Annotated in this window: 102 protein-coding genes and 1 pseudogene (2 of these 103 cut by a window edge); 88 read left to right on the top strand and 15 right to left on the bottom strand. The window is 50.4% G+C overall.

Annotation, left to right across the window (positions count from 1 at the left end):
- From KB559_RS00830 to KB559_RS00810, 5 genes are all read left to right on the top strand, one after another.
- On the top strand, window positions 1-986 hold the 3' portion of the coding sequence (locus KB559_RS00830; protein WP_211019701.1) for a GGDEF domain-containing protein. 1018 nt of this gene lie to the left of the window's left edge; 986 of the gene's 2004 nt are visible here — the last part of the coding sequence; its start codon lies beyond the left edge, outside the window; it ends in the stop codon at window positions 984-986.
- 154 nt (window positions 987-1140) lie between these two features.
- Window positions 1141-1983, top strand: coding sequence for a hypothetical protein (locus KB559_RS00825; protein WP_211019700.1), 843 nt, complete (start codon window positions 1141-1143; stop codon window positions 1981-1983).
- Between the two features lie 140 nt (window positions 1984-2123).
- On the top strand, window positions 2124-3239 hold the full coding sequence (locus KB559_RS00820) for an aminopeptidase (protein ID WP_211019699.1): 1116 nt from the start codon (window positions 2124-2126) through the stop codon (window positions 3237-3239).
- 80 nt (window positions 3240-3319) lie between these two features.
- On the top strand, window positions 3320-3565 hold the full coding sequence (locus KB559_RS00815) for an HPr family phosphocarrier protein (protein ID WP_211019698.1): 246 nt from the start codon (window positions 3320-3322) through the stop codon (window positions 3563-3565).
- Between the two features lie 153 nt (window positions 3566-3718).
- The gene (locus tag KB559_RS00810) at window positions 3719-4006 is read left to right on the top strand and encodes an Fpa/YlaN family protein (RefSeq protein WP_211019697.1); all 288 of its coding nucleotides are present in this window, start codon (window positions 3719-3721) and stop codon (window positions 4004-4006) included.
- A 76-nt stretch (window positions 4007-4082) separates the two neighbouring features.
- On the opposite strand, the gene cax is transcribed toward KB559_RS00810, so the two are convergent.
- Window positions 4083-5153, bottom strand: a complete 1071-nt coding sequence (cax, locus tag KB559_RS00805; RefSeq protein WP_211019696.1) for a calcium/proton exchanger — start codon at window positions 5151-5153, stop codon at window positions 4083-4085.
- A 131-nt stretch (window positions 5154-5284) separates the two neighbouring features.
- Here cax and KB559_RS00800 point away from each other — a divergent pair, with 131 nt between their 5' ends.
- Complete coding sequence (locus KB559_RS00800) at window positions 5285-5647, top strand: Asp23/Gls24 family envelope stress response protein (protein WP_211019695.1); 363 nt, start codon at window positions 5285-5287, stop codon at window positions 5645-5647.
- Window positions 5648-5777: 130 nt separating this feature from the next.
- Here KB559_RS00800 and ftsW read toward each other — a convergent pair whose 3' ends face one another.
- Window positions 5778-7025: a putative lipid II flippase FtsW gene (ftsW, locus tag KB559_RS00795; RefSeq protein ID WP_211019694.1), complete on the bottom strand. Its 1248-nt coding sequence runs from the start codon at window positions 7023-7025 to the stop codon at window positions 5778-5780.
- Between the two features lie 12 nt (window positions 7026-7037).
- Window positions 7038-7379: a YugN family protein gene (locus KB559_RS00790; protein WP_211019693.1), complete on the bottom strand. Its 342-nt coding sequence runs from the start codon at window positions 7377-7379 to the stop codon at window positions 7038-7040.
- A 208-nt stretch (window positions 7380-7587) separates the two neighbouring features.
- Here KB559_RS00790 and KB559_RS00785 point away from each other — a divergent pair, with 208 nt between their 5' ends.
- The 9 genes from KB559_RS00785 (at window position 7588) to KB559_RS00745 (ending at window position 16338) form a co-directional block, all read left to right on the top strand.
- Window positions 7588-8772, top strand: coding sequence for an amidohydrolase (locus KB559_RS00785; protein WP_211019692.1), 1185 nt, complete (start codon window positions 7588-7590; stop codon window positions 8770-8772).
- 44 nt (window positions 8773-8816) lie between these two features.
- Complete coding sequence (locus tag KB559_RS00780; protein WP_211019691.1) at window positions 8817-9242, top strand: CBS domain-containing protein; 426 nt, start codon at window positions 8817-8819, stop codon at window positions 9240-9242.
- A gap of 117 nt (window positions 9243-9359) precedes the next feature.
- Window positions 9360-11048 (top strand): DNA repair helicase XPB, encoded by a 1689-nt coding sequence (locus KB559_RS00775; RefSeq protein ID WP_211019690.1) that lies wholly within the window; start codon window positions 9360-9362, stop codon window positions 11046-11048.
- On the top strand, window positions 11045-12919 hold the full coding sequence (locus tag KB559_RS00770) for a helicase-associated domain-containing protein (RefSeq protein WP_211019689.1): 1875 nt from the start codon (window positions 11045-11047) through the stop codon (window positions 12917-12919). The genes KB559_RS00775 and KB559_RS00770 overlap by 4 nt, the downstream gene beginning before the upstream one ends.
- Window positions 12920-13029: 110 nt before the next feature.
- Window positions 13030-13470 carry a YlbF/YmcA family competence regulator gene (locus KB559_RS00765; protein ID WP_211019688.1) on the top strand — a complete coding sequence of 147 codons (441 nt, stop codon included), beginning with the start codon at window positions 13030-13032 and terminating at the stop codon, window positions 13468-13470.
- 43 nt (window positions 13471-13513) lie between these two features.
- The gene (locus KB559_RS00760) at window positions 13514-13777 is read left to right on the top strand and encodes a YlbG family protein (RefSeq protein WP_211019687.1); all 264 of its coding nucleotides are present in this window, start codon (window positions 13514-13516) and stop codon (window positions 13775-13777) included.
- Window positions 13778-14018: 241 nt separating this feature from the next.
- Window positions 14019-14456, top strand: coding sequence for a hypothetical protein (locus KB559_RS00755; protein WP_211019686.1), 438 nt, complete (start codon window positions 14019-14021; stop codon window positions 14454-14456).
- Window positions 14457-14544: 88 nt separating this feature from the next.
- Window positions 14545-15450 carry a selenium metabolism-associated LysR family transcriptional regulator gene (locus KB559_RS00750; protein ID WP_211020196.1) on the top strand — a complete coding sequence of 302 codons (906 nt, stop codon included), beginning with the start codon at window positions 14545-14547 and terminating at the stop codon, window positions 15448-15450.
- 18 nt (window positions 15451-15468) lie between these two features.
- Window positions 15469-16338 carry a PHP domain-containing protein gene (locus KB559_RS00745; RefSeq protein ID WP_211019685.1) on the top strand — a complete coding sequence of 290 codons (870 nt, stop codon included), beginning with the start codon at window positions 15469-15471 and terminating at the stop codon, window positions 16336-16338.
- A gap of 56 nt (window positions 16339-16394) precedes the next feature.
- Here the strand turns inward: KB559_RS00745 and KB559_RS00740 are convergent, their stop codons facing one another.
- Complete coding sequence (locus tag KB559_RS00740; protein WP_211019684.1) at window positions 16395-18173, bottom strand: Rqc2 family fibronectin-binding protein; 1779 nt, start codon at window positions 18171-18173, stop codon at window positions 16395-16397.
- Between the two features lie 183 nt (window positions 18174-18356).
- Between KB559_RS00740 and KB559_RS00735 the strand changes: the two genes are divergently transcribed.
- The 20 genes from KB559_RS00735 to spoVM all read left to right on the top strand — a co-directional run bounded on the left by KB559_RS00735 (window position 18357) and on the right by spoVM (window position 45075).
- Window positions 18357-21155: a calcium-translocating P-type ATPase, SERCA-type gene (locus KB559_RS00735; protein WP_211019683.1), complete on the top strand. Its 2799-nt coding sequence runs from the start codon at window positions 18357-18359 to the stop codon at window positions 21153-21155.
- A 113-nt stretch (window positions 21156-21268) separates the two neighbouring features.
- Window positions 21269-22105 (top strand): diaminopimelate epimerase, encoded by an 837-nt coding sequence (gene dapF, locus KB559_RS00730; RefSeq protein ID WP_211019682.1) that lies wholly within the window; start codon window positions 21269-21271, stop codon window positions 22103-22105.
- Between the two features lie 1010 nt (window positions 22106-23115).
- Window positions 23116-25032 (top strand): bifunctional homocysteine S-methyltransferase/methylenetetrahydrofolate reductase, encoded by a 1917-nt coding sequence (locus KB559_RS00725; RefSeq protein WP_211019681.1) that lies wholly within the window; start codon window positions 23116-23118, stop codon window positions 25030-25032.
- Between the two features lie 35 nt (window positions 25033-25067).
- Window positions 25068-25955 carry a YicC/YloC family endoribonuclease gene (locus KB559_RS00720; RefSeq protein ID WP_211019680.1) on the top strand — a complete coding sequence of 296 codons (888 nt, stop codon included), beginning with the start codon at window positions 25068-25070 and terminating at the stop codon, window positions 25953-25955.
- 51 nt (window positions 25956-26006) lie between these two features.
- Window positions 26007-26267 carry an extracellular matrix/biofilm regulator RemA gene (remA, locus tag KB559_RS00715; RefSeq protein ID WP_005548256.1) on the top strand — a complete coding sequence of 87 codons (261 nt, stop codon included), beginning with the start codon at window positions 26007-26009 and terminating at the stop codon, window positions 26265-26267.
- 13 nt (window positions 26268-26280) lie between these two features.
- Entirely contained in the window at window positions 26281-26880 is a 600-nt protein-coding gene (gene gmk / locus KB559_RS00710; RefSeq protein WP_211019679.1) for a guanylate kinase, read from the top strand.
- 24 nt (window positions 26881-26904) lie between these two features.
- Window positions 26905-27126 carry a DNA-directed RNA polymerase subunit omega gene (gene rpoZ / locus KB559_RS00705; protein WP_211019678.1) on the top strand — a complete coding sequence of 74 codons (222 nt, stop codon included), beginning with the start codon at window positions 26905-26907 and terminating at the stop codon, window positions 27124-27126.
- Window positions 27127-27239: 113 nt separating this feature from the next.
- The gene (coaBC, locus tag KB559_RS00700) at window positions 27240-28460 is read left to right on the top strand and encodes a bifunctional phosphopantothenoylcysteine decarboxylase/phosphopantothenate--cysteine ligase CoaBC (protein WP_211019677.1); all 1221 of its coding nucleotides are present in this window, start codon (window positions 27240-27242) and stop codon (window positions 28458-28460) included.
- Entirely contained in the window at window positions 28457-31021 is a 2565-nt protein-coding gene (priA, locus tag KB559_RS00695; RefSeq protein ID WP_211019676.1) for a primosomal protein N', read from the top strand. Before coaBC ends, priA begins: the two co-directional genes overlap by 4 nt.
- A 304-nt stretch (window positions 31022-31325) precedes the next feature.
- Window positions 31326-31808: a peptide deformylase gene (def, locus tag KB559_RS00690; protein WP_211019675.1), complete on the top strand. Its 483-nt coding sequence runs from the start codon at window positions 31326-31328 to the stop codon at window positions 31806-31808.
- Between the two features lie 7 nt (window positions 31809-31815).
- Window positions 31816-32760: a methionyl-tRNA formyltransferase gene (fmt, locus tag KB559_RS00685; protein ID WP_211019674.1), complete on the top strand. Its 945-nt coding sequence runs from the start codon at window positions 31816-31818 to the stop codon at window positions 32758-32760.
- Window positions 32757-34205 (top strand): 16S rRNA (cytosine(967)-C(5))-methyltransferase RsmB, encoded by a 1449-nt coding sequence (gene rsmB / locus KB559_RS00680; protein ID WP_211019673.1) that lies wholly within the window; start codon window positions 32757-32759, stop codon window positions 34203-34205. The genes fmt and rsmB overlap by 4 nt, the downstream gene beginning before the upstream one ends.
- A gap of 234 nt (window positions 34206-34439) precedes the next feature.
- Entirely contained in the window at window positions 34440-35684 is a 1245-nt protein-coding gene (locus KB559_RS00675; protein ID WP_211019672.1) for an S-layer homology domain-containing protein, read from the top strand.
- Window positions 35685-35759: 75 nt separating this feature from the next.
- Window positions 35760-39005 carry a DUF5704 domain-containing protein gene (locus KB559_RS00670; RefSeq protein ID WP_211019671.1) on the top strand — a complete coding sequence of 1082 codons (3246 nt, stop codon included), beginning with the start codon at window positions 35760-35762 and terminating at the stop codon, window positions 39003-39005.
- Window positions 39006-39214: 209 nt separating this feature from the next.
- Window positions 39215-40261 carry a dual-specificity RNA methyltransferase RlmN gene (gene rlmN, locus KB559_RS00665; protein WP_211019670.1) on the top strand — a complete coding sequence of 349 codons (1047 nt, stop codon included), beginning with the start codon at window positions 39215-39217 and terminating at the stop codon, window positions 40259-40261.
- Between the two features lie 6 nt (window positions 40262-40267).
- Window positions 40268-41041: a Stp1/IreP family PP2C-type Ser/Thr phosphatase gene (locus KB559_RS00660; RefSeq protein WP_211019669.1), complete on the top strand. Its 774-nt coding sequence runs from the start codon at window positions 40268-40270 to the stop codon at window positions 41039-41041.
- On the top strand, window positions 41038-43182 hold the full coding sequence (gene pknB, locus KB559_RS00655; RefSeq protein WP_211019668.1) for a Stk1 family PASTA domain-containing Ser/Thr kinase: 2145 nt from the start codon (window positions 41038-41040) through the stop codon (window positions 43180-43182). The genes KB559_RS00660 and pknB overlap by 4 nt, the downstream gene beginning before the upstream one ends.
- A 53-nt stretch (window positions 43183-43235) precedes the next feature.
- A complete protein-coding gene (rsgA, locus tag KB559_RS00650; RefSeq protein ID WP_211019667.1) occupies window positions 43236-44144 on the top strand; it encodes a ribosome small subunit-dependent GTPase A in 909 nt (302 codons plus the stop codon).
- 4 nt (window positions 44145-44148) lie between these two features.
- Window positions 44149-44811 (top strand): ribulose-phosphate 3-epimerase, encoded by a 663-nt coding sequence (gene rpe / locus KB559_RS00645; RefSeq protein WP_211019666.1) that lies wholly within the window; start codon window positions 44149-44151, stop codon window positions 44809-44811.
- Between the two features lie 183 nt (window positions 44812-44994).
- Window positions 44995-45075, top strand: coding sequence for a stage V sporulation protein SpoVM (gene spoVM / locus KB559_RS00640; RefSeq protein WP_036621610.1), 81 nt, complete (start codon window positions 44995-44997; stop codon window positions 45073-45075).
- A 108-nt stretch (window positions 45076-45183) separates the two neighbouring features.
- Here the strand turns inward: spoVM and rpmB are convergent, their stop codons facing one another.
- Window positions 45184-45372 carry a 50S ribosomal protein L28 gene (gene rpmB / locus KB559_RS00635; RefSeq protein WP_068781907.1) on the bottom strand — a complete coding sequence of 63 codons (189 nt, stop codon included), beginning with the start codon at window positions 45370-45372 and terminating at the stop codon, window positions 45184-45186.
- A gap of 237 nt (window positions 45373-45609) precedes the next feature.
- Here rpmB and KB559_RS00630 point away from each other — a divergent pair, with 237 nt between their 5' ends.
- The 4 genes from KB559_RS00630 to recG all read left to right on the top strand — a co-directional run bounded on the left by KB559_RS00630 (window position 45610) and on the right by recG (window position 50781).
- Complete coding sequence (locus KB559_RS00630) at window positions 45610-45969, top strand: Asp23/Gls24 family envelope stress response protein (RefSeq protein WP_211019665.1); 360 nt, start codon at window positions 45610-45612, stop codon at window positions 45967-45969.
- A gap of 14 nt (window positions 45970-45983) precedes the next feature.
- Window positions 45984-47744 (top strand): DAK2 domain-containing protein, encoded by a 1761-nt coding sequence (locus KB559_RS00625; RefSeq protein ID WP_211019664.1) that lies wholly within the window; start codon window positions 45984-45986, stop codon window positions 47742-47744.
- Between the two features lie 51 nt (window positions 47745-47795).
- Complete coding sequence (locus tag KB559_RS00620; RefSeq protein ID WP_211020194.1) at window positions 47796-48665, top strand: DegV family protein; 870 nt, start codon at window positions 47796-47798, stop codon at window positions 48663-48665.
- 70 nt (window positions 48666-48735) lie between these two features.
- A complete protein-coding gene (gene recG / locus KB559_RS00615) occupies window positions 48736-50781 on the top strand; it encodes an ATP-dependent DNA helicase RecG (RefSeq protein ID WP_211019663.1) in 2046 nt (681 codons plus the stop codon).
- A gap of 91 nt (window positions 50782-50872) precedes the next feature.
- Here recG and KB559_RS00610 read toward each other — a convergent pair whose 3' ends face one another.
- Window positions 50873-51352: a hypothetical protein gene (locus tag KB559_RS00610; RefSeq protein WP_211019662.1), complete on the bottom strand. Its 480-nt coding sequence runs from the start codon at window positions 51350-51352 to the stop codon at window positions 50873-50875.
- Between the two features lie 167 nt (window positions 51353-51519).
- Here KB559_RS00610 and KB559_RS00605 point away from each other — a divergent pair, with 167 nt between their 5' ends.
- The 12 genes and pseudogenes from KB559_RS00605 to KB559_RS00550 all read left to right on the top strand — a co-directional run bounded on the left by KB559_RS00605 (window position 51520) and on the right by KB559_RS00550 (window position 65018).
- Entirely contained in the window at window positions 51520-51807 is a 288-nt protein-coding gene (locus KB559_RS00605; RefSeq protein WP_211019661.1) for a stage VI sporulation protein F, read from the top strand.
- 195 nt (window positions 51808-52002) lie between these two features.
- Window positions 52003-52674: a helix-turn-helix domain-containing protein gene (locus tag KB559_RS00600; RefSeq protein WP_211019660.1), complete on the top strand. Its 672-nt coding sequence runs from the start codon at window positions 52003-52005 to the stop codon at window positions 52672-52674.
- 46 nt (window positions 52675-52720) lie between these two features.
- On the top strand, window positions 52721-53467 hold the full coding sequence (map, locus tag KB559_RS00595) for a type I methionyl aminopeptidase (protein WP_211019659.1): 747 nt from the start codon (window positions 52721-52723) through the stop codon (window positions 53465-53467).
- Window positions 53468-53752: 285 nt separating this feature from the next.
- Window positions 53753-55006, top strand: a complete 1254-nt coding sequence (locus KB559_RS00590; protein WP_211019658.1) for a DNA polymerase IV — start codon at window positions 53753-53755, stop codon at window positions 55004-55006.
- Window positions 55003-55494, top strand: a complete 492-nt coding sequence (locus KB559_RS00585) for a YhjD family protein (protein WP_211019657.1) — start codon at window positions 55003-55005, stop codon at window positions 55492-55494. Before KB559_RS00590 ends, KB559_RS00585 begins: the two co-directional genes overlap by 4 nt.
- Before the next feature lie 690 nt (window positions 55495-56184).
- Window positions 56185-58404, top strand: a complete 2220-nt coding sequence (locus tag KB559_RS00580; RefSeq protein ID WP_211019656.1) for a glycoside hydrolase family 5 protein — start codon at window positions 56185-56187, stop codon at window positions 58402-58404.
- A gap of 66 nt (window positions 58405-58470) precedes the next feature.
- On the top strand, window positions 58471-59664 hold the full coding sequence (locus KB559_RS00575; RefSeq protein WP_211019655.1) for a HEAT repeat domain-containing protein: 1194 nt from the start codon (window positions 58471-58473) through the stop codon (window positions 59662-59664).
- Window positions 59665-59707: 43 nt separating this feature from the next.
- Window positions 59708-61084 (top strand): annotated as a pseudogene (locus KB559_RS00570) (glycosyltransferase family 2 protein).
- Window positions 61085-61182: 98 nt separating this feature from the next.
- A complete protein-coding gene (locus KB559_RS00565; RefSeq protein ID WP_211019654.1) occupies window positions 61183-61989 on the top strand; it encodes a response regulator transcription factor in 807 nt (268 codons plus the stop codon).
- 81 nt (window positions 61990-62070) lie between these two features.
- A complete protein-coding gene (locus KB559_RS00560) occupies window positions 62071-63435 on the top strand; it encodes a nucleotide sugar dehydrogenase (protein WP_211019653.1) in 1365 nt (454 codons plus the stop codon).
- 31 nt (window positions 63436-63466) lie between these two features.
- Window positions 63467-64384 carry an SGNH/GDSL hydrolase family protein gene (locus KB559_RS00555; protein ID WP_211019652.1) on the top strand — a complete coding sequence of 306 codons (918 nt, stop codon included), beginning with the start codon at window positions 63467-63469 and terminating at the stop codon, window positions 64382-64384.
- 133 nt (window positions 64385-64517) lie between these two features.
- Complete coding sequence (locus KB559_RS00550) at window positions 64518-65018, top strand: Crp/Fnr family transcriptional regulator (protein WP_211019651.1); 501 nt, start codon at window positions 64518-64520, stop codon at window positions 65016-65018.
- Between the two features lie 70 nt (window positions 65019-65088).
- Here KB559_RS00550 and hmpA read toward each other — a convergent pair whose 3' ends face one another.
- Window positions 65089-66291: an NO-inducible flavohemoprotein gene (gene hmpA, locus KB559_RS00545; protein WP_211019650.1), complete on the bottom strand. Its 1203-nt coding sequence runs from the start codon at window positions 66289-66291 to the stop codon at window positions 65089-65091.
- 446 nt (window positions 66292-66737) lie between these two features.
- Between hmpA and KB559_RS00540 the strand changes: the two genes are divergently transcribed.
- Window positions 66738-67394, top strand: coding sequence for a YitT family protein (locus tag KB559_RS00540; protein WP_211019649.1), 657 nt, complete (start codon window positions 66738-66740; stop codon window positions 67392-67394).
- Window positions 67395-67424: 30 nt separating this feature from the next.
- Here KB559_RS00540 and KB559_RS00535 read toward each other — a convergent pair whose 3' ends face one another.
- Both KB559_RS00535 and KB559_RS00530 read right to left on the bottom strand, forming a co-directional pair.
- The gene (locus KB559_RS00535; protein ID WP_211019648.1) at window positions 67425-67607 is read right to left on the bottom strand and encodes a DUF2188 domain-containing protein; all 183 of its coding nucleotides are present in this window, start codon (window positions 67605-67607) and stop codon (window positions 67425-67427) included.
- Between the two features lie 73 nt (window positions 67608-67680).
- Entirely contained in the window at window positions 67681-68175 is a 495-nt protein-coding gene (locus KB559_RS00530) for a DinB family protein (protein WP_211019647.1), read from the bottom strand.
- 138 nt (window positions 68176-68313) lie between these two features.
- Here KB559_RS00530 and KB559_RS00525 point away from each other — a divergent pair, with 138 nt between their 5' ends.
- A complete protein-coding gene (locus tag KB559_RS00525; protein ID WP_211019646.1) occupies window positions 68314-68895 on the top strand; it encodes a CGNR zinc finger domain-containing protein in 582 nt (193 codons plus the stop codon).
- Between the two features lie 102 nt (window positions 68896-68997).
- On the opposite strand, the gene msrA is transcribed toward KB559_RS00525, so the two are convergent.
- Together msrA and KB559_RS00515 are read right to left on the bottom strand one after the other, a co-directional pair.
- On the bottom strand, window positions 68998-69966 hold the full coding sequence (gene msrA, locus KB559_RS00520; protein WP_211019645.1) for a peptide-methionine (S)-S-oxide reductase MsrA: 969 nt from the start codon (window positions 69964-69966) through the stop codon (window positions 68998-69000).
- Window positions 69963-70667: a TVP38/TMEM64 family protein gene (locus KB559_RS00515; protein ID WP_211019644.1), complete on the bottom strand. Its 705-nt coding sequence runs from the start codon at window positions 70665-70667 to the stop codon at window positions 69963-69965. The genes msrA and KB559_RS00515 overlap by 4 nt, the downstream gene beginning before the upstream one ends.
- A 376-nt stretch (window positions 70668-71043) precedes the next feature.
- Here KB559_RS00515 and KB559_RS00510 point away from each other — a divergent pair, with 376 nt between their 5' ends.
- The gene (locus KB559_RS00510) at window positions 71044-71751 is read left to right on the top strand and encodes a TerC family protein (RefSeq protein WP_211019643.1); all 708 of its coding nucleotides are present in this window, start codon (window positions 71044-71046) and stop codon (window positions 71749-71751) included.
- A gap of 97 nt (window positions 71752-71848) precedes the next feature.
- Here the strand turns inward: KB559_RS00510 and KB559_RS00505 are convergent, their stop codons facing one another.
- A complete protein-coding gene (locus KB559_RS00505; protein ID WP_373316772.1) occupies window positions 71849-72673 on the bottom strand; it encodes an AraC family transcriptional regulator in 825 nt (274 codons plus the stop codon).
- A 145-nt stretch (window positions 72674-72818) separates the two neighbouring features.
- Here KB559_RS00505 and KB559_RS00500 point away from each other — a divergent pair, with 145 nt between their 5' ends.
- The 11 genes from KB559_RS00500 to KB559_RS00450 all read left to right on the top strand — a co-directional run bounded on the left by KB559_RS00500 (window position 72819) and on the right by KB559_RS00450 (window position 83857).
- Window positions 72819-73931 carry a Gfo/Idh/MocA family protein gene (locus KB559_RS00500; RefSeq protein WP_211019641.1) on the top strand — a complete coding sequence of 371 codons (1113 nt, stop codon included), beginning with the start codon at window positions 72819-72821 and terminating at the stop codon, window positions 73929-73931.
- A gap of 28 nt (window positions 73932-73959) precedes the next feature.
- Entirely contained in the window at window positions 73960-74730 is a 771-nt protein-coding gene (locus tag KB559_RS00495) for a sugar phosphate isomerase/epimerase family protein (RefSeq protein WP_211019640.1), read from the top strand.
- Window positions 74723-75805, top strand: coding sequence for a Gfo/Idh/MocA family protein (locus tag KB559_RS00490; RefSeq protein ID WP_211019639.1), 1083 nt, complete (start codon window positions 74723-74725; stop codon window positions 75803-75805). The genes KB559_RS00495 and KB559_RS00490 overlap by 8 nt, the downstream gene beginning before the upstream one ends.
- Before the next feature lie 62 nt (window positions 75806-75867).
- Entirely contained in the window at window positions 75868-76836 is a 969-nt protein-coding gene (locus tag KB559_RS00485) for a sugar phosphate isomerase/epimerase family protein (protein WP_211019638.1), read from the top strand.
- Between the two features lie 210 nt (window positions 76837-77046).
- Window positions 77047-77364 carry a winged helix-turn-helix transcriptional regulator gene (locus KB559_RS00480; RefSeq protein WP_211019637.1) on the top strand — a complete coding sequence of 106 codons (318 nt, stop codon included), beginning with the start codon at window positions 77047-77049 and terminating at the stop codon, window positions 77362-77364.
- A 59-nt stretch (window positions 77365-77423) separates the two neighbouring features.
- Window positions 77424-77993, top strand: coding sequence for an FAD-dependent oxidoreductase (locus tag KB559_RS00475; RefSeq protein WP_211019636.1), 570 nt, complete (start codon window positions 77424-77426; stop codon window positions 77991-77993).
- A 193-nt stretch (window positions 77994-78186) separates the two neighbouring features.
- Entirely contained in the window at window positions 78187-78894 is a 708-nt protein-coding gene (ric, locus tag KB559_RS00470; protein WP_211020192.1) for an iron-sulfur cluster repair di-iron protein, read from the top strand.
- Window positions 78895-79122: 228 nt separating this feature from the next.
- Entirely contained in the window at window positions 79123-81558 is a 2436-nt protein-coding gene (nirB, locus tag KB559_RS00465) for a nitrite reductase large subunit NirB (protein WP_211019635.1), read from the top strand.
- Between the two features lie 33 nt (window positions 81559-81591).
- Window positions 81592-81933 (top strand): nitrite reductase small subunit NirD, encoded by a 342-nt coding sequence (nirD, locus tag KB559_RS00460; protein ID WP_211019634.1) that lies wholly within the window; start codon window positions 81592-81594, stop codon window positions 81931-81933.
- A 53-nt stretch (window positions 81934-81986) separates the two neighbouring features.
- Window positions 81987-82766: a formate/nitrite transporter family protein gene (locus KB559_RS00455; protein WP_211019633.1), complete on the top strand. Its 780-nt coding sequence runs from the start codon at window positions 81987-81989 to the stop codon at window positions 82764-82766.
- A 200-nt stretch (window positions 82767-82966) separates the two neighbouring features.
- Complete coding sequence (locus KB559_RS00450; RefSeq protein ID WP_211019632.1) at window positions 82967-83857, top strand: GNAT family N-acetyltransferase; 891 nt, start codon at window positions 82967-82969, stop codon at window positions 83855-83857.
- A gap of 127 nt (window positions 83858-83984) precedes the next feature.
- Here KB559_RS00450 and KB559_RS00445 read toward each other — a convergent pair whose 3' ends face one another.
- On the bottom strand, window positions 83985-84701 hold the full coding sequence (locus KB559_RS00445; protein WP_211019631.1) for a Crp/Fnr family transcriptional regulator: 717 nt from the start codon (window positions 84699-84701) through the stop codon (window positions 83985-83987).
- Between the two features lie 403 nt (window positions 84702-85104).
- Here KB559_RS00445 and adhE point away from each other — a divergent pair, with 403 nt between their 5' ends.
- The 20 genes from adhE to KB559_RS00345 all read left to right on the top strand — a co-directional run bounded on the left by adhE (window position 85105) and on the right by KB559_RS00345 (window position 112668).
- Window positions 85105-87720 (top strand): bifunctional acetaldehyde-CoA/alcohol dehydrogenase, encoded by a 2616-nt coding sequence (adhE, locus tag KB559_RS00440; RefSeq protein WP_211019630.1) that lies wholly within the window; start codon window positions 85105-85107, stop codon window positions 87718-87720.
- Between the two features lie 250 nt (window positions 87721-87970).
- The gene (pflB, locus tag KB559_RS00435; RefSeq protein WP_211019629.1) at window positions 87971-90241 is read left to right on the top strand and encodes a formate C-acetyltransferase; all 2271 of its coding nucleotides are present in this window, start codon (window positions 87971-87973) and stop codon (window positions 90239-90241) included.
- A gap of 64 nt (window positions 90242-90305) precedes the next feature.
- Window positions 90306-91049 carry a pyruvate formate-lyase-activating protein gene (gene pflA / locus KB559_RS00430; RefSeq protein WP_211019628.1) on the top strand — a complete coding sequence of 248 codons (744 nt, stop codon included), beginning with the start codon at window positions 90306-90308 and terminating at the stop codon, window positions 91047-91049.
- A gap of 206 nt (window positions 91050-91255) precedes the next feature.
- Window positions 91256-92635 carry an ABC transporter substrate-binding protein gene (locus tag KB559_RS00425; protein ID WP_211019627.1) on the top strand — a complete coding sequence of 460 codons (1380 nt, stop codon included), beginning with the start codon at window positions 91256-91258 and terminating at the stop codon, window positions 92633-92635.
- A gap of 132 nt (window positions 92636-92767) precedes the next feature.
- On the top strand, window positions 92768-93652 hold the full coding sequence (locus tag KB559_RS00420) for a carbohydrate ABC transporter permease (RefSeq protein ID WP_211019626.1): 885 nt from the start codon (window positions 92768-92770) through the stop codon (window positions 93650-93652).
- Window positions 93652-94479, top strand: a complete 828-nt coding sequence (locus tag KB559_RS00415) for a carbohydrate ABC transporter permease (protein ID WP_211019625.1) — start codon at window positions 93652-93654, stop codon at window positions 94477-94479. The genes KB559_RS00420 and KB559_RS00415 overlap by 1 nt, the downstream gene beginning before the upstream one ends.
- 95 nt (window positions 94480-94574) lie before the next feature.
- Window positions 94575-96401 carry a cache domain-containing sensor histidine kinase gene (locus KB559_RS00410; protein WP_211019624.1) on the top strand — a complete coding sequence of 609 codons (1827 nt, stop codon included), beginning with the start codon at window positions 94575-94577 and terminating at the stop codon, window positions 96399-96401.
- On the top strand, window positions 96398-97996 hold the full coding sequence (locus KB559_RS00405) for a response regulator transcription factor (RefSeq protein WP_211019623.1): 1599 nt from the start codon (window positions 96398-96400) through the stop codon (window positions 97994-97996). Before KB559_RS00410 ends, KB559_RS00405 begins: the two co-directional genes overlap by 4 nt.
- Before the next feature lie 24 nt (window positions 97997-98020).
- On the top strand, window positions 98021-99649 hold the full coding sequence (gene nagZ / locus KB559_RS00400; protein WP_211019622.1) for a beta-N-acetylhexosaminidase: 1629 nt from the start codon (window positions 98021-98023) through the stop codon (window positions 99647-99649).
- Between the two features lie 229 nt (window positions 99650-99878).
- Complete coding sequence (locus KB559_RS00395) at window positions 99879-102125, top strand: copper amine oxidase N-terminal domain-containing protein (RefSeq protein ID WP_211019621.1); 2247 nt, start codon at window positions 99879-99881, stop codon at window positions 102123-102125.
- 243 nt (window positions 102126-102368) lie between these two features.
- The gene (locus KB559_RS00390) at window positions 102369-102833 is read left to right on the top strand and encodes a Fur family transcriptional regulator (protein ID WP_211019620.1); all 465 of its coding nucleotides are present in this window, start codon (window positions 102369-102371) and stop codon (window positions 102831-102833) included.
- A 1-nt stretch (window position 102834) separates the two neighbouring features.
- The gene (yidD, locus tag KB559_RS00385) at window positions 102835-103101 is read left to right on the top strand and encodes a membrane protein insertion efficiency factor YidD (protein ID WP_211019619.1); all 267 of its coding nucleotides are present in this window, start codon (window positions 102835-102837) and stop codon (window positions 103099-103101) included.
- A gap of 503 nt (window positions 103102-103604) precedes the next feature.
- The gene (metG, locus tag KB559_RS00380; RefSeq protein WP_211019618.1) at window positions 103605-105611 is read left to right on the top strand and encodes a methionine--tRNA ligase; all 2007 of its coding nucleotides are present in this window, start codon (window positions 103605-103607) and stop codon (window positions 105609-105611) included.
- Window positions 105612-105763: 152 nt separating this feature from the next.
- Entirely contained in the window at window positions 105764-106822 is a 1059-nt protein-coding gene (locus KB559_RS00375; protein ID WP_211019617.1) for a metal ABC transporter solute-binding protein, Zn/Mn family, read from the top strand.
- A 36-nt stretch (window positions 106823-106858) separates the two neighbouring features.
- Window positions 106859-107647, top strand: coding sequence for a metal ABC transporter ATP-binding protein (locus tag KB559_RS00370; protein ID WP_211019616.1), 789 nt, complete (start codon window positions 106859-106861; stop codon window positions 107645-107647).
- 42 nt (window positions 107648-107689) lie between these two features.
- Window positions 107690-108493, top strand: a complete 804-nt coding sequence (locus tag KB559_RS00365) for a metal ABC transporter permease (RefSeq protein ID WP_211019615.1) — start codon at window positions 107690-107692, stop codon at window positions 108491-108493.
- Window positions 108494-108528: 35 nt separating this feature from the next.
- Entirely contained in the window at window positions 108529-109242 is a 714-nt protein-coding gene (locus KB559_RS00360; protein WP_211019614.1) for a cytochrome c biogenesis CcdA family protein, read from the top strand.
- 132 nt (window positions 109243-109374) lie between these two features.
- Window positions 109375-109800 (top strand): transcriptional regulator MntR, encoded by a 426-nt coding sequence (gene mntR / locus KB559_RS00355; RefSeq protein WP_211019613.1) that lies wholly within the window; start codon window positions 109375-109377, stop codon window positions 109798-109800.
- Between the two features lie 170 nt (window positions 109801-109970).
- On the top strand, window positions 109971-111614 hold the full coding sequence (locus tag KB559_RS00350) for a family 10 glycosylhydrolase (protein ID WP_211019612.1): 1644 nt from the start codon (window positions 109971-109973) through the stop codon (window positions 111612-111614).
- A gap of 85 nt (window positions 111615-111699) precedes the next feature.
- Window positions 111700-112668: a patatin-like phospholipase family protein gene (locus KB559_RS00345; RefSeq protein WP_211019611.1), complete on the top strand. Its 969-nt coding sequence runs from the start codon at window positions 111700-111702 to the stop codon at window positions 112666-112668.
- On the opposite strand, the gene KB559_RS00340 is transcribed toward KB559_RS00345, so the two are convergent.
- Both KB559_RS00340 and KB559_RS00335 read right to left on the bottom strand, forming a co-directional pair.
- Window positions 112665-112988, bottom strand: coding sequence for a hypothetical protein (locus KB559_RS00340; protein ID WP_211019610.1), 324 nt, complete (start codon window positions 112986-112988; stop codon window positions 112665-112667). The two genes, KB559_RS00345 and KB559_RS00340, sit on opposite strands and share 4 nt — an antisense overlap.
- 7 nt (window positions 112989-112995) lie before the next feature.
- On the bottom strand, window positions 112996-113997 hold the full coding sequence (locus KB559_RS00335) for a DUF1385 domain-containing protein (RefSeq protein WP_247681486.1): 1002 nt from the start codon (window positions 113995-113997) through the stop codon (window positions 112996-112998).
- Window positions 113998-114144: 147 nt separating this feature from the next.
- Between KB559_RS00335 and KB559_RS00330 the strand changes: the two genes are divergently transcribed.
- The 3 genes from KB559_RS00330 to KB559_RS00320 all read left to right on the top strand — a co-directional run.
- Window positions 114145-114657, top strand: a complete 513-nt coding sequence (locus tag KB559_RS00330) for a YqhR family membrane protein (RefSeq protein ID WP_211019609.1) — start codon at window positions 114145-114147, stop codon at window positions 114655-114657.
- 129 nt (window positions 114658-114786) lie between these two features.
- Entirely contained in the window at window positions 114787-115233 is a 447-nt protein-coding gene (gene aroQ, locus KB559_RS00325) for a type II 3-dehydroquinate dehydratase (protein ID WP_211019608.1), read from the top strand.
- A 47-nt stretch (window positions 115234-115280) separates the two neighbouring features.
- A protein-coding gene (locus KB559_RS00320; RefSeq protein ID WP_211019607.1) for a M24 family metallopeptidase crosses the window boundary here: on the top strand, window positions 115281-115343 show its 5' end (the start). Its footprint extends 1011 nt past the window's final position; the window shows 63 of its 1074 coding nt (coding positions 1-63); the start codon lies at window positions 115281-115283; its stop codon lies off the right edge, out of view.

Here is a 115343-nt window from a genome sequence, read left to right as displayed (position 1 = left end):
AGTCCAATCTGCTGGTCAGTGAACTCCGGCTCATTAACGAGCTGACCAAACGGCTTAATCAGAGCCTCCGGCTCAAAGAAGTGTTCAAGTTCGCTACAGAGGAATTGTTGTCCATCTTTCGGGCGGAGTATTGCTGTATTTCTCAAATCGACAAAGACAGCGATTTCTTTGAAATTATGGCCTGCAACATTCCGTCGCTCTCCAAAGAGAATTTTCCGAAAGATTACGGTTTTAGCGGACTTGTATTCTCTACCAGGGAACCTATCATTCTGTCCGATTACAAGGCTTACGGTAACATAACGTCCAGATTGATGGACGAAACGGGTGCCCGCTCGCTGATCGCAGCTCCCTTGGTCGTTCGGGGCGAAGTCATCGGCGCGATTATGCTGGCGCACCGTGCGGATCGATTTTTTTCCTACGAGAATTATAGATTGCTGCAGGTGTTATCCTCGCATATCGGGCTGGCGATCGCCAACGCTTCGCTGCATGCCGAAGTACAGCGGATGGCCAATCACGATATGTTGACCGAGCTGTATGCGCGGCGTTATTTGGATGACCGGATTCAAGAGCTGATGAAGCGGGATGAAGGCGGCTCCCTGATCATCGTAGACATCGATTTGTTCAAACAAGTCAATGATACTTACGGCCATCAGACCGGAGACAAAATATTGAAGCAGGTGTGCTCCATCATTAAAAGCACGGTTCGCAAAACGGATATTGCGGCCCGCTGGGGCGGGGAGGAGCTGGCGATTTACCTGCCTGGAGCGGACGTGCACAGCGGCTACCAGATCGCCGAAACGATCCGTCTCCGGGTGGCGATGGAAACGGAGCCTCAGGTTACGGTATCTTGCGGAATTGCGGAATGGAACCATGACAGCGAGAAAATCAGCGTCGAATCCCTTTTTTATCTGGCGGATATGGCTTTATACGAAGCGAAGAAGAATGGCAGGAACCGGACTGTAATCGGATTTCCTCCTAATGAATGACTTATCCGAAATGTTTGATGATTCAGAACGTCCCTCGGGACGTTCTTTTTATTTTGATATGCGAATAGATTCCTTTTGTCGGGTTAGGCTACAGCTAACATACCTTTTCCGGTTGCAGAGTCTGCTTCCCGGAGATAGAGAGGCGCTAATCACGATGCAAAGGACATATTTCAAGACGGGCTTGGTGTGGTGCGTGATTCTGACGTTGTCGGCTTGTGGCCTCAAAGACGTGAAAACGCCCGAAGAATGGTTCAAATTTTCCTGGGCGGGATTGGCGGGATGCGATTCGTTGACATTTCGCGGCAGTGCGGCGATTTTTCGCGGAGAGAATTCCAAGATGGAGGATGCCGTGAACTTTACGGGGAAGCTGAAAGATCATCACCAACTGGCGATTCAAACCACCTTGCCGTCTTCCTCGGGCAATATCGGTGAAACCGACGGGGTACAAGCGGCCGGAACCCATCTTAATACGGTATATAAGGCAGAACTGCAATGGAACGAAGGAAGCTGGAATCTGAAATCCAATAAAACGGATGTCAATAACCTCGGCATTGCGCGGTTGAACCCGCTGGATCAATTAGAGGAAATCCGATCCCAAAAGAAAACGATCAATGTGGAAAGCGGGGCTGCAAGGGGAACGAAGGTCCTGCGAATCGAGCTTGATTCAAAGGAATCCGCACAGAGGTTGCAGGCCAAATTGGCGGACGAAATGGAGGCGGTCAAAGCGGGTTGGGAAGAACAGCTTCTTAAAGTTAAGGCTGAACGTCGTCCGAAAGTGAAACTGGAGTTGGAGCGCACATGGTCGGAGGGAAGGGGCCAGTTAATGTCTATGCTGGATCAGGCGGATGCCAGGGTCGTTTATCATTTAACCATTAATCGAAATTCCGGCCTGCCGATCCGGCTTTCTTCCGAAACGGAGTTGACCTATATAAACGCATCGGGAAATCCCGAAACGGAGGTGTTGCGGACGGACAGTCGGTTTGAACAATTCCGCTGAACCGGGGATGGGCTGACTTCAAAGAAACACCGTGTTACAATAGAAGGGTATAATTAACCAATGTTCAACTTTCTGCGGATTCTTTTTTGAAGCCGCTCCGGGCTCAGAGCCCGTTATTTTTTGAGGAGGCGAGTGCTGTTATGCGAGATCCAAGAATACAGAAACTGGCGGAAAACCTGGTAGGGTATTCGGTTGATGTCCAGCCTGGAGAAAATGTACTGGTAGAAATGATCGGCGATGAACGGGATCTGCTTAAAGCCGTGATCGAGGAAATCGGCAAGAAGGGCGGCAATGCATTTGTTGAGTTGACGGACAAAACCGTTCAGCGTACCCAATTGATGAATGCCACGGAGGAAGGAATCAAGGCGTGGGCTGAATACGATCTTGTCCGGATGAAAATGATGGATTGCTACATCGGCATCCGTGCGGGGGCCAACGTTAATGACATGTCCGACGTGCCTGAAGATAAAATGAAGCTGTACAATTCGCTGTATTCCCATCCTGTACATAGCGAGCAGCGGGTTAAACGTACGAAATGGGTCGTGCTCCGCTATCCGAATGCAAGCATGGCTCAACTGGCTAACGTCAGCACAGAAGCCTTCGAAGACTTCTACTTCGACGTATGCAACCTGGACTATGCAAAGATGGATCGCGCCCAGGACGCGCTGGCGGATTTGATGAAACGTACCGATAAAGTTCGGATTACCGGACCGGGAACAGAGCTTTCTTTTTCGATCAAAGGCATCGGGGCGGAGAAATGCTCGGGACAAAAAAATATTCCGGACGGCGAAGTGTATAGCGCACCTGTGAGAGATTCCGTAAACGGGACGATCAGCTACAACGCCGCCACGCTGTATAATGGCGTTACTTTTGAAAACATCAAATTCCGGTTTGAGAACGGAAAGATTGTGGAAGCGACCAGCAACGATACGAAACGCCTGAATGATATTCTGGATTCCGATGAAGGCGCCAGACATATCGGGGAATTCGCGATCGGCTTCAATCCTTACATTCTGCATCCGATGAAGGACATTCTGTTTGATGAAAAGATCGCCGGCAGCCTTCACTTCACACCGGGTCAGGCTTATGAGGATACCGACAACGGCAACCGTTCGTCGATCCACTGGGATCTCGTGCTGATTCAGCGGCCGGAATACGGCGGCGGGGAAATTTACTTCGATGATGTTCTTATTCGTAAGGATGGGATCTTCGTGCTTCCGGAGCTTGAAGGGCTTAACCCCGAGAATCTGAAATAAGAGAAAATCCCTTGCCTGGAAAGCGGATTCAATGTATCATAAGATTATGTTATTTCAAAGTTAGACACGGAGGGATCGCTATGGCCACTAACAATGAAGCAGTTGTGGAAATTGCTCAAACAGCAGGAAAGTATACTTCATCCATTGTACTGCAAGCGGACAACAAGTACATTGATGTTAAAAGTATCCTCGGTCTTTTTACTACCCTGGTGAACACGAAGAGTTATGAATTGCATGTTCACGGACCGGATGCGGAAGAAGCTAAAGCTGCTGTAGCTGAAGTATTCGCAAAACACGGCTTGGACGTGAAAATAGTGGCTGAATAAGCTAGTTCTGGAAATACTCCTGCCCTATCGGGGCGGGAGTATTTTTATATGTTAGCCGTTTATTTGGCGAGGTTCTTGTATTGGTCCCCGATTTCGTCTAATATTATGAATAGAGTAGATGTGTGGATTTTGGAGGACATAGGGGGGATGAACATGACTTCATCTGATTTACAGGAGCAACTGAATCTCAAAGCGCTCAATCTTCTGAAAGAAGATGCGGATAAAATAGAAAAGCTGATCGAAGTTCAGATGGAGAATCTGGCTACGCGTTACTGCCCACTCTATGAGGAAGTATTGGATACCCAGATGTACGGGTTCTCCAGGCAGGTCGATTATGCAGTGCGCATCGGATTGGTTCAGGAGACGGTAGGCAAACAGATCTTGAGCAGACTGGAACGTAATTTGGCTACGCTTTATGAGGCCATGAACAATAAAAATTAAAAGCCGGCATATAGCAAAAAGCGCATGACCTTGAAATCAAGGGCATGCGCTTTTTTTTGCAGCGAGGTGGATGGAACTATACCAGATAAAAAGAGAAACCGAGAATGCAATAAACCGCAATCAGAAGTAAGCCTTCATACCAGTTGGTCTGGCCGTCCTGGGTGATCGATTTCGCGATAAAAACAGCGACGCCGATCGCGGCAAGCTCGATGACCGTGAAGACAATGTCCATCGGTTTGCCGAACAGATGGCTGATGAAGATCAGTACCGGTGCAACGAACAGGGCGATTTGCAAGCTGCTGCCCACTGCGATTTCGACGGCGGCACCGATTTTGTTCTTCATGGCAAGCATGATGGCTGCGCTGTGTTCGGCGGCATTACCGACAATCGCTACGACGAAGGCGCCAACGAATATTTCGCTCAAGCCGAACTTGGTTGAGAAGGTATCGAGACTATGTACGAGCCATTCGCTGACAAACGCCACCATGACTGTAGCGACGACCAGGTACAAAATCGAACGCTTCTTGGACCAAGCCGGTTCGTGCTCATGCGGAAGCTCCTGATCTTGGCTTTCGGTAACCTCGGCAAGATAATTCTTATGGGTGATCATGGAGAAGACCAGCCAAAGGATATAGGCCACAATCAACACACCCGCAACGACGAGACTGAGGACATTCCGGTCTTCTTCGTGCAAGACGTGTGTATTCAGGAAGATGGCGGGAACAAACAGGGCGATGATGGCCACAATCATCAGGGAGCCGTTCATTCCGGCAAGGGAAACATTGTACTTCTGAACTTTGTACTTCAATCCGCCTGCGAACAGGCTGAGCCCAAGTACAAGCAGAAGGTTACCGATGATGGATCCGGTGATACTTGCCTTAACCATATCGAATTTGGCTTCCCTAATGAGCATGATGGCAATGATCAACTCGGCTGCGTTTCCGAAGGTGGCGTTCAAGAAGCCGCCCAGGCGCTGTCCCGCGTAATGAGCTACGCTCTCCGTTGCTTTGCCCAGGAAACCGGCGACAAAGATGACCGCAACCGCGGAGATGATGAATTCCAAAGTTGCCGACCAATGAGCGTAATGTCCAATGGCGCTTAGTACGAAGAAAAGGACGAGCAGTCCGGGAGATAAGTATTTTTTCATTTCAACACCTCCAAATTCAATATAACCAATAACGTAGTGATTATAAACGAAAGTTAGAAAATGGTCTATATTTGCTTAAAAGGAAATTAGCATTTACAATGAAGAATAATGAGGTTGAAGGAGGAATGACCATGACCGAGCAGTTGCAACTCGATATGGGGCTTATTCGGATTTCAGATGACGTTGTTTCCAAAATTGCCGGAATGGCTGCCTTGGAAACTCCTGGTATAGCTGCTATGTCCGGGGGATTATCTGAAGGATGGGCCAAACGATTAAGCGGCAAAAACGTGCAAAAGGGCGTTACCGTGGAAGTCGGTCAATTGGAAGCGGCGATCGATCTCCGGATCATCGTGCTGTACGAGACTCCGATTCATGAAGTATGCCGGATGCTGCAGCAAAATGTACGGGAAGCTGTGGAAAACATGTCCGGACTGAAGGTTGTTGAAGTGAATGTCAAGGTGGAAGGCGTCGCTTTTAAGGACGACGAGCTTTGATAGAACGGGTAAACGATCAATTCAGACAGGGTTGCCTCTATAACATGGGGCAACCTATTATTTTTGACAAATGCAAAAGCGCGAGTAACGGGGGTCCCCGATTGCTCGCGCTTTTTACTTGAGTATGTGGTTAGCCCTGATGGCGTCTCCGGTGGCTCCAGTCGTACGAAGCGGATTCCTTAACAACGACGGATTTCGTTCTCTCCTGCTTGGTGGGAAGTGTGGATTCCCGCGAAATGCTCAGGACGATCCCCATAGCTACCATCATAACGAGCAGGGATGAACCCCCGTAGCTGATAAAAGGAAGCGTGACCCCGGTCACCGGAATCGTTCTCGTGACTCCGCCGATATTAATGAACGCCTGGATGGCGATCAGACCCATGATGCCGACGCCCATCAAAGTACCGAAGGTGCTGTGGGAGCGAAGGGATACAAGCAGGCCTCGCCAAATAAAGTAAATATAAAAAATCAGGAAGATAATAGTTCCGATAAATCCGAATTCTTCCCCGATCACGGAGAAAATAAAGTCGTTATAGGCATTCGGCAGATAATGCAGCTTCTGAATGCCTTGTCCGAATCCTGTCCCGGCAAATCCGCCGTGCCCGATCGCGGTCATGGATTGGATCAGGTTATAACCCGTATGTTGGGGATCTTCCCATGGGTCGAGGTATGCTTGAATTCTTCCCATCTTGTAGTTATTCTCCGCAGCGGCTGATTCGCTCGGATTGATCTTGTCCCATAGCGCTCCGACGCCCATGACGATACTGGCGCCCAGGATCAGCAGGGCGATCGATCCCATAATATGCTTCAGATTAGCGCCGCCCGCAAAAATGATCAGTCCCGCCGTTGCGACGAGAATGAGACAGGAGCCAAGATCCGGCTGGAGCATAATCAACCCGGCGACAAAGCCGACGATGACCATGACCGGAATGTAACCGGTCCGCAGATCTCGGAAGCGTTCGCCCTTTTTTGAAATAAGAGCCGACAAATACATGATGGTAGTAATCTTGGCCAATTCCGTCGGCTGGATGCCCAGCGTCCCGACTTTAAACCAACTGCTAGCACCGTTGATGCTCCCGGAAAAAGGAACGATCATCAGCAGGATGATCGCCAGAATAAATATCGGTACAAACAATTTCTTATATTTCTCATAAGGAATGTTCATCGAGATAAACATACCGATGAGGCCGACCGCCCCGAAGGCGATCTGACGTTTGGTGAAGTACATCGGGTCGTAATTAAATTTTTCGCTGACCTGAGCAACGCTGGAGCTGGAGCTGAACACCATGACAATCCCGAAGCCCACCATCAGCAAAGTGAGAATGAGAAGCTGGAAATCGGGAGTTCCGCGCCGGGGCTCTTCTTTGTTGTCTCTCATGGATGTTATGCCTTAGGCCTCCAAAAGTTGCTTCAGCTCGGCAAGCTTATGGCTGGCGGTCTTCATAACCAGCGCAGGAATTTCGGATTCGTATTCCAGACCGTGAGGGAAAGTGGCCCGCCCCATGTAGACCGCTTCAATGGCCAGAACCGTGTCCGGATGCTCCAATTTGCCTTCAACGGCGCGCGTATTAATGCGAAGGAAGTATTCTTCATTGTTAAACTCAATTTTATAATCGTATGTAGCTCTGTAATATTCCCATTGCCAGCGAATGAAGCCTACCTTCTCGGCAGATTCATCCAAATAGGCCAAATCGCTCTTAAGTCCATCCAAACCTGTATTTTCAACAATCATCTTTCCGAAGGCCTCCTCCAAAAGTTCGTAAAAAAGTCATGAAAGTTCTCTTCCCATGATATTATGTTTCCATCACTTGTGCAAGCATGGGAAAGCCTTGAAGAAAGTGACGTTTTCTCCAATTTGCCGCATGGAACGCCTCATATTAAGGAAGTCCGTTTTCTGATACAATGGGGGAAGGGATTTGCTGAAAAGGAAGTGAGGCAGAATGCAAAAGGAAGCGCTTCAAGCTTTGTTTCCATCCATGGTGGAGCACAGACGTTATTTGCACCGGCATCCGGAGCTGTCTTTTATGGAGAAGGAAACCTCCTCATTTGTCGCGGACCGGCTTCGCGGACTCGGGATTGAGGTTACATCCGGCATCGGAGGATTCGGATTGATCGGCATCATACGCGGCTCGAAGCCGGGCAAAACGGTGGCATTGCGGGCGGATATGGACGCCCTGCCGATTCAGGACGAGAAGCAGTGCGACTACGCCTCCCTGATGCCCGGTGTTATGCATGCATGCGGTCATGACGGGCACACGGCGGTCCTTCTTGCAGTGGCGGAATACTATAGTCGTCAAAAGGAAGAGCTAGAGGGAGAGATCCGGCTGATTTTCCAACCCGCGGAAGAGGTCTGCCCCGGAGGGGCGGTGTCGATGATTGAAGCGGGAGCGCTCAAGGGAGCGGACGTCATCTATGGTGTCCATTTATGGACGCCGATTCCTGTCGGTGTTGCCGGCAGCGCACCGGGACCGCTAATGGCCTCGACCGATGAATTTTTCATCGATATTCAAGGCCGGGGCGGACACGGAGGGATGCCGCATAGAACGATTGACAGCGTGGTGGCCGCTTCGGCTTTAGTGCTTCAACTGCAAAGTGTGGTTAGCCGATCGGTTGATCCTTTGAATCCGGCGGTGGTCACTATCGGCTCGATTCAGGGAGGGACCGCGCAGAATATTATCGCGGATCGCTGCCGTTTAGCCGGAACGGTCCGTTGCTTCGACGAAGAGACAAGAGCGTTGATCCGTACCCGGATTCATGAGATGGCCGAAGGCACGGCTGCGGCTTATGGAGCTGAAGCGGCTGTGGATTATATGCTGGGCTATCCGAGCCTGGTCAACGATCATCAAGAGTTCGAACGATTCTATGGAACTGCGGCTACTGCGGCTGGCCTACTGCCTGAGGTTTCGCCAAAAATTATGCCGGCCGAGGATTTCGCCTATTATTTAAGGGAGATACCGGGCTGCTTTATGCTTGTTGGAGCCGGAAATCCGGAGAAGGGCATTATTTATCCGCATCATCATCCCAAATTCGATATAGATGAAGCAGCAATGTTGCATGCGGCTGCGCTATTGATCGCTATGCGAGATTCATACTGCGCTGAACATGACTCATCCTCTGGCGCATAAAAATGTTCCCTCTTTGGAATTCTATGTCCGAAGGAGGGATGAACATGAAAAAAGTAAGCGAAATTATGACCCACGATGTAGTTACGGTAACTCCTGAAGACAATGTCTACGAGGTTGCCGTTAAAATGAAGCAGCATGGGACCGGATTTATCCCGGTGGTGGAAAAAGGCGGCGACAAGCTGATCGGAGTGATCACGGACCGCGATTTGGTAGTGCGGGGGATTGCGGAGAAGCACCCGGGATCCACGGCGGTTGAAGCCGTGATGACCAAGGGAATTAAAACAGCTTCGCCGGATACCTCGGTGGATGCAGCGGCCGAATTGATGGCAGAACAGCAAATCCGCCGCCTTCCTGTAACTGAGGGGGACCGGCTGATCGGCATCGTTTCGATCGGCGATCTGGCGGTACGAAACATATTTGCCGACAACGCCGGCGAGGCGTTGGCTGAAATTTCGGAACATGTGCACTAATCCAGCTTAACCCGATTGATAGGCGCGGGATAAGAAGTTCGCGGCCGATGGCTGTCGGGCTTCTTTTTAATATATAGAGATTCATGGATTCGATTTTGGATTGGAGGGTGACAGACGGTGAATACGAACGGAGCATGCATTGTGCAGCGGGATCTGACGATTTTGCTGGAAAAGAATCACCCCGGATTTGAGGACGCCCGGGCACAGTTGGCGCTTTTTGCCGAGCTGGTAAAAAGCCCTGCTCATTACCATACATACAGGATCACCCCATTATCACTATGGAATGCCGCCGCGGCCGGCAGATCAGCCGAAGAGGTCATCCAGGGACTGCGTCGATTGTCCCGATGGGAAATCCCCGGCGGAATTACGGAGGATATTGTCAAATGGATGTCCAGATACGGAAGTTTAAAGCTATACGGCTACGATAAGGAACCGGATCGCTTATGTCTGGAATGCGTTACGGGTGACCCCGGAGTGCTGGAGTCGTTGACCCGAGAGAAAGGGTTGGCCGGATTCCACATGAATCTGATCGACCCTTTACGGGCGCTGGTTCCATCCTTGTGGCGCGGAGCATTAAAGCAGGAGCTGGCTCGTCTCGGCTATCCTGTTCTGGATGAGGCAGGGTATCACCAGGGACAAACTTTATCTATCCAGCTAAGGCCTGTAACCGCCGGAGGAAAGCGATTTGACCTTAGACCTTATCAAGCGGAGGGCGTGGAGGCTTTCGCCGGAGATCAGGACAGCGGGGGAAGCGGCGTACTTGTACTCCCTTGCGGAGCCGGAAAGACGGTGATCGGTCTTGCGGCGATGGCGCATTTTCAAAGCGAAACCTTAATATTGACCTCTAACGTTACCTCGGTACGCCAGTGGATTACCGAAATTGCGGACAAGACGACTTTATCACCAGATGCCGTAGGCGAATATACGGGAGAGAGAAAGCATGTCCGTCCGGTAACGGTGTCGACGTATCAAATATTGACCCATCGCGGAAAGAAAGAGGATGGATTCAAGCATATGAGCCTGTTTAACGAGCGGGACTGGGGACTCATCATTTATGACGAGGTTCACCTTCTCCCCGCCCCTGTGTTTCGCGCTACCGCGGATATCCAGGCAACCCGCCGTCTTGGGCTTACCGCAACCCTGGTTCGGGAAGACGGCTGCGAGCGGGACGTATTCTCGCTGATCGGTCCGAAGCGTTATGAAGTGCCTTGGAGGGCGCTTGAGGAGCGCGGATTTATTGCCCAGGTGGAATGCGAGGAGGTTCGGGTAAGCATGCCTGCGGGTTTGAAAGAGCGATACATCCAGGCTGAAGGCAGAGAAAAATACCGGATTGCTGCGGAAAATCCCCGGAAAACCGAAATTGTAAAGCGGCTATTGGACCGCCATGCCGGAAGGCAGATTTTGATCATCGGGCAGTATTTGGACCAGCTGCGGGAAATTGCCCGATCATTGGACGTTCCGTTAATTACCGGCAGTATGCCGCAGGAAGAGCGGGGGAAATGGTTTTCGCAATTTCGCAAAGGGGAAATTCCCGTGCTTGCCGTGTCCAAAGTGGCTAATTTCGCGGTTGATTTGCCCGATGCGTCGGTAGCGATCCAGATTTCCGGGAGCTTCGGCTCACGCCAGGAAGAAGCGCAGCGGCTAGGGCGGATTTTGCGGCCGAAACAGGATGGCAGCGGCGCATTTTTTTATTCGCTTGTATCGGAAGAGACGCGTGAACAGGAGTTTGCCATGCGCAGACAGTTGTTTCTGATTGAGCAGGGCTATGAATATGTGGTGAGTTTCGAACGGGAGGAAGGAGCATGATCGGACATATTCTCCGGCGCTTCGCCGGACTTCCGTTCAAGCTGGAACGGTTGGATGAGGCGGCGTCAGGCCGGGTTACCGGGGCTGATTTGCGAGCGGCCCTACCCGGGCTTCTTCGAACCGGGGAACTGGCTGCGGTCAGGAAGGCCTGGGGCGAAAAGCTTTACTACATCCCTCCCGAGCGTTTGCCGCTGTTATGGGAGCAGGTTGAGCTCGCCGTCATGCCCCCCCATGACGGCGGTTCTGTGCACCTTCACAAGGAGGCGGGTCCGGGGCTGGTGCTTGATTTGTTCCGGGCGTTGACTTGGATCGCCCGGAACGGCCTGCCCATGACCTCCAAGGGTACAATTCACCAAAAATCGGTCGGTAAGCTGTCGGCCTACTTGTATTTGCAGGACCGGGATGTTGCCGGCCTTGGACTCAGATACCCACATCAGGAAGTATATCCTCCAGGGCTCGCCGTCGTGCTGGATTTACTCCAGTCACTCGGGCTCCTCACAAAGGAGCGGGCCTTATGGGGGCTGGATTCAAGCCGGCTGACAGCTTGGCTGGATCTGGAGCCGGAGATCATGGAGGCCGTCTTGTTCCGCGAGTTGCTGCACAGGTATGTTCCTGACGAAGTGGTCATCCAGCATGCCGTTTACAGGCTGACGCAGCGAGATTTCCGGGAAGGGGTCTGGTACGCGCTAAAGGATATGTATGCTTCCCTTCAAACGATGGGGATGACTTCGGAAGATTTGCCGGATCGGGTCACGGAATGGATCGAGAGCTGGGTGGATGCATTAAGCGGGTTCGGCTGGCTGGATATCGGTAAAAATTCCAAAGGATCAACGTTAGTCCGCTGGCGGCGTAAGCCGCAGCATGAGTTGCCGGAGAAAACGGCCGAAGTAGACCACATAGAGGATACGGCAGCAAACTATGAAGAGCCAGCACGGCCCTCCGGTGTGTTTTTCGTTCAACCGGATTATGAAATATTGGTTCCGCCCGATGTCTCTTACCGGATTCGTTGGGAGCTCGAAGCTTGCTGCGATAATCAGACGATGGATGCGATGTCCGTTTACCGGATCAGCAAATCCAGCGTGGCGCGGGCTGCTGAACTCGGCCGGACCCCAGATGTGGTGCTGGAGCTTCTTAAAGCCCATTCGGCGACGGGAGTTCCGGAAAATGTGTCGCTGGCCCTGGAGCAGTGGGCCGGTGAAATGGGCCGGATTGTGCTCGAGGAAAAGCTCCTGCTGCGTTGTCGAGATGAGGAAGCAGCCGAAACTGTCGCCGCTTTGCCGGCGCTTGCAGGGGTGCTGGAGCGGATCGGGCCGCGTGATTTTATCGTGGATGCCGGGCAAGATGCCAAGGTTCGCAGAGCATTGGAGGAAGCAAACCTGTCTCTGCCCAAGCCGCGCACTGCAGGTGCATCGGTTCACGAGTATCCAAAACTTGAGAAACCCGGATTAACGACCGTGTCGGACTTGTTAAGCGGCAAGTCCGAAGAGCGGGCATGGATTTTTAGCGGTCAGAATCTTCATTTTTACGACCGGTCTGATGAGGTGCCCGGGGCGGAACAATTATTTGCCGGCTTGAATGATATTCCTGTCATGTGGCGAAGCGAGATGAGGGATTATCATGCATCGACCGCAAGGAAAATGATGTCCCAGGCCATAGCATGGAAGACCAAAGTATCGCTGCGAATAGACGGGACGATTATGGAATTTATCCCGATCACTTTGACGGGAGAAGAGAAGTGGACCGTGCAGGGACATCTTTTTTCACAAGTTGACGGGCGGGACGGTGTGCAGGGAAATCTGACCGAACTAGGCCCGGGCCAATGGGAATCAATGCGCCTAATGCTGCCGGAAATGGTCGCCGGTAATGAATGAATTGGATAAAAACCGGAAATCCCCCCTCTTCTTCTTGAAAGCAGTTTGTGATATGATGAATTCGTCTACTTTCGGGTGGAATACTTTGAATAGAATCGAGTTGAAGATTCATGAGCGTAACGGAGATCAACACGGTCGACATGGCCGAGCTGCTTACAAACGCCTATGAATTAGGCGATATGATAAATCAGTCCGCCGCCGTTTCCGAGTATTTATATTGGAAGCGCCAGGTGGAGGAGGATGCCGATGTTCAGGTCCTCGTCAAGAAGTTGGCGTCGAAGAAGGAGCTTTTCGAGGAAACTCAGCGTTTCGGCCATTTTCATCCCAACTATCATGAGGCCAAGGATAAGGTGACCGAGGTCGAGATCGAGTTGGAGCAATTCGAGGCCGTGCGCCGGTTCAAGGCTGCGGAGAAAGAATTGGACGATCTCCTGCATCAAATGTCGGAAACGATCGCTTATGCCGTTTCGGAGAGCATTAAAGTGCCGAGCAACGATCCGAATCCAAAAGGCGGGGGATGCGGCAGCGGCGGAAGCTGTGGCTGCGGTTAAAAGCAAGAAGGATATTGAATCATCAGCAGTGGAGGGGAAAAACATGTTTCCGGAGCGTACAGGCTATATCATTTGGGTCAGCGATTTGAAGGCCGCAAGAAATTTGGACAAATACGGGAGCGTGCATTATTTATCCCGCCGAATGCATTATGTTGTGATGTATGTGAACGCCGAGCGGGCGGAAGAGACGATGAAGAATGTGAGAAAGCTTCCTTATGTTCGTAAAATCGAACGTTCCTACCGCAATGAAATCAAAACGGAATACAGCAAGGATACGGAAGACAAGACCCAATATTACGGTCTCTAGGTCTCTAACCTAATTGCATCACCTTACATGATTCAGCGGCCAACCGGCCGCTTTTTTTAATATTATCCGTCCTTCCCCGCGCACTATAAATAGAAGTTTGGCCCCCTAAGACGCCGTTAGGCGTCTTTCTTAATTTAGTCTTAGCAAGCGGGAAATTTTATTGTCGAATTGAAGGTAATGTTGTAGTATAGTAGGTAAATATACTTAGTTATAAAGACCTATTTGAATGCGAGGTGTTGGCATGAGAGACAAGGTTACGGAGCGATGGAAAACCTATGAAGCGTTTCATGTTCTACTAGGGGATAAGAGAGTCGCTGATATCGTCATAACTCATCATGCCAGGCTGCGGTATCAGGACCGGATTGACCGGAGCAGCGCCGGTGTGGATTACATAGCCCGATGGGCATGGGACTGTTTGAAGCAAGGGAGAATCGAGCCTTATTACCGAAAAGAAGAAGACGTCTACCTTGTGGACGACGATCTTGTTATGGTGGCGGAGTTTTCAGAAATTCCGGGTGAATTTGACGTCAATGGAAATCCGGTGCACCGTATGATTATCGTTACGTTTTTGGGCCGAATGTCGGAAACGATCGAACTGCGGGACCTGAAGTCTTACTATTCCTGGCTTCGTCATTCGCGGCGCATGACATTGATGAAGAACAGTCGCAAAAGGCGATAATATCTAATGCAAAGGCATGTTCCCGGGGGAGCATGCTTTTTTTGCGCTTTCCGTCATGATATTGTTAAGAGAGAAGGAGTGGCTAACCATGGCGTTAAATTACCACCAGCTTCATATTTTTTATACGGTCGCGGAGCGGGGAAGCTTTTCGGCAGCCGCACAGGCGCTTCATATGACACAACCCGCGGTGACGATGCAGATTCAGGCGCTGGAAGATTATTTCGGCAGCAAGCTGCTGGTCAGATCCACCAAAAAAATTGAACTCACGGAAGCGGGGCAGACGCTGTTTCCGTTCGCACGGCGAAGCATGGAGCTGATGCGGGAGACCGAAAAAACGATGTCCCGTTTTACGTCCATGCTGGAGGGCAGGCTTCAGTTGGGAGCCAGTCTGACGATTGGGGAGTATGTGCTTCCCCGGTTATTAGGTCCGTTTGGAAAAAAGCATCCCCATATCTCGATTGCCTTAAAAGTAATGAATACGACGCAAATTATAGAAGATATCGTCAGTCACCAGCTCAACTTTGGTCTGGTCGAGGCCCCGGTGCATCACCCCGATATGGTTTCCGAGCCGGTGATGGAGGATGAGTTGAAGCTAATTGTTCCATCCGGGCATCCTTTGTCCGGCAAAGAGCGGGTCAAGCTTCATGAGGTCGTGGCTTATCCGTTCGTACTCCGGGAGAAGGGGTCGGGAACGAGACAAGTGATGGAAGCGGAGCTGGAACGCCAGGGAATCAAGCCGGAGCGGCTGGAAACGGTAATGGAGCTTGGCAGCACCGGAGCCGTAAAGTCGGCGGTTGAGGCCGGCCTCGGCATTACGATCATCTCGCCGTCATCGGTTAAACACGAACAGGCGTTAGGTTTGCTTAAGGTGGTTGACATCGAGGACGCGGAATTCAAACGGAAATTTTACTCGATTCATTTAAAATCCACGCTATTGCCGGTTTCGGCGGTGACGTTTCTGACCTTTTTGAAGGCTCATCAAAAATCTTTTTAATTAGGAGGCGCGGATTCCATGAATGGAGAACATAATCAAAACGAGCGATATGATCTACATACCCATACCCGGGCATCCGACGGGATGAACAGCCCTGCCGAGAACGTTAGGCTCGCCAAGGAAAAGGGCTTGACCGGCCTTGCCATTACCGATCATGACACGGTGGCCGGGCTTCAGGAAGCTATGGAAGAGGGCGAGAAGCAAGGGGTTATCGTTGTACCCGGAGTTGAGATCAGTACCAGGGCGGGCGGTAAGGATATCCATGTGCTCGGGTACTTCCTGAATTTCAACAATTCGGTGCTCCTGGAGAGATTGGAAGGGCTCCGGGCGACGCGGGACGCAAGGAACGAACTGATTATCCGGAAGCTTCAAGATCTTGGGCTTGAAATTACACTGGACGAGGTCCTTGCCGGGCTCGACCGGACGCTGCGGGATGACGAAAGCCTTGGCCGACCGCATATTGCGGATGCGCTGGTACGCAAAGGGTATGCTGCCGATCTGCGGGATGCTTTTGACCGCTACTTGGGCGAAGGCAAGCCGGGATATGCCTCGCTTCCCCGGATCGCGCCCGAGGAAGCGATAGATTGGATTCGCGATGCGGGTGGAGTTCCCGTGCTCGCTCATCCGGGACTGTACGGGGATGATGATCTCGTGAGTGCGATCCTGGAGCGCGGACGGCCAGCGGGCGTGGAGGTGTATCATTCCGATCACGGACCGGAGGATGTGGAACGGTATTTGCTGCTCGCCGAGCGTTACGGATTGATACCGACCGGAGGATCGGATTACCATGGCGTCCGACAGGGCGTCGTATTTCACGGCGATCTCGGCAGCCGCCATGTTTCGGATAAATGCGTCGGGCTTTTGAAAGAAGCCGCGGGAATAAAATAAGTGATCCTGCCGGATCAACAAACAAAAGCGCCCAATAAGGGCGCTTTTTCGATGACTCAGGCGTTTTTCACGGTATGGGGCAGACCTTTGATCAGCTTCTCATCCGGCGTCACGAATAATGTGCGCTGATGGTCGTAAATTACGAAGCCGGGTTTGGCCCCGCTCGGTTTGCGGACATAGCGGATCAAAGTGCAGTCCACCGGTACGCTGCTGGACTCTTTGGCCTGGCTGAAATACGCGGCGAGCTGGGATGCTTCGTTCAGGGTAGGATCGCCGAAGTCGGAGCTGCGGATCACTACATGGGATCCCGGAATATCCTTCGTATGCAGCCAAGTATCGTTAGAACCTGCCAACCGATTGGTCACGTACTCGTTTTGAAGATTGTTTTTGCCGACACAGATTTCGATGCCTTCCGAAGACGTATAGACGTGCAGAGTAGGACGGTCGTTCTTTTTCTTCTTTTTGCCCTTCTTTGCTCTGTCCCGCAAATAGCCTTGCTGGATCAGTTCCTCCCGAATCTCATCGACATCGCTTAGCGTGGCATAGGCCAACTGCTGAAGCAATCCTTCCAAATAGGTGATTTCCTCGCGCGTTTTTCCCATTTGCTCGTCAATGACGGCCAAGCTGTTTTTAAACTTGTTGTATTTTTTAAAATAACGCTGAGCGTTCTCCGACGGGGTGAGCAGCGGATCGAGCGGGATCGTCTCCGTCTTCTGATCCTCGTCATAATAATTGACCAGATCGACGCTCCGGTCTCCCTTGGAGATGCTGTGCAAGGAGGGCAGCATGAGCTCGCCCCAAATCCGGTAGCGCTCCGCGTCTTCCGCTTCCGACAGGTCCTTCTCAAGATTGGACATCTTCTTGATGTTCTTATTCCGTTCATTTTGCAGGAAACGCAGCAGGTCGCTGGTCTTCTGTTTGACCGTATCCCGAAGGGCTTTCTCTCCGAAATAATCTTCCATACATTCGCTGATGGAGTCATAGGTCTGTACTTCTCCACGAATTAGCGTCAGCCGGACGGCGGAAAATACGCTCTTTCCTTTGGCATTCTCCCCGGTAACGGGGGAATACCGGTTCTCCCGAACATCCTTCATCAATGCCTCAAAAGCGGCCCAGAGCTGCTCCGGACTCTCATCCGGGCTTGGCTCTTCATTCTGATCCTGCTGCTGCCCGGCCAAATGGCCGTAAGCGCGGAAATGGACTTCTTCCGCAATCAGCGGACTGAGGCCGCTGAATGTGCCGACCAGCCAGCCCGGACCTTGATTTTCTTCCTTGGCTGTTTTCCAGGCGGAGAGAAAGTTCTCTTTGTTCGTGCTCAGCGGATCCAGCTTATGCTGCTGCGGCGGCTCCGTGTATGAGAAGCCCGGCATAACGACGCGATAGCCGCTGATGGCCGGTGTGACATGATGAATACCGTCGAGCTGCGTCCCGGTTGCGGGATCAAGCAGGATGATATTGCTGTGACGGCCCATCAATTCCACGACAAGCCGTTTCTGTGAAACGTCGCCCAGTTCATCGCGCTGGCGCACGTCGAAATGAATGATCCGCTCCATCCCGACCTGGGTAATCGCCTCGATGACCCCGCCTTCGCAATGCTTGCGAAGCAGCATACAGAACATGGGGGCTTCCATCGGATTCGGAAAAGATTGCTCCGTCAGCTGAACGCGCGGATACGTAGGATTCGCGGACAACAATAACCGCCGTGTTCCGCCTGCGGAACGCAGCTGGATGATGATGTCGTTAGGGGAAGGCTGATGTATTTTATTGATGCGGCCGCCAACGACCGCTTGCAGTTCATGAACTATCGAGCGAGTTACGATTCCATCAAGTGCCATAAAGTGATAATCTCCTGTCTATTCTCGTATAGAGGATTCATGCTCTCTCTTATGATACATAACTTCAGGCAAAAACTTAAGTGCCCCGCTGTGATAATTTGGGACTGGCCGGAATACATTTACCCTAGGTGGAAAAGCCTTCGCGCTGTATATCGCACAAAATACGGGAGGGGAATTGGGAGGATGGAACAAAAAAACTGGCACCAGTGGAGTGGGGAAGAGCTTCTGGAGCGGTTCGGCGTCAAGCGTGAACAGGGCCTGACCCAGGAAGAAGCGGCTCGAAGACATGAGGAGTACGGATGGAACGAGCTGTCGGAGGGGCAGCGGATTTCCCCGTGGCTGCTGTTTTTGAACCAGTTTAAAGATTTTATGATGCTCGTTTTGATGGGCGCCACATTAATCTCCGGCATTCTTGGCGAATACCTGGACGCCGTTACTATTATAGCCATCATCGTCTTGAACGGCGTACTCGGCTTCATTCAGGAATTCCGGGCCGAGCGCTCCCTTCGCGCTCTTAAGGAATTGTCCGCTCCGCATGCGAATGCGCTGCGGGACGGGACAGTTAGGCATATCCCGGCGAGGGATCTGGTACCGGGCGATATCGTGGCATTGGAGAGTGGAGACCGGATTCCGGCGGATATCCGCTGGCTGGTTACGCACAGTCTTGACGTGGAAGAGTCGGCGCTGACAGGGGAGTCGCACCCGGTTGGCAAGCACGCGGGAACGCTCAGTGAAGCTGAAGTTCCGCTGGGCGATCAGAAGAACATCGGGTTCATGGGCACGATGATTACGCGCGGCAGCGGACGGGGCATTGTTATCCGTACGGGCATGGACACCGAAATGGGCAAAATCGCCGATTTGATCCAAAGCACCGACAGCCAAGAGACTCCACTGCAAAGAAGGCTGGAGCAGCTCGGGAAAATTTTGATCTACCTGGCTCTCGGTCTGACGATTATGGTGGTGCTTGTCGGAATCATGCACGGCCAACCGGCCGGAGCGATGTTCCTTGCAGGTGTAAGCTTGGCCGTAGCGGCCATTCCGGAAGGGCTTCCCGCCATCGTCACGATCGCGCTGGCTTTGGGTGTACAGCGAATGATCAAACGCAAGGCGATCGTCCGCAAGCTGCCTTCCGTTGAAACGCTGGGCTGCGCCTCCGTCATTTGCTCGGATAAAACGGGTACGCTGACGCAGAACAAAATGACGGTCACTAGAGTTTGGGTAGAGGGCCGTTCCATGGAAGTCACCGGGGAAGGCTATGAACCCGTCGGACATATTATGGAAAATTCACATCCTGTCGACCTGAAGAAGGATCAAAGTCTCCGCCGTCTCCTGCAAGTCAGCGCTCTGTGCTCGAACGCGGTCATTTTCGAAGCGGATCCGGATGTGCGCGGACGTAGGAAGGCGAAGGAAGAAGGTCCTGTAACCCAGTGGAAGCTCAAGGGGGATCCTACGGAAGGAGCACTAGTCGTTCTGTCTTCGAAAATGGGGCTTTCCCCGGAATCATTAAGCGCGTCATACCAGCGTCAGCAGGAGTTTCCGTTTGATTCCCAGCGGAAAATGATGTCGGTCGTCGTTGCTCACCAAGGCGGGAAAATGGCGCTTGTAAAGGGCGCTCCCGATATGCTGCTCGATAAATGTTCGTACATTTTATGGGAAGGCAAAGTCGTACCGTTTACGGGGACGCTGCGGGGCAGAGTGCAAGCGGAAAACGAAGAGATGGCGCGCGGTGCGCTGCGCGTTCTGGGGCTTGCCTATCGGGATGTAAAACCGCATGAGAACTTGGATAACGAGGAATGCATGGAATCGCAGCTCATCTTTGTCGGTCTGGCCGGGATGATCGATCCGCCTCGCCGCGAAGCGCGGGATGCGATTGCGGTTTGCCGCCGGGCGGGCATCAAGACAGTGATGATTACCGGCGACCACCGACTGACCGCAGAGGCGATTGCGAACGATCTCGGCATCCTGCCTCGCGGAGGAGCATCCATGTCCGGCAGGGAGCTGGCTTTACTCAGTGACGAGGAACTGGATCGCCAGGTGGATCAAACTTATGTTTATTCCAGGGTTTCCCCGGAGCATAAGCTCCGGATCGTCAAATCGCTTCAACGCAAAGGACATGTCGTGGCGATGACGGGCGATGGGGTTAATGACGCGCCGGCAATCAAGGCTGCGGACATCGGCATCGCTATGGGCATCACGGGAACGGACGTATCCAAGGAAGCTTCCTCGCTTATTCTCAGCGATGACAATTTCTCTTCGATTGTAGCGGCGATTGAAGAGGGCAGAAATATTTACGAGAACATACGAAAATTTATTCGTTATTTGCTGGCCTCCAATGTCGGTGAGATCTTAACGATGCTGTTCGCCATGCTGGCGGGCTTGCCTCTGCCTCTTCTCCCGATTCAAATATTATGGGTCAATCTCGTCACGGACGGATTGCCTGCGATGGCGCTCGGGGTGGATCAGCCCGAGAAGGATTTGATGGAGCACAAGCCTAGAGGGGCTAACGAGAATATATTTGCCAGACGGCTCGGCTGGAAAATTCTCAGCCGCGGGTTGTTGATCGGGCTGTGTACTCTGGGCGCGTTCTGGGTGACTTTAAGGATTGCTCCGGACGATCCGGCACAACTGGCATTGGCGCAATCGGTCGCCTTCGCCACGCTGGTCATGGCGCAATTGATCCATGTGTTCGACTGCCGCAGCTCCCGCTCGATTTTCCACCGTAATATTTTGCAAAATCGCTATCTCGTCGTGGCTGTGCTGTCATCCGTCCTGCTGCTCCTCGGAGTTATGTATATTGAGGCGTTGCAGCCGATCTTCAAGACCGTGCCGCTCGGCACCCGCGAATGGGCGATTTCCCTGGTAGCCGCCGGTATTCCGACCTTCCTGATGGGTGCGGGCAGCGTATGGTCCGGCAAACGCCGCCGCAAATACAACGGGCCGCGTCCGATGGTCACCGCGAAAAGTACAAATATTCGTGCATAGAATCAATACCATTCCGCCCCGCTGAAAGTTAGACTTACCCCAATAAGCAAGCTTTGCCTGTTGATCCGATAGGATATGAGGCGGGCAAAGCCTTTTAAGGGGTGGAAGGTATGATGGAATTTACGAAAATGCATGGCCTTGGAAATGATTTTCTCGTTTTTTACGGGCAGCAAGAACTGCCGGAGAATGTTTCTGAGCTGGCGATACAGTGGTGCAACCGGTATTTTGGAATCGGCGCGGACGGATTGGTGTTTATTCTGCCTTCGGACAAAGCTGATTTTAGGATGCGGATTATTAATTCGGACGGCACGGAAGCCGAGCAGTGCGGGAACGCGATCCGCTGCGTGTCCAAATACGTGTTTGACCAAGGGTATACGGATAAGGAACGGATCACGATCGAAACGCTCGGAGCCGGTGTACAGCAGGTAGTTCTTCAGGTAGAACAGGGAACGGTCCAGCAAGTCCGGGTCGATATGGGTGAGCCCATTCTCGAAGGCCTATCGGTTCCTACGGTGCTGGAGGGCAGCCCCGTGCTGGCGCAGCCGATTGAAACGGCCGGCCGGAAGTTCGACTTTACAGCAGTATCGATGGGAAATCCGCATTGTATCATTTATGTAGAGGACGCTCCTAATTTTGAGCTTGATACTTGGGGGCCGAAGCTGGAGGTACATCCTTATTTTCCGCGGAAAATCAATGTGGAGTTCGCTACCGTCACCTCCCGGGACCGTGTGGAGATGCGCGTATGGGAACGGGGCGCGGGGCCGACGCTTGCCTGCGGTACCGGGGCGTGCGCGACCCTGGTCTCGTCGGTGCTGAACGGGCTAACGGACCGCGCCGCCTGGATCGGATTAAAGGGCGGGGACCTCTTTATCGAATGGAACGCGCAGGATAATCACGTGTATATGACCGGGCCGGCGGAAGCGGTATTTGAAGGAAGTATTGATATTTAAGTAAGAGCCGGGCAGCCGAGGGGGTGTCCGGTTTTGTTTTGACGGTGGCTGATTGAATATGGTGAGTGATGATGGGTTATAGATGATGGATTATAGATGATGGATTATAGATGATGGATTATAGATGATGGCTGGTGGTTGCTGACAGGTGATGGCCAATGACTGATGAGTAGTGAGTAAAGATTGATGAGTAATGATTCATGAGTCGTGATTGATGGTCGAGAGTTGAGAGTTGCTAAATGCTGACAGATGATTGCTGATTGATGATGACCAATGACTAGTAAGTGATGAGTAATGATCGATGAGCGATAGTTGATAGCTGCTGGATCCTAACTACAGATTTATGATGACCAATGACTGACGAATGAACTCTAACGGACATAGGAGCCTTTAAACTGACCTTACACGCTGTTTTTCAAATCTAACGGACATGAGAGCCGTTAATCGGGGCTAAATCCTCAAATTACAGCCTGTTCACTAGATTTAAGGTCCGCTGTGTCCGTTAGATCGGGAAAATGCGCAAACTGGGGGATTTAAGGTCCTCTATGTCCGTTAGCACTGAAAAGTGGAGAAATTGGTGGATCTGGCGACTTCTTGTCAGCTGGAGAGCGTTTGAATTGGTAAGTTTGGCGACCTCATGTCAGCTGAAAAGTGTTCGAATTGGTGGCTTTGGCGTCCTCATGTCAGTTAGAAAGTGTACGAATTGGAGGGATTAACATCTCCCATGTCCATTAGCTCGGGAGAGCGTGCAAAATCGGGGGATTAGCGACCTCCATGTCCGGTAGAACCCGTAGAAAGTAAAATCGAGGGATTAAGCGGGCTATGAGAAAACAACCGAATCAAAAATTAACCAACTGCAGCCCCGCCGCACGCCGAACGTGAAGTAATCCAAATTTGCGATCAATTCTTATCATTCAGGTTGATTTATGATACATTAGAATGAAATTATGAACAGAATGGGCTTACACGGCTCTTTTTAATATTATTATAAGCCTCTGGAGGTACGGACAATGAGACTTGATTTGCGAAAGAGATGGGAAGACGGGGTGCTGGTTGGAGACGGAGCGATGGGCACATATATGTACAAATTCGGTTTTCCTGTAGGGATCGCTTACGAAGAACTGAATTTGCTGCAACCTGAGGTGATTGGCGACGTACATCGGCAATATATAGATGCCGGAGCAGAATTGATAGAAACGAACAGTTTTTCCGCCAATTATTATAAGTTGTCCAAATTCGGATTGGAAGCACAAGTGGAAGAGATCAATCGGGCCGCTGTCCGCATCGCCAGACAAGCTGCGGGTGAGGACGCTTACGTGGCTGGTGCGGTCGGTTCGATCCGCGGCGGAAGACGCGTAAGTGTGACCGATCAGGAATTGAACCAGTATTACGAGCAACAGATTGCAGTCTTATTGGCTGAGGGTGTGGATGCGCTCCTGTTTGAAACGTTCTATGATTTGAGCGAAATGCGGCTGGCGCTGGGACGGGCCCGGCAACTGTCCGATATTCCGACCATCTGCCAATTCGCCGTCGATCAGGTCGGACGTACGCTGGACGGTTATGAGATCTCCGAAGCGTTCGCTATTTTGCAAAATGAAGGCGCCGATGTGCTTGGTTTCAATTGCCATTCCGGCCCGAAGGGCATTATGAGCGTAATGTCCGGACTGGACGGTCCGCTGAATGTTCCGCTCTCCGTCTTCCCTAATGCGGGTTTGGCGGACTATGTGGATGGAGAATATGTATATGGAGCAACTCCCGAATATTTTGGGGAAAGCGCCCGCTCTTTCGCTGATCTGGGCGTCCGCCTGATCGGGGGCTGCTGCGGAACGACGCCGGAGCATATTGCGGCTACGGCGCAAGCATTGAAAGGCTACCGGGCGAAGCCGCTCCAGGAAGGCAAGCCTTTGCCGAAACCAAGGGAATCGGTTGTTCTATCTGGCTCCAATTCCGGTCCAAGTACCGCCTCCGGCAACGCAGCAGATACGACTTCCCATCAGGGGCTAAATTCCAATCCACCTATTACGGAGCTCGTGAAAGAGCGTCATACGGTAATCGTGGAGCTGGATCCTCCGCGGGACCTGGATATCGGCAAATTCATGGAAGGGGCCGCCGCGCTTAAAGAAGCCGGCGTGGACGCGCTGACGCTGGCGGATAATTCGCTTGCCGTTACACGGATGAGCAATATGGCGCTCGGCCATTTGGTTCAGCTCCAGCTGGGTCTGCGTCCGCTCATTCATATCGCCTGCCGCGACCGCAACCTCATCGGGACCCAATCGCATATGATGGGGTTTGATGCACTCGGCATCGATCATGTTCTTGCGGTAACGGGGGATCCGGCACGGTTCGGAGATTTGCCGGGCGCTAGCTCGGTGTATGACACGACATCTTTTGAGATCATCCGTATGATCAAACAGTTGAACGAGGGCGTGGCCTTCTCGGGCAAGCCGCTCAAGCAAAAGGCGAAGTTCGTCGTGGGCGCGGCGTTCAATCCGAACGTGAAGCATCTGCATAAAGCGGTGGAACGGCTGGAGAAGAAAATCGCCTCCGGCGCCGATTATATTATGACTCAGCCTGTGTATGACCCCGAGCTTATCGTAGCGATCAAAAAGGCGACGGCTCATTTGGATATTCCGATTTTCATCGGCATCATGCCTCTGGCGAGCGGCAAAAATGCGGAATATCTTCATAATGAGGTGCCCGGCATTCAGCTTTCGGACGAGGTACGCAAGCGGATGGAAGGTTTGCAGGGTCCGGAAGGGCGAGCTATGGGCGTAGAAATCGCCAAGGAATTGCTCGATACCGCGATGGAGCATTTTAACGGGATTTATTTAATGACACCATTTATGTTCTATGAAATGAATGTCGCTTTAACAAATTATGTTTACGAGAAATCGAAACAGATGGCGGGCCACTTGTCTCGTTCATAATTATCAATTACAATAGGGTAACGGATGTGATGCCTTTGTCTCATAGTATGACAGGATACGGTAGTTCCGCCAGAATCTTCGGCGGATATATCATTCAATTTGAAATAAAATCCGTCAATCACCGCTATTCCGAAGTCGTTCTGCGCATGCCGCGTGAATGGACATGTTATGAGGACGGATTACGGCGATTGGTTCAGCGTGACTTAAAACGGGGACGGGTTGATGTATATATCAGCAAAGAGCAGGATGACGACAGTACCCTGCCTTTTGTTCTGAATTCCGGCGTGGTGGAGTCTTATTTGCGGGCGGCTGAAGATCTGAAGGTGAAATACGGATTGGAAAGTTCGCTGAATGCCAAGGATCTGCTGTCTCTTCCCGATGTTTTGGTATCGCCGGATCATGCACTTGATGGGGATACCGCGGGCGAGGCCTGGGAGAGCGTACTCGTCGACGGACTGGAAGAAGCCTTGGCCGGACTGCTGGAGATGCGCAGAAAGGAAGGCCTTCATTTGGCCGCCGATCTGGAGCAGCGCTTAGTCAGGCTGGAGCAGATTCATGCGGAGCTTATCGCTATGGCTCCTCAGGTGGTAAGCGACTATCGGAGCCGCCTTAAGTCACGTCTATCCGAACTGCTCGAGGGAGCTTTTGATGAACACCGATTCGCTATGGAGGTTGCGGTGTTTGCAGATCGTTCGAATATCGACGAAGAGCTGACCCGGCTGGGAAGCCACTTCGTACAATGCCGGACGCTGCTGCAAGCTTCCGAGCCGGTGGGACGCAAGCTTGATTTTTTGATACAGGAAATGAACCGGGAAACGAATACGATTGGATCGAAAGCCAATCATTTGGCTCTGGTCAACCGTGTCGTGGAAATGAAAGCGGAGCTGGAGAAAATTCGCGAGCAGGCGGCGAATCTCGAATAGCGTCACATTTGACACTGGTGAGTCAAGTAAAATAGGGGGAACTACCTTAACATGGCTATTAAACTTATTAACATCGGCTTTGGTAATATCGTATCGGCCAATCGGATCATTTCTATCGTGAGCCCGGAATCCGCTCCCATCAAACGGATTATTCAGGAGGCAAGGGACCGGCATATGCTGATCGACGCTACATACGGCCGCCGCACCCGTGCGGTGATCATTACGGACAGCGATCATGTCATCCTGTCGGCGGTACAGCCGGAAACGGTCGCCCATCGCCTTTCCACTAAAGATGACGACAACGACGAATAAAATGGAGAGAAATATGGCTAAAGGGTTACTCATTGTATTATCAGGACCTTCGGGTGTAGGAAAAGGTACGGTATGTAACGAGTTGCGGCGTCGTTTGCCCGGACTCGTCTATTCCGTTTCGGCGACTACACGGGGTCCTAGGCTCGGTGAAGAGCATGGAGTGAATTATTTTTTTAAATCCCGCGAACAGTTCTTGGAAATGATCGAAAAGGATCAATTGCTGGAACATGCGGAGTATGTTGGAAACTATTACGGGACACCAAGAGATTTCGTAGAACAGACGATCGAGAGCGGTAAGGACATCATTCTGGAGATTGAGGTTCAAGGGGCGCTTAAGGTAAAAGAAAAATTTCCCGAAGGCATTTTTGTTTTTCTGTTGCCGCCGTCGCTGGATGAACTGAAAGGCCGGATTCAAGGCCGGGGAACCGAAAATCAGGCAACGATCGACCACCGGATGTCTGTGGCAGCCCATGAGATCGGTCTGCTTGAGAATTACGATTACGCGGTCGTGAATGACGAGATCGAACTGGCATGCCAAAGAATAGAATCGATTATCGTGGCCGAACATTGTAAGGTCAAGAACAAGGCTAAAGAATTACAGATTGGCAAATGAGTCTAATAGAAGAGGTGTTTCTTAATGCTGTATCCATCGATTGATAAAATGCTGGGCAAGGTCGGCAGTAAATACTCCCTGGTTGTAGCTGCTTCCCGCAGAGCAAGACAACTGAGAGAAGGGGAGAAGAGCGAATTAAAACAGCCCAGATCCCATAAGCAGGTCGGCGTGGCTTTGGAAGAAATTTATGGTGACTACGTGCAGCTTAGACAAGGCAGCCAGGTTGAGCCCGACGAAAACAAATAGTTTCATATGACCTCGTGGGTCGAGGAATTAGAATAACAACCTCTTTAGGACAACCGCGAGGTTGTTATTTTTTTCTGTCGTTAAGGTTTTGGGAGAAAGCGAGGGGAACGGCATTGATGAACGGAAAAAAAATTCTGCTTGGCGTAACCGGAGGCATTGCCGCTTTTAAGGCGGCTTCGTTGTGCAGCAAGCTCGTACAGCAAGGGGCGGAGGTCCGCGTTATTATGACGGAATCGGCCACGAAGTTTATTACGGAGCTGACCTTGCAGGCCTTGTCTAAAAATCCGGTGTACACCGATACTTTTGATGAAAAGAATCCGATGGCTATCGCCCATATCGATTTGGCCGACTGGGCCGATCTGGTATTGATCGCACCTGCGACGGCCAACATCATCGGGAAAATGGCGGCGGGCATCGCCGATGATATGCTCTCGACGACGCTGCTTGCTACCCAGGCGCCAATTATGCTGGCGCCCGCGATGAATGTGCACATGTATGTGCATCCGGCGGTAATCCGGAACCTTGCCGAGCTCGCCGCTCGCGGCGTTATGATGGTGGAGCCGGGGGAAGGGCTGCTGGCTTGCGGGTACACCGGTAAAGGGCGGATGGAAGAACCCGAGAGCATCGTGGCTGTGGTGCGTTCTTATTTTGAACGTCAGGAACAGCGGAATACACTGCCTTTATCAGGCAAAAAAGTGGTAGTGACCGCAGGAGGAACCGTCGAACGGATCGATCCGGTCCGCTATATTAGCAATGACTCATCGGGTAAAATGGGCTTTGCGGTAGCGAAAGCTGCACATGCTTTAGGAGCAAACGTCACTTTGCTTGCAGCAAACACGCATTTGCCTATGCCTGCTGGAGTCCGGGTCGTTCGTCTGGAATCCGCACAGGAGATGTATGAAGCGGCATTGGCGGAATGGAACGATACCGATATCTTGGTAAAAGCTGCTGCCGTAGCGGATTACCGGCCCAAGGAAGTGTCCGACCGTAAAATCAAAAAATCCGGAGATACGATGACTTTGGAGCTGGTGAAAAATATCGATATTTTGGAGTCGCTGGGCAAACAAAAGACGAAGCAGTTGCTAATCGGCTTTGCGGCCGAAACAAATGACCTGGAGAAGTATGCAATGGATAAGCTTCAGCGGAAAAATTGCGATCTCCTCGTTGCAAATGACGTCACCCGGGAAGGCGCCGGCTTTGGCACAGACACGAACCTGGTGAATATTTACGACAAGGCCGGTCTGGTTGAATCTCTGCCGCTTTTAGCCAAGGATGAGCTGGGGATGCGGATTATGGAGATAGCAGCGGTACGATTACCGGGAGTGATTCAATGACGTACAAGGTTGCCAAAGTCATAGTCGATGTGCCGAGCCGGGAGACCGATCGGCCTTTTGACTATTTAATCCCGGATGAGCTGAAGGGTTGGATTGAAGTAGGAAGCCGGGTCGGCGTTCCGTTTGGACGGAGGACGGTTCAGGGATTTGTTCTGTCGCTGCACCGGGAGTCGGACATGGACCCGGCTCGGATGAAGCCGATCCAGGAACTGCTGGATTTAATGCCTCCACTACCACCGGACCTCGTTGAAATGGCAGAGTGGATGAGCCGGAAATATGCCTGCAGCATGATCTCGGCACTGCAGGTGATGATCCCCGCCGCGCTTAAAGGCAAGGCGGAAAGATATATTTCCGTGGCTGAAGATGAAGGCGGACAAGACGCTTTGTCGGAGGCGGATACATCGGCTGGAAATGCCTATTCGGACGGTTTGTTCGCTGTTCCTGAGCTGCTTACGGGAGAAGAAAAGGAGATCGTCGCCTATGTCAAAGCAGCAGGCCAGGTGACGATGGATCATTTGAGCGCCCGTTTTGCAGACCGGGCCGGTAATCTTAAGGGACTTATCCGGCGCGGAATTCTGGCGGAAACGCAGATGATCAAGGACAAGGTCCGCAAAAAGACGGTAAAGACGGTGTCTGCCGCAGTGAGCGGCGAAGAAGCGGAGATAGCGTTGGCTTCCTTTAGCGGACAGGCCCGGCGCCAAAAAGAGGTTTTGCAATTCCTGCTCGAGGTCGGTGTTCCGTTATCCTTGCAGGAAGTGTTGTCAACGTTGCGGGTAACCGCGGGGACGGTAGCCAAGCTGGCTGAAAAGGGCTTTGCGGTCATCGAGGACGTAGAAGTGTTCCGAGATCCTTACCGGAATCGTCATTTCAAGGGTACCGAGCCGCTGGAGCGTACCGCTGAGCAGGAGGTCGTGTACGGCAAGGTAACCGAAACTTTGGATGAACGAAGCTATGGCGTGTTTTTGCTGCACGGCGTGACCGGCAGCGGTAAAACGGAAGTTTATTTGCAGACGATCGAACGCTGCATCTCATTGGGGCGCCAAGCTATTGTGCTGGTGCCGGAAATTTCGTTGACACCGCAGATGGTCGAGCGTTTTAAAGGACGCTTCGGCGGCAAGGTGGCGGTTATGCATAGCCGCCTGTCTACGGGAGAGCGTTATGATGAATGGCGCAAAATCCGTGAAGGCCGGGTTCAGGTCGCAATCGGTGCCCGGTCCGCGGTGTTTGCTCCGTTTGCGGATTTGGGCTTGATCGTGATGGATGAAGAGCACGAGACCTCCTATAAGCAGGAGGAAACACCGAAATACCATGCGCGGGATGTGGCGGTATACCGGGCACACCAACATAACGCTGCAGTCATTCTCGGCTCGGCGACACCGTCGCTGGAGAGCTATCATGCGGCGCGTTCGCAGGCGGACGACAACTTTGCTCCGCTGTTGCTGGAGATGAAGCAGCGTCCTTCCGGCAGCCATTTGCCCGGGGTAAATATCGTGGATATGCGGGAGGAACTGCGGGATGGCAACCGCTCAATGTTCAGCCGGGCGCTGCATGAGGGAATCGCAGCTCGGCTGGAACGGGGTGAGCAGACCGTTCTGCTTTTGAACCGCAGAGGACATTCCACCTTTGTCATGTGCCGGACTTGCGGCTATGTGGCCGGCTGTCCGGAATGCGATATTTCGCTGACCTATCACCAAAAATCAAACAATCTGCGCTGCCATTATTGCGGTTACGCCGCTCCGGCACCATCGATCTGTCCCGAATGCAACAGCGAGCATATCCGGTATTTCGGAACCGGGACGCAGCGGGTCGAAGGAGAACTGGCGAAGCTGTTTCCGGGAATCCGGGTCATTCGGATGGATGTGGATACGACAACGGAGAAAGGCTCTCACGAGAAATTGCTGCAAACATTCCGGGAAAAAAAGGGCGACGTGCTGCTCGGTACCCAGATGGTTGCGAAAGGGCTGGATTTCCCTGATGTGACGCTGGTTGGCGTAATCGCGGCGGATACGGCGCTGAATTTTCCGGATTTCCGCTCTGCGGAGAAAACGTTCCAACTGCTTACTCAGGTAGCCGGACGCGCCGGACGACATCAGCTTCCCGGCGAAGTGTTCATCCAAACCTACATGCCGGATCACTATTCCGTCATTCATGCCAGCAGGCATGATTACGGATCGTTCGTCCGGGAGGAGCTCAATCATCGCAGGGCGTTGCATTATCCGCCGTACAGTCGATTGATTCTTGTGACGCTGTCACATGAAAAGCTGCCGCTGCTGCTGCGGATGGCGGAGAATTTTGCCGGAGATCTGCGGGGTAAGGCCCAGCGGCTCGGCTGGTACGGCAACCTGGACCGCTTTGCGGCGGAGGCGCTCGACATCCTGGGACCCGTCGCTTCACCGATTCCGCGCATCAAGAACCGCTATCGGTTCCAGTGCATGGTGAAGTACCGCGGTCCGCTCGAAGCTGTCCGGCTGGTCAGGGAAACGGCGGCGGATACACTGGCTAATCTACGCGACTCATCGCTGCAAATCAGCATCGATGTAGACCCTCAAATGTTGATGTAGGCGGTCGTTTTTGACCGACCATCTGGCTGGCGCAGCGAAAGCCCATTGGAAATATCCAATGGGGAGTGTGCCAAGTTGCTCGAAGTGAGGCTTTAATTGGATATTTCCAATGAAATGATTGATAAAGCCTCGATTGGGCCAATTTTTTATTATTCTATTGGATATTTCCATTCGAATAACGTTTTAAGGGAGTATGTGCGCTTTTTGATTGGATATTTCCAATTAGAAGAGATGCGTTGGGAACCTCTGGGGCGTATTACTAAATAATATATTAGGAATAATTTCTTGAAAGATGGTGGATATTGTGGCATTGAGAATTATCGTAATGGAACCCGATGAAGTGCTGCACCAGGTAGCGAAGGAAGTCAAAAAAATTACGCCGAACGTGCAAAAGCTTTTGACCGATATGGCTGATACGATGTACGAAGCAGAGGGAGTCGGCCTTGCCGCACCGCAAATTGGGATTCTTAAAAGAGTAATCGTCGTTGATGTCGGTGACGACAACGGACTGATCGAACTGATCAATCCGGAAATTGTCTCTAAAGATGGAGAGCAATTTGGTCCCGAGGGCTGCCTCAGTATTCCGGGCTACCGCGGGGATGTTCGCCGGGCGCAAACGGTGACCGTTAAGGGATTGGACCGCAACGGCAACGAAGTTACCTATACGGGGTCCGATTTGCTCGCGAGAGCATTCCAGCATGAAATCGACCATTTGAACGGTGTTCTGTATACCGACATCGCGGAACATGTATATGAAATTCCCCCTGAGGAAGAAGAGAAGGAGTGATCTCTCCGTGAATATTGTTTTTATGGGAACTCCGGCATTTGCGGTCCCTTCCCTTGAGGCTTTGCTGAAGGAAGGTTATCATATCGTGGGAGTTGTGACGCAGCCGGACCGTCCGCAAGGCCGGAAAAAAGTGCTTACCCCGACCCCGGTAAAAGAGGCTGCATTGAAACATGGTCTTCCGGTGCTGCAACCGCAACGCATGCGCTCACCGGAGGCTGTGGAAGAGCTGGCCGCGCTGAAGCCCGATCTTATCGTGACAGCTGCCTATGGCCAGATTTTGCCCAAAGCGGTGCTTGACCTCCCGAAATACGGATGTCTGAATGTCCACGGTTCTTTGCTACCTAAGTATCGAGGCGGGGCGCCGATCCAGCGTTCGATCATTAACGGGGAACAAGAAACCGGCATTACGTTGATGTATATGGCCGAAGGTCTCGATACGGGCGATATGATCGCTAAATCGGTAGTACCGATAGAAGACGAGGATACGGCTGGCTCTATTTTTGAAAAGTTGAGCGTCGCTGGGGCCGAGCTTCTAATCGAACAGCTTCCGCTCATTGTAGACGGAAAGGCGGAGCGGATTCCGCAGAATGATGCCGAATCCACTTACGCACCCAATCTGTCCCGTGAAGATGAGCGGATCGATTGGAGCGCATCGTCGCGGGATATTTTCAATCGGGTACGCGGGCTGGTTCCTTTTTCGGGCGGATTTACGACTTGGGATGGCGAAGTGTTCAAGGTATGGTCTGTCGCAAATCCTTCGCAAAGCGGGAAGGGAGCAGCTTCCGGACAAGCTCCAGGCACGGTGCTGGAACTGTCTCCTGCAGGAATCGAAGTTAAAACGGGTGACGGATCCGTGCTTCTGACCCGGGTTCAGCCCGCGGGCAAAAAGGCGATGGAGTCATCCGAATTTATCCGCGGCGGCGTGATGAAGAAAGGCACGGTCCTGTCATGAGCGCAGACAAAGGGCCAAACCGGAAACAAGGAAAAAGCAGTGGAGCAGGAAGCGGGGGAGGTTCCAAACCGGGCGGCGGACGGACTAAATCCGTTCAAACGACTGCTAGGGACACAGCGCTTCAGGTATTAACGGCGGTAGAACAAGAGGGGGCCTACAGCAACTTGCTCCTGAACGGTGCGCTCCAAAAATCCGGCTTGTCCGGCGCGGATGCGGGACTTGCAACGGAACTTGTGTACGGGACGATCTCCCGGATGAACACGATCGATTATTTTTTGGAGCCGTTTATTGCCAAAGGATTGGCCAAGCTGCAGCCTTGGGTTCGGAATTTGTTAAGACTCAGTTTCTATCAGCTGTATTACCTGGATCGGATTCCACCTCACGCTGCGGTCAATGAAGCGGTGAATATCGCAAAACGCCGGGGACATCAGGGGATTTCGGGAATGGTGAACGGGGTGCTGCGTAATGTGCTGCGCAGGAAGGAAGAATTGGTGTTGCCGGAGGATTTGCCGCCGGTGAAGCGGATCGCGCTGCAGCATTCTCATCCGGAATGGCTGGTAGCCCGGTGGGTAAAGCAGTACGATGAAGCAACGGCAGAGGACATCTGCCGCGCTAACAATGAACCGCCTTCCGTCAGCGTTAGAGTCAACCGGTCTCGAGTTAGCCGGGAAGGGCTGCTTAATCTGATGCAAAAGCAAGGGCTTGAGGCTGTGTCTTCCTCTATGTCGCCGGATGGGATTCTGGTGGAAAGCGGAGGGAATATGGCGCTTACCCCTTGGTACAAGGAAGGCCTGTTGTCCGTTCAGGATGAAAGCTCCATGCTGGTTGGAGAGGCCGTGAGTCCTCAGCCTGGAATGAGCGTGCTGGACTGTTGTGCGGCACCTGGCGGTAAGACATGCCATATGGCGGAGATCATGGATGGCAGTGGTAAGGTTATCGCAAATGACATCCATCATCACAAAGCGAAGCTGATTCAAGATCATGCAATCCGCTTGGGACTCGATAATATCCAGACGTTGTCCGGGGATGCCTCCAAGCTTGCTGAGCAGTTCGAGCCGGAGTCTTTTGACCGTGTGCTGCTTGACGCGCCTTGTTCAGGACTTGGCGTCATTCGCCGCAAGCCGGACTTAAAATGGGCCAAAACGCCGGGGGATATCAAGGAAATCTCTGGAGTTCAACGTGAATTGCTTGATGCCGTTTGCGGATTGGTTAAACCCGGAGGCGTGCTGGTTTACAGTACCTGTACCATTGAAAAAGCGGAGAACGAGGATATGGTTCGCTCCTTCCTGGAGCGCCATCCGGAGTTCAGACCGGCTGAAGAGCAGCCGGAGAGCTGGAATCATTTGCGGGAAGCAAGATCACGCGAATCGGTGGGGCTGCAAATTTTACCCCAGGATGCCCATTCGGACGGATTTTATATTGCGCGGTTGGTCAAGCAGGCCTAAGTGGTTTAATAAAATAGACTGTTTACGACATAACCATTTACGAATTTGGTTTACTGGTATATACTGGATTTGGTGAAGCACACCTTTATTGTCGCAATGCGATGGATGAAGGTGTGTTTTTTTGTTGCTTAATTTCCTTATATTATCAAATTAGTAATTCAAAAGGAGGTATGTGTGATGCGATTCACGAAAGAGTAGGTATTAAATTTCTAAAGTTGACGGGAGCGAATTGTAATGAATAGAAAAGTAACCATTACCTTGGGGCTAGCTCTTGTATTAGCAAGTCTGCCAGGCCTTACATCAAAGTCCAATGCTGAAATTCAACACGATGCCTTTAATGATATTTCCGGACACTGGGCCAGAAGTACAATTATGACTGCAGTTGAGAAAGGTTATGTTTCCGGATACCCTGGAGAACTATTCAAACCTGATTTGGAAATCAGTCGTGCTGAATTTGTGAAACTGGTTGTTTCCGCATTAGGGTATACGGAAGATCAGGCAGATCAGATCGCTAGTGGTGCAAAGTGGTATGACGGTTTTGTTCGGACGGCTGAAGAGAAAAAGCTATATAGTACGGCCGATTTTAGTAATTCGGATGCGTCATGGCGGGCTAACATTACGAGAAAGGAAATGGCTCGTATTGCAGCGCGTGCTGTAGGCGAGAGCACGGACGATGATGATAAGTGGTTCTATTTAGCTACAAAAAAAGGATTGATTACAGGGCTCGGTAAAGGTCAACTGGGTGAGAAAGTAACGACAACTCGGGCTCAGGCGGTAACGATTATTGAGCGTATACTCAAATCACGTGAGGGAGCCGTATTGCCTGTGGATAAATATGCGGTCTCCAGTGCTGAAATCGCCTGGCATGGTACTAATATTTTTACGGTGATGCCGGAAGTTTTTGTAACCAATGAAAAGCAGTTGAATGGCAAGCCTGTAGAAGAACTTTGGCGCAAAGACTTGATGGTTGTTGATCCGGGTAACGGAAAATATAAAGGCGAGTTAGAAGCGCTAATTGCGATTGATTTAGAAGATCCTAACGATCCGAACCTGAAGTTGCTGCCTCCGTTGGAGGAGTTGAAGTGGGATTATTTTGCTTCTGCGGTAAACGGGGTTCCTACGAAATTCATTCCGTTAAAGAAGCTTCCGGCGAGTTACTTCTTATTTTTTAAAGGAAAGGAAGTTTATAATAACGATTCGAATTTATATTATTCTAATCCTGAGGGTCCGTTTTTTGGAATAGATGGAATAGAATCACCAGATAGAGAAGCGTTTTTTCATGGAGAATTAAATGGAATTGGAAGTCTATTTCATAAAAAGGTTGCTGACATTAACGGTCATATCCTTCCTAAGATAGGTTGGACGCAGGGGATTCATCCTATTGAAATTCGAATTTTTACTCCTGTCCGAAGCAAATATGGTTATAAGTCCAATATTCTATTAAAAATTGATGGTCCATTTAAAAAAAATATTAGGTGATGATGATTGAAGTGTAAATGGGTAAACTGCTCTTTTTATTTATTGCTGTGTTTGGCTATAATGACCACCCCTGCTATGGCTCAGTCTAGTGACGTAGAACAGAGTTTGCCTATAGAAAACATTCCCTATATCCTCAGCGAAGATAATCGGCTAGATACGCCCGGGTCGGTCTTCACCAAGTTCAAAACTCTTCAACCTCAGGTTAAGGTGGATGTGGGTCAGGGTAAAATCATTACAAAAATTGAATTTTATATGAATGGGGATGTAGTTAAAACTTTGAACTGGGGATATCAGTCTATAGATAACAAGGTGAGTTTAGAGGGGAATCAGGTTACAGTAACTACTGACAAGAACCGTATGGAATACGGGGGCTTCTTTGCATGGCAGCGTTCCGCTGCAGCAACGAAATGGACGCCAGGTTCTGGTGACTATACTATTCTGGAAAGCTTTAGCGTCCCCAAAGACGCTCATGGGGCCGATATGTATCCTGGGGTCAAAGTAGATATCCCTGTCTCATCGATACGTTCTACGGCGTATATGAATACAGATTATTACAGCGGGAACTTTAAAACAGGTGTTATCAATGATGACATTCAATTGTTACGACGATTAAACCAGACTCAAATCGGAGTAAATGTGGATGCTGAAATAGATCGTACTAATGTTAAGTACCCACATGGGGAAGGTAGAGTTGATCCTACAACCCAAATTGGAAGTCTCGTTGTCAAAAGTTTAGATGAGGTCGATGTTCACTACATTCAAAATTATGATCATGAAGGTTATAAAGTTCCACTACCCGCCGGCGGCAACGCAGCGATGATGTATTATCTTAATTCTAGTTGGTTTATCCTAACCTCATATACTTATCAATACCCAGATAAAATGAAAATTTACTATAAGGAAGGCGATGGACCTCCCCCTGGTGGAGGAACCACGAACCCGGGCGGCTGCACCGAGCCAAGCCCAAGCGGCCAAGTCAAGGAATCCTCGCTAACGCCTCCTGACGTCAGGGCCGTAATCAAGGCGGATGCTCGGGGGAATGAGCGTTTTGATGTGCTTGATGGAATTCCTACTTCGGAAAGTTTGTACGGGAATGTATGGGCTAAGAGCTATCTTTCAAAAAATAAATTCGTGCAAATGAGTGGGAAATGTACATATGAGGTTACTGTGAACCGGGAATATGAGCTGAAGTGGGATCCCGGAAAAAAGGTGCCCAAGCCGGATGGTACCGGGGAAATGGATGCGCCAGATCCGCAAACGGCAACGGAGACGCTGACGAAGTCATATACGATCGAGAGGCCTTATTCTTTTTGGGTTATTGACAATCTTGAGGTATATCAGATCGATCAGGCGAAATTGTGGAATTACGCCTTTAATGGCGGCGGCATCACGATTACGCCCAGCGGGTATTCACCGCCAAGCTTCTCGGCTTCGAAGTCAAGCGGGTATACGCCCCCGAACCCTCCCAGTTCGGTAGATGCGCCTAAAGGAAGTAAGTCGGGAGGTAAGGAAAAGCCGGATATTTCGAATGAAAATCTGGAGTCCTACGCGGAACAGGCCGTTGAAAAGGTTAAGGTCAAAAATGACAGTCTCACATTTAACGGCTCTACTATTATGAGCGGGGATCAAAGTAATGAAAGCGGGCCAACGCCAAATCAAGTGCCGCTGCCGCCGGAAATCAGCCAAAATGTGCTTTATAGTCCTGGAAATACGATTCCAACGAGTAAAATCAACCAACCGAGCCAACCCAGCACGGGAACGATTTATTACGGCTTAATGAGCGGGAATATTAATGGCGGAGCGAATGTGAATTACGCTATTTACGGGATCAACCCGGTGACGGTCCATACTCCTGTAGTCATATATCCTGAGGTTTCGGACGATGCCGAGCACAATCAGAAGACCCGTCCGGCAGCAGGGCGGTCCGCGGTCATCCTTGATCGTCCGTTCACGGTTGAAATGCCTAACAGCGGACAACATGCCAACTACAGGGGCTATGGGTACAATAACTATCTCAAATACATAGGCAGCAAGCAGGTCCGCTTTCCTTTTGATGTGTATGACGGGAGCCGGACAACGTTTTATCCGAAAAACACATGGATCGAAGTCGATAAAACGCGAGAGTCATTCACTTACTTGCTTCCGGTATGGGTCGATGAAGGCTTTTACGAAGTCGAGTTTCGGACGATAGCGCATAATGCGCCTGCCGGGGCGAGTCAACAGAATCATGCGAATCTGGATCTTGCGCATCATATTGCTTATGATACGGTGCCCGTGGATGTTATCGGACGGGTATATGATTTTCGGATTACGGATATTTCCGATTATAACTGGGAGACGGTATTCCGCGCTTCGGCGGGTTCTGCGTTGCCTACTGGCACGTCCTACTGGGTCGGGTTAAACGGCATTGACGGCGCCGCACGGGGAAATACGGGCAGATTCACACTGCCGATTCGGCCCGGCAGCCATCCGCTCTATCAAAACGTGGTCATCAAAACCGGATACCATTTCAAATTTGACTTAAAAACAAAAGGGAATATGTTTGGACCGAACGACCGCATCCGCATCACTCCTTCGTTTTATTTTGTCAGCGCCAAAGACGGTACCCGGATGAAAGCCGATTTGTATTATCATGCGGGCAACCGCAGCTATGTCAAAATTGGATCGCCTCGGGATCAAGTACAGCGTTACGTTATTCTGAACGAACGGTTGCGCAGCGTCCCGATGGAGGAATTGATCGATACCGCACTTTATAAATATGATCATGATTTTACTTTTGATCAAATATCCGGGATCAGCCGGACGCAATATGTACAGAATTATATCCGGAGAATTTCCGGGAAAAAGACGCCGATAGGCAGTTTAAGCCTGCTGGAGTTGAATGAGCGCATTCGCACATGGATCGGGCCAAAGAACGGGATTCCCTCAGGAGTTGATCCGGCAAGAGTCAATGCTTCCGTGCAAAAATGGTACGGTGAATACAGTCTTCCCGCAGATCTCTATGTCGTGAAGGCAGGAACGAATGTCGCCGAATATGGCAGGACGCATAACGGACTGAGCGATCATTCCCCGGTTTTTTTGAAGGACGGGTATATTGTAGTCAATTTCAATATTGAAACTGTAAGGAACGGGGACGGGAGTAATCCTTATTTGCAATATATTAACGCTCCCCTCATGAATCAGTGGACTCAGATGGAAGGGTTTGCCCGCACGGTGACCGATCCTTACGGTAGGTCTTTTGCGCTTAGGGACGGAGATGTAGTCTTTTATGATGCGAACCGTTCGAGCCGGGATGATTTCAGTTCTATGGTTACGCATTGATTTTTAGGACGATTCGGGTTTGAAGAGCTTGATGAAGAGGGGCCGGAATGCACTGTCTAAGGGGTGCTCGCCGGCTCTCTTCTTTTCCTGGGAAGTATTCCATAAGAGCGTGAAAAAGGGCTGCTCTTTAGTGTAATCGCGATTTATGCTAAAATAGGAGGAATGAATGGAAAACAGCAGATAAATTTATACGAATAGGTGTGTGAAAAGTGAAACCCTTTATATATGATTATAGCTTGGAAGAACTGCAGGAATGGGCGATTCAGCAAGGTGAGCCCGCTTTCCGCGGAGGTCAGATTTTTGATTGGTTGTATGTGAAGCGGGTTAATTCCTTTGAGGAAATGACCAACCTGTCCAAGGGACTGCGGCAGAAGCTGGACGAGCAGTTTGCGTTCGTGACGCTGAATGAAATTACGAAGTATGAATCCAAAGACGGCACCGTGAAGTTCCTGTTCGGTCTGCATGATGATCATGCGATCGAGACGGTCATCATGAAGCATAATTACGGCAACAGTATCTGCGTGACGACGCAAGTCGGCTGCAAGGTCGGATGTACGTTTTGCGCTTCTACCCTGGGTGGCCTGAAGCGGAATCTGACGGCGGGCGAAATTGTTGCCCAGGTCGTGCAGGCGCAAAAAATACTCGATCCTCGAGGCGAACGGGTGAGCAGCATTGTCATCATGGGTACCGGGGAACCGTTTGAAAATTATGAAGCCACGATGAAATTTTTGCGAATTATGATCCATGAAAAGGGCTTGAACATCGGACAACGGCATATTACTGTATCAACGAGCGGGATCGTCCCGAATATTTATAAATTTGCCGATGAGGATACGCAGATCAATTTGGCCATTTCGATCCATGCGCCAAATGATGCTTTAAGATCCAAGCTCATGCCGGTAAACCGGCGCTTTCCTTTTGACGATGTCATGGAATCCCTTCGATACTACATCGCCAAAACGGGTCGGAGAATCACTTTCGAATATGCCCTGATCGGCGGGGTAAACGATCGCCCCGAACATGCCGAAGAACTGGCTGGCGTACTGAAAAGCATGCTTTGCCACGTCAATCTGATTCCGGTCAATCATGTGCCGGAACGCAAGTATGTTAGAACATCCAGAAACGACATTTTTCAGTTTCAACGCATTTTGGCGGAAAACGGCATTAACGTGACCATCCGCCGAGAGCAAGGCCATGATATTGCGGCGGCTTGCGGACAATTGCGGGCGAAGCACATGGAGACTGGTACGAGGTGATCGAATTTGATTAAGACGGTTTACGTAAGTGATGTAGGGCGTGTTCGCTCGGTAAATGAGGACAGCTCCTGGGTTGCCCGTTTGGAGCAAGGGTACACACTGGCGATCGTTGCCGACGGAATGGGCGGCCATCAGGCCGGAGACACCGCTAGTCGGTTAACGGTAGAGACGATTGTGCAGGATTTGCATAATCTTCCTTCGGGACTTTCCGTTGAGACTTGCGGGGAAAAGTTAAAGCAGGCGATCCTCCATGCAAATGATGTAGTTTATCGGGAAGCATCGGAACACGAAGAGTATCACAATATGGGCACGACCGTCGTGGCCGTGCTGATCGGGGACCGGGAAGGAATGATCGGCCATATCGGCGACAGCCGGGTTTACAAGTTCAGTCGGGGCGAAATGACCCAATTGACCGAGGATCATTCCCTTGTAAACGAGCTGCTTAAGACGAAGCAGATCAGCGAACAGGAAGCCAACGTGCATCCGCACCGCAACGTGGTCACGCGTGCTCTTGGAACGGACCCGCAAGTCGTTGTCGACTTGTATCCCGTAATTTTGGAGCAAGGGGAAATCCTGTTGCTCTGCAGCGATGGACTTAGCAATTATGTAACACTGGAACAAATGACCCAAACGCTCGGATCGGAAGCACTTGAGCTCAATGACCGCGCCGACCGTTTGCTTCGGCTTGCCCTGCTGGCCGGTGGCGACGACAATATTACCGTCGCATTACTCGAGCATTGCGGAGAAGAAGGGTCAAGCGCAAAGGAGTGGAATTCATGATCGGACATGAGCTGGGTGGTCGTTACCAGGTTATCGAGCGAATTGGCGGAGGCGGGATGGCTCTTGTTTATAAAGCGCAAGACATCCTTCTGAACCGGTTTGTAGCTATTAAAGTGCTGCGGCAACAATTTGTGAATGACGAGGAGTTTATCCGCCGTTTTCGCCGGGAAGCGCAATCGGCGGCATCTTTGTCACATCCGAACATTGTTAGCGTGTACGATGTAGGCCAGGAAGAAGATATTCATTATATCGTTATGGAGTACGTGGAAGGCCAAAATTTAAACGAAATTATTAAAGAGCGCGCACCGCTGCAGGTGGAGGAGTCCATCCGGATCGCCTCGCAAATCGCTGACGCGCTGGATCATGCCCATCATAATCAAATTATTCACCGTGATATTAAACCTCATAATATTTTGATCGGTCGCAATGGACGGGTAAAAGTAACGGATTTCGGTATCGCCCGGGCGGTGACCTCGGCCACAATCACTCAGACAGGCTCGGTTGTAGGCTCCGTGCATTATTTCTCCCCGGAACATGCCAAAGGCGTAACCACCGGAGAGAAGTCGGATCTTTATTCTTTGGGGATCGTGCTTTACCAGATGCTGACGGGACAATTGCCTTTCCTTGGCGAAAGCCCGATTAGCGTAGCGCTTAAACATTTGCAGGAACATTTTGAAGAGCCCCGGAAGGTTAATCCGATGATTCCTCAAAGTGTCGAGAATATTATTCTGAAATCGATGCGCAAAAATCCTGCCGAACGCTACCAATCGGCCAAAGAAATGCTGCGTGACCTAGAAACTTGTCTTCTGCCGGAAAGACGGTTGGAATCGAAATTGTCTTTTGCAGATGAGATCGATGAAGACAGTACGCGAGTCGTTCCTGCGATTAAACCTCAGAGCAAAGCCGCGGCCTCAGGGTCCAAGCTTTCGAGAGATTCCCAGGGCTCCGATGAAGGAAAGCCGCAGAAGAACGGGTCAGGAAAAGGCAAAGCCGCCCTTTGGATCAGTCTTACAGTGATTCTGCTGCTTGCTATGCTTGGTGTTGCCTGGTATGTCAACAAGATGGTTACCGTGCCTGAAACCAAGGTTCCGAGCGTGCTCAATTTATCGGAACAAGAAGCAACTACCAAGCTTACAGAGCTTGGCCTGATAGTTGGAGACGTCAAGCGGTTGTACAAGGAAGGCGTCAACGAAGGAATTGTTTACGAGCAGAGTAAGCCTGAAGGGACGACGGTCAAAGAAGGGGCAACGATCGATCTTACCGTCAGTACGGCCAAGCCGCTTGCCAAAATGATCACTGTGACTGGAAAGACCTACGAGGAAGCCGTTGCGGAGCTCGTTCAATTAGGAATTGATGAGGACCGAATCAGCAAAACGGAAGACTTTAGCGAGAAAGAAATCGGCGAAGTCATTGGGCAAAGTCCGAATGTCGGTGAGGAATTTGATTCCGCTACAGTGGATGTGGTCTTGAAAGTCAGCAAGGGTCAGGATAGCGTCGATATGCCGGATTTAATCGGAAAGACTCAGAAGGAAGCTGAAGCGATTCTGAAAGAACGCAATATTCCGCTTGCCAAGGATGGAATTCAGGAAAAATCGAGCTTCGATACTAAAGCCGGGTTAGTTATGGAACAGTGGCCGTTCAACCCGAACGATAAAGTGCCGGCTGACTACTCCGAAGGAGTTAGGATAACCGTAAGTTCGGGCTATCCACCGGAGGCGCTGGAATATACATTTGAAGTGCCGGTCGGTCCCGCCGTGGATGGACAGAAGAGCAAGATTCAAATTATGTACGGCGATGCACGCGGCGAAAATCTGGATTGGGGCACCAAAACGGTCGGCAAACCGCAATACTTATCCGTCGATCTGGTACTGGCCCCTAACAAGAATGGTTATGTGTCCGTAATGCGCGACGGCGTGCTTCAGGATACGTACCCGATTTCGTACATCGATGCCAAGCAGGGGACCGTGCCTGAGCTGCCGCTCCCTGGAGAAGAACAGCAGGACGATGGTGTTATGGATTGGGAAGATGATGAGAATATTCCCGAAACCGGCATGATTAATGCCAATTCCGTTTCCAAAGCGGAGAATAATAAAGGGAAACCGAATGGCAAAGGAAACGGGAAAGGCAAAGGACCCAAGTGATAAAAGTTCAATATCGATAAGGCAGACAGACATGAAAGTGAGGCCAAGCATGTATGCCTGAAGGCTTGATTGTAAAAGCGTTAAGCGGATATTACTATGTGAAGCCCGATGCCGCGGCACCTGGAGAAACAGTCCAGTGCCGCGGCCGCGGCATTTTCAAGAAGAAGGGCTTGAGTCCGTTGGTAGGGGACCGCGTTGTGTATACGCCTACGGAAAACGGAGAGGGAACGGTCGACGAAATTTTGCCCCGGGAGACGGAGCTCATTCGTCCGCCCGTGGCCAATGCGAGGCTTGCCGTTCTGCTGTTTTCTTTGAAAGAGCCGGATTTAAACCTCCAGTTGTTGGACAAGTTTCTTGTTCATATTGAGCACGCCGGATTGCGAACGCTGATTTGTCTGACCAAGGAAGACCTTCTGGAGGAAGATGAGAGCGCCCGGGATCAGGATCTGACGGCTCAGGTCAAAGAACTGTATGAACAAATCGGATACGAGGTCATTGTGACGAGTTCCATGACGGGATCGGGAACCGGAGAGGTTAAATCCCGTTTGGCTGGCGAAATCAGCGTCTTTTCCGGCCAATCGGGCGTGGGGAAATCATCGTTGCTTAACGCCATGCTTCCCGGATTGTCGCTCGAGACCAACGAAATCAGCATGAAGCTTGGCCGTGGCCGGCATACGACCCGCCATGTCGAGCTGATCGAACTGGAAAACGGAGCCTATGTGGCGGATACTCCCGGCTTCAGTCAGCTTGATTTTCTGGAGCTTGGGGTCGAGGAGTTATCCACTTGCTTCATCGAATTCCGTGAGCTTGCCGAGGGATGCAAATTCCGCGGCTGCAGCCATCTTCATGAGCCGGGCTGCAAAGTGAGACAGGCAGTGGACGACGGTGTTATCGCAAATAGCCGTTACGAACATTACGTTCAGTTTCACGAAGAGATGAAAGAGAAAAAACGGAGGTACTAGCATCATGTCGAATATCTATATCGCACCGTCTATTTTGTCGGCGGATTTTGCCAAACTCGGCGAAGAAGTGGCTGAGGTGGAGCGCGGCGGAGCCGACTGGCTCCATGTGGATGTTATGGACGGGCATTTTGTGCCGAATCTGACATTCGGGCCGCTAGTGATGGGGGCGATTGCGCCGCTGACGAAGCTGCCGCTGGATGTGCACCTGATGATCGAGAAACCGGAGGAGTACGTGCCGGCCTTCGCGCAAGCGGGAGCGCATGTCATTACCGTGCACGCCGAAGCCTGCGTTCATTTGCATCGGGTAATCCATCTGATCAAGGAGCATGGCGTCAAAGCGGGCGTCGCGATCAATCCGGCTACGCCGGTTTCCGCGATCCGCGAAGTGTTGACTGATTTGGATCTGGTACTGGTTATGACCGTCAATCCGGGCTTTGGGGGACAAGCTTTTATCCCCGGAACACTCCGGAAAATCCGGGAGCTTAAACAATTGAAGACGGAGCTAGGCCTTGATCATTTGCGCATCGAGGTTGACGGGGGCATTGCCGCCGCTACCGCACCGCTCGTCGTGGAAGCGGGAGCTGATGTGCTGGTCGCCGGGAATGCGGTATTCGGCCGATCTGACCGGAGCGCCGCCATCGCCGAGCTAAGAAATAGTCTTAAGTAATTTGCCGGAGGCGGCGAGTATTTCTCGTCTTGTCCGTTGGCATAGGGATACATCGCTTCGCATACAATGGGTTACATGAGTAGGGTTCTCATGTAGCCTTTTTTTTTGCAGTGGAAATACACGGGTAAAAGGCTCGGAACATAGACTGTGGTGAAGGCATGAGAATGATGGGGAGGGTGAACGATGAAATTTTACACATTCAAGCTGCCTAAATTTTTGGGAGGATTCGTTAAGGCTGTGTTGAACACATTCCACAAAAACTAGATCGAGCGGATGCCTGGCCGAAAAACAAGATTTAGAGAGACAAAAGAAACACCAAAAAAGCACCTCTATTTAGAAAAGGTGCTTTTTGTCTATATGCTGATTTGATTCTTATACACGGGTCAGTTTACCGGATTTCAAAGCCCGGGTGCTGACGTATACGCGTTTCGGTTTACCGTCAACCAAGATCCGAACTTTTTGTACGTTTACGCCCCAAGAACGGCGGTTGCGATTGTTAGCATGGGAAACATGGTTACCGCTGCTAGGCTTTTTACCTGTTACATAACATTTGCGAGACATTCATTACACCTCCTGTTCCAATACACCTGTCTTGAAAATAACAGCTTATTAGCAAGTTCACAGTTATTGTTCAAACAAAACAATACTTAAATATAATATCATAGTAAAAAAAGCCCCGTCAACCGATTGTCAAACAATATTTCTTTCTCCTTGACCTTCTTTTATTTATTTCTCTTTATTCTTATAGTACAATATTGTTTAGTCCATAATAATTTCTAGGGGGGAGTGAGTGCAGGCGTGGCTATACAATTGGATACCGAATATGGACACATCGATATCTCGGAAGAAGCGATAGCGGTTATCGCCGGATCGGCCGCCATGGAATGTTATGGACTGGTAGGAATGGCAAGCCGAAAGCAATTTAAAGACGGCATAGCCGAGTTGCTTGGACGCGAAAATTTAGCCCGAGGTGTAGAAGTGAGCCTTGAGAATAACCGATTGGCAATTTATCTTTATATTATAGTCAGTTATGGCACTAAAATTTCCGAGGTCGCACACAACATACAGCAAAAAGTAAAATACGTATTAAGTGAAGTCGTTGGACTCGAAGTTGCCGAGGTGGGAGTCGTAGTTCAAGGCGTACGTGTATCAAGCTAGGAAGGGGAATTCTCTTGAGTAAGCGTTCTATAAATGGAACAGATTTTACCGCCATGGTACTGGCCGGGGCGGATCGGCTTGGACAGCATGCCGAGCATGTCAACTCGCTGAACGTGTTTCCGGTTCCCGACGGGGATACTGGAACCAACATGAATTTGACGATGACAGCCGGCGTAACCGAGCTGAAGAACAACGGAGCGGGAGGCGTTGGCAGCCGGGCGGGCGTTTTGTCCAAGGGGCTGCTGATGGGCGCGCGGGGGAACTCCGGGGTTATTTTGTCCCAGTTGTTCCGTGGATTTGGCCGTTATGCCGCATCGTACGAAGAACTGAATACGGTTCATTTCGCGGCCGCTCTGCAAAGCGGGGTGGATACCGCTTATAAAGCGGTTGTAAAGCCCGTGGAGGGAACGATCCTTACGGTGGCGAAGGAAGCTGCCAAGCATGCCGTCTTTTATGCCAGACGGACTACGGATATTACGGAACTTATGACCGAAGTGTTGGCCAAAGCTAAAGAAGCCCTTGCCAATACCCCGGAGCTTTTGCCTGTTTTGAAGCAAGTCGGCGTTGTAGACTCCGGCGGCCAGGGACTGGTTTATATTTATGAAGGCTTTTTGGAACAGTTGACGGGCAAAGTGCCGACTTACGTGCCGGCTCAAGCAACCGCTACCGTTCGTGCGTCTCAAGTGCCCCATCCGGCGTTCGACGCTGCTCACCCTATTTCGGCCCAGGCGAAGCTGGAAACCGAAGATATCGAGTTCTTGTATGATATGGAATTTTTTATTAATCGCAAACTGGGCGCAGGCCCAAGTTCGGTATTTGATGAGGATCAATTCCGGAAAGCGCTGTCAATTAATGGAGATTCCATTATTGTAATAGCGGATGATGAAGTTATTAAAGTGCATGTCCACTCCAAGGCGCCCGGCGAGGTTCTGAACCTTGCGCTGCGTTATGGAGAAATTACGCAAATTCATATTTTAAATATGCGCGAGCAGCACCGTGATCTCTTGACTACCGGTATGGATGCGGCTCCGATGCCTGAACTGTTTGCCGAGATTCCGGCGGAACCGGTTCGCTCGCTTGATCCGGCATCGCTTCCGGCCGATGAGATGGCTTCTTACGGATTTATCGCCGTGGCCTCGGGCCAAGGAATTTCGGATATCTTCAAGAGCCTTGGCGTTGATGTCGTATTGTCCGGCGGACAGACGATGAACCCGAGCACGGAGGATTTTGTAAAGGCGATTCATTCGATTTCGGCCCAGCATATTTTCGTGCTTCCGAACAACTCGAACATCGTACTCGCCGCTCAGCAGGCCCGCGACCTTCTTGAAGGAGAGCGCAGCGTGACCGTTATTCCAAGCAAGAGCATTCCGCAAGGGATTGCCGCGGCCTTCGCCTTCCAGGAAGATGAAAGTGCCGAGAGCAATACGGATAACATGTTGAATGCTGTTCAGCACGTGAAGACCGGACAAGTTACATATGCCGTCCGCGACACGGTGTTTGACGATCTGGAGATCACGGCCGGGCATTACATCGGAATCGCGGATTCCAAAATTGTAAGCACGGAAGAAGGACTGCTGGAGACGAGCAAGGAATTGCTGACCAAAATGCTTGACGGCGGCGACGAGATCATTACGATCCTGGTTGGCGAAGAAGCAGCATCCGACACCACAGAATCGCTCGCAGCCTGGATTCATGAGGTATATCCTGACGCTGAAGTGGAAATTCACGACGGCGGCCAGCCGATTTATTATTATTTGTTTTCGGTTGAATCCTAAAGATCTAAGGAGTCCTTGAAAAAGGGCGGAGGAGAAAGGATGGGGATCTCTTTGAAGCAGGCTGTTATCGTGGCCGACAGTACGGCTGATGTTCCTAAGGCAATGGTTGAGGAATATGGAATTCATATCGTACCTATGCGGCTTTCATTTGGTGAGGAATCTTTTGTGGAAGGCATCGACATTACTGTCGAGGAGTTTTATGACAAACTGACCAAATCCAACGAGCTGCCGACGACTTCACAAACCTCTCCATCCCAGTATGTTGAGGTATACAGAAATCTGATGCAGAAGCACCCAGGGGCACCTATTATTTCGATTCATATTTCCTCCGGCATGAGCGGAACGTATCAGTCGGCTTTGCTTGCGAAGAGTATGATTGAGGAAGAAGACGGGGTGGATGCCGATATTACGGTAATCGACTCCCTGTGCGCTACTTACGGGTTTGGCCTGCAAGTCGTTTTAGCTGCCAGATTGGCTAAGCAAGGCATGTCCCCGGCTGAAATCAAAGCTGAAGTGGAGCGGGTCGGCAAAGAACGCAAGCTCTATTTCCTGGTGGATGTCTTGGAATATTTGCAAAAAGGCGGCCGGATCAGAAAATCCGCCGCGATTGTCGGCTCCCTGCTGAATATCAAGCCGATTCTGTCGGTGGATCAGGAGGGCAGCATCTACCCGGTCGATAAGGTGAGAGGCCAGAAGAAGGCCGTTTCCAAAGTAATCGAATTGTTCATAAACGATTTGGGGGATCAAAAAGATTTGAACATCGCGGTTTGCGACGCCGTCAATCCGGAGGGCGCCGAGGAAATGATTCGCCTGATGTCGGAGCACTTCACTTTGCATGAGGTGGTTCGCACCAGCATTGGAGCCGTTGTCGGCACCCATGTGGGACCAGGCACCGTGGCCGTTTTCGTTTGGCCAGCCTAAAAGTTCGATGGAACCCATCAGGTTGTGGCGGGAAATACATCATCGGGCGCTTTAAAGTGAGGGATCAAACGTGGATTTAAACGAAATCCCGGTAAGGCAAGTCAGCGGCGTGAGCGCTCTTAAAGCAGGAGAGCTTCACGCCTTTGGCGTCTTTACGGTAAATGATTTAATTGAATATTATCCGTTTCGTTACGAGGATTACCGGCTTCGCTCTCTGACGGAAGCCAAGGACGGTGACAAGATCACGGTCCAGGCTAAAATTATGGGCGTTCCCGTGCTGCAGCGGTACGGCAAGAAGTCGAGACTGACCTGTAAAATGGTTGCCGAGGATTGGATGTTTACGGCGACCTGGTTTAACCGCCACTTTTTGCGGGAGGAATTGACGGCGGGGCGTGAAATTATTCTAACGGGAAAATGGGATATGCGGCGTAGCCAATTGACTGTGTCGGACTCGGAGTTTCCCGACAAAGGGACGCTGCGCAGCGGCAGCCTGCAGCCTGTCTACTCCGTGGGCGGCAAGATCACGCAGGCCTGGATTCGCAAGACGATCGGACAGGCATTGACGCAGTACGGGGAGATGATTCCGGAGAATCTGCCTTCGGAATTGCTTCGGCAGTATGATCTGATGCCGCGCCGGCGGGCGATTCAACGCATTCATCAGCCGCAGGACAGCGAGGAAGGGCAGCTAGCCCGCCGCCGGATGGTGTATGAGGAGCTGTTTTTGTTCCAGCTCAAGCTGCAGGCGTACCGGGCGATGAATCATGAACGGATGGACGGCGTACGGCACGAGGTCGAGAATGCGACGGTGCGCGAATTCGTGCGCAGCCTTCCGTTTGAGCTGACGGATGCGCAGAAGAAGGTGGAGCTGGAGATATTGCAGGACATGCGTTCTCCTTATTGCATGAACCGGCTGCTGCAGGGCGACGTCGGCTCCGGCAAGACAGTCATCGCTGCTATCGCCTTGTTCGCCGCGGTTAAATCCGGGCACCAAGGCGCGTTCATGGTGCCGACCGAAATTTTGGCCGAGCAGCATGTCCGATCGCTGACCAAGCTGTTTGAGCCGTTCGGCATTACGGTCGGTTTGCTTACAGGCAGCGTGACCGGACGGCGGCGCAAGGATCTGCTGGCCTCGCTGCAGATGGGGATGACCGATATCATCGTCGGCACCCATGCGTTGATCCAGGAAGATGTCTTTTTCCGCTCGCTTAGCTTAGTCGTTACGGACGAGCAGCATCGCTTCGGGGTGAATCAGCGCAGCGTGTTGCGCCGCAAAGGATTTAATCCCGATGTGCTGACGATGACGGCGACGCCGATTCCGCGGACGCTCGCCATCACGGCCTTCGGGGATATGGATGTTTCAACGCTCTCGGAGCGGCCGAAAGGCAGGAAGCCGATTTCGACCTATTGGGTCAAGCACGGGATGATGGACCGGGTCCTCGGCTTCATTTCCCGCGAAATCTTGCTCGGACGACAAGCGTATCTGATCTGTCCGCTGATCGAAGAGTCGGACAAGCTCGATGTGCAAAATGCAATCGACCTGTATGTGGGAATGCAGCAGGCTTTCCCGGATTTCAAGGTCGGCCTGCTGCACGGACGGATGTCGGCGGCGGAGAAGGACGAGGTAATGCGCTCGTTCTACGATAACGAGGTGCAGCTGCTCGTCTCGACGACGGTCGTCGAGGTCGGCGTTGACGTGCCTAACGCGACGCTGATGATCGTCATGGACGCCGACCGCTTCGGCCTATCGCAGCTTCACCAGCTGCGCGGCCGGGTCGGGCGGGGGGAGCACGCGTCGTACTGCGTGCTCATCGCGGATCCGAAGTCGGAGGTCGGTCAGGAGCGGATGAAGGTCATGACCGACACGGACGACGGCTTCGAAGTGGCCCGGCGGGACCTGGAGCTGCGCGGTCCCGGGGATTTCTTCGGCACCAAGCAGAGCGGGGTGCCGGAATTCCGAATCGCGGACATGGTCAGCGATTTCAAGGTGCTGGAGACGGCGCGGGACGATGCCGCCCGGCTGGTGGGCGACCCGTCCTTCTGGACGTCACCGGAATACGCGCCGCTGCGGACCTTCTTGCAGCGGGAGCAAATTTTGCAAGGTGAGCTGATCGATTAATTTTAACTTCATATTATAATAGAAGAAATTTTACTTGGATTTAACATAGAGGAACCGGCGACGTTACATGTCGCCGGTTCTTTTTGCGGTGTTATTGGACCTCAACAAGGAAATAATAATCGGCCTGACCTTGGTCCAGGAACCATTCGCAGTGAATGTTATACAAGTATTGCCCCTTGGTTTCGGGCACGATATACGAATCCCCGCTGAAATCTTTGCTTGTATTGGTTAATGTAAATTCTTTGATTCCCTGCGGGGCTGTCGTATCTATTACGGAGCCTGCCGGAACAATGGCCGCTTTCAATTCAGGGATGGAGGCGTCCACACTTACACAACTTCCCGGTGACGGGCACCAGCTATAACCCCCTCTGGCGACCTCGATGGCAGTCCCGTTAATCGAAATAGCCGGCAAAGGCGGTTGCTCCTCCTTCACCCATTTTGAACGGATGGCCTGATTAAAGGAGGACGGGTCCTCTGAGTCACGGCTTTGGTTGCCGACGATATATCCGAGACCGAATGTACAGGCCAGCACCATTAATGCGATTAGCGAGAGCAGCATTCTTTTTTTCATTCCATACCCTCCTTTTCTATTTCCGACGAAGAAAGGACACTAATTGTTCCAGGCCTCTTTCATGAAAAATCATTCAAACGGGCCCTTGGAAAATAGTTGTGCACTATGGACAGCCTGCCGCTCATATATTAGAGAGAAGGCCTAAGGAACGGGAGGTGTAAGCGCCTTTGAGTTATCAACAATATGGAATCAGTCCGCAGCTGGTGGAGCGGATTAAACTGAAAATGAAAAATCCGGCTACCAAGGAGCGCGTCAAAAAACTGGTGGAGGGATTGACTAAATCCGACCTGCAGGACCGCATGAAGGTCAGACGGCTTGTTAAATCGGCGGCTACCTTGCTGAATGAACGGTTGACCGGGGTTCAGGAAGAGCAGATCGTTCAATTTGTTATTGCCCAAAAAATCGATCCGAAAAGCACGCTTCATTTAATCAAGCTGTGGGGAATGTTTCGTTAATAGTTTATTTCGGTGTGTTAAGGGCAGAGTCGGACAGCCGGAGAAATCCGGCTGATTTTTTTTAACCTCGGGCATAAGCCTGTTTTACGCTGAGTTAATGATCCGGGGATAATGCGGCTTGCATTTACCGGATTCCTGTTGTATTTTTAAATTGACATGACAGTAGGTCAAAATAAAAAATCTGGAGGCCAATGAATGACTCCACGGACCAAAGAGCAAAATGAACAAATTCGTATCCGGCGAATGGCCCAAATTTTAAAAGCCGCCGCGGGTGTGTACCTAGACAAGGGCATGCTAATGGAGATCCGGGATGTTGCCGCGGAAGCGGGTCTGGGATATGGGACGGTATATCATTACTATAAAAATAAAGCCGATTTGCTGCATGATTTGTTATCTCAGGCGATTGAACGGGCTGGAAAGATTTTGGGTGTTTCGTCCGTGGGGGCAGCGGCCGCAGCGGGAGGGAGCGGCTCGATCGGCCGGATAAGACCGATTGCAGCCATGCCGGCCGGTCCGAAATCTTGCAGGGAGCTTGCAGGGATGCTGCTGGCATCCTGGGCGGACGACCATGCCTTTTATTTGGCCTGCCAGCTGGGCGCCGATCATTTCCGGACGCTGCCCCAGGCGGAAGCGGAGCAGCTTTCGGCCGCATACCGTGAGCAGGTGCTGCTACCGCTGGCCAGCCTGATGTCCCCGGCTGATGCGGCTACGCATGGAGCGGACTCCGGGCATTCGCCTCCGGATGCTCCCGGCCCGGGACGGCAGGCGGAATGGCTGCTCGCCGCGCTGGCGGGCTGCGCTTTGCCGTCGATCCGCCGTGGAACACTGCATAAAGAGGCGGAACAAATTATAAGGTTTCTATTTTAACCGGTTTACCGGCATTATTTAGATTATAGAGTGGAGCGAAGACCAAATGATTATATTGAAATCGCCAAGAGAAATTGAAGAGATGAAGGCGGCGAACCAGATTGTGGCGGATTGTCACCGGGAGGTTAAGAAGCTGATCCAACCGGGTATCAGCACCCTGGAAATTAATGATTTTGTCGCGAGACATATCACGAAGCTGGGCGGCAAACAGTTTACCAAAGGCTATAACGGATTTCCTGCCGAAACCTGCACCTCAGTCAATGACGTAGTGGCCCACGGTTTTCCTTCTTCGGAACCGCTGCAGGAAGGCGATCTGCTCAAGCTGGATATCGTGGCGCAATACGGCGGCTGGTTTGGGGATTCGTGCTGGTGCTATACGATCGGTAAACCTGGCCCTGACGTGGAAAAGTTACTTAAAATAACGAAGGAATGCCTGGAGCTCGGCATCTCCAAAGCGGTTCCCGGCAACCGGCTCGGAGACATTACATCGGCGATTCAGACCCACGCGGAATCGAACGGCTATTCCGTCGTCCGCGATTTACTTGCCCATGGCATAGGCAGAACGCTGCACGAGGAACCGAACTACGAACATGTAGGGGTGGCCGGGAAGGGAATTCGCCTTAAGGAAGGCATGGTGTTTACGATCGAGCCGATGATCAACGAAGGCACCTTCCGCATTTCGATCGACGAGGATGGGTGGACCGCCAGAACGGCGGACGGTAAACTATCGGCTCAGTTTGAGCATACGATTGCGTTGACCCAGGACGGGCCGCTCATTTTGACGGCTCAATAGGCTGCCTGGCGGGGGTTCGCTTTTCTGCCGTCCCAAGCTTAAGCTTAGACTGGAATCTTTAATCACATAGAACTTTGCACCATAAAACGGCTGAGACCTTAAATGTCTTCGGCTGTTTTTTCTATGCTGGGAGCCCATTTTTTGCAGCAGAATTACGATATCCAGCAATAACCTGTTGTCAAAGCGAATATTTGTTCGTATTATGAATATAATAAGAACAAATGTTCCGTTTTAGTGCGGAAACTCGGTTTGCGGGTATCACAAGCTTTTATGGAGGGGTCACCTATGTCAAAACAAATCTTTTTAATCGATGGACAGTCCTTTTATGCTTCGGTGGAGAAGGCAGCTCACCCGGAGTATCACAACAAGCCTGTTGCTGTGGGCGACCCTTCAAGGCTAAACGGTATTGTGCTGGCGGCTTGTCCCATCGCCAAATCCCGCGGCGTGACGACCGCTTCGCGAGTCGGTGAAGCGCTGGCGAAATGCCCGGATCTGGTTGTGATTCGGCCCCGAATGCGGACGTATATTCAAATCTCGCTCCTGATTACGGAAATTTTTGAATCGTATACGGATCTTGTGGAGCCGTTCAGCATTGATGAACAATTTCTGGATGTTACCGGCTCGCTTGGTTATTTCGGATCTCCTTATGAGATGGCTAAGATAATCCAGGACCATGTTCTTGTATCGACCGGCGTCTGGACGCGCGTGGGGATCGGCCCTACGAAGGTACTGGCTAAAATGGCGACCGATAATTATGCGAAGAAAATGCCCGAAGGTATATTTGAGCTTTCATTCGAGAAGCTGGAGTCCACCCTTTGGAAGCTGCCCGTAAATCACATGTTCATGGTCGCCTCCGCGATGACCCGTCATTTTACCCGGATGGGCCTGTACTGCATCGGGGATATTGCGCGTTTGGAGCTCGCTGAGTTTAAGCGGCGGATGCGGCGGGAAATGGGCAAGCAGAGCGATATTCAGGCGGAGTATTACTGGCAAACCGCACGCGGAATCGATCCGAGCCCTGTCGTTTCGGGAATACGCCATCAATTGAAATCGGTCAGCCACGGCAAGGCGCTTCGCTGGAATCTGTATTCCAGGCTTAGGGACATTGAAATCGTCCTGCTCGAATTGGTGGTGGAGGTATGCCGCCGCACAAGGCAGCATCATTTCCTGGGCGGCGTGGTTTCCGTTTCGGCCGTGGAGACGGATGGCACGCGTTCCTCTTCCTTTAGCCGGCAGATGACGCTGTCGGAGCCGACGTCCCTGACTCATGAGGTTGCCGCCGCCGTCCATAAGCTGTTTAAGAAGCACTGGGGAGGGCTGCCGGTCAGTAACTTGAGCGTATCATTATCCCAACTGACCGAAGACAGCACTATGCAGCTTACTTTGTTTGATAACCGGCCCCGTGCCTATGCTAAAGAGCGGGCTATCGACAGCATCAAAGACCGCTACGGGAGCAGTGCGATCATCCACGCTTCTTCGCTGACGGAAGCCGGCGTCGCGCGGGAAAGAGCCGGGCAAATTGGGGGGCATTACAAATGAGCAAGCTTGACGGGAATGAGCGGTGGAAGTCCAAGATGCTGCTGACCGAGCACGCTGAGCAGTATGAAGACCAGCATCGGTCTCAGGGAAGCAGCATTATTACCGCGGAAGAACGAAGGCTGCTCCGCGACTACACCCTGCTGCCTCACATGGAGAAGATGGTGCAGAAGAGCATTTCCGATGTGGAGTACTCCAACAACCTTTTCAAGCGTCTGCATCTTATGGTGAATCAGTACATTCTGAATCGGATCATCGGGGATTCCTATAAATTACGGCGCGAGCTTAAACAACGGAATATCCGAATTCTTAACGAAGAGCAGGCGGATATGGTGGTCTATTACCATTATTATTGCCGGGGATACCAGGAACGTTTCGGCATGACCCGGGATGTGATGCGGTCCGAGATCAGCCTGCGGCTGACAAAATACTCCTCGGAATTGGTCGCATTGCTGAAAGAACAAGCCAAAGAATCGGGAAAGACGCTCTGAATAGCATCCGTGAACAGCTGAATAGCTGTTCTTTTTTGCATTTAGGGTCCCAATCAAGAATAATTCCGGGTTGCAAACGGGACAGAAAGGCGAAGAAATTCCACCTGAAACTGGGAAATTAGTCACCAATTTGGGCGATAAGGGCATGGTCCGTAATTGGAGTGAAATTCAAGTAAGTAACCAATAGGCCCATTATGGGACCAGGGCATCTTTTTTGTTATGTTGGATGTAATTTCCATATTAGCGAAAATCCGCGTCGTTAAGCGATTTTCTAACATGACTTTGGTATCAATTCTGTAACCTTTATGGAAAAGGGTGTAAAAATAGATCGAAACTTCGAAATCTTTCGTGCGTCTAATAAGGGCGAAAGGCGCAAGCACCCCGTTCCATGAAAACAATGAATTGGAAACCGCTCATGGAATGTAGGGTTTTTCAGACTAACTTTCATAAAATGAGAAGGGCGCGGCGGGACAAACGGTGTTTTCCTGATTATGGGAAATATGGGCCACAATGCAGACAGGTCCCGGGGAAAGGACCCAGGAACAAAACACTTCCATTAGCCTAGTTACATTATGGGTTCACTTGGTTAATGATAGAAGTAATTTGAAGAGTGGAGGTGCGTGAGGGACCGTAACCGTACTGTTCATCGCCTGCATACAAAAAAATAGCGAGGTGAAAAATTAAAGACCGATGACTACATTAGCGCGAAAAAAGCTAGCCATCTGGATAGGGCTGGGCGCCGTATTGATCGCCGGCGGGATTTTTCTGGCAACCTTGATTTTACCTCCTGCCCACGTCAGTTTCGCCACTTCCGATGGCGCAGAGATGAAATTCCGGACCTCGGGCGACAAATTCATGGAGTACGAGGGCGACGGAACCTGGAATGAGCTTTTTGTAAAAGGCGTAAATCTGGGTGCCACGGTTCCTGGACATTTTCCGGGAGAATTCCCGATAACCGAAGACGATTACTTGCGCTGGTTTAAACAGATCGACGAGATGGGAGCCAATGTCATTCGGATCTACACGGTGCATAATCCTGTATTCTATAAGTCGCTGGTTAAATACAATCGGGACAAAGAAAAGGACCCGCTGTATTTCATTCAGGGAATCTGGTCCCCCGAGGAGCAGTTGATCGAGCTCAAGGACGCATACAACCCGGGGATTAAACAGAAATTCCACAAGGAAATTGAAAAAGCGGTCAAAGCGGTATACGGCGATCTGAAGATCGAAGCGACGCCGGGAGAATCGGGAGGAAAATATACCGCCAATGCGGGCCCTTATCTCATGGGCTGGCATATCGGCACGGAATGGGATCCCGAAATGGTCGATAACACGAACAAAGTGCATGCGGGGATGGAACCGTATCAAGGCAAGCACTTTGCGGCTGTCGCTGAAGCCAGTCCGTTCGAAAGCTGGCTGGCGGAGCTGGTTGACCAGACGGCGGAGTTGGAACGTTCCTACGGTTGGGAGCATCCGATTACGTTTACGAACTGGGTGACGACCGACGTACTGGAACATCCGGGCGAGCCGCTGTTTGAGGAAGACATGGCCAGCGTGGATGCCACCCATATCGAACCGGTAGATTGGGAAGCGGGTTATTTCGCCGCCTACCACGTATACCCGTACTATCCGGATTTCTTCCATCTGGATAAAACGCTGGAAACGATTCCGGACGGGGCCGACGATTACAACACGTACAAAGCCTATTTGAAAAATTTGAAGGCATATTACAAAGATATTCCGATTATGGTTACGGAATACGGAGTTCCTTCTTCGCTCGGCGTATCGCATCTGGGTCGTGGAGGCCGTAATCAGGGCGGACACAGCGAACAGGAGCAGGGCGAAATCGACGTATCCCTTACGAAGGATATTTACGAAGAGGGATATGCGGGCGCGATTCTGTTCATGTGGCAGGACGAATGGTTCAAGAAGACGTGGAATACGATGCGCTTCGAGATTCCGGAAGACCGCCGCTCGTACTGGCTGAATGTGCTGACGAACGAGAAGTTGTTCGGCATTCTCTCCATGGGTGCGGGCAAGGAGGACCTGATTACGATTGACGGTAATCTGGAGGACTGGAACTCGCTCACCGAAGGAGAAGTGCAGGTATGGGACAATCCTTCGCCTGGCATGAAGCAGCTGCGCGTGACGCATGATGAAGCCTACGTATATGTGGGACTGACGCTGGATGAGCCGTTCGATCCGGCCGCGAAAGAAATTTATCTCGGAACGGATATATTGTCCGGCGGGGATCAGCCGAAGACCGAGCTTCCCGGGAAAAGCCTGAGCGACGGCCTTGAAAATATGGTCGTGATCGGCAGCGATGAAGAAACTCAGGTCAAAGTGGCGCCTACGTACGATTTTCACCGCCGTTTGTACGGACAGTATGGCTACTGGATGCTAGATGATCAGACGGAGGAGCAAAAAGTTGATTTTCAACCGTGGAAATTGGCCGTCAGCTTGACGATGACGCCGCCGGATACCCGGTTTGCCCAACCGTTTAAGGATATGACGGTCGGGAAGCTGGTAAGGGGCACATCGGACCGCGAAAGCGAGCAGTTCAACTCGCTGACTTCATGGCAATACAGCGGCAATGAAGTAGAGCTGCGCATTCCATGGATGCTGCTTGGCTTTGCCGATCCGAGCTCGCTGCAGGTCATCAGCTACGGACCGCTGAAAAAGGACCGCACATTTACCACCGAAAAAACATCGGGCATCACTTTTGTGCCTTGGATGGTGGACCGCGCCAGCGGCGAAGCGTCATGGCCCGGTGAAAGCGGAACGCTGGATCTGAGTACCCAGCCGAAATACACCTGGTCCCCTTGGGAGACCGTCAAGTATACCGAGCATCTGAAATCGGGCTACTATGCCTTGAAGGCATACTATGAAAGTCTGCCGGATCACAGATAGCAGTAACGAATTTGTAGGTATGCAAATTGCTTTTGCGCATGTATCAGGAAGGAGGAAGTATTCTTTATGGACTCGCATCTTACCTTGGCAATCTATTTCGTTTACTTTTGCCTAGGATTGATTGGGATAGGCATGCTGTCATTGTTCTGGTTCAGAATCAGATCAAACCGCATGGAGAAGAAGCAAGAGCTTTATCTTCAGAAGCATCAGGACTATTTCAAGTTTATCCAAACACATCTCAACGGGGCTTCCGATTTGCCCCTGCCGCCCGGCAAGCTGACGAAGCTGGAGCGGAGGGTGATCCAGAACAAGCTGATCGAATGGATCGAGCAGTTTAAGGGAGAGATTCGCGACAAGCTGGTGAAGCTGTGTCAAGACGCAGGCTTCGTGAGCGAAGACATCAAATTGCTGGACAGCTTGTTCTATGGCCGCCGGATTTCGGCGGCGTACCGCCTCGGCGGCATGCGGGCGGCGGAAGCCGTCCCGAGAATGCTGCTTATGCTGGAGAAGCAGCGCTACAGCCCGCTGACGATTGTGATCGCCCGCGCCATCGCTAAAAGCGCGGAACGGGGAGATCAGCTCAAGGAAATGCTGCATCATCTGCTCCGGCACGGCAAGCCGATTCATAATATGGCTGCCGACATTCTTATGGAGACGGGGCTGGATTCAAGCCGGCTGCTTCTGAAGCTGCTGGAAGACGAGAACCCGGATCTGGTCAAGGTAGCGCTTGTCGCCATGTGGGGGCAGGCCGTTCCCGAGGTCGTCCCGGCGCTCGACCGGCTGGTCGGCACGGGAGAGAAGGATGTGCGGGCCGAAGCGGTTAAGCTCTACTTGAGCTCCAATCCGGTGCTGAAGGACGATACGATTCGCGAGCTCATGGCCGACAGTGATTGGGAAGTCCGGGCCGCGGTAGCCAAGTCGCTCGGCAACACGCACGCAGCCGGCAGCATTCCGCTGCTGCGTACCGCCCTGCAGGATTCCAACTGGCGGGTGCGGAGCAATAGCGCCGAGAGTCTGGCGAAGCTGGGCGAGACGGGGTTTGAAGTACTGTGCCAGATCGCCAAGAACGGGTCGGGGATCGAGCGGGAAGCCGCCCTGCACCAAGTGGAGAAAGCTATGCTTGAGGAAGGCGAACATCAGAAGCTCGACCAAATGGTAGCCTACAACAAAAAAAAGCTGCTGTATGAACGGTATTTCGGGGTTTCCGAATCCAAACCGGTTCGACAGGTTGCAGCAGTCGGAGGGGATTACACTGCTTAGGGATATCTTGCTCATTTACGGGCTGTTCGCGACGTACTATGTGATGACCGTAAATGTGGTTTATTTTTCAATCATGGCATTTTCTTTCCGAAACATTATGACGATTTTCCGCCGGGCGGCTTACTCAAAATTCAATACCCTGTCCGGTTCGGAGCTCGTCCCGTCGATTTCGCTTCTGGTTCCGGCCTATAACGAAGAAGTGACGGTCATTGAGAATGTAAAATGCTTGCTGACGCTGAACTATCCGACATATGAGGTGATCGTGATCAACGACGGCTCAAGCGACGATACGCTCGGCGTACTCCGGAGGGAGTTCGGACTGGAGCCGCTGCCGAATCCTGAAATGAGAAACTCGATCGACTGCCAGACGATTAATTCGGTTTATTATAATCCTTAGTATCCGCATCTGTATGTAATAGATAAACCGAACGGCGGTAAAGCGGATTCGCTGAACGCCGGAATCAATTTGTCGCATTATCCGTTGATTTCTTCCATCGATGCGGACTCCTTGCTTGAGAAGGACGCGTTGATCCGGATGGCCCGCATGTATATGGAGAATCCGGAAGAAACCGTCGCGATCGGCGGCGACGTCCGTATCGCCAACGGCTGTGTTATCGAAAACGGGGCGGTTAAGGAAATATCGCTGCCTCGCAAAATGTGGCCGATGTTCCAGGCCGTCGAGTACCTGAAGGCGTTCCTCGGCGGACGGATCGGCTGGAGTCACATCAACGGGCTCATTATCGTATCCGGCGCTTTCGGACTGTTCCGTAAAGACTACGTTATCGCGGTCGGCGGTTACCGGGGCGGATATCCCGGCGAGGATATGAACATCATTATCAAGCTCCACCGCTACATGCTGGAGAACAAGCTGAAATACCGGATTGCGTTCTGTCCGGAGGCGGTATGCTGGACCCAAGCTCCAGATACGTACCGGATCCTGTCCAATCAGCGCAAACGCTGGGGACGGGGAAATCTGAAGAACATGATCGAGAATTACGACATGGCCTTCAATCCGAAGTATAAAGTGATGGGCTTGTTGACGATGCCTTACAACATTATTTTTGAGGCGCTCAACCCTTACTTTAAAATAACAGGGCTATTGGCTCTGATCGGATATACGATGCTCGATATGACGCATTGGCGGGTACTCGCGGTGTTTTGGCTGGTCAATTTCCTCAGCGGTTATTTGCTCAGCATCGGGGCACTGCTGCTGGAAGAGCTTGCATTCAAGAGGTTTAAAAAACTATCCGACCTGGTGCGCATGATGTTCTACTCTGCGATCAAGTTCTTCGGATATGCCCAGCTTGGCGGGCTATGGCGGATTCAAGGCCATATTCAATATTTGCGCAACAACAACTCCTGGGGGACGATGACCCGACAAAGCTGGCAAGAGAAAAGCGACACGGCGAAATCGGCTTAACCCACGTTCCGGTTACCGACTGGAAGGGAGTTGATAGCAAGGGAACGCAGCCAAATCCATGGCTAATCAATACAAATTTTAGGAAGGCGGGATGAATGATGCCAAATACGACATTGCAAAGTCGGCAAGAGCAAACCAGCATATATCTGGAAATTGAGCAAAGCGTGAAAGAAACCGCACAGGAAGTGAGCGGGATCCTGTTCATTTCTTGCGCGGGCGGTCCATCTTATTTGGAAACGCAGGTGCGTGGCATCCTGGAATCCCAACCTGGTTTGACTTATAAAATTTGGAACGGTGAGGAGCCGGGAAGCCTGTTTATCTTGCTGCCGGGCCAAACGTTGGATGCCGTGCATTTTCAAGGGCTGCTGCTGAAACAGCGCCTGCAGGAAATCATCGCGGATTTTGATCCGCGGATGACGCTTGCGAGCTTCCCTGAGCAGGGAGAGCTTACGCAGCAGGTGCTGATCCAAATGGAGGATTCCGTCAAGCAGCATGCTTCCGGAGAAATCCATATTTTCACGAGAGAAGAAGTGCGTGCTTCACGGAGCCGAATTCTGATCGTCGAGGGAGATGCCACAGTCCGCGAATTTTTGGAAATTCGCCTGCAAATGCAGGGTTACGAGACTGCCGTGGCGGATAACGGACTCTCCGCTTTGGATTTAATGGAGTCGTGGAAGCCAGACCTGGTGCTGACCGAACTGAATTTGTACGGGATTGACGGCCTTCCTTATATTCATCATATTCAGCAGCTGGATGTCGCCCAGGTTCCTAAAATCGTCGTTCTGACGGAGCAACGGGTGGAGCAGACGATCAGCATGTGCTTCCAAAACGGGGTTGACGATTATATTACGAAGCCATTCTCGCCGGTTGAGCTGGATGCCCGGATTCGTCGCTGCATTCATTAAACGATCTAACAAAATCAAGCCGTTCAAACAGTGATTCTGAACAAGCAAAGGACCTATACAGATAAAACGGAGGTTGGAGCAGTGAATAAACAATATCGGACTTTACTAGAAGCCATCGAATCGAAAAACGCGGTACTGGGAGTGGTAGGCCTTGGGTATGTCGGCCTTCCCCTGGCCGTAGAAATGGTGAAGAAGGGTTTCAAGGTCGTCGGCATCGATCTGGATGCCACCAAAATTGACAAGATTTATCGCGGAGAATCCTATATTCATGATATCTCCCCTGAAACTCTGGTCGAGGTGATGGGCACCGGCCGCTTCAAACCGACTGCGGATTATGCTTCCCTGCGGGAGATCGATGCCATCAGCATCTGTGTTCCGACCCCGCTCAGCGAGAATCAGGATCCGGATACTTCCTACATTGTGACGGTTGTAGATCAAATTAAACGGTATATGAAAAAAGGGGTGTTGATCACCCTGGAAAGCACGACATACCCGGGGACGACGGAGGAGTTGATCCAGCGGGAGCTCGAGGCCCTCGGCCATGTTGTCGGGGAAGACTTCTTCCTCTGCTTCTCTCCTGAACGGGTAGACCCTTCAAATACAAAGTTCAATACATTCAATACGCCAAAAGTAATCGGGGGAACGACCGAAGCCTGCCTGGCACTCGGCAATGCGCTGTACAGCAAATATGTCGAAACGGTCGTGCCGGTCAGCTCGCCAAAAGTGGCGGAAATGTCCAAATTGCTGGAGAATACGTTCCGCAGTGTCAATATCGCCTTTATCAATGAAATGGCGATGATGTGCGACCGGATGGGCATCGATATTTGGGAGGTCATCGACGCGGCGAAGACGAAACCGTTCGGATTCATGCCGTTTTATCCGGGGCCGGGAATCGGCGGCCATTGCATTCCGCTGGATCCGATGTATCTGTCCTGGAAAGCGAAAGGCTTCCGCTTCTACAGCCAATTCATCGAGCTGGCGCAATCGACGAACGACAATATGCCTTATTATGTAGTGAACAAAACGTCCAAAATTTTGAATGAGTATGCGAAGTCCATTAAGAAATCGAACATTCTTATTTTGGGCATGGCCTATAAACCGGATATCGCTGACCTTCGCGAATCGCCGGCACTGGAAGTGTATGAGCTTTACAAAGATAGCGGTGCGGCGGTGGAATACTATGATCCTCACGCGTCAAGCTTCCGCGATAAGAACGGCGTAACCGTTTATAGCGTGCAGTACGATCTGGAGAAATTCAAGTCGTATGACTGCATCGTACTCGTGACCAATCATAGTAGCCTTGACTACGGGGCAATCGCTCATCTAGGCGTGCCGATCGTCGATACGCGCAATGCGTTCCGCGACTTCCGCTTGCCGCATATTTACAAGATCGGTCACTCGGTGCAGCATGTGCTGCAGCAGGACGAGGCGCTGATCGTAGGTTAAAACAAGCGGCTAAATTAAAGGGAGGCGGACAATGAAGATCCGGAATCTTGAGGCTGGGCGCAAGAAACAGCTCTTCATCCTGGGCGGGGGAATCGTATTGTTCTTTCTGCTTCTCGTTATCCGACCTTCCGCTTCCGAAGCCAAGGCGACCTGGCTTTGGAACACGAAGCTGATTCAGCAGCATAGTGAAGATATCATCGCTTTTGCCAAAAAGCAGAAAGTGAAGATCATTTTTTTGCAAATTGGCGGAAATGTTAAGGAGGAGAGCTACCGGAACTTTATCCGGGAGGCTTCCTCCGCCGGGTTGGAGGTGCACGCCTTGGACGGGAAGCCGGAATGGGCGCTGCGCGAACAACGCCGGGAGGCGGATGCTTTTCTCGAATGGGTAAAAGAGTACAATGCGGCGTCTCAGCAGGAAGAAAGGTTTACCGGAGTTCAGTTCGATGTGGAGCCCTACCTGCTGGATGATTGGCAGAAGCGTCAAACGGCCATCGTCAAAGAGTGGGTGGAGAATGCCCGGAGCTGGACCCAAAGCGCCAAAGAAATGGACTTGGAAATCGGCGCGGCCGTTCCTTTCTGGCTGAACGACATTGATTATCCCGGGGCGGAGAAGAAAAAGCCGCTGAATCGATGGATGGTCGAAGAATTTGATTATGTCGCCATTATGGCCTACCGTGATGAAGCGGATAGAATTTATACGGCTGCCAAGGCTACCCTGGAGGAAGGGGACCGGCAAAAAAAACCGGTATGGGTCGGCGTGGAGCTCGGTAAGAGCAAGGAAGGGCCTGGAGTGTCTTTTCATGGGAAATCCTTTACCTTTCTAACCGGGGAAATCAATAAGCTGGTAAGGATGGTTAAAGGACATTCCTCCTTTGCCGGCATTGCGATCCATAGCTATGAACCCTGGCGTGATAAGCTTGCCAAATGGGAGCAATCGCTAAAAAAGTGAAAATAGATACTAAAAACCCCCGGGTAGATAACCCGGGGGTTTTGGCGTTGTCACATAAGAATTTATAGAATCGAGAAATTTTTGCTATAATGATAGATAACAGTGTAGTGTACATGGGGAATGGAGCGATAGAATGATATTGCACAAGGGAGAAGTTTTGTTCCGTCAGGGAGACGAAGGCGTGTTCCTGTATCACATCAAGAGCGGCTTGTTTAAAGTGACCCGGCTGCATGAGAACGGAAATATGGTATTATTTAATATTTTGTATCCCGGCGAAATGGTTCCTCACCATTCCTTAATCTCGCCAAAAGAAACGCACGGGACAGCGATCGCATTGGTGCGCAGCGAAGTGGAGACAATTCCCGCACAGGAATGGTACCGGGAATTGCAGGAAGACCCGAAGAAGCCGCTTGAGGTAGCGAGACTGCTGCAAGAGAAGGTGCGTTTCATGCAGGAACGGCTGGATCATTTAACGGTAGGCACTCCGGGAGAACGATTGGAACTGTTGTCCAAATGGTTGGGCCAGCATGCGCACGGCGTGCCTTTAACAGAATACCTGACCCAGGAAGAAATCGGCCAGCTGATCGGCGTCCGGCGGGAGACCGTTAATCGCCTGCTACGGCAACATTCATGAGCAGAACCCCCAAGGAATCCCCGCATTTCATTTGCGGTTTCCTTGGGGGTTCTCTAGTTAGTCCTTGTTATTACAGGCTGTCGGCAGGGCCGAAAAATTCAAAATGAATACGTTCTTGCGGTACTCCCCATTCTTTGAGCGCCTGGTTGACGGCCCGCATAAACGGTACGGGACCGCAGAAATAGAAGTCCGCTTTCGGATCGGCGACCGTTTTGAGCCATGGGAGATCGATGAAGCCGGTCTTGTCGCAGCTTTCGCCGGCAGCCGGAGATTCGTACACATGGTAAGAGCGGAGTCTGCCGGCATGCTCACGCGTAAGCTGGTCGATATGTTCCTTCATGGCATGGTGGCTTCCGCAGCGTGCAGCATGGATATAGACAACATCGCGGTTGGAGTCGCCTTCGACAAGCGTTTCGAGCATGCTGACCATCGGAGTAAGCCCGACGCCGCCGCTCAGCAGTACGACCGGAATTTGCTTCGATTGATCCAGCGTGAAATCGCCGGCCGGGGCGCTGATCTCCACGGTATCGCCTTCTTGAATTTGCTCATGCAGATAAGTGGATACGACGCCTGCCGGATTGTCACCAATGGCGTCCTCCCGTTTCACGGAGATCCGGTAATAAGGATGGCCAGCGGATGTAGACAAACTGTAATGGCGAAGATGAGTGAATTCCTGACCTTCCGGTTTGACTCGGACAGTAATGTATTGGCCTGGCAGGTAAGATGCAATTTCGCCGCCGTCTTCCGATTTCAGGTAAAAGGACGTAATTACGTCGCTTTCCTTGACCTTGCGCTCGACTACGAAACGGCGGAAACCGCGCCAGCCGCCTTTTTGTTGCTCGGCTTCCTGATACATTTCAGCCTCTACGCTGATAAATACGTCCGCAATGACGCCGTAGGCCTGAGCCCAGGCATCGATAATCTCGTCCGTTGCGGCATCTCCAAGTACGGTTTTAATTGCAGCCAGCAGGTTTTCGCCGACAATCGGATAATGCTCCGGCAAAATGCCAAGCGCGCGGTGTTTTTGTGCGATGTTTTTTACAACAGGAAGGATTTCCTCCAACCGGTCGATATGAGCTGCGGCAGCGTATACCGCATTGGCCAGTGCGGCGGGCTGTTTGCCTTGACGTTGGTTAGCGTGGTTAAAAACATTCAGCAGTTCGGGGTGATTTTTAAACATCATTTGATAGAATTGTTTGGTAATGGTTTGTCCATGCACTTCAAGCACGGGAACGGTGGACTTAATCACTTCAATCGTTTTTGCATCCAGCACGTGTAACCCTTCTTTCTTCAAAAATTATCGAGTACGTAACCAGTATAGAGTTGGGAAGTCCCCCGCAATAGTGACCTTAATCACACGGAAATTTTCTGAAATGTGAACTCTGTTCATTATGCAATGAAGAAAATCACACAAACGTCGATAATTTATTATTTGCAGACATAAGCTGTTTAGTCATCATTGCTTCTGTGGTATAATATGAATAGACAAAAACAGAAAGGATCAGGATACCATGTGTCCCCGAAGGACGAATCCCCAAAGGACGATTTGGAAACGTTGTGATCTCTCTTACACTTAGCTTTTTTCGTGGAGCGTCGGTTTATGGCCAACAACCCTACGAAAGAAGCGTGCTACAATGCGAAGGATGAAGCCCTCCAGGACCTTCTTTTGCGTAGGGAATGGCCGTAAGGTCAACCAAACTACGATAAGAGGGATTCCGAATGAGGAAGAAGACAGGATGGCAAGTTGACGGCAGACAATTATTGACGATGTTGTTCGGTTCATTTTTATTGGCTTTTACGTACTACCACATCAATTTTCAGAACGGATTGTCGGAAGGCGGGTTCGTGGGGCTAGCGCTCCTGGGCAAATATTTGTTCGATTTACCGCCGGCGCTTTCGATGATCGCATTGGATGTTCCGATTTTTATTTTGGCCATATTCTTGAAAGGCCGGAAGTTTATTGTGAATACGCTGATTGCTTCGATGGCGTTCTCGGCATTTTATGAATTGTGTGAACGGTTCTCGCCTTTGACGGTGAACTTAAGCGCAAATTTGCCGCTGGCGGCGCTATTGTCAGGCCTCCTGACAGGACTGGGCGCAGGCCTCGTCATCCGGACGGGCGGAGCAACGGGCGGAGATGATACTTTATCGATGATGATAAGTCAATGGTCCGGGATTAAGATCGGAACCGTGTTTATCATGATGGATGCGCTAGTGCTGATGGTCTCATTGCTATACTTACCGTTTAAAGAAACGATGTTTACCATTATGGCAGTGTTGATTGCCGGAAAAATGATTACCTGGACCGTCCATTACGGACGGAGAGAAATTGCACCACGTCAAATCCCTTACGGGATGAAGAAGAAAACAGCTTGAGCCGGAGGCTCAAGCTGTTTTTTTTGTATGTTACCGATCGTCTTGAGGATGGTTCTTATCCCATTCCTCCGCCTTGGCCGTACCGATGGCGATCGCCCGGCCTTCCTCATAGCCCTCTTCGAGCAGGGCGTTGGCAATTTCGACCGCTTTGTTCCTCACCCGGGGGTCCAGGTTCTTCATGGACGGCGGGTAATCATTTTTTTTCCAGGGCATGACGAACTCCTCCTTACCGGTGATTATATCTTGTCATTACCCCGATACGAAGCAAAGAAACTATTGTCTATGTCTAGGACCGCCATGAACCTTGCTGTCTGCGGATCAGCACAATCTGGCCGGCATGATAGGCGTCATGCAGCAGCCAGCGGGACAATTCCTCGCCGAGCTTTACCTCGCCGGATTTGTCCGAATAAGGAGCCTGCAAATCGCTGTCCTTCAGTCCGGAGATGGCTTGGCGAAGCTCGTACGCGGTTCGTTCCGTTTCGGCCAAAGTCGCAATCCAGCCCTCGGCGCCCGCAGGATGCTCCAGATTGGAGAACGTCTCTTCGTTAGTCTGAACTCCCGGAACGGAGGGGATATTTTTAAGCCGGTTGAGAATCCGCTTGTTATAGTAATTGATATGGTTCACCGTTTCACGGATTGAATTGCCTCCGCCGGGAGGAGTCCATTCGGCTTGTTCGGCGGTAACGCTTTGAAGGGCTACGGAAAGGGGAACAATCCATTCTTCGCGATCCCAGGTATTGTCTTTTTGAATGGACAACAAATCTACGGAATTGATGCTCATTGTTTCATCTCCTTTGGTAGATGGTAACTGGTTAAAACTGCTTTTAGAGGTTACAATGAGATTGTAGCACATCAAACATCGGAATGTAACCACTTATTTAATGTATAGATAGTTACATGCGTTTTGGAGGTAGCGGACGTGGAGACGCTGTGGAGCGATTTTTTGAATAGCGAGTGGCATGACTGGAAGGGGAGCGGATACTCCGAAGATCGGCTGGGTCAAGAAAAATGGCAAACCTACTATTTAAATCAATGGCAATTAAAAGCGCAGGTGCCTGCGGATGATGAAACGATCGGTGTTATGCGGCAGTTTCGGAGTCGCTTGCATGACATGTCGGTGCGTTGCGCCGCCGGCGCCACACTAGCCGCAGAGGATGTGGATGAGCTTAACCGCATGCTGGATTTGGGTCCAGTGAAGCGGAAAGCGAAGTTGGAAGGCGGAGAACTTGGGATCGGCCTGACTCCGGTTCGGGAGGACTGGCATCAAGTGATGGCGGAAGTGGCCGCCAGTTTTTTGCAGAGTCTTATCGAAGGAGAAGGGGGAAGGATTCGGATTTGCGATAATCCCGATTGCAGATGGGTTTTCTATGATGATACCCGTAACCGGACCAAAAAATATTGCGATGATAAAACGTGCGGTAATTTGATGAAGGTACGCCGTTTTCGAGCAAAAAAGAAGCAGGAACAAGGCAGGACGCAAGATTCCGAACAGGAGAAGTGAGTCCGCTGAATCCCATAAATAAAATAAAAATGCACCCTTGCCTCAGATCGAGACGGCAGGAGCGCATTTTTATATTTAGCGATAGCTTTTAATGATGGAATCTTATTGGAACAAATGTTTATACTCCCCGTAGCCTTCCTTCTCCAGATCCTCCTTCGGTACGAAGCGAAGAGCAGCAGAGTTAATGCAGTAGCGGAGACCGGTTGGCTGAGGTCCGTCATCGAACACGTGACCCAAATGAGAATTGCCTTCCCGGCTGCGGACCTCCGTGCGGATCATGAAATGGCTGGTATCGGTCTTCTCCTTGATGCTGTAATCGCGCAAGGGGCGAGTGAAGCTCGGCCAGCCGCAGCCTGCATCGAATTTATCGCGCGAGCTGAAGAGCGGCTCTCCCGATACGATATCCACATAGATTCCTTCACCGGTATGGTCCCAGTATTCGCCGGTAAACGGGCGCTCGGTGGCGCTGTTCTGCGTGACTTCATATTGGATCGGCGTCAGCTTGGTTTTGAGTTCCTCCGGATTCGCCGGGCCGGACCAGTGCCGCTCAATAAAGTCCTCGCGTCCCGAACCTTTGCGATAACGTTTATAATGGAGCGGGTTCTTTTTATGATACCCTTGGTGATATTCCTCAGCCGCATAGAAAGGGGCCGCGGGAAGGATTTGCGTAACGATCGGCTTATCGAACCGGCCGCTCTCCGCAAGCTCTTTCTTGGACTGCTCCGCTTCTAACCGCTGTTGTTCATTATGATAAAAAATAGCTGTCCGGTAAGACGAGCCCCGGTCATGGAATTGTCCTCCCTCATCGGTCGGATCGATTTGCTGCCAGAACATTTCCAGCAGTTTCCTGTACGGAAATACGGCCGGGTCGAACGTAATTTGCACGGCCTCATAATGACCGGTCTGATCGGAACAGACTTGCTCGTAAGTCGGATTTTCGATATGTCCTCCGGTATACCCCGAGATAATCCCATGGATCCCCGGGAGTTCTTCAAAAGGCGACACCATGCACCAGAAACAGCCTCCGGCAAAGGTAGCGAGTTCCAGGCCAGCAGCCTGTGATGAATTCATGACGATCCCTCCGTTTCGTTGGGAGATGAAATGTCTCCCGTTACTTCGGCTTCCATTATATCGCTTTTTGCCCGAAAGCCAAAACTCGCGATATGATTTCCTTTTCTTCTTTTTCTATAAACCCACAATACCAGCAGAAGAAACAGCATGTACACGCATGCCGATCCTAACGCGATCCAGGGCTTGCTGAACAGCGACGCTCCCAAGAAAGCGTACAAGAAAACGCTGGGCAGCTTGCCGAACACGGAGGCCGAGAGGTAGGTGAAAAAGGGGATGCCGTAAGCCCCCGCATATATATTTACCGGGGTTTGGGGAAGCACGGGTATCAGTCTGCAAATGACGATCGCTTCAAACGGCCGAGAATCGATGGCTTTGCTTATCGCTTTCAGCGGCTTGATCCGGGCAGTCCAGGCTTGGGCCGCGTCCCGGAACCCATAGGCCGATCCCCAATAAAGCAGAGCGCCTGCCAGGGTGGAGCCGATTAAAGTCACGAGGCCGCCGCCTAAGGCGCCCATCATATAGCCTGCCGCTGCAATAACCAGGCGGTAGGGCATGATGGGGAATACGGCGAGCACTGTGGAAAGTACGATCAGGATCCACAAAGGAGGGTTCCCGGTAACCCATGCGATCAACGCGTCTTTATATGTGTAAGCTAATACAAAAGCTGCGGCATACACCGCCAGAGTTGTCCACTTTTTCATGGTGCCTCCTTTTTCTCCCCTTGTATCATACCAAATCTGAAAAGAGAAATGAGCGGAATTGATGAGACGTTGGCTGGTTTCTCTGAAATAACTATGAAAAATCTAGCGTTATCGCTCTGTTCATGCTATACTAACTTCAATTAAACATGCATGGTTCCCAAAGGGGAGTAGCTAGATACAATAAAGTCGTCATTACGGGTTCATCGCCCCGGCTTTATTGGCAACCTTTCGTTGTTAGCGAGACCTTTGCCCGGCGAGTATTGGGTAAAGGTCTTTTTTGATGCGATAATGCGTCGTGCCCAATATGAGCGCGGCGTATTTTTTTATGCCGAAAACCAGAGTATACAGAATGTAGAGAACAGAAAGGGGAGAGAACATGGATTTTATGAGCCCGGAATTTTGGATGGCTTTGCTATCCATCATTCTGATCGACCTCGTTCTTGCCGGAGACAATGCTATCGTGATCGGGCTTGCGGCAAGAAACGTACAAAAGGCGGATCAGAAAAAAGTAATTATATGGGGGACCGTCGGGGCTATCATCGTACGTGTTATCATGACGTTGCTTGTACTGGAATTGCTTAACATTCCGGGACTTCGTCTCGTCGGGGGACTGGCGCTGCTATGGATCGCCTACAAGCTGCTTATTGACGAGAAAAATCATGAGATAAATGCAGGCAACCAAATGTGGGCGGCTATCCGTACTATCATTATTGCGGATACGATGATGGGGCTGGATAACGTATTGGCCGTGGCAGGTGCCGCGCATGGAGATTTCCTGCTCGTCGTGATCGGACTGGCCGTTTCCGTCCCGATTATGGTTTGGGGCAGCACTATGATCCTGAAGCTTACGGAACGCTTCCCGGTAGTTATTACGATCGGGGCTGCGGTGCTAGCCTGGACGGCTGCAAAAATGCTGGTCGAGGAACCGCTCATTCACGACTGGTTTGCAAACGGATTGGTCAAATATGGTTTTGAAGTCATCGCTATTATCGGAGTCGTAGCTCTTGGCACCATGGTCAAGAAAAAGAAGGAACGCCGACGCCAGATTGAGCAAACCTTGAAGCACGGGAATCAGCCGACCTAACCGGTAGACCCTAAATCATAGGAAAACGCCACCCAACCTCCAAGCTGGAGGGTACGGTGGCGTTTTTTTAATGGACAGAAGTGCACGAACAAATAGCTTAATTAGCTGCGCCTGAACCCCTGGCGGCAAGCCGAAATTGCTTCGGGGACATCCCGTATCTTTTACGGAACACTTTGTGAAAATAATTGTAGCTTGGAAATCCCGAGCTCTCGGCAACATGCTCCAACGTCAGTGGACTGAATATAATCCGCTCACGGGCCATGTTTAATCGGACTTCCAGCGTGTATTGAATAATACTGGTATCAAACGCTTCTTTGAACAGATGAACCGCGCGAGACACGCTGATCCCGACATGGGCGGCGGCGTCCTCCAGCTTAAAGGGGGAGGCGGCGTTTTCCTCGATATAACTTTTGATCTGATGGGCAAGATAGGTTGGGAAGGTCGGCAGCGGCTGCTGCAGCAAGTTCCGGTCGATATCCATGCACAAGATCTTCAAATAGTATTCCGCAATTTCCGGAGATGGATTGGAGATCCGCTGCTGCTCCAGCATAATTTGCCGGAATGCTCCCAGAATCCCCTCGGAAAGCGGGAGTCTGATTTTTTTGGGCCGGGTATGCTTCTTCCACCAGTTGTCCACCCAATCTCCCGACAAAAAGATATGATAATCCCCGCTGTTGACTACGGTTTCACCAAGCGGGCTGTTCTCGGCTTCGATCCGCAGTTCGTAAGGCTCTCCGGGTTCAACGAGCAGCAAGTCCCCGGGCTCGACCAATTCCAGACGTCCGTCGATTCGGGTCCGGCAGCGGCCTGCAGTCTGAAACCGAATCAGGTGGCTATCTAATCCGTCGGGCTGGATGCTATGGAACGGCTTTCTGTGCACCGAATAACCGGCTAGCAATATTTGCAGGTTTAGATGATCCATAAGGGGCATTCTCCTGTGCTTCTCAAAAAATAATGACCAGATTGTTCATGTTTCAATCATATTATTCATTTTACAAAGATGCAAATTGAAATACCATGTAGAAGAGTCGACTGACATCCGTATCGCTTCGGGAGGAGTGATGAGAATGACAAAAATGAAATTAGGAATTATTGGCTGCGGCAATATCAGCCCTGCCTATTTAACTTATCTTTCGCAGAGTGACGTGATCCAAGTTCACGCCCTGGCGGATTTATTGCCGGAGAAAGCGAAGGAGCGGGCAGAAGAATACGGGATTGCAAACGTATGCACTGTGGAAGAACTTTTGGAGCGGCAGGATATCGATCTTATTTTGAACCTGACGATTCCGTCGTCTCACGCATCGGTAAACCTGAGTGCGCTGAACAGTGGCAAGCATGTATATGTGGAAAAGCCATTGTCCGTTTCGCTGGCGGATGCGAGAGCGACCCTAGATTTGGCGGCGTCAAAACATCTGCGAGTCGGCTGTGCCCCGGATACGTTTCTGGGAGCGGGCATTGAGACGAGCCGCCGGGCTATCCAAGACGGATGGATCGGCAAGCCGGTAGCTGCAACCGCTTTTATGATGGGAGCAGGCCCGGAGGATTGGCATCCTAACCCCGACTTCTTTTATGCGGAAGGCGGAGGGCCGATGTTTGATATGGGTCCGTATTACTTGACGGCCCTTGTGCAGCTGCTTGGACCGATCAGCCGGATCAGCGGCAGTGCGGGAAGCCCGCTTCCGGAGCGGGTGATCCAATCGGGTCCGCGGGCCGGACAAAGCATTCCGGTACGGACGGCAACGCACTACAGCGGAACACTCGATTTTGTCGGGGGAGCCATCGGCACGATGGTGATGAGCTTTGACATTCCGGGCGGAAGCACGTTGCCCTGGATCGAAATTTACGGTACCAAAGGAACGTTATCTCTTCCGGATCCGAACTATTTTAACGGTGAAGTCAAAGTCCGCCGTCATGGATCGCAGGAGTGGGAAGTACTGGCGCCCGTATTCGAGTCCGGACCGAATGAACGGGGCAGAGGGCTTGAAGATATGGCGAGGGCCATCTTCGAAGGCGGAGAGCACCAGGCGAGCGGCATAGTAGCCTATCATGTGCTGGAAGCGATGCATGCTTTTGAACAGTCCTCCAGAGAGGGCCGACATGTTGAACTGGGCAGTGCGGGCCGGCTGCAGGTTGATAAGGATGGTCGTTTGGTAGAGGCCAGAGCTATTGAAATGAAATAGTCAAAAAATAAATACGGGGTGACTTAAAATGGTACAATTAGGATTGCAACTTTATACAGTACGCGATGCGATGGAACAGGATTTCGAAGGTACCCTTCGCAAAGTGGCCGGTCTCGGTTATCAAGGTGTGGAGTTCGCGGGTTATTACGGACGTCCCGCTGAGCAGGTTAAGTCCATATTGGCGGAAACCGGTTTGGCCCCGCTGGGGGCTCATACTCCTTATGCAAGGCTCCGCGATGCGCTGGATGAGGAAATCGCTTACAATAAAGAAATCGGCAACCGCTATCTTATATTTCCTTTCCTGGAGGAAGCTGACCGCACCCGCTGGGCGGAAGTGATTGAGGATTTGAAAAAAATCGGCAACCGCTGCGCCGAGGAGGACATGGTACTCTGCTATCACAACCATGAGTTTGAATTGACCCAGAAGCTGGGTGATGAGACGGTGCTCGACGCGATCTATTCGCAGATTCCGCCTGAATTGATTCAAGTGGAATTGGATTCCTGCTGGGTCAGCTACGCAGGGTTCAGTCCGCTGGAATACATCTCCAAGTACAAGGGTCGCATGCCGCTGCTCCATCTAAAGGACATGATTACAAAACCTGACGGCTCAGCGGAAACAGTGGAGCTCGGCAAGGGTGAAATTCCTATTGCGGACATTGCGGATGCTGCGATTGACGCGGGAGTGAGCTGGATTGTAGTGGAACAGGATTATTGCGCAAATGAACCGTTGGAAAGTATCGCGACAAGCATGAAATGGGTACGCGATTACGCACAAAAAGGAGGAAAACTCAATGTCTAAAACATTAAAAGTTGCAATTATCGGATGCGGTGGTATCGCAAACGGCAAACATCTGCCTAGCCTTGCCAAGCAGCCGCAAGTGGAAATGACGGCCTTCTGCGATATCGTTGAAGAACGCGCAGCCAAGGCGGCTGCCGAATACGGCATTGAAGGCGCAAAGGTGTACACTGATTTCCGCAAACTGCTTGAAGAAAGCGATGTTGATGTCGTGCATGTCTGCACGCCAAACGATTCCCATGCCGAGATTACCGTAGCTTCGCTGGAATCCGGCAGACATGTTATGTGCGAGAAGCCGATGGCCAAAACGGCTGAACAAGCCCGTCAAATGCTGGATGCCGCTAAACGTACCGGCAAGAAGCTCAGCATCGCCTATCAGAACCGGTTCCGCAGCGACAGCTTATACCTGAAGCAGTTGTGCGAGAACGGGGAGCTCGGCGATATCTACTTCGGCAAGGCGCTGGCGCTCCGCCGCCGTGCGGTTCCAACCTGGGGCGTGTTCCTCGACGAAGAGAAACAAGGCGGAGGACCGCTGATCGATATCGGCACCCACGCATTGGACTTGACCCTGTGGCTGATGGACAATTACGAACCGAAAAGCGTTACCGGCTCGGTATTCCACAAGCTTGGCAGCCGAGAGAATGCGGCCAATGCGTTCGGTCCTTGGGATCCGGAGCAATTTAAAGTAGAGGATTCCGCCTTCGGCTTCATTACCATGAAGAACGGAGCGACGATTGCGCTGGAGTCCAGTTGGGCGCTTAACGTACTGGATTTCGGAGAAGCGAGAACTTTGCTGTGCGGAACGGAAGGCGGAGCCGATATGAATGACGGTTTGCGCTTGAATGGCGAAAAAATGAGCCGTTTGTATGAAACGAAAGTTGATTTCGGTTCCGGCGGCGTAGCTTTCTTTGAAGGCGAGCAGGAAACGGACGCGGTACGCGAAGCCAGAGCCTGGGTGGAAGCCGTACTTGAAGACAAGGAACCGCTTGTCAAACCCGAGCAGGCACTCGTCGTAACGGAAATTCTTGAAGCGATTTATGAATCGGCTAGAACAGGCAAAACCGTTTATTTTGATTAATGCAGCACACATGAACTTATTATATAGAAAAGAGCATTTCAGTTACCTGAGGAGGTATGGATATGAAATTAGGTGTTTTTCTCGTACTGTTTGGAGGACGTCCGCTTGAGGAAGCGTTGGATCTGGTAGCCGCTCAAGGATTAAAAGCGGTGGAGATCGGCACCGGCGGCCATCCCGGCAATGCGCATTGCAACCCGGACGAACTGCTGGAGAACAAAACGGCACGCGATAACTTCAAGAAGGCGGTGGAATCCCGCGGCCTCACCATCAGCGCGCTGAGCTGCCACGGCAACCCGCTGCATCCGCAAAAGGCAATTGCCAAAGAGTTCCACGATGTGTATGTGAAGACGGTTCAATTGGCTGAGCTTCTGGAGGTTCCGGTTGTAAATACGTTCTCCGGATGTCCCGGTGACCATGAGGATGCCAAGTATCCGAACTGGCCGGTAGCTCCATGGCCGAATGACTTCAAGGAAGTCCTGGATTGGCAGTGGGAGAACAAAGTGATTCCTTACTGGACCGAATGGGGCAAATATGCCGCAGATCATCATGTGAAAATCGGACTTGAGCTGCACGGCGGGTTCTCCGTGCACACCCCGGCTACACTGCTTCGTTTGCGCGAGGCGGCCGGCGAGGTCATCGGTGCCAACCTGGACCCAAGCCACATGTGGTGGCAAGGAATCGATCCGGTGCAGGCGATTTCCATTTTGGGCCGGGAGAACGCGATCCATCATTTCCATGCCAAGGATACAACGATCGATCCGGTCAATGTCAACCGGTATGGCATTACGGACATGCAGCCATATACGGCAATGCTGGACCGTGCATGGCAATTCCGCACGGTAGGCTACGGTCATGACCTCAAGACCTGGGCCGACATCATCAGCGCTCTAAGACTGCACGGATACGATTATGTGGTCAGCATCGAGCATGAGGACGGATTGATGTCCACAGAAGAAGGATTTACCAAAGCGGTTCGAAACCTACAGCAAATCCTGATCGAGGATTCCGCCGCAGATATGTGGTGGGTATAAGTTTCCGGGAACCGAAATATACTTAGCATGTAGCGGCTGCCGCCCGGCAGCCGCTTTTTCATATCAAGGAATTGTTGTATAATTCAAGATAGACGTGGCGTGAAACGCAGGTGTTCATTCCTTATCAAATATGCTATGATGAAATATACTAACTAATTGTAAGTCTCATACGGCTCCAATATCGGTTTATATATTAAGAGGTGAATTCAGATGGAAGATAATAATTTCGCGATGTGTCCACGTTTTGAATCCGCGTTTGTGATTCTCGGCAAACGCTGGAACGGTCTGATCATTCATACATTGATGAGCGGACCCAAGCGTTTTAAGGACATTTCTAACGGGATTCCGGCCATGAGCGATAAGATGCTCTCCGAACGGATGAAGGATCTGGAGAACGAGGGGATCGTCGACCGGCATGTCTATCCCGAAACTCCAGTACGCATTGAATACGAACTGACGGAAAAAGGAAGAGCGCTAAGTCCGGTCATGGAACAGGTGCAATGCTGGGCTGAGCAGTGGATCGAGTAGTCTACGTGCCGTTATCCCGCAGCGGAGCGGCACGAATTATATAGAAAGTGGGTGTACTTGTGGCTGAGGTAATAGTAATCGGAGCGGGACCAGCAGGATCTAGCGCAGCATTATTTCTGGCCAAGGCAGGGAAGGAAACCCTGGTTCTTGACAGCAATGCCAGTATGACGAAACGGGCATGGATTGAGAATCACTATGGAGCCAAGGACATTTCCGGACCGGATTTGCTAAAAATCGGTCGGGAGCAGGCCCAGAAGTTCGGAGCCAAGTTCATTGAGGAGAAAGTTACGGTAGTGGATACGAACGGCGGATCCAAAGTGACCGTAAAGACGGAATCCGGCCGAAGCTATGAGGCATCCCATGTGATCCTGGCAACCGGAGCATTGACGGAATTGGCGGGGGCGATCGGCCTTGAGCTTAAGGAAGGCAGAGAACCTAGAATCAAGACCGTGATCGACACCGACGGAAACGGACGCACAAGCAATCCGCGGATATGGGCTGCTGGTACGGTCGCCGGCGTAAGCGTTCACACGATTATTACGGCGGGTGACGGCGCTAAAGTAGCCATCGAGCTGATCAGTGAACTGAATGGCGAACGCTACGTGGACCACGATGTATTAAAGTCATAACGTTATAACATCCACCAAAACACATAAATGAATAGTGGCAGATTCAAAGCTTCCCAGAGTTAATGTCTCTTGGGAAGCTTTTTTGCGCAGAATGGACAAAAGGTTTGTGACGCCAATCACAAAGCCGGGGGTAAAGGTGCGCTAAATTGAATATAGTTGGATTAGAGATGCTAAACAGGAGGGGATAGGTGTGATGGAGCAGAAGCTGCTATTCGACAAGAAAAGTTTAGTCCGGGATATCGTACTTGAATTCCCGAAATCAGCAGATTATTTTCGTCGCCGCAAAATTGACTTTTGCTGCGGTGGTAACCGGCCTCTTCAAGAGGCGGCAGAGGAAAGAAATCTGGAAGTCGATGAACTGCTATCCGATTTGGCAAAACTGGCCGCGGATCATCCGAATGCGGAGGAGAGGGATTCCTGGACCGATGCGGATTCGCAAACCCTTATCGGGCATATCGTGAATAAGCATCACGCTTATTTGCGTGAAGAATTGCCGGAGCTGCATAAGAGTGTAATCAAGGTCTCTCGCGTACATGGCGGGCACGATCCTCATTTAGTCGAAGTAGAACAACTGTACGGCCAGCTCCGAAACGAACTGCTTGAACATACAGCCAAGGAAGAAGCGGAAGTTTTTCCGAAAATGATAAATTGGGAACTGGGTCAAGAACAAGAAGTTCTAAATAAAATGCTTGCGGCGATTACAGAATTGGAAGCGGAGCATGACGGGGCAGGCAAGATTTTGAAACGCTTGAGAGATATTACCGGAGATTTTCAGCCGCCGGCGCATGCTTGTACGACGTACCGTACGACTTATGCACGATTGGAAGAGCTGGAAGGGATGACATTTAGTCATATTCACCTTGAAAATAACATTTTGTTTCCTCGTTACACGTCTTTATAAGCAGAGAAAAGTGGAATATGGACCTTCCCTCCTTGAGCAGGAGGGAAAAAATTATGTTTTTCAATAGAAAAACATAAAAAAGTATGAACAATATTGTGATAAGTTTCACATTTAGTGTGAAATAGATCACAATCTATTTTGAATTTTAAATTATAATTAAGTTATCAAAGAAAAAGAAAATGTTAGTGGACAATGAAACGATTGCATTTTGAAGGAGGCAATTCCAATATGGGAACAGATAGAGAAAAACTCGTGGTGATCGGTAACGGGATGGCGGGAATCAGCGCTGTCGAACAAATTTTGAAATTGACGAAGAGATTTGATATTACGGTGTTCGGGAGCGAGCCGCATCCCAACTATAACCGGATTATGTTATCTTATGTTTTGGAAGGCAGCAAAACGATCGATGATATCGTGCTTAACGATTTGAACTGGTACCGGGAGAATGGAATTACGCTGCATACGGGAACTACGGTTGCCAAAATCGATGAGCAGACTAAAGAAGTAGTTACGGCGGACGGAATGCGGGTGCCTTATGACAAGGTGCTGATTGCTACAGGTTCCAACTCGTTCATTTTGCCGATTCCAGGCAGCGACAAAGAAGGCGTAGTCGGTTTCCGCGACATCGCCGACTGCAATCAAATGCTGGAAGCGGCTAAAACCTGCCGTACAGCAGCCGTCATCGGCGGAGGATTGCTTGGCCTTGAAGCAGCCAAAGGGCTGGTTCAGCTTGGGATGGATGTTACGGTCGTTCACTTGATGGAGGACTTGATGGAGCGTCAGCTTGATCACCAAGCCGCTTCGATGCTGAAATCGGAGCTCGAGCGCCAGGGAATCAAATTCAAAATGGGCGCGCAAACGGCCGAATTGCTGGGCGACACGAGAGTCAGCGGCCTGCGGTTTGCCGACGATAGTGTATTGGATGCCGAGTTTGTCGTAATGGCGGTAGGGATCAAACCGAATGTCGCGGTTGCCAAGGAAAGCGGAATTACCGTCAATCGAGGGATTGTTGTTGACGACTATATGCAAACCTCGATGGAAGGCGTGTACTCGGTCGGCGAATGTACGGAACACCGTGGCACCTGCTACGGCCTGGTTGCTCCTTTATTCGAACAGGGCATGGTGCTGGCCAAACACATTAGCGGCGTCGAAGCTCCTCCGTATGAAGGTTCGGTCGTATCGACCAAGCTTAAAATTTCGGGCGTTGACGTGTTCTCGACCGGTGAATTCATCGATGGTCCGGAGCACACCGTGATTGCGAATAAAGATGATTGGAAACGTACCTACAAGAAAATTTTGCTGAAAGACGGAGTTATGGTCGGTGCCGTACTCTTCGGTGATATTACGGATTCGGCTGAACTGCAAAAGCTGATTAAACAGAAAACGGTCATGACGGATGAATTGTACGGTACATTGATGGGAACCGGCTGCTGCGGCGGCGGGGCCAAGAAGACCACATCCGTGGAAAGCATGCCGGATGAAGAAATCGTATGCGGCTGCAACGGCGTTACCAAAGGTACGATCGTAGACGTAATTACGAATCAAGGCATGACAACGGTTGATGAAATCAAAGCATGCACCGGAGCCACCCGTTCTTGCGGAGGCTGCAAACCGATGGTTGAGCAAATTTTGCAGTATGTGCTTGGGGACGGCTTCAAGTCAACAGCCAAACAAGGAATTTGCGGCTGCACTACCTTGAGCCGTGATGAAATCGTGGCCGAAATCAAGGAGAAGGGCCTGCAAACAACTAAAGAAGTAATGAATGTGCTGGGTTGGAGCCAACCGGAAGGCTGCTCGAAGTGCCGGCCGGCCATTAACTACTACCTCGGGATGATCAATCCGGATACGCATGAAGACGAAAAGGAATCGCGGTTTGTCAACGAGCGGATGAACGCGAATATTCAGAAGGACGGAACCTATACTGTCGTTCCCCGCATGTATGGCGGTGTGACCACACCGGAAGAATTGAAACGGATTGCGGACATTTCGCTGAAATACGATGTGAAGGTGGTTAAAGTAACCGGCGGTCAACGGCTTGATTTGATCGGCGTCAAAAAAGAGGATTTGCCGAAAGTTTGGGAAGAACTCGACATGCCTTCGGGCTATGCGTACGCTAAATCGCTGCGCACGGTGAAAACCTGCGTCGGTTCGCAGTTCTGCCGATTCGGCACCCAGGATTCGATGGGAATGGGGGCTACGCTGGAACGCAAATTCGAGCGTCTCGACTTCCCTGCCAAATTCAAATTGGCTGTGAACGGATGCCCGCGGAACTGCGCGGAATCGTGCACGAAGGATATCGGGATCGTCGGTAATGACGGCGGATGGGAAATTTTCGTAGGCGGTAACGGCGGGATCAAAGCCCGACTTGCGGATTCGCTCTGCAAAGTGAAGACCGATGAAGAACTGATCGAAATTGTCGGTGCGGTTATGCAGTACTACCGTGAAACCGGCAACTATCTTGAGAGAACCTCGGAATGGGTGGAACGCATCGGTCTGGAACAGATCAAGACCGCTGTAGTAGATAATCCTGAGAATCGGAAAGCGCTTATGGAACGGATTGAATTTGCTCTGCAGCAAGTCGAGGATCCGTGGAAGAAAGCGATTCGCGACAACGAGAACAGCGACAAAATGTTCAATCGCCTGGAAGTGGGTAATCAACTGTAAATATTGGTTAATAGTGAGAGGAGAGTACGATACATGACTAAGGATAAAATCGAATTCATTTCTGTAGGTGCTGTGGACCATTTTCTGGTACAGATCGGACGTGTAGTCGAGATCGGGGGGCGGCAGATTGCCGTCTTCCGCCTCTCCGATAACCGGATTTTCGCAGCTGTAAATAAGAATCCTCATCCGAAAGGCGGACCGCTTGCGGAAGGGATTGTTTCGGGACATTACTTGTACGATCCGCTGTACGACTGGAAAATCGATCTGACCACCGGTCTGGTTCAAGCTCCGGACACCGGCCAGGCGCAAATGGTGCCGGTCAAGATAGAGGATGGGCAGGTATGGATTGGCGCGGGGGAATTACAAACTGTATAGCGGCTTGATTGCTGCATAGCAACGCACTTGGGAGAGAGAGTGGGGAAAGTCAAATGTTTACACAAAGCGTAGAATCCATTGTGGAAGCAGCCGTTAAAAAGAAAGAGAAGATGAATGAAAGTTTGCCCCGGTACTTTGTATCAACGCTCCTGGCGGGAGCGTACGTGGGACTGGGCATCATCCTGATATTTAGCGTGGGTGCGCCGCTGGCCGCGGTGAAGTCACCGTTTCAGAGTATGGTTATGGGGATGTCGTTCGGGCTCGCCCTCACACTTGTCATTTTTGCCGGTTCCGAACTGTTTACGGGGAACAACATGTTCTTTACTGCCAGTACTTTGGCTAAGCGTACCACGGTATCGGATACCCTCAAAAACTGGATAATCGTCTTTCTCGGCAACTTAGCGGGGGCGATTATCCTCAGTTTACTGATCGTAGGCTCCGGTTTGTTCAAAACCGCCGCTCCGGAACATCTGATCTTTGCGGCTGCAGCCAAGAAAATGGGCGCCCCAGTCATGGAACTGTTTTTCCGCGGCATTTTGTGTAACTGGCTTGTATGCCTGGCCATCTGGATGGCCAACCGGGCGAAGGATGACATTTCCAAGCTTGTCCTGATCTGGTGGTGTCTCTATGCCTTTATCGCGAGTGGTTATGAGCATAGCGTGGCTAACATGACGCTGCTCAGCTTGTCCATGATGCTGCCGAATCACCCCGAAACGATATCGCTTGCCGGATGGTTTCATAATATGATTCCCGTCACGCTCGGCAACATTATCGGCGGCGCCGTATTCGTAGGTATGGCCTACTGGTTTATCTCACCGGTGCGCAAGAAATAACCCCGTTCAAAAGCAAATAAAGCTGCTTAAGAGCTGCATTAACGGTCTGTAGTGACTGCTGATGCAGCTTTTTTGTTGACTAAAAATGGTTAGTCTCCTCCAGGAATTGATGATTAAAATCAATATTTAACTGGCTTTTTATTAAACTAGTTTCTATTATAAAATGCAGCGGGCTAGCTTATTATAGGAGGACGAATGTGATGCACAATATTAGATTTGCTCAGGATTATAAAAATAATGACCGTGCTAGAAAGAGCTTATCAGATTTAGCCCATAGCACATTTGGCATAAGCTTTGAGGACTGGTATCAAAAAGGGTATTGGAAGGAACGTTTTATCCCTTACTCTTATTTGGATGGAGATCGAGTCATTGCGAATGTGTCCGTAAATATTATGGATTTAATTATTAATGGGGAAATCAAACAGGCCGTTCAAATCGGTACGGTGATGACGCACCCGGATTATCGCAATAAAGGCTTGTCGTCACGTTTGCTGACAAAAGTCCTTGATGATTATGAACATAAGTGTGAATACATATATCTTTTCGCGAATGAATCCGTATTGGATTTTTATCCGAAATTCGGATTTCGTCCGGTTCAGGAACAGCTTTTTTCACTGGGAAATATATCGGAATATCGATCTGGTTCAGCTGCAAATAAAAATGTCAGGAAGCTGGATATGCAAAATGAGGCTGACCGGGCATTGATGTATCAAAGATCTCTGGAAAGGCTCCCCAATTCTCAACGCTGGGGAACTGCTAATTCGGAAGGGATACTCATGTTCTATGGTTTGAATGTTTTTAGTGAGGAGATTTATTATTTGGAAGAGGAGAATATCATCGTTATTTATAAGAAAGAAGAGGATCGTATCGATCTGTTCGATATCATAAGTGCAAAGGAGTTTGAAATTCAGGATATCCTATCGCATATTGCAGACAAAGACGTTAGGAAAATCGTGTTTCACTATACTCCGGATTATAAAAATATGGATCTTAATCAGCAAGTGTATGATGGGGGACTATTTGTCAGGACGCGTAACAGCGACATTTCCTCGTTCCACAACATAAAATACCCGATTACATCTACCACTTAAGGCACCGCTGTTCAGAATATAGAATGGCAAGGTTAATATTACCTCTATACCAAACAGGACGGGGCAGATAAACTAAGGCTGCACCGTCCTTGTTATAAAGTTGTTTCCCCATAGACATCTCATTTTATTAGATCCGGCAAATTTCATTCGGACAAAGCTCACAATGGCAAATGTCCTGCAGCATCACGAGGTCCTTGATTACGATCATGCCGTTCTCATATTCGAGTGCGTCCTTCTTGCGCAGATCGCTCAACATCCGGTTGACGCTTTCGCGGGTGGCGCCGATCATGTTCGACAGGTCGGTATGGGTGATTTTTTTGTTGATAAGGATATTGTCACCATGTTGTTCGCCGTAAGTATTGCTCAAGCGGATCAGGGTCGAGCAGAGGGCACCCGGTTTACCGTACATCATCAGGTCGCGGAACTTGGTTTGTGTCAGACGGTGATGAATCCCCATCCATTTCATAAAGTCGATCGCAAAATCGCAATGCTGGCAAATCATGATTTCCAGGTCTTTTTGTTCAATTACTCCGATCTCGCTGTCCTCAATAACTTCTGCAGTGAAGCTGTGCTTAGTGCTAAAGAAGGGATCCGCTTGGCCCACCATATCTCCACGTCCATACATATAGAGAATGAGCTCTTTTCCTTCATCGGTCGATTTGGTCAGTTTGACGCGTCCGCGTTTAACATAGAACAGTTTATCGGAAAAGTCGCCTTCCCAGAACAAATGCGTTCCTTCGGGATATGCTTTTTCTTTCATAGTGACAAGAAGACGGTTGAAGTTTTGCTCTGTAAAACAGCTCGTATTGCCGCGGGGCAGCGTAGCGCTCACGATTTCACTCATCATTGATTTCCCCTTTGTGTTCCAAATTTTTCTGAAAATTTTAAATTAATTATATAACGTTTTTAGAGGTTTGAGGGGACTGTAAAGCCTGAAAAAGTGTCGAAATTTCAACATTGTGACTAATTTCACTTTTTTACCGAGTGTAATATTGCTCACTAAATAGGTTGGGAATATAGGCCTAGAAAGGCTGGAATGCAAATTTGAACTGAAAAAACAATCAAAGAACAATGAAAAATTTCATTATTTTAAAGTACGTGAAAAAATTCACTATACAAATCAAACCAGCTGTGCTATGCTAAGACCATAAGAGAAGCGCAAAGCTTCACAAGGATGGACCCGAACGTGAAATAATTCACTAGAAAGAAAAGGGTTGTCCATTACCCAACTTAGGAGGATGAGAGAAATGGCCGTTAAGAACGAAGTTACGACAAAAGCCGAGCTGACTGCACAAGATTACATTCAAACCTTGATCGACAAAGGTAAGAAAGCATCCGAAGCTTTTATGGGCATGGATCAAGAGCAAATTGATAAAATTGTGCAGGCTATGGCGCTGGCCGGACTTGACAGACATATGTATCTGGCGAAGATGGCGGTTGAAGAAACCGGACGCGGTGTGTACGAAGACAAGATCATTAAGAACATGTTTGCGACCGAGTATATTTACCACAGCATCAAGAACAACAAAACGGTTGGCGTAATTGAAGATAACCCTTATGACAATTTCCAAAAAATCGCAGAACCGGTTGGCATCATCATGGGGATCACTCCTGTAACCAACCCTACATCGACTACCATTTTCAAAGCTCTCATTGCTATCAAAACTCGTAACCCTATCATCTTCGGTTTCCACCCATCCGCTCAAAAGTGCAGCGCGGAAGCCGCGAAAATCCTGCTCGAAGCTGCCGTTAAGCACGGAGCGCCAGCAGATTGCATTCAATGGATCGAGAATCCTTCCATGGATCGTACGAACAGCCTGATGAACCATCCTGACGTTGCTTGTATCCTGGCAACCGGCGGATCGGCGATGGTTAAAGCGGCATACAGCTGCGGCAAACCGGCACTCGGCGTAGGTCCTGGTAACGTGCCTTGCTTCATTGAAAAGAGCGCGGATCTGGATCAAGCGGTCAATGACCTGATCCTTTCGAAAACGTTCGACAACGGCATGATTTGCGCATCCGAGCAAGCGGTAATCATCGAAGAGCCGGTGTTCGATCAAGTGAAGAAGAAGATGATTGCAAACGGCTGTTACTTCGTCAACAAAGATGAAGCGGCTAAACTGACAGCCGGAGCCATTATTGCAGACAAATGCGCAGTGAACCCGAACATCGTCGGCCAACCTGCCGTAAAGATCGCTCAAATGTGCGGTATCGATGTACCGGCCGGAACGAAGATTCTGGTTGCCGAAATCGAAGGCGTAGGTCCAAAATTCCCGTTGTCCGCTGAGAAATTGAGCCCGGTTCTGGCTTGCTACAAAGTTAAAACAGCCGAACAAGGCATCGAACGCGCGCTTGAAGTGGTTCAATTCGGAGGTATGGGGCACTCTTCGGTAATTCATAGTAATAATGAAGAAATTATTCAAAATTATTCGGATCGGATGCCTACTTGCCGGATTCTCGTCAACCAACCTTCTTCGCAAGGCGGGATCGGCGACATCTACAATACGAACCTGCCTTCGCTGACGCTGGGCTGCGGATCTTATGGACGTAACTCGACTTCGTCGAACGTAACGGCTGTCAATCTGATCAACGTGAAAAGGGTGAATCGTCGTACCGTGAATATGCAATGGTTCAAAGTGCCTGACAAAATCTATTTCGAGAAAAACTCGACGCAATACCTTGCCAAAATGCCGGATATTACCCGCGTACTGATTGTAACCGACCCAATGATGGTTAAACTGGGATATGTGGAAAGAGTGGAGCACTATCTCCGTCAACGCCAAACTCCGGTAGCGATCGAAGTGTTCTCGGATGTTGAGCCGGATCCATCGACTACAACGGTAGAGCGCGGTACTGAGCTGATGGCTAAATTCCAACCGGACTGCATTATCGCACTCGGCGGCGGTTCGCCAATGGATGCCGCGAAAGGCATGTGGCTGTTCTACGAATATCCGGATACCGACTTTAACAACCTGAAACAAAAATTCATGGATATCCGCAAACGGATCTACAAATACCCGCGCCTGGGACGTAAAGCGAAGTTTGTTGCGATTCCGACCACTTCGGGTACAGGTTCGGAAGTGACCTCGTTCGCGGTAATTACGGATAAAATCAACGGCAACACGAAATATCCTTTGGCTGATTACGAGCTGACTCCGGACGTAGCCATTATTGACCCTGAGTTCGTATACAGCTTACCTAAAGTAGCTGTAGCCGATACAGGTATGGACGTACTGACTCATGCTATCGAGGCTTATGTTTCGGTAATGGCGAGCGACTACACGGATGGCCTTGCAATCAAAGCTATCCAGCTGGTGTTCCAATACTTGGAGAAATCGGCGCTGACCGGCGACAAACTGGCCCGCGAGAAAATGCACAACGCATCGACTTTGGCCGGTATGGCCTTCGCGAACGCATTCCTGGGCATCAACCACAGCTTGGCGCATAAATGGGGCGGACAGTATCACACCGCGCATGGCCGTACGAATGCGATTCTGATGCCACACGTAATCCGTTACAATGCGAAGAAACCTACGAAATTCGCAGCATGGCCGAAATACACTCACTTCGTAGCTGACGAACGCTATGCGGAAATCGCACGCATCCTGGGATTGCCTGCCCGCACGACGGAAGAGGGCGTGAAGAGCTTAATCAACGCCATCCGTGATCTGAATAAGAAGCTCGGCATTCCGGAAACATTCCAAGAACTCGGCTTCGATGCGAAAGATTTCGAATCGCGTGTAGATTACTTGGCGGATCGTGCTTTCGAAGACCAATGTACAACTGCGAATCCGAAGCTCCCGCTTGTGACAGAGCTTGCTGAAGTTTATCGTGACGCTTTCTATGGAAGATTTGAAGAATAAGTGAACATGTAAGGCTAACGTGACAAATATCACTTCAAAAGTGATATTTGTCACAATCTTTGATGGGGTATTGATATAAGATAATGATATAAATGATCCCCGGTACGGTGGTAAGTACAGCGGATGAGGTTTTAAAAGCTAAGAACTTATCAGTGTCAGAGTTGTGAAAATTATCACAAATTTTAGGGATCATGAGACGCGGATATATCCTTCAAACCGCGTACTTCTAAACTATATGGAGGGATTACAGATGTCGGTGATTGAGAGAGAAGTACAACAAAAACAAGAAGTTGAAACAGCTTGGAGAGGTTTTAAAAAAGGGAAATGGATGAGAGAAGTGAACACCCGCGATTTCATCGAGACCAACATCCTGGCTTATGAAGGCGACGAATCTTTCTTGAAGGGTGCAACGGATAATACCAAAGCATTATGGGACATTATTTCCGATTTGACCAAGAAAGAAAGAGAAGCCGGAGGCGTACTTGACGTTGAAGTCAACAAGCCTTCCACGATCACATCCCATGCTCCCGGTTACTTGGACAAAACGAAGGAACAAATCGTAGGTGTACAAGGGGAAGCTCCTTTCCAACGTACGATTCATCCTTTTGGCGGTATAAATATGGTAATTAACGCCTGCAAGGCTTATGGATTCGACTTGCCGGGCGAGATCGTAGATATGTTTACAACGATTCGCAAAACTCATAACCAAGGCGTATTTGATGCCTATACATCCGATATGAGAGCTGCTCGTAAAGCCGGCATTATTACTGGCCTCCCAGATGCATATGGCCGCGGCCGTATTATCGGCGACTATCGCCGCGTAGCGCTTTACGGTGTGGATTTCCTGATCAAGCAAAAAAATAACGAACTGAAGAGCCTGGAAGTTGACGTAATTGACGAAGACGTAATTCGTCTTCGCGAAGAACTGTCCGAGCAAGTTCGCGCACTGGGCGAATTGAAACAACTGGGTGAAATGTACGGCTTCGATATTTCGAGACCGGCCGAAAATGCGAAAGAAGCTTTCCAATGGCTCTACTTCGGTTATCTTGCAGCAGTCAAAGAACAAGACGGGGCGGCAATGTCGCTTGGCCGCGTATCTTCTTTCCTTGACGCATACATCGAGCGCGATTTGGCTGAAGGAACTTTGACTGAAGAAACAGCACAAGAATTGGTTGACCATTTCGTAATGAAACTGCGGATCGTCAAATTCCTGCGTACTCCGGATTACAATGATCTGTTCAGCGGCGACCCAACATGGGTTACGGAATCGATCGGCGGCATGTCGGTAAACGGCGTAACTAGAGTAACGAAGAACAGCTTCCGTTTCCTGCACACTCTTTACAACCTGGGCCCTGCTCCAGAACCAAACTTGACAGTACTCTGGTCCGAACAATTGCCTGAAGGCTTCAAGAAATATTGCGCTAAGGTATCTATTGAAACCAGCTCGATTCAATACGAAAATGACGATCTGATGCGTCCTATCTATGGTGATGACTATGGTATCGCCTGTTGCGTATCCGCTATGGAAATCGGTAAGCAAATGCAGTTCTTCGGAGCACGCGCTAACCTGGCGAAAGCACTGTTGTACGCGATTAACGGCGGTAAAGATGAGAAATCCGGCGCACAAGTCGGCCCTGAATTCCCGGCCATCACTTCCGAGTACTTGAATTACGATGAAGTTATGAAACGGTTCAAACCGATGATGGAATGGCTTGCCAAACTGTATGTGAACACACTGAATGTAATTCACTACATGCACGATAAATATTGCTACGAACGGATCGAAATGGCGCTGCATGACCGCGACATTCTCCGTACGATGGCTTGCGGGATCGCCGGTTTGTCCGTAGCGGCCGACTCGCTGAGCGCGATCAAATATGCTAAAGTTAAACCGATCCGCAACGAACAAGGCATTGCCGTTGATTTTGAAATCGAAGGCGAATTCCCTTGCTACGGTAACAACGACGATAAAGTCGACCAAATTGCCGTGGGTCTTGTTGAATCGTTCATGAGCATGATCCGCAAACACAAAACTTATCGTAATGCGATGCCGACACAATCGGTATTGACGATTACCTCGAACGTTGTATATGGTAAGAAAACAGGAACAACACCGGATGGCCGTAAAGCGGGCGAACCGTTTGCTCCTGGTGCTAACCCAATGCACGGACGCGACAAGAAGGGTGCGCTTGCTTCGCTCAGTTCCGTTGCCAAACTGCCGTATGAACACAGCTTGGACGGGATCTCGAACACCTTCTCGATCGTGCCTAAGGCACTCGGCAAAGAAGCTGAGATCCGCAAATCGAATCTCGTATCGATGATGGACGGATATTTCGGCAGCAAAGCCCATCACTTGAACGTCAACGTGTTTGACCGCGAACAGTTGATGGATGCTATGGAACATCCGGAGAACTATCCGCAATTGACGATCCGTGTTTCGGGATATGCGGTAAACTTCATTAAATTGACCCGTGAGCAACAGCTCGATGTAATTAACCGGACTTTCCACGGTTCGATGTAAATAGAAACGGGTACAGAAATCACAACATTTGTTAAGGCAGTGCAATCAGAAAGGGTGACGAAAAATGCTTAAAGGTCGCATACATTCATTGGAAACTTTCGGAACGGTCGATGGCCCGGGTATTCGTTTCGTACTCTTTATGCAGGGCTGCCTGTTGAAATGCCAGTATTGCCATAACCCGGATACCTGGAGCCTGACGGAAGGTAAAGAAATGACAGTAGAGGAGGTATTGGCTGAAATTGAGCCATACCTCACCTACTACCGTTCCTCAGGCGGCGGGTTGACGGTATCCGGCGGGGAAGCGACGCTGCAAGCTCCGTTTGTAACCGAATTGTTCCGCGAAGTGAAGAAACGCTGGAATCTGCATACTACGCTGGATACGAACGGATACAACGAGGGCGACAAAATTCGTGATCTCCTGGACGTAACAGACCTTGTCCTGCTCGATCTGAAGCATATCGATAATGAGAAGCACATCAAGCTGACGGGTAAACCGAACGACCGGATGCTGAAAATGGCCGAATGGTTGTCAGAACACGGACGAAATATGTGGATTCGGCATGTCTTTGTTCCTGGCATTCATGACGATGAGCAGGATTTGCTAAACCTAGGGCGCTTTATCGGTGGTTTACACGGTGTAGAGAAATTCGAAATTCTTCCGTATCATCAGATGGGTGTATTCAAGTGGCAAGAATTAGGTTGGGACTATCCGTTAGAGGGCGTACCTTCGCCAACGGAGGAGGAAATCGAGCGTGCAAATCGCTTGATTGAAGAAGGAATGCAGCAGGCAGAGACATCCATGAAATAATTTTGTGTCAACTAATATGACATTATTATTTACTAAATAAGAAAAAGCGGTTAAACTCGACAATACATGTCAGGTTTAACCGCTTTCTTTTTGTCGATTAGATGATATTATCCCCTGAAAAGAAAAATGTCCTCCTTATCAGAATTGGAGGCGCTTTCTATAATAAAGGTGTAACACAAACTGCTCTTGAGGAGGGTCTTAGAAATATGAAGAAAAGTTTGATGCTGCTAATGACGCTGATTTTCGTAGCGTCCGCAATGCTCGCTGGGTGCGGCAAATCCGATAACGGAAAAAATACACCCGCAAACGAAGGTCAAAAATCGACAAACAATGGTGAAGCGGCAAAGGTGGATGATTCGCCGTTCGAAATCACCATTCGCCACACACAAGTAGGGGAGTCCAAGAAATTCCGTCTTGCATTGCTCGAAGATGTGGTTAAACAGACCCAAGACGCAGTACCAGGCTTGACGATCAAGCTTGATGCCGTTGATTCCGAAGTCAACCGGAAAGAGAAGCTGAGAGGCGAGATGGCAGCAGGGAAACCGCCGGAAGTATTCGACGTATTCGGCAGCCCGGATGCAGCGCTGTATGCCAAAGAAGGTTTGATGCTCGACATTACTCCGATTTTGGATGAGCTGGGCCTCAAAGACAAATTTACTACACTGGCACCATTTACTCTTGACGGAAAGATTTACGGTCTTCCGATCGGGGGATCCATCGAAGGTTTCTTCTACAATAAAGAGTACTTTGAACAAAAAGGTCTGAAAGTGCCTGCGACACTGGATGAATTGGATAAGCTTGCCGAAACGATCAAAGCAGACGGCAAAATTCCTTTCGCTCAATCTTCGAAGGATGCTTGGATCCCATTGATGACAACAAACAATCTGTGGTCTTACTATGCCGGACCTGAAATCACTTATGGCTTCAAATCAGGCGAAACCAAGTGGACGGATGAAAACGTGGTTAAAGCCGTAGCTAAGCATAAGGAATGGGTTGACAAAGGCTACTACAAAAAAGGCGAACTCGGCTTTGAATACGCCGACATGAGAAACCAAATCGTTACTGGCGAAGCGATCATGATGATGGACGGTTCGTGGGCTAACTCGGTGTTCAGAGACGCTGAACAAGCCGGCGACATGGTTGGCAAAATCGGATACTTCAATATGCCTCCTGTAAATGCAGGCGATCCGGTTGTAGTTATGCAGGACGCTAACAACGGTTACGGCTTCTCCAGTGCAGTTGCTGAAGATCCTCGTAAAATGCAAGCGGTTAAAGAATTCATCAAGAACATGTGGACAGACGAAATGCAGCTTCGCGGTCTGAAAGAAGACGGTGTGCTCCCTGCCATGAAGATGGATCTGGAGCAAATGAAAACTACGTCCGATGACCCGCTCATGCAAGATATCTTCAAGGCTGTCAGCGAAATCGGAACTTCGTTCCCAGCGTTCGACGCCCTTGTACAAGCGGAAGTGAATACGGCGCTTAGCATGGGTATCCAACAAATTATCGGCGGGGAAATCGAACCGGCGAAAATGCTGGAAAATGTACAGGCAGCTCAAGATGCGGCTAATGCGGCAGGGCAATAATCTTTAGCAAATGACGAAAGGGCGCCACCCGCCTCAAGTATGTGGGGGCGTCCTTTCCCACTAAATTAAGAACTAACATCTTAAATAAAATGTAGCACGAAGTTAATCCTGCATAAGCTACGGAGGTTTATCATGAATAAAGCGCTTAGAAATCCGCTGATCTATCTGATATTTGTGATCCCGGCGTTCGTACTGTTTCTTGCCTTCTTCATCTACCCGGTGTTTACGGCGGTCAATAACAGTTTTACGAGCTGGAACGGAATATCCAAAAATATTACTTATATCGGCTTCGACAACTTTGTAACAGCCTTCCATGATGTCGCATTTTGGAAATCCGTTAAAAATAACGTTTACTTCATTTTGTTTTCCTGCTTGGTTCAGGTCCCTTTGATCGTCATCTTTTCCTTGCTCATTGCAAACGTCAAGAAATTCAAGGGCTTGTATAAGACCGCGGTATTTATGCCGTCGATCATGTCAACGGCCGTTATCGGGATTTTGTGGGGCTTTATCTACAATCCGGACTTTGGCCTCGCCAACAAAATTTTAGGCGTATTCGGGGTATCTCCGATCTATTGGCTGTCCGACAAAAACTGGGCGATGATATCGATTCTGATTACGAACGCTTGGCAATGGACAGGTTTCTACATTGTTATGGTGTTGGCCGCGATTCTGGCCATTCCGAAAGAGCTGGAAGAAGCGGCTGCAATTGATGGAGCGACCGGCTTCCAAAGAGCTACGAAAATTACGATTCCGCTCGTTATGCCGATTATTTCCGTTGTTATCATGCTGTCCATCGCTGGTGCCATGAAGGCTGCCGATATCGTTCTCGTTATGACGAAGGGCGGACCTGCCGGGTCGACTGACGTTATGGCTACTTACATGATCAGGTATGCCATCACAAGCTTTAGACATGGCTTTGGCAACTCTATTGCCGTTCTGATCTTCATATTCACGATCATCATTACGGTACTGTATCAAGTGTTGATCTCCAAACGGACAGAAAGGATTGAATACTGATGAGAGCACTCAAAAAAACGATTCCGCACATTTTCCTTATGGCCTACCTGCTCGTCATCCTGTATCCGTTCCTGTTCGTGCTCTTCTCATCCGTCAAAACGAACAACCAGGATATCGCTTCGAATCCGTTCGGCCTCCCAGGCTCCATTACGTTTGACAATTATATTAACGCCTGGGTAAATGCTAAGATCAGCACATACTTCTTTAACAGCTTGTACATCGGTGTCCTTTCCGCGTGTTTATCGATTCTGTTTGCGGCGATGCTGGCCTTTGCGGTTACCCGGATGCGCTACAACAAAATCAGTGCCGTCGTGTTCCAGCTGATCTTGCTGGGGATGCTGATTCCGAACAACTCCTTACTGCTTCCGATTTATGGAATCATGAGAAAACTGGATATTTTGGATACGCATATGGCGCTTATTTTACCTTATGTAGCCAACGCCATTCCGTTCTCTGTCATTATTCTGGCGGCGTTTATGCGCTCGCTCCCGGGGGAAATTGAAGAGGCTGCTGTCATTGACGGACTAAGTTCGGCAGGGCTGTTTGCGAGAATTATTATCCCGCTTACGGTGCCGGCGATCGTTACAGTCTTCATCATCAACTTCCTGGGTAACTGGAACGAATTCTTGCTAGCCAACTATTTCCTGTCCAGCGAAGAGTTAAGAACGCTGCCTGTAGGGATGGTAGGTTTCAGAGACGCCTACAATACCAACTATGCGCAAATGTCCGCAGGGATTATTTTCAGCGTACTGCCGGTTATGATTATCTACGCAATTCTTCAGGAAAAGATTATTGAAGGAGTTACGGCAGGCAGTGTCAAAGGATAATAGTGGCGGGTTCAAGATCATAGGATAATATATTAAAATACTATTGTTATTATATGATTGTCCACGCACTAATCCGGTATGGGAGAATACATCCAATGAATCTGCGAATCAAACTGTTTACGGCGTTTCTGGGGCTAGTCATTATTCCATTGTTCATCCTGGGAATCATCACTTTTCTGGTAACGTTCCGATCGATTGAGACAAATTACAGTGAGCAGACCGAATATTCGCTGAAGGCGATCGGCTATAGCATCAAGAATATCTTCCATGAATTGGATAACGTGACGGACAACGGGATTGCCAAGGGCGTTTTTCAGGAAGCGTTGGTATCCCAGGACCCGGATTCGCAGGATTTGACGGATGCTGCTGCCAATCAATTAGAACTGAATGCTAACCAGCGGAATTTTCGTTCCCTGTTATACAACCATCCTGCCATTGATTATGCTTTTTTGTACAATGTACATGGTTATAAGGATTCCAAAGTGATCACCATCTTCAATAAGGAAAACTTTGAGACTCTGCCCTATGAGCAATTCAAGGATCATCCTTTATATCGCGAAGTTATGAAGTTGAACGGGATTCCAAGATGGATCGCGCCTCACGAATATCCGGAACTAACCGGCTCGGATAATGTATTCACACAAATTCGGCTGATTAAGGACTTGGACAGTTTCAAACGGGTAGGGGTGCTGGTCGTACAGATTAAGAACTGGGAATTCGAGAAGATTTTCCAAAACTTAACGCTGGGAAGTAAAATGCAAGACACTCGTTTCTTTCTGGTGAATAACGACGGGAAGGTTCTCTATGATTTTCATTCGGAGCTCAACGGACAGACCTTGCAGCCTTCCATTCAAAAAAAACTGGCGCTAACGAGCGACTCCCTTAGCTTTAAAGGGAAGTTCAACGGGGAAGAGAGCGTTATTTCGATTTACAATTTGAAGGAATATCCTTGGAAGCTGGTATCCGTCACTTCATGGCACTATTTGTCCCAAGAGGTAACGACCTTTGCCAAATGGTTTGTGGCTATTATCCTCGTATGCGTGCTAACGGCTATGCTCTTTAACGTGTTTTTCATGAACCGGATTACCGGAACCATTGGGGTCATTGTCAGATTCATGAGAAAAGTGGAGAGCGGCGATTTGAATGCACGGGTGGATGAAAAGGGCGATGATGAGCTGCTCCTGCTGCAGCAAGGGTTTAACAGCCAAATGGATAAGATCAACGAATTGTTCGATCAGGTGAAAAGAGAGCAGCTGCAAAAAGCGAATGCAGAGCTTCGAGTACTACAGGCGCAGATCAAGCCTCATTTTTTGTTCAACACGCTGGAGTCGATCAATGTATTGGCGGTTCAAAATGAAGGGCGAAAAGTGAGTGAGATGGTGCTGAGACTCGCGAGTATTCTGAGAATTAGTATCCAGGACAAGGAAGAAATCTCGCTTGGTTTGGAAATCGAGCATTTGCGCAGTTATCTGGAGATTCAAAAATTCAGGTTCGAAGAATTGTTTGAATACGAAATTGATCTCCCGGCAGAGATGAGAAATTGCATGCTGTTGAAGCTGACGCTGCAACCGCTGGTGGAGAACAGCATTCAGCATGGGTTTGAAGGCATTAATTATAAAGGGATGATCAAGGTAACGGGAATCCTTGAAGAAGACCGGATATTGCTGAGAGTGGAGGATAACGGTATCGGGATGTCGAACGAGCAGCTGTCTTCCATACAATATGCGGACCCCGAACTGGATCTGCAAACCGCCAAAGCCTATCCAAGCCATGAGAGACGTGGACTCGGACTCAGAAGCGTCTTCGATCGGCTAAGATTCCAATACGGCAGTAAATACGGACTATTCATTTGCTCGCAGCCTGGGCACGGAACAGTGATCCAGTGCGTAATTCCAAAATATGAATTGGGTGATAAAATATGAAACTGAAGGCATTGCTGGTTGACGATGAGATTCATATTTTAAACAACTTATCCAAGGTTCTTCCTTGGGAAGCCATGGGATTCGAGATTGTCGGGTTGGCCAAAAACGGCGTAGAGGCGTTAGAAGCGGCAATCCAGCACCGGCCTGATTTGGTGTTATGCGATATCCGCATGCCGATCATGGATGGAATGACGCTGATTCAGAAGCTGCGCGAAGAAGGTCTGGACAGCGAAATCTTGCTCCTGACGGGATATCAGGAATTTGAGTATGCGCGCACCGGTATCAGGTATGGAGTCAGGGATTATATTTGCAAGCCGATTAATTATTTTGAACTGGAAGAGATCGTAAAGAAGATCGCAGACCAGATTATGGAGAATAGGAAGAAGCGAAGCAAAGAGCAGCGTTTAAACCGTGTGGCCTCTTTAGCTAATGAGAACTATATGCTTCATTCTTTATTGGGACAGGAGACGGAAGAAGAAGGCGTATTGTGGGATGAAGAGGAGCGGGCCGGCGAACGGAATTATCGCGGGGTGCTGCTCCTGGACCTGGAGGGTTACGCCCACAGGTCGATATCCTGGACTTTGCATGAACGTAAAGCTTGGAATCTGCATATCAAAAACCTGTTGAAAGATCTGTTTAAACCGATAATTAAGGAGTATACGGTTTTGCAGGTAAGAGAAGGGGAATGGTGTCTCATTATTCATTCCTTGGGGAAAGAGCAGATTACAAGGGATGATCTGAAGCCGGGCTATGATCAACTGCAAGGAATCGTCAGCGAGAAGGAAGGCATCATGATCCGGATGTGTTTGGAGCAAAATCCGGTCGGTGTTACCGAGATGTCCTTCATTTACCAGCGCATGCAGCAGATGCTTATTTTAAGTCCGCCGCAGGAGTGGTTCTTGGATGCTGACCAGATCTTTGCAAAATCGACCGAAGCTCATTCGAATGAGGAAGGCTCCCAATGGCGGTTTATTGAGCAAATCGGAAGCGGCCTCAGAAACGGAAGCCATGAACTGCTGGTTCAAGTTGTTACGGAACTGAAGTATTATGTAGGTCACTCGTCGGAAAACCGGGCGGCGGAAAAGCTGCTGCATTACCTGCTGATTCACCTGCTTCGGGAGATGCGCGAGCTGCAAATGCTGTCAGGCGACCAAGAAAAAGAGGTTTGGCTCAAATTGCAGGAATCGCTTAGCTTGAAGGACTTAATGTCTCTCGTAGTATCCATGCTGGACCGCTCCAGGGAATCCCTTTCAACCAAGAAGTCCTCGGAGACGCTGATGATGTCCGCGCAAAAATATATTCAGCATCATTTAGGCGACGATTTTGGCATCGAGGACATTTCCGAGTATCTCGGGATTAGTTGCAGCTACTTCTGCTTGTTGTTTAAAAATCATTTCGGAGAGACTTTTGTCGAATATTTGACCAAACAGCGCGTCGAGATGGCTAAATGTCTGCTAAGCGGCAGTGACAAGTCGGTTACTCAAATTGGCTCCGTGGTTGGCTATCAGGAGCGGCGTTACTTCACTAAGGTGTTTCAGAAGTACACTGGGATGACTCCTTCGGAATTCCGAATCAAGGAATCGTCCGTATCTTGAGCAAAGAAGGTGATGGGTTTGAAAATGTCCAAATTATCTTTGGAAGAAAAAATCGGTCAGCTGTTTATTTGCGGCTTTCACGGGCTTGAGGCCGACGAGCAGATCAAAACATTAACGAAGGATTACCATATCGGCGGAACGGTTTATTTCCGCCGAAACGTGGAATCGGTGCGGCAGCTTGCCGCATTGTCCGCTAGTTTGCAGGCGCTTCCACGCAACAATCCGGAGCTTCCGTTGTTTATCTCCATCGACCAGGAGGGCGGCATGGTTGCGCGCTTGGACCATGAGGGAATGAGCCGGATTCCGGGCAATATGACGCTTGGCGCCGCAGGGGATGCCGGATTGACGGAGGAAGCGGCGATACTGGCTGCCAAAGAAATGCTTGCGCTCGGGATTAATTTTAATTTCGCGCCTTGCATCGATGTCAACAATAACCCGTCCAATCCGGTCATTGGGGTCAGATCGTTCGGAGAAGATCCCGTGAAAGTGGCGGAGCATGGTAACGCAGCGATCCGGGGGTATCAGCAAACTGGAGTCATCGCGACCGCCAAGCACTTTCCGGGGCATGGAGACACGGCCGTGGATTCCCATCGGGGACTCGCCGTAGTCCCGCATGACAAGGAACGCTTGAGCCGTATCGAGCTGCTTCCGTTCCGGGAAGCGATTAGCGCAGGGGTTGACGCTATTATGACGGCTCACGTCATTTTTCCGGCTTTTGAGCCGGAGGAAATACCGGCTACCCTGTCCGGCCGTGTTCTTACCGATCTCCTAAGAGATGAGCTCGGCTATGACGGTGTCATTGTAACGGACTGCCTGGAAATGCACGCTATTTCCAAATCTTGCGGGATTCCGGAAGGTGCGGTGCGGGCGATCGAAGCTGGCGCGGACATCGTTCTGGTGAGCCACACGTTGAGTGATCAGATCGCAGCAATCGAAGCGGTCCGCGAGGCTGTCTTGAGCGGACGTCTTAGTGAGGAGCGGATCGACCAGTCCGTGGAACGGGTGCTAGGATTAAAAGCGAAGCGTCTTGCTGGATCTGCGAGTTCTTATGGTGGGGACCCGGCGTTTGTCCCTGTTCCGTTGACTCCTTCGGAGGAAAGCGGAGCGCTGCTCGACAAGATCGCCGAAGGCAGCGTTACGCTCGTCAAGGATGAAGGGAACCTGCCGCTGAACTGCGCCGAACCGGTACTCGTAATTTGGCCGGAACTTCGACACCGGACAGAAGTGGATGAACCGGCGGTACACCAGTATAATTTGGCGAATGCCCTGCGGCCTTACGGGGATGGAGTCGTGTTATCCGTGATAGGGACGCACCCTGACGATGAAGAAATTCTTGCGGCCCTGAAGCAAAGCGCCGATTATGAGCAAATCGTCGTCGTCACTTATACGGCGGAAGGGGAAATTCCGGAAGGCCAGTCCCGGTTAATCGAAGCTTTGAACCGGGCTCACGGGTCCAAGGTCATCGTGGTTTCGACACGAAATCCGTATGATATCAATGCCTTCCCGGATACGGGAACCTATCTTTGCCTGTACGAGAACCGGTCGTTTTCCCTGGATGCGCTGGCCAAAGTGCTGACCGGCAAGCTCGCACCCACTGGGAAACTCCCTGTAGGTCTAAATGACCGGTATCCAGTAGGATACGGATTGTCATAATTGTAATCCGAAATTTAAGCAAAAACCGGCATCTCTCGCTTTGGCGCAGGGATGCCGGTTTTTTTTGAGTTTAGGATAGTATATTTTTAGAAGACGGCTCTAAGATGCCAAGGGGATTTAATTTTACATTGCTATGATATTAGTAGCAACTTTTCCCGAATTTGCGCGTTTAATAGTATGTGCGAATGATGAGAGAATTTATAAAATGGGAGTAGAGAAGGAGTCTAGCATGAATTTCAAACGATTGGTTATCGCAACATTTTTAGCGGCTTCGCAAGTAGCGATGGTCCTTCCCGCCAGTGCGGAAGAGGCTGTCCCGAATACCCCCCCGAGCGAGGCGAACGTATCCGGACAGACGGTAAATAATGCGGCTAACGGAAACCAGGAGCAAAACGCTGTAACGGGTGAAACGGTGAATCCGGATCAAGGCCAGGTTGAAGGTCAAACCGAAGGACAGGTTGAAGGTCAAGTAACCGAGGAAAACGGTGGAACCTCTGTTCCCGGGAACGAGCAGGAAGGTACAGGGACAGACAGCACTGTTACCGGAGGAAGTACCACGACAACCACGCCTTCGACTAATAGTTTGTCGAACGGCACCGGTGCCGGACAGCTCATTTTGATGATGGACAGCAAAAAGATGTATCAAAACGGCAAGGAATATCTCGCCGGTTATCCGATGGAAGTTAGAAAGGGAGTATCCTACGTCTCGATCCGCGCTATCGTTGAACGCGCCGGACTTCAAATTTCTTACGATAACAAAACGAAAGAAACGATTATTCAACGGGGAGCCGATGAGCTTCGTTTTAAAGTGAATGCTTCCAATTACAAAGTGAACGGCGTTACGACGAAAATGAGCGGTACTTCTTATTCCGCCAAAAATAATTTCATGGTTCCGCTGACGGCCATTACAAAAGCATTGAACATGCCTTATGAATGGGATCAAAAAGGAAAACGGGTTATTGTGAGCGTCTCGACGAAACCGATCGCTTCGTTCTCGATCGGGAACAAAGAGGTCATTTCCGGAGAAACTCAAGTTCAGTATTTAACGAACTCCTACTCTCCTTCGGGATTGCAAATCGTTAATGAAGAGTGGATCGGCCGCGAAGAAATGTATATGACTCCTGGGGCCTATACCGTAACTTACCGGGTTCAAGACTCCAGCGGCCAGTGGAGCGATCCGTTCTCGCTGACAGTGAACGTTAGGAAGCCGCATACGCCTCCAGTAGCTAACTTCACGACAGATAAAGATACTTACAAAATGGGCGAACTTATTACTTATAACGATCTCAGTACGGATGAAGTAGGTATTAAGGACCGGGATTGGGAGAACAAGCAACTTGCTTTCTTTTCACCGGGTCCCGTATCTATCAAATTAACCGTAACCAACGAATTCGGATTGACTTCTTCGATTGAGAAGACGATTACGATCACGAATGAAACGCTGTACACTCGAGATGATTTTAACAAAATATTCACGCCGGTCGGCGATAAATATGCTTTTGACGGTACTCAGGTTCCTACCTGGGAGAAAGTAAACTATACGTTTACTTCAGATTCTACGACGCTGATCCGCAGTAACAGCCCGGAAACAGTATTCTCCGAAGGGGTTGTGTACAGAGAATCGGCGATCGGGGATACCCGCTTTATGATCCATCACGCAAATGCTACAGGCAAGAACGTTAAGATGTATGTGATCGCAACGAACAAAAATACGACCGAAACCGCCCGTTTAACGCAGACCAATTTCGGATTCGCAGGACCTAACCAGTATGCGACAGGGGTGGGTAAGGCGTCGGTAGAGCGTTATTATCAGTCGATGCAGACAGGCAGCAAATACAAGGATATGTGGATTGCACCGGGCGAGAGCAAAATCATTCTTAACGACCTGAGTGCAACGGCCATGAAGCAGGGAGAAGTAATTTCTCTGTTTGCGGATCTGTACAGTGACCATACGCTTCAATATGACGTGATCATGATTGACTCAAGCAAGGATCCGTTTGTGTACCTTCCATATCTGAGCGTGCTTCCTTCGGATATCCACAACCGCGGGACGTACAGCGATGCAACGCGCCATATCGAATATGGCGATCTGATCGGTACTAAACCGGTTCGACTCCTGATTGGGGACAATTCAAGCGATCCGTTCCTGGTTGGAGAAGATGGACCGACCGGAGAATACAAACTTAATGCCGGTAACTTCGGCGTTGTATACACCATCAAGCTGTATCGTGTAGCTCCAAATACTTTGATTACCTTTAATCCGCGCGGCGGATTCTATACCGGTAATATCATGGTCAACGGAAACATCGTTCCGGTTGCCATGAGCAGCGGTTTGAGCGCGCCGAATGAGAACAGCGTGCTGTTCCGGTCCGGAGACCGCGAACAGACCGTAGAATTCCTGTTTACAGCGGCACCGGGCAGCAATCTGTCCGTCAATCTGCTCTTCCAGCCATTGCCGGAAGTAAAACAGCCTTAAGACCAGCGCCTTAGACGCGCTAGGATAGAGTCCGGGACCTTGTCCCGGACTTTTTTTGCAGGGAAACTCAAACACGAACTGGGTTTGTTTACTTATCGGGGACGCTTTCCGGCTTGCTCTCCGGTTCATTGACGGAGAGATCATTTTGGTTCATTATTAAAGATGTGTTCATCTTGAATAGATGACTTTTTGAACTACCTTTAGAAGAGATTCATGGAAGGCTTATGACGGGAGGAATGTCGCATGCTGTCGACAGAGGAAATCATAGCCGTGATGTCCGCCCAGGGCTTGCGGATTACCGATCAGCGCAGAAGTCTTGCTAAACTGTTTGCCGAGCGGGACGGTTATTTGACGCCGAAGGACGTATATGAATATATGTGCAAGCAGTACAGCGGGCTCAGTTTTGATACGGTGTACCGTAATCTGAGAGTGATGGAGGAGCTTGGAGCTATTGAACAGATCGTTTTTGAAGACGGTCTTAAGTTCCGGGCAAGCTGCAGCAGCGAAGGACATCATCATCATCATTTAATCTGCTTGCAGTGTCAAAAAACATACCCGATCCACTTTTGTCCGATGCCGCTCACGGATGCGCCGGACGAGTTCCAAGTGGTGAAGCATAAATTTGAAGTTTTCGGCTATTGTAAGGATTGCAGGAAGGACGGGGCCGGGGAGCAAGAGAAGGTCGTCCAGCAAAGCGGAGGGAAGTAAGATGGGCCTTGCACGCAAGACATTTCAGGGGCCGATTCGCTTCTACCGAAAATTCATTTCTCCGCTGAAGCCGCCGACCTGCCGTTTCTATCCGACTTGTTCCGCTTATGCTCTAGAGGCGATCGAGGTTCATGGACCGCTGAAGGGTTCCTGGCTGGCTGCGGTCAGAATCTCAAAATGCCATCCCTTTCATCCGGGAGGGCTTGATCCGGTACCGCCGAAAAGACAAAAAGGGGAACCGGTTCCGGACCTCGATGATCGACAATAATCATGACCTGGTTCTTTTCAGGAGCCGGTCACGAGATAGATTCGGGATGGAGAAATAAGCCGGTGATAGCAGTGCTGTATATGGCGGCTTGACAGAGATATTGTCTTTTCTTAATATTAGAGCATAACATTCAATTCGATGAACGGATAAGTACAAGGCATCAGGTCCAGCAACAGAGAGCCGGGGTAGCTGCAAACCGGTCTGGAACGGTCTTGGAAGATGGTCCGGGAGAATCTGCCTTCGAGCCGTCTTGTTCTATAGGAACATTGACGATAAGGGGGCGGCGCGGCATCCGGCGTTAAAGGAGGGTCAGTAACTGACCGGCTGAGCCCGTTCGCTGCAAAGCGGCGGGGAATTTGGGTGGTAACACGTGAGAACTCTCTCGTCCCATGAATGGGACGGGAGTTTTTTGTTTTAAAAAGTGTGTTCAAAAAGTCGCCCCTGATTCACTTCGTGATCAAAAGTCGACTTTTTGAACAACCTCTAAAAAGGAGATGAAGATAATGTCAGACAAAAAGACATTTTACATCACAACCCCGATTTATTATCCCAGTGACAAGCTGCATATCGGGCACGCCTATACTACGGTTGCCGGGGATGCCATCGCTCGTTACAAACGGCTTCGAGGATATGATGTCCGCTACTTGACTGGTACGGATGAGCACGGCCAAAAGATTGAACGGAAAGCTGAAGAAGCCGGAAAAACGCCGCAGAAGTTTGTCGATGATATCGTGGCGGGTATTAAGGATCTTTGGAAAAAACTAGATATTTCCAACGACGATTTCATTCGTACTACCGAACCGCGCCACAAGGTAGTGGTTGAGGAGATTTTTGACCGGCTGCTTAAAAAGGGTGACATCTACAAGGGGGAATACGAAGGCTGGTATTGTACGCCTTGTGAGTCCTTTTTTACGGAGCGTCAACTGATTGACGGCAACTGTCCCGATTGTGGACGTCCGGTTGAACTGGTGAAGGAAGAGAGCTACTTCTTCCGGATGAGCAACTATGTGGATCGATTGCTGAAGTACTATGAAGAGAATCCAGGCTTTATCCAGCCGGAATCCCGTAAAAATGAAATGATCAACAATTTCATCAAGCCGGGTCTTGAGGATTTGGCCGTTTCGCGGACTACGTTCGACTGGGGCGTGAAGGTCAAGGGCGATCCGAAGCATGTGGTGTACGTGTGGATCGATGCATTATCCAATTACATTACAGCCCTGGGTTACGGAACGGATCATGATGAATTGTTCAACCGCTATTGGCCGGCGGACGTGCATTTGGTGGGCAAAGAAATCGTACGTTTCCACACGATTTACTGGCCGATCATGCTGATGGCGCTGGATCTGCCATTGCCGAAAAAGGTGTTCGGCCATGGCTGGCTTCTGATGAAGGGCGGCAAAATGTCCAAATCCAAAGGCAATGTTATGGATCCGTCCGTGCTGATCGACCGCTACGGACTGGACTCGACGCGGTATTATCTGCTACGCGAAGTGCCGTTCGGTTCGGACGGTTCGTTTACGCCGGAGAGCTTCGTTCAACGGGTGAATTCCGATCTTGCCAACGATCTGGGCAACCTGCTCAATCGTACGGTCGCTATGGTCGGCAAGTATTTTGACGGTGAGGTTCCGGCTTATCGGCCTAACGTGACGTCGTTCGATGCCGATCTTTCGAAGCTTGCGCAAGAGACGGTAGCCAAGGTGGAGGAAGTGATGGAGAATCTGGAGTTCTCCGTAGCGCTTTCCGCCATTGGCGCGTTTATCGGACGGACCAATAAATATATCGACGAAACGCAGCCTTGGGCTTTGGCGAAGGATGAGGCGAAAAAAGATGAGTTGGCCTCTGTTATGGCCCATCTCGTGGAATCGCTGCGGATTGCCTCGATTCTGCTGCAGCCGTTCTTGACCCAAGCGCCGGCCAAAATCTGGGCGCAACTGGGTCTCGCGCCCGGCGAGTTGACGAGCTGGGAGAGCGCCAAGACGTTTGGCCTCGTTCCGGCCGGAACGAAGGTTGGCAAGGGCGAGCCGATCTTCCCGCGGCTCGATGCGGAGGTTGAAATCGAGTTCATTGCGAACTCGATGTCCGGCGGAGCCGCAGCTTCGGCCGCGGCGGAAGCTCAGCCGACGTCTGAGCCTGCCGCGGCAGGCGGGGCTGCGGAGGCAGAAGCTGCCGCCAAGCCGGAGCTGAAGGCCGAAATCGGGATCGACGATTTCGCCAAGGTTGAGTTGCGCGTGGCCGAGGTGCTGGCTTGCGAGCCGGTACCGAAAGCCGATAAGCTGCTCAAGCTTCAGCTGGATCTCGGTTTTGAGCAGCGGCAAGTGGTCTCCGGTATCGCGAAGTTCTATAAACCGGAGGAATTGGTCGGCCGCAAAGTGATTTGCGTGACCAACCTCAAACCGGTGAAGCTGCGCGGAGAACTGTCCCAAGGCATGATTCTCGCAGCATCGCAGGGAGATCAATTGACGTTGGCCACCGTACCGGCCACGATGCCGAACGGTGCGATTGTTAAATAAAGAAGATTTACCGCCAAGGGCTTACCCTTGGCGGTTTTTTATTGTGCACGGTGGCAAGATAAGTCTATGGAAAAGAAAAGAGGGTTGACACCTGATTTAATATGCCCCTATAATCATATTTGTAATTATTACGATTAAGAGGAGTGAGAGAGATGGCTTTATACATAAAGAGAGGCTTGAAACTTATTTTTCCACTGGCGGCAGTGCTGGTGTTGATGGTGGGCTGCGGGAAAAGCGCGGGCGGCGAAATCGTGGAAGGCAAGGTGAACGTGGTAACCAGCTTCTACCCGATATATGAATTTGCTACGGCGATCGGCGGTGAAGACGCCAATGTTATTAACCTGCTGCCCGTGGGTGTAGAACCCCATGACTGGACGCCGCGCAGCCAGGATATTCTGAACACCTCTAAAGCGCAGCTATTCTTGTACAATGGTGCCGGATTGGAAGGGTGGGCGCCGAACTTCCTGAAAGGAATGGGCAAGGATGCCGCCGTTAAAACCGTGGAGGTCAGCCAGGGTATCGATCTGATTTATGCCGAAGGGGATGACGGGCATGATCACGGGCATGGGGATGAAGGTACTGAGACTGAGGCGACACATGAGGAACATGGTGCAGACGAAGAACATCACGACGAAGAAGCAGGCGGAGACGGTGCCGATTCTTCTCAAGCAGGTGATGTGCCGGCTCATCACATCGATCCGCATACCTGGGTCAGTCCGAAATCCGCCAAAATTATCGCTGAGAATATCAAAAACAGCTATATTGAAGTAGATCCGGCTCACAAGGAAAACTATGAAGCACGCTATACGGAGCTAAGTCAAAAGCTTGACGCTCTGGATGCCAAATTCACCGAAGAACTGTCAAAGACGGCTAAGAAGGAAATCGTAGTATCCCACCAAGCGTTCGGTTATTTATGCCGGGATTACGGGCTTACGCAGCACGCTATTATGGGATTGTCGCCTGAAGCCGAGCCAAGAGCGCAGGATCTGGTGGCCCTGTCCAAGATGGTGAAGGAAGAAGATATCAAATATATCTTTTTTGAAGAGCTGGTCTCCGATAAACTTGCGAAAACTTTGGCGGGTGAAGCCGGAGTCGAGACTCTGGTACTGAATCCGGTGGAAGGCTTGACCAAGGAACAGCAGAAGGCGGGAGACAATTATTTCACGCTGATGGAGAACAATTTGCAAAATCTGATTCTCGCTCTACAATAAAGAGAGGAATTTTAAGAACCGGAAGGACGAGGACTAATGAAATCAGAGACTGCCGCTCCGGCGGCATACTGCCATGATAACATCATCGAGCTGGACGGGGTTTCGTTCGCCTACAAGGATCAGCAGGTCATTACCGATCTCAATCTGGTCATCAAGGAACGCGACTTTATGGGGGTTATCGGCTCCAATGGAGCCGGCAAAACAACATTGCTGAAGATGATGGTTGGCCTGCTCCGCCCCACTCAGGGGGAAATCCGGTTGTTCGGGGAACCGATCCGGAAATTCCGGGACTGGGATCGAATCGGTTATGTACCTCAGAAGAATGCATTTAATCCACTATTCCCGGCTACCGTCCGGGAAGTGGTCATGTCTGGTCTGTACAGCAACAAGAAGCTGTTTAGACGGGTCGGCAAAGCAGACCAGCAGAAATGCGAAGAAGCGATGGAGGTCATGCGCATTGTCGATATCGCCGGCAAACGGATCGGCCAGTTGTCAGGAGGTCAGCAGCAGCGGGTATTCTTGGCCCGGGCGCTGATCAACCAGCCGGATTTGCTGATCCTCGACGAACCGACAGTAGGCATCGATGCTCAAACCCAGGCCGATTTTTTTGAACTCATATTCCATATGCATGCCCATCACCAAATGACCTTCTTGATGGTGTCCCATGATATTGAAATGATTGAAGGTTATCTCGGAAAAGAACCCCGCGACCGCTGCGGAGGCATCAAGTTTTATGTGCGCCACTCGCATGATCAGAGCTGTGAGATTCCGGGCTTGCAGCACTCCCTTTTGGAGGATGCGCAGGTCCCTCTGGCCAGTAAATGATGTTGATGTGCACTTTTTTTGAAGTGATAGGAGATGTGACACTTGGAAATTTTAACAGCTGATTTTTTTCAAAGAGCGCTGACAGGCGGGCTGCTCATCGGGCTTACGGCTCCCTTGATCGGCATTTTTCTCGTTTTGCGGCGTCTGTCCATGATTGGAGATACGCTGGCTCACGTGACGATCGCCGGGGTAGCGCTAGGATTTCTCATCGAGGTGTATCCCATTGGAGTAGGGCTCGTGTTTGCCGTCGTGGCATCATTTGCGATCGAAAAATTGAGGAAAGCTTATAAAGGTTACGCCGAGCTGTCCATCGCCGTCATTATGGCGGGAGGAGTAGCGCTGGCTTCGCTGTTCTTTACGCTGGGGATGGGTTACAATAACGATGTGGTCAGTTACCTGTTCGGCAGCATCTATACCTTGGATACGACAGATTTGTACGTGGTTGGAGCGGTTACTATCGTTGTCGTGGCAATCATTTCGGTCTTTTTCAAAGAAATGTTCCTGCTTACGTTCGAGGAGGATGCGGCATCGGTCAGCGGTTTGCCGGTGAAACTGCTTAATCTGTTGATCACCGTGATGACCGCGCTGGTTGTCAGTACGGCGATCAAGATAGTCGGGGCGCTGTTAGTTTCCGCACTGCTGACTATTCCGGCCGCCTGCAGCTTGCTGATCGCCAGGAGCTTCAAAACCTCGGTCATTTTTTCCGTTGTCATAGCGGAAATTGCCGTCGTTGCCGGCCTTATGACGGCGGGGATTTGGAATTTGGCCCCCGGAGCCACCATTGTGCTGCTGCTCATCGCGATGCTCATTTTGACGCTGATCGGGAAAAAGGGGTTTTCCGCCTGACACAATAATCACGAGAAGATTGCCAGGAGGTCGTTATGGCTGACATCAATATTTGGGTCGCTTTCGGTGCGGGGATTGCCTCCTTTATTTCGCCGTGCTGCCTGCCTTTATACCCATCCTATTTATCTTATATTACGGGCATGTCGGTACAAACGCTGAAGACCGAGCAAAACAAGCGTGAGGTCCGTTTTCGGACGATGACTCATACGTTGGCCTTTATTCTGGGGTTCTCCGCCGTTTTTTACACCCTCGGTTTCGGTGCAGGCCTGTTTGGCGAATTTTTCAACAATAACCGGGCATTGATTCGCCAGCTTTCCGCGATTCTGATTATCCTGATGGGATTGTTTTTGCTTGGGATTTTTCAGCCGCGTTTTTTGATGCGTGAGCGGAAAATGAATTTAAAATTTAAGCCGACGGGATACATAGGCTCCTTTATTTTCGGGATCGGCTTTTCGGCCGGCTGGTCGCCGTGTGTCGGTCCGATCCTGGCCGCCATTATCGCGCTCGCTGTCAGCGAGCCGGGAACTTGGATTGGCCTCATTACGGCATATACAATCGGATTTGCTCTACCTTTCTTTGTATTGGCGTTTTTTGTAGGCTCCACCAAATGGATTCTCCGATACTCCGGCTTGATGATGAAAATAGGAGGCGCTTTGATGCTCCTGATGGGCGTGCTCTTATTTACGAACCGGATGGCGAAGATTACAATCTGGCTTCAGCAGTTGACTCCGGACTGGTTGAAGTTTTAATTCTCCGGGCGGACTCCCGCTTGCAGGGGTTACGGACTTGCCAACAGACAAGCATAACATGTATCATTATACAAGTAGCGGGATTCCTATGTGGCAGGTCCGCGTGAACTCATGGAAAAGAGGTTATACCAGATGCCAACGCCCAGTATGGAGGATTATTTGGAGCGTATCTACAAATTGATCGACGAAAAGGGATATGCCCGGGTTTCCGACATTGCGGAAGGGTTGGAGGTTCATCCTTCATCCGTCACCAAGATGATTCAGAAACTGGATAAAGATGAATATTTGATTTATGAGAAATATCGGGGATTGGTTCTGACCAATAAAGGGAAGAAAGTCGGAAAACGGCTCGTTGACCGTCATGAACTGCTCGAAGAATTTTTGGAGATGATCGGCGTCGATCATGAGAACATATATAAGGACGTGGAAGGGATCGAGCACCATTTAAGCTGGGATTCCATCACATGCATCGCAGGCCTCGTCGAATATTTCAAGCGGGAAGATTCACGGACCCAGGATTTGCGGAAAGTACAACAGGAGCTGCTGGGCGAATCTTGAAATAATCTTTTCTAGTAAAATACGTGAATCAGAGAAAGCATCTGTCGGCCAGTGACAGGTGTTTTTTTAATTGTTGTTGAAAAATTGAAGTTTTGCGCAACTCTTCCGGTACGGGGAGCGTTTACAGATAGTAGAGTCATTATGTCTATCACATCATTTGGAGGTTACTGATGAAATTTTTACGTACTTGGATGATTCCCCTGCTAATTCTGATGCTGATCTGGCCGGTTGCGGGAACCCGGAACAACGCTGCAGCTGCCACCGCCGGCGATATTCAAATCTATCTGGACGGCGTGCTGCTTCCGAGCGATTCCGCTCCTTACATCAAGGCGGCCGAGAACGTTACGATGGTCCCGCTTCGAGTAATCAGCGAAGGCCTGGGGGCCCAGGCGGAATGGTCTCCGGCTTCCAAATCGGCCACAATCCGCAAGGACGGGAATCTTCTGGTGCTCGGAATTGGCCAGAAGAAGGCACAGGTCAACGGGAACTCCGTTCCGCTTGAAGTGTCTGTGGAGAATAAAGCCGGCCGGACCATGGCACCCTTACGTTTCGTAAGCGAACAGCTCGGTCTGGTAGTCGATTGGAATCAAAAGACGAAGACGATTTCCCTAACATCCTCGGATGCGGTAATCGTTGAACCGCCGGTAACAGAACCGCCAACGGAACCTGCGAATCCAGTCGAACCGGTACCACCGACCACTAACGATGAACTACGGGGGGCTTGGATTTCGACCGTCTCCAATCTGGATTGGCCTAGCAAAGCCACTTACGGAAAAGAGGAAACCCAAAAGGCCGAATATATTAAACTACTGGATGATTTACAGGGAATGGGGATGAATGCCGTATTCGTCCAGGTTCGTCCTTCCGGGGATGCCATCTACCCGTCCAAGCTGGTTCCATGGAGCACATTCCTGACCGGCACTGCGGGCAAGGATCCGGGTTACGATCCGCTGCAGTTCCTGATTGAGGAAACTCACCGGCGGGGCATGGAATTTCACGCCTGGTTCAATCCGTTCCGGGCCAGCACGGGCAGCGATGCCAGCAAATTGCCGGCAAACCATGTAGCGAAGCAGCATCCGGACTGGATCGTTAAATTCGGAGGCAAGCTGTACATCAATCCGGGAATTCCCGCTGCACGGGAGCATGTCATCGACGCTATCATGGAAGTGGTAAAAGGCTATGATATCGATGGGGTCCATTTGGACGATTATTTTTACCCGACCGGGGAGACGTCCTCCTCGAAGTTTAATGATGATACCACCTATAAGAGCTATAATGCCAACAAGATATCCAACAAGGGCGATTGGCGGCGCGACAATATCAATGAGTTTGTCCGGGATCTCGGGCATAGCGTGCGTCAGGCCGATCCGTCCATTTCCTACGGAATCAGTCCATTTGGCGTGTGGCGCAACAAAGCGAGCGATGTGACCGGCTCGGACACGAAGGCCAGCATATCGGCCTACGATAGCACCTATGCCGATGTCCGCACATGGATTCGGAACGGATGGATCGATTACGTAACTCCGCAACTCTACTGGAGTCTGACGCGTAAAGAAGTTCGCTATGACATTCTTGCCGACTGGTGGGCGGGCGAGGTAAGAGGTACGGGCGTCAAGCTCTATATCGGCCATGCTCCGTATAAGCTGGCCACTCCGGAAATCGGGTGGGGCAATGCACAAGAAATTATCAATCAGCTTGAATATAACCGCACTATCCCGGAAATTTCGGGCAGCATCTTCTTTAGCGCAAAAGACTTGAGAAGAAATCCGCTGGGACTTATTCCGCTGTTGCAATCCTACTACTCTGCAAATTGAGCTCATATCAACGATAATTAGCATACTGACAACCTCCGTCATCATACATAAGCATTAGACTTGTGTGTGGGATGGGGGTTTTTTTATGCTCATGAACGGAGTGTTCGAGGGCGGAGGAGTGAAAGGGATCTCACTGGCCGGAGCCGTGCGGGCTGCGGAATGCCATGGAGCTCGCTTTCATCAGGTAGCGGGAACGTCATCGGGCTCCATCGTGGCTTCTCTCATCGCTGCCGGATATAACGCTGAAGAGATGAAGACCATTATTATGGAAACTTCGTTTACCAGTTTTCTGAAGAGATCTCCTATATTTAATACGGCAATTATTGGCCCGGCATTTCGGGTATTGTTAAAAAAGGGGTTGTATTCCGGCGAGGCTTTGGAAGATTGGGTACGTCAAAATCTCCTTGCAAAAGGGATTCGAACGTTCGGTGATTTGGAGAGGGGCAAGCTAAAGATCATCGCTTCAGATATTACCGGAGGCAGAATTCTGGTGCTCCCGGATGATTTACCGAAGATCGGTCTGCGTCCCGAAACTTTTGAAGTGGCCAAAGCGGTTCGGATGAGCTGCAGTATTCCTTACTTTTTCGATCCCGTATTGCTGCGTTTGCCGGCGAAAATGGCTAAAGGAAAGAAGTTCAGCGACCAGTTCCTTCATATCGTTGACGGAGGTCTTCTCAGCAATTTCCCTTTATGGCTGTTTGACCGCAACCAGTCGCCTAACGAGGAGAAATTGATTCCGACCGTGGGTTTTCAAATGGTAGGCAAAAATACGAACCAGCCGCATGTCATTCGGGGCCCGTTCTCCATGCTTCAAGCGCTGGTTGAAACGATGCTGTCCGCCCACGATGAACGGTATATTGAGCAATCCAACCGATATCGGACCGTAAAAATACCGACGCTTGGCATTTCTACTACGCAATTCGATATCGGAAAAGAAGAAAGCCTGCTGCTTTATGAATCCGGACTGAGGTCCGGAAACCGGTTCTTCGGGGACTGGAATGCCCAGTATTACGAAGAACAGTTCATAAAGTATCAGCAGGCTAAATTGATTTAGTGGTATTTCGGAAGATCGTCGTCATTCTTTCCCTTCTGGCCTTCTATCACCTGGAAAGGATAGGTTTTGCGTTTACCTCCGGTTGCCGGACGGCGTTCGGCAGCGACCTTGGCCATCGTACGGGCTGACGGCTTGATCTTCGGAGCCGTCTTTTTGTATTTTCGCGGAGGATATTTATAGAGCAGGAAGACAATGGCCACAAGAACAAGCGGGACCAGCACACTCCCCAGATTCAAAGACCTTTTGCCAAACAGTCCATCTAAAATGTTGAATACGGCAAGTGCGATTACGATCCAGAATAGAATGGCCTGTTTTTTCATGCGTGCATCATCCTTTCACGGGATCCAAGGAAGAACGACCGACTGTTGTTTCCGTTGCCGAAGTCTGCTCCATACCGGCATCAATCTCACGCATCCGGTTGAAGGAAGCGATCGACACTTCGACCTGGTCATCGCTTGGTTCTTTGGTCGTCAGAAGCTGAAGCCATAGGCCGGGATATCCGAGGTAACGAAGTACAGGGATGTCGCGAACCGAATTCGTAAAGCGAAGCAGTTCAAAGGACACTCCGATGACTACGGGAAGAAGCAATACCCGGATGTACATCCGTTCCCATACATTGTCCCAACTGAAGATGGGCAAAGAGTAAATGATGATACCGACAATGACCGTCAAAATAATGAAGCTGCTGCCGCAGCGGTAATGCAGGCGGCTGTATTTCTGAACATTGGCCGGAGTCAGTTCCTCGCCAGCCTCATATGCGCTGATGACTTTATGCTCCGCGCCGTGATATTGAAACAACCGTTTAATCATCGGCGTTTGTGAAATAATCCAAAGGTAAGTCAGTAGAAGAATTATTTTGATAACTCCTTCAATTAGCGTATGCAGGGTCTGATTACTGAATGCATGCTGGAAGAGGAATTGCTCCAGAAGTGCCGGGACAAGCGTAAAGATCAGCTTTCCGACTACGAAGGATAATACGCCTACGACCGCTACGCCTACAATCATGGAAAGAGAAAAGCCGGATTCCTCTTTTTCCTTCTGCTTAGCCCGTTCTTCCGGTTCGGTCTCATCATCCGCCAAGGCTTCGGCCGAATAGTTTAAATGCTTTGAGCCTTTGGCGCTGGAGTCTATAATGCTGACCAGACCTCGGACTAGCGGAATTTTGCGAAGCTTCTTCACCCAGTTCTTATCACTCTTGGGCACTTCCAAGAAGGTGATCTCTCCGTTTTTGCGGCGAACTGCAGTGACATTGACGTGTTTTCCGCCGAACATGACGCCTTCCATAACGGCTTGGCCGCCATAAATCGTTGGTGTGGATTGCTCAGGCAACTAATTCACCTTCCTAGAGTAGTAATAGAGATAGTTCTGTATCCATTGTAACGAACTTTGGGGGCAAATTCTAGTTTGTTTAGTCTTTTTCAATTTGCGCATACTAATCGGCAATGTGATCGGAATTTCAAGGAAGGGAAGATTGAAATGAATCGGCAACGGAATAAGCGAAAAAAGGGTACAAACTTGTTGCGTTTCTCTCTGCAAATCGGTATTTTTGCGGGGCTTATTTGGGGGGCTGTCCAAGGCCTGTTTTACTACCTGAAATTCACGACTGTGCTGCCTGGATATCTGGTGGAACCGTTTTTTAAGCATCAATTTTTGCAGACTCAGCGGGGTTACTATGTCGGATGGCTGTTTTTTGTTTTGTTCTCCGTCATCGCAACGCTGATTTATACATTAGCCTTCAGGAAGCTGAAGGGTCCTCTCCCCGGCATGATTTACGGAATCGTATGGTGGGCTGTCATTTTTCTGCTGCTTGGCCCGATGCTGAAAATGACCTCCCCGATCCGGGAGTTGTCATTTAATACGGTATTCAGTGAATTTTGCCTGTTTCTGTTATGGGGATTATTCATCGGTTATACGGCGGCCGAAGAGTATACGAACGAGAGAGCCCGCGAACCGAAGGGAGCCCGGAAGGCCAAGGGTGCACTTCAATAGGGACAAAAAAGCTTCTCAACATCCGCTAACCTATGATAAAATAACTTTTGGTTATTTTTACAGTGCGTGTTCAAAATATCCGGGTTTTCAGCTCTTTTGAAGTATCTTTGAACAGGAAGGGTGAGCAGGATGTTTCGCATCCTAGTGCTGAACGGACCGAATCTGAATTTTCTCGGGATTCGTGAGCCCGGAATTTATGGCTCCGAAAGCTTGGGCGATATCGAAAACAGGCTGAAAAAGCTTGCGGAGGAAGATGGAATAGAGCTTTCGTTCTACCAGTCGAATCACGAAGGAGCGTTGATCGACCGGATTCATGCGGCGTACGGGAATTGCGACGGAATCCTGATCAACCCTGGAGCATTAACCCATTACAGCTATGCGCTTCGGGACGCTCTTACCTCGGTAGGTATCCCGACCGTCGAGATTCATTTGTCCAATATCCATGCCCGTGAGCAGTTCCGGCATCATTCCGTGATCGCTCCGATCGCGGTGGGCCAGATCGCCGGGTTTGGCTCTTTCGGATATGATATGGGCTTGAAGGCGATCCTGCGTCATCTGGATCAACGGCAGGGATGAATGCCCGGTGCGACCGCTTGTAAGTCGAACATGAAGGAGAGTTAATTATGGCGAGCACACGTGTTATCGGGCTTCGCGAAGCGATGAAGCTTCAGAACATCGAAGCCGTC

The sequence above is a fragment of the Paenibacillus sp. Marseille-P2973 genome (assembly GCF_018101095.1).
GTDB lineage: Bacteria > Bacillota > Bacilli > Paenibacillales > Paenibacillaceae > Fontibacillus > Fontibacillus vini.
The sequence above is the reverse complement of the archived record's forward strand: the minus strand, read 5'-3'. Positions and strand labels throughout refer to the sequence as shown.

Bases quoted from the DNA above. Each gene is read 5' to 3' on its own strand.
- KB559_RS00825 (WP_211019700.1), top strand. From the start codon at position 1,141: ATGCAAAGGACATATTTCAAGACGGGCTTGGTGTGGTGCGTGATTCTG.
- KB559_RS00820 (WP_211019699.1), top strand. From the start codon at position 2,124: ATGCGAGATCCAAGAATACAGAAACTGGCGGAAAACCTGGTAGGGTAT.
- KB559_RS00815 (WP_211019698.1), top strand. From the start codon at position 3,320: ATGGCCACTAACAATGAAGCAGTTGTGGAAATTGCTCAAACAGCAGGA.
- KB559_RS00810 (WP_211019697.1), top strand. From the start codon at position 3,719: ATGACTTCATCTGATTTACAGGAGCAACTGAATCTCAAAGCGCTCAAT.
- cax (WP_211019696.1), bottom strand. From the start codon at position 5,153: ATGAAAAAATACTTATCTCCCGGACTGCTCGTCCTTTTCTTCGTACTA.
- KB559_RS00800 (WP_211019695.1), top strand. From the start codon at position 5,285: ATGACCGAGCAGTTGCAACTCGATATGGGGCTTATTCGGATTTCAGAT.
- ftsW (WP_211019694.1), bottom strand. From the start codon at position 7,025: ATGAGAGACAACAAAGAAGAGCCCCGGCGCGGAACTCCCGATTTCCAG.
- KB559_RS00790 (WP_211019693.1), bottom strand. From the start codon at position 7,379: ATGATTGTTGAAAATACAGGTTTGGATGGACTTAAGAGCGATTTGGCC.
- KB559_RS00785 (WP_211019692.1), top strand. From the start codon at position 7,588: ATGCAAAAGGAAGCGCTTCAAGCTTTGTTTCCATCCATGGTGGAGCAC.
- KB559_RS00780 (WP_211019691.1), top strand. From the start codon at position 8,817: ATGAAAAAAGTAAGCGAAATTATGACCCACGATGTAGTTACGGTAACT.
- KB559_RS00770 (WP_211019689.1), top strand. From the start codon at position 11,045: ATGATCGGACATATTCTCCGGCGCTTCGCCGGACTTCCGTTCAAGCTG.
- KB559_RS00765 (WP_211019688.1), top strand. From the start codon at position 13,030: ATGAGCGTAACGGAGATCAACACGGTCGACATGGCCGAGCTGCTTACA.
- KB559_RS00760 (WP_211019687.1), top strand. From the start codon at position 13,514: ATGTTTCCGGAGCGTACAGGCTATATCATTTGGGTCAGCGATTTGAAG.
- KB559_RS00755 (WP_211019686.1), top strand. From the start codon at position 14,019: ATGAGAGACAAGGTTACGGAGCGATGGAAAACCTATGAAGCGTTTCAT.
- KB559_RS00750 (WP_211020196.1), top strand. From the start codon at position 14,545: ATGGCGTTAAATTACCACCAGCTTCATATTTTTTATACGGTCGCGGAG.
- KB559_RS00745 (WP_211019685.1), top strand. From the start codon at position 15,469: ATGAATGGAGAACATAATCAAAACGAGCGATATGATCTACATACCCAT.
- KB559_RS00740 (WP_211019684.1), bottom strand. From the start codon at position 18,173: ATGGCACTTGATGGAATCGTAACTCGCTCGATAGTTCATGAACTGCAA.
- KB559_RS00735 (WP_211019683.1), top strand. From the start codon at position 18,357: ATGGAACAAAAAAACTGGCACCAGTGGAGTGGGGAAGAGCTTCTGGAG.
- dapF (WP_211019682.1), top strand. From the start codon at position 21,269: ATGGAATTTACGAAAATGCATGGCCTTGGAAATGATTTTCTCGTTTTT.
- KB559_RS00725 (WP_211019681.1), top strand. From the start codon at position 23,116: ATGAGACTTGATTTGCGAAAGAGATGGGAAGACGGGGTGCTGGTTGGA.
- remA (WP_005548256.1), top strand. From the start codon at position 26,007: ATGGCTATTAAACTTATTAACATCGGCTTTGGTAATATCGTATCGGCC.
- gmk (WP_211019679.1), top strand. From the start codon at position 26,281: ATGGCTAAAGGGTTACTCATTGTATTATCAGGACCTTCGGGTGTAGGA.
- rpoZ (WP_211019678.1), top strand. From the start codon at position 26,905: ATGCTGTATCCATCGATTGATAAAATGCTGGGCAAGGTCGGCAGTAAA.
- priA (WP_211019676.1), top strand. From the start codon at position 28,457: ATGACGTACAAGGTTGCCAAAGTCATAGTCGATGTGCCGAGCCGGGAG.
- rsmB (WP_211019673.1), top strand. From the start codon at position 32,757: ATGAGCGCAGACAAAGGGCCAAACCGGAAACAAGGAAAAAGCAGTGGA.
- KB559_RS00675 (WP_211019672.1), top strand. From the start codon at position 34,440: ATGAATAGAAAAGTAACCATTACCTTGGGGCTAGCTCTTGTATTAGCA.
- KB559_RS00670 (WP_211019671.1), top strand. From the start codon at position 35,760: ATGGCTCAGTCTAGTGACGTAGAACAGAGTTTGCCTATAGAAAACATT.
- pknB (WP_211019668.1), top strand. From the start codon at position 41,038: ATGATCGGACATGAGCTGGGTGGTCGTTACCAGGTTATCGAGCGAATT.
- rsgA (WP_211019667.1), top strand. From the start codon at position 43,236: ATGCCTGAAGGCTTGATTGTAAAAGCGTTAAGCGGATATTACTATGTG.
- rpe (WP_211019666.1), top strand. From the start codon at position 44,149: ATGTCGAATATCTATATCGCACCGTCTATTTTGTCGGCGGATTTTGCC.
- spoVM (WP_036621610.1), top strand. From the start codon at position 44,995: ATGAAATTTTACACATTCAAGCTGCCTAAATTTTTGGGAGGATTCGTT.
- rpmB (WP_068781907.1), bottom strand. From the start codon at position 45,372: ATGTCTCGCAAATGTTATGTAACAGGTAAAAAGCCTAGCAGCGGTAAC.
- KB559_RS00610 (WP_211019662.1), bottom strand. From the start codon at position 51,352: ATGAAAAAAAGAATGCTGCTCTCGCTAATCGCATTAATGGTGCTGGCC.
- KB559_RS00600 (WP_211019660.1), top strand. From the start codon at position 52,003: ATGACTCCACGGACCAAAGAGCAAAATGAACAAATTCGTATCCGGCGA.
- map (WP_211019659.1), top strand. From the start codon at position 52,721: ATGATTATATTGAAATCGCCAAGAGAAATTGAAGAGATGAAGGCGGCG.
- KB559_RS00590 (WP_211019658.1), top strand. From the start codon at position 53,753: ATGTCAAAACAAATCTTTTTAATCGATGGACAGTCCTTTTATGCTTCG.
- KB559_RS00585 (WP_211019657.1), top strand. From the start codon at position 55,003: ATGAGCAAGCTTGACGGGAATGAGCGGTGGAAGTCCAAGATGCTGCTG.
- KB559_RS00580 (WP_211019656.1), top strand. From the start codon at position 56,185: ATGACTACATTAGCGCGAAAAAAGCTAGCCATCTGGATAGGGCTGGGC.
- KB559_RS00575 (WP_211019655.1), top strand. From the start codon at position 58,471: ATGGACTCGCATCTTACCTTGGCAATCTATTTCGTTTACTTTTGCCTA.
- KB559_RS00565 (WP_211019654.1), top strand. From the start codon at position 61,183: ATGCCAAATACGACATTGCAAAGTCGGCAAGAGCAAACCAGCATATAT.
- KB559_RS00555 (WP_211019652.1), top strand. From the start codon at position 63,467: ATGAAGATCCGGAATCTTGAGGCTGGGCGCAAGAAACAGCTCTTCATC.
- KB559_RS00550 (WP_211019651.1), top strand. From the start codon at position 64,518: ATGATATTGCACAAGGGAGAAGTTTTGTTCCGTCAGGGAGACGAAGGC.
- KB559_RS00540 (WP_211019649.1), top strand. From the start codon at position 66,738: ATGAGGAAGAAGACAGGATGGCAAGTTGACGGCAGACAATTATTGACG.
- KB559_RS00535 (WP_211019648.1), bottom strand. From the start codon at position 67,607: ATGCCCTGGAAAAAAAATGATTACCCGCCGTCCATGAAGAACCTGGAC.
- KB559_RS00530 (WP_211019647.1), bottom strand. From the start codon at position 68,175: ATGAGCATCAATTCCGTAGATTTGTTGTCCATTCAAAAAGACAATACC.
- msrA (WP_211019645.1), bottom strand. From the start codon at position 69,966: ATGAATTCATCACAGGCTGCTGGCCTGGAACTCGCTACCTTTGCCGGA.
- KB559_RS00515 (WP_211019644.1), bottom strand. From the start codon at position 70,667: ATGAAAAAGTGGACAACTCTGGCGGTGTATGCCGCAGCTTTTGTATTA.
- KB559_RS00510 (WP_211019643.1), top strand. From the start codon at position 71,044: ATGGATTTTATGAGCCCGGAATTTTGGATGGCTTTGCTATCCATCATT.
- KB559_RS00505 (WP_373316772.1), bottom strand. From the start codon at position 72,673: ATGGATCATCTAAACCTGCAAATATTGCTAGCCGGTTATTCGGTGCAC.
- KB559_RS00500 (WP_211019641.1), top strand. From the start codon at position 72,819: ATGACAAAAATGAAATTAGGAATTATTGGCTGCGGCAATATCAGCCCT.
- KB559_RS00495 (WP_211019640.1), top strand. From the start codon at position 73,960: ATGGTACAATTAGGATTGCAACTTTATACAGTACGCGATGCGATGGAA.
- KB559_RS00490 (WP_211019639.1), top strand. From the start codon at position 74,723: ATGTCTAAAACATTAAAAGTTGCAATTATCGGATGCGGTGGTATCGCA.
- KB559_RS00485 (WP_211019638.1), top strand. From the start codon at position 75,868: ATGAAATTAGGTGTTTTTCTCGTACTGTTTGGAGGACGTCCGCTTGAG.
- KB559_RS00480 (WP_211019637.1), top strand. From the start codon at position 77,047: ATGGAAGATAATAATTTCGCGATGTGTCCACGTTTTGAATCCGCGTTT.
- ric (WP_211020192.1), top strand. From the start codon at position 78,187: ATGGAGCAGAAGCTGCTATTCGACAAGAAAAGTTTAGTCCGGGATATC.
- nirB (WP_211019635.1), top strand. From the start codon at position 79,123: ATGGGAACAGATAGAGAAAAACTCGTGGTGATCGGTAACGGGATGGCG.
- nirD (WP_211019634.1), top strand. From the start codon at position 81,592: ATGACTAAGGATAAAATCGAATTCATTTCTGTAGGTGCTGTGGACCAT.
- KB559_RS00455 (WP_211019633.1), top strand. From the start codon at position 81,987: ATGTTTACACAAAGCGTAGAATCCATTGTGGAAGCAGCCGTTAAAAAG.
- KB559_RS00450 (WP_211019632.1), top strand. From the start codon at position 82,967: ATGCACAATATTAGATTTGCTCAGGATTATAAAAATAATGACCGTGCT.
- KB559_RS00445 (WP_211019631.1), bottom strand. From the start codon at position 84,701: ATGAGTGAAATCGTGAGCGCTACGCTGCCCCGCGGCAATACGAGCTGT.
- adhE (WP_211019630.1), top strand. From the start codon at position 85,105: ATGGCCGTTAAGAACGAAGTTACGACAAAAGCCGAGCTGACTGCACAA.
- pflB (WP_211019629.1), top strand. From the start codon at position 87,971: ATGTCGGTGATTGAGAGAGAAGTACAACAAAAACAAGAAGTTGAAACA.
- pflA (WP_211019628.1), top strand. From the start codon at position 90,306: ATGCTTAAAGGTCGCATACATTCATTGGAAACTTTCGGAACGGTCGAT.
- KB559_RS00425 (WP_211019627.1), top strand. From the start codon at position 91,256: ATGAAGAAAAGTTTGATGCTGCTAATGACGCTGATTTTCGTAGCGTCC.
- KB559_RS00420 (WP_211019626.1), top strand. From the start codon at position 92,768: ATGAATAAAGCGCTTAGAAATCCGCTGATCTATCTGATATTTGTGATC.
- KB559_RS00415 (WP_211019625.1), top strand. From the start codon at position 93,652: ATGAGAGCACTCAAAAAAACGATTCCGCACATTTTCCTTATGGCCTAC.
- KB559_RS00410 (WP_211019624.1), top strand. From the start codon at position 94,575: ATGAATCTGCGAATCAAACTGTTTACGGCGTTTCTGGGGCTAGTCATT.
- KB559_RS00405 (WP_211019623.1), top strand. From the start codon at position 96,398: ATGAAACTGAAGGCATTGCTGGTTGACGATGAGATTCATATTTTAAAC.
- nagZ (WP_211019622.1), top strand. From the start codon at position 98,021: ATGTCCAAATTATCTTTGGAAGAAAAAATCGGTCAGCTGTTTATTTGC.
- KB559_RS00395 (WP_211019621.1), top strand. From the start codon at position 99,879: ATGAATTTCAAACGATTGGTTATCGCAACATTTTTAGCGGCTTCGCAA.
- KB559_RS00390 (WP_211019620.1), top strand. From the start codon at position 102,369: ATGCTGTCGACAGAGGAAATCATAGCCGTGATGTCCGCCCAGGGCTTG.
- yidD (WP_211019619.1), top strand. From the start codon at position 102,835: ATGGGCCTTGCACGCAAGACATTTCAGGGGCCGATTCGCTTCTACCGA.
- metG (WP_211019618.1), top strand. From the start codon at position 103,605: ATGTCAGACAAAAAGACATTTTACATCACAACCCCGATTTATTATCCC.
- KB559_RS00375 (WP_211019617.1), top strand. From the start codon at position 105,764: ATGGCTTTATACATAAAGAGAGGCTTGAAACTTATTTTTCCACTGGCG.
- KB559_RS00370 (WP_211019616.1), top strand. From the start codon at position 106,859: ATGAAATCAGAGACTGCCGCTCCGGCGGCATACTGCCATGATAACATC.
- KB559_RS00360 (WP_211019614.1), top strand. From the start codon at position 108,529: ATGGCTGACATCAATATTTGGGTCGCTTTCGGTGCGGGGATTGCCTCC.
- mntR (WP_211019613.1), top strand. From the start codon at position 109,375: ATGCCAACGCCCAGTATGGAGGATTATTTGGAGCGTATCTACAAATTG.
- KB559_RS00350 (WP_211019612.1), top strand. From the start codon at position 109,971: ATGAAATTTTTACGTACTTGGATGATTCCCCTGCTAATTCTGATGCTG.
- KB559_RS00345 (WP_211019611.1), top strand. From the start codon at position 111,700: ATGCTCATGAACGGAGTGTTCGAGGGCGGAGGAGTGAAAGGGATCTCA.
- KB559_RS00340 (WP_211019610.1), bottom strand. From the start codon at position 112,988: ATGAAAAAACAGGCCATTCTATTCTGGATCGTAATCGCACTTGCCGTA.
- KB559_RS00330 (WP_211019609.1), top strand. From the start codon at position 114,145: ATGAATCGGCAACGGAATAAGCGAAAAAAGGGTACAAACTTGTTGCGT.
- aroQ (WP_211019608.1), top strand. From the start codon at position 114,787: ATGTTTCGCATCCTAGTGCTGAACGGACCGAATCTGAATTTTCTCGGG.